This window comes from Butyrivibrio sp. YAB3001 (assembly GCF_900112195.1).
In the GTDB taxonomy this organism is placed as follows: Bacteria; Bacillota; Clostridia; order Lachnospirales; family Lachnospiraceae; genus Butyrivibrio.
On the sequence record NZ_FOKR01000002.1, the window covers coordinates 14,624 to 129,966 of the forward strand.

Annotated in this window: 105 protein-coding genes, 1 tRNA gene and 1 pseudogene (1 of these 107 cut by a window edge); 93 read left to right on the forward strand and 14 right to left on the reverse strand. The window is 37.8% G+C overall.

Annotation, left to right across the window (positions count from 1 at the left end; genetic code table 11):
• Positions 1–255, forward strand: a pseudogene (locus tag BM086_RS20685) (hypothetical protein); the annotation flags it as partial.
• A gap of 113 nt (positions 256–368) precedes the next feature.
• On the opposite strand, the gene trxA reads toward BM086_RS20685, so the two are convergent.
• Together trxA and BM086_RS00065 are read right to left on the reverse strand one after the other, a co-directional pair.
• Positions 369–686: a thioredoxin gene (trxA, locus tag BM086_RS00060; RefSeq protein ID WP_092321593.1), complete on the reverse strand. Its 318-nt coding sequence runs from the start codon at positions 684–686 to the stop codon at positions 369–371.
• A 187-nt stretch (positions 687–873) separates the two neighbouring features.
• The gene (locus BM086_RS00065; RefSeq protein ID WP_092321596.1) at positions 874–2,628 is read right to left on the reverse strand and encodes a flavocytochrome c; all 1,755 of its coding nucleotides are present in this window, start codon (positions 2,626–2,628) and stop codon (positions 874–876) included.
• A gap of 231 nt (positions 2,629–2,859) precedes the next feature.
• Here BM086_RS00065 and BM086_RS00070 point away from each other — a divergent pair, with 231 nt between their 5' ends.
• From BM086_RS00070 to BM086_RS00080, 3 genes are read left to right on the forward strand one after another with little or no spacing between them, the layout of a single operon-like run.
• Positions 2,860–4,104 (forward strand): glutamate-5-semialdehyde dehydrogenase, encoded by a 1,245-nt coding sequence (locus BM086_RS00070; RefSeq protein ID WP_092321599.1) that lies wholly within the window; start codon positions 2,860–2,862, stop codon positions 4,102–4,104.
• Between the two features lie 43 nt (positions 4,105–4,147).
• The gene (locus BM086_RS00075; RefSeq protein WP_092321602.1) at positions 4,148–5,248 is read left to right on the forward strand and encodes a class II aldolase/adducin family protein; all 1,101 of its coding nucleotides are present in this window, start codon (positions 4,148–4,150) and stop codon (positions 5,246–5,248) included.
• Between the two features lie 6 nt (positions 5,249–5,254).
• Entirely contained in the window at positions 5,255–6,709 is a 1,455-nt protein-coding gene (locus BM086_RS00080; RefSeq protein WP_092321605.1) for a glycoside hydrolase family 25 protein, read from the forward strand.
• Positions 6,710–6,936: 227 nt separating this feature from the next.
• Here the strand turns inward: BM086_RS00080 and BM086_RS20690 are convergent, their stop codons facing one another.
• The 4 genes from BM086_RS20690 to BM086_RS00095 are packed head-to-tail and all read right to left on the reverse strand — an operon-like array spanning position 6,937 to position 10,678.
• The gene (locus BM086_RS20690) at positions 6,937–8,001 is read right to left on the reverse strand and encodes an ABC transporter substrate-binding protein (RefSeq protein WP_175560035.1); all 1,065 of its coding nucleotides are present in this window, start codon (positions 7,999–8,001) and stop codon (positions 6,937–6,939) included.
• A 16-nt stretch (positions 8,002–8,017) separates the two neighbouring features.
• Positions 8,018–8,794: an ABC transporter permease gene (locus BM086_RS20695; protein WP_242952097.1), complete on the reverse strand. Its 777-nt coding sequence runs from the start codon at positions 8,792–8,794 to the stop codon at positions 8,018–8,020.
• Positions 8,791–9,582, reverse strand: coding sequence for an ABC transporter permease (locus BM086_RS00090; protein WP_092323441.1), 792 nt, complete (start codon positions 9,580–9,582; stop codon positions 8,791–8,793). Before BM086_RS00090 ends, BM086_RS20695 begins: the two co-directional genes overlap by 4 nt.
• 22 nt (positions 9,583–9,604) lie before the next feature.
• Entirely contained in the window at positions 9,605–10,678 is a 1,074-nt protein-coding gene (locus BM086_RS00095; RefSeq protein ID WP_092321607.1) for an ABC transporter ATP-binding protein, read from the reverse strand.
• Positions 10,679–10,840: 162 nt separating this feature from the next.
• Here BM086_RS00095 and BM086_RS00100 point away from each other — a divergent pair, with 162 nt between their 5' ends.
• The 87 genes from BM086_RS00100 (at position 10,841) to BM086_RS00530 (ending at position 105,410) form a co-directional block, all read left to right on the forward strand.
• Positions 10,841–11,905: a lactonase family protein gene (locus BM086_RS00100; protein WP_092321610.1), complete on the forward strand. Its 1,065-nt coding sequence runs from the start codon at positions 10,841–10,843 to the stop codon at positions 11,903–11,905.
• Between the two features lie 151 nt (positions 11,906–12,056).
• Positions 12,057–13,154: a chorismate synthase gene (gene aroC / locus BM086_RS00105; protein ID WP_092321612.1), complete on the forward strand. Its 1,098-nt coding sequence runs from the start codon at positions 12,057–12,059 to the stop codon at positions 13,152–13,154.
• Positions 13,155–13,424: 270 nt separating this feature from the next.
• Complete coding sequence (locus BM086_RS00110) at positions 13,425–14,546, forward strand: M15 family metallopeptidase (RefSeq protein WP_175560036.1); 1,122 nt, start codon at positions 13,425–13,427, stop codon at positions 14,544–14,546.
• A gap of 15 nt (positions 14,547–14,561) precedes the next feature.
• Positions 14,562–15,743 (forward strand): tRNA guanosine(34) transglycosylase Tgt, encoded by a 1,182-nt coding sequence (gene tgt / locus BM086_RS00115; RefSeq protein ID WP_092321618.1) that lies wholly within the window; start codon positions 14,562–14,564, stop codon positions 15,741–15,743.
• Positions 15,744–15,956: 213 nt separating this feature from the next.
• Positions 15,957–16,316 (forward strand): preprotein translocase subunit YajC, encoded by a 360-nt coding sequence (gene yajC, locus BM086_RS00120; protein ID WP_092321621.1) that lies wholly within the window; start codon positions 15,957–15,959, stop codon positions 16,314–16,316.
• A 188-nt stretch (positions 16,317–16,504) separates the two neighbouring features.
• Positions 16,505–17,608, forward strand: a complete 1,104-nt coding sequence (gene leuB, locus BM086_RS00125) for a 3-isopropylmalate dehydrogenase (RefSeq protein ID WP_092323444.1) — start codon at positions 16,505–16,507, stop codon at positions 17,606–17,608.
• Positions 17,577–19,265, forward strand: a complete 1,689-nt coding sequence (locus BM086_RS00130) for a glycosyltransferase family 39 protein (RefSeq protein ID WP_141107678.1) — start codon at positions 17,577–17,579, stop codon at positions 19,263–19,265. Before leuB ends, BM086_RS00130 begins: the two co-directional genes overlap by 32 nt.
• 15 nt (positions 19,266–19,280) lie before the next feature.
• Positions 19,281–20,957: a dihydroxy-acid dehydratase gene (gene ilvD / locus BM086_RS00135; protein ID WP_092321627.1), complete on the forward strand. Its 1,677-nt coding sequence runs from the start codon at positions 19,281–19,283 to the stop codon at positions 20,955–20,957.
• Between the two features lie 110 nt (positions 20,958–21,067).
• The gene (gene ilvB, locus BM086_RS00140) at positions 21,068–22,750 is read left to right on the forward strand and encodes a biosynthetic-type acetolactate synthase large subunit (RefSeq protein ID WP_092321630.1); all 1,683 of its coding nucleotides are present in this window, start codon (positions 21,068–21,070) and stop codon (positions 22,748–22,750) included.
• Between the two features lie 17 nt (positions 22,751–22,767).
• Positions 22,768–24,312 (forward strand): L,D-transpeptidase, encoded by a 1,545-nt coding sequence (locus tag BM086_RS00145; protein WP_092321633.1) that lies wholly within the window; start codon positions 22,768–22,770, stop codon positions 24,310–24,312.
• Positions 24,313–24,566: 254 nt separating this feature from the next.
• Positions 24,567–25,649 (forward strand): 3-phosphoserine/phosphohydroxythreonine transaminase, encoded by a 1,083-nt coding sequence (serC, locus tag BM086_RS00150; RefSeq protein WP_175560037.1) that lies wholly within the window; start codon positions 24,567–24,569, stop codon positions 25,647–25,649.
• 10 nt (positions 25,650–25,659) lie between these two features.
• Complete coding sequence (locus tag BM086_RS00155; RefSeq protein ID WP_092321639.1) at positions 25,660–26,829, forward strand: phosphoglycerate dehydrogenase; 1,170 nt, start codon at positions 25,660–25,662, stop codon at positions 26,827–26,829.
• A 112-nt stretch (positions 26,830–26,941) separates the two neighbouring features.
• Positions 26,942–28,192 (forward strand): DUF1015 domain-containing protein, encoded by a 1,251-nt coding sequence (locus BM086_RS00160; protein ID WP_092321642.1) that lies wholly within the window; start codon positions 26,942–26,944, stop codon positions 28,190–28,192.
• Between the two features lie 80 nt (positions 28,193–28,272).
• Positions 28,273–30,864 (forward strand): 1,4-alpha-glucan branching protein GlgB, encoded by a 2,592-nt coding sequence (gene glgB / locus BM086_RS00165; RefSeq protein ID WP_092321645.1) that lies wholly within the window; start codon positions 28,273–28,275, stop codon positions 30,862–30,864.
• Between the two features lie 178 nt (positions 30,865–31,042).
• Positions 31,043–31,115, forward strand: a tRNA-Thr gene (locus BM086_RS00170).
• A gap of 129 nt (positions 31,116–31,244) precedes the next feature.
• Positions 31,245–31,769, forward strand: a complete 525-nt coding sequence (locus BM086_RS00175) for an adenine phosphoribosyltransferase (protein WP_092321649.1) — start codon at positions 31,245–31,247, stop codon at positions 31,767–31,769.
• Between the two features lie 4 nt (positions 31,770–31,773).
• The gene (locus BM086_RS00180; protein WP_092321652.1) at positions 31,774–34,056 is read left to right on the forward strand and encodes a RelA/SpoT family protein; all 2,283 of its coding nucleotides are present in this window, start codon (positions 31,774–31,776) and stop codon (positions 34,054–34,056) included.
• A complete protein-coding gene (locus tag BM086_RS00185) occupies positions 34,056–34,715 on the forward strand; it encodes an MBL fold metallo-hydrolase (RefSeq protein ID WP_092321655.1) in 660 nt (219 codons plus the stop codon). The genes BM086_RS00180 and BM086_RS00185 overlap by 1 nt, the downstream gene beginning before the upstream one ends.
• 120 nt (positions 34,716–34,835) lie before the next feature.
• Positions 34,836–36,365, forward strand: coding sequence for a coproporphyrinogen dehydrogenase HemZ (gene hemZ, locus BM086_RS00190; protein WP_092321658.1), 1,530 nt, complete (start codon positions 34,836–34,838; stop codon positions 36,363–36,365).
• 361 nt (positions 36,366–36,726) lie between these two features.
• Positions 36,727–37,851, forward strand: coding sequence for a DUF5692 family protein (locus BM086_RS00195; RefSeq protein WP_092321661.1), 1,125 nt, complete (start codon positions 36,727–36,729; stop codon positions 37,849–37,851).
• A 1-nt stretch (position 37,852) separates the two neighbouring features.
• Complete coding sequence (gene hypB, locus BM086_RS00200) at positions 37,853–38,521, forward strand: hydrogenase nickel incorporation protein HypB (protein ID WP_092321664.1); 669 nt, start codon at positions 37,853–37,855, stop codon at positions 38,519–38,521.
• Between the two features lie 71 nt (positions 38,522–38,592).
• Entirely contained in the window at positions 38,593–41,373 is a 2,781-nt protein-coding gene (locus BM086_RS00205; RefSeq protein WP_092323447.1) for an FAD-dependent oxidoreductase, read from the forward strand.
• 5 nt (positions 41,374–41,378) lie between these two features.
• The gene (locus tag BM086_RS00210; RefSeq protein ID WP_092323450.1) at positions 41,379–41,723 is read left to right on the forward strand and encodes a hydrogenase maturation nickel metallochaperone HypA; all 345 of its coding nucleotides are present in this window, start codon (positions 41,379–41,381) and stop codon (positions 41,721–41,723) included.
• A gap of 260 nt (positions 41,724–41,983) precedes the next feature.
• Positions 41,984–44,086, forward strand: coding sequence for a type I DNA topoisomerase (gene topA / locus BM086_RS00215; protein ID WP_092323453.1), 2,103 nt, complete (start codon positions 41,984–41,986; stop codon positions 44,084–44,086).
• 181 nt (positions 44,087–44,267) lie between these two features.
• Entirely contained in the window at positions 44,268–45,047 is a 780-nt protein-coding gene (codY, locus tag BM086_RS00220; protein WP_092321667.1) for a GTP-sensing pleiotropic transcriptional regulator CodY, read from the forward strand.
• A 305-nt stretch (positions 45,048–45,352) separates the two neighbouring features.
• Positions 45,353–45,745, forward strand: a complete 393-nt coding sequence (gene flgB, locus BM086_RS00225; protein ID WP_092321670.1) for a flagellar basal body rod protein FlgB — start codon at positions 45,353–45,355, stop codon at positions 45,743–45,745.
• Between the two features lie 46 nt (positions 45,746–45,791).
• Positions 45,792–46,238, forward strand: a complete 447-nt coding sequence (gene flgC, locus BM086_RS00230; protein WP_092321673.1) for a flagellar basal body rod protein FlgC — start codon at positions 45,792–45,794, stop codon at positions 46,236–46,238.
• 50 nt (positions 46,239–46,288) lie between these two features.
• Positions 46,289–46,627 carry a flagellar hook-basal body complex protein FliE gene (gene fliE / locus BM086_RS00235; RefSeq protein ID WP_092321679.1) on the forward strand — a complete coding sequence of 113 codons (339 nt, stop codon included), beginning with the start codon at positions 46,289–46,291 and terminating at the stop codon, positions 46,625–46,627.
• A 49-nt stretch (positions 46,628–46,676) separates the two neighbouring features.
• Positions 46,677–48,293 (forward strand): flagellar M-ring protein FliF C-terminal domain-containing protein, encoded by a 1,617-nt coding sequence (locus BM086_RS00240; RefSeq protein WP_092321682.1) that lies wholly within the window; start codon positions 46,677–46,679, stop codon positions 48,291–48,293.
• Positions 48,294–48,358: 65 nt separating this feature from the next.
• Positions 48,359–49,393: a flagellar motor switch protein FliG gene (fliG, locus tag BM086_RS00245; RefSeq protein WP_092321685.1), complete on the forward strand. Its 1,035-nt coding sequence runs from the start codon at positions 48,359–48,361 to the stop codon at positions 49,391–49,393.
• The gene (locus tag BM086_RS00250; protein WP_092321688.1) at positions 49,386–50,261 is read left to right on the forward strand and encodes a FliH/SctL family protein; all 876 of its coding nucleotides are present in this window, start codon (positions 49,386–49,388) and stop codon (positions 50,259–50,261) included. Before fliG ends, BM086_RS00250 begins: the two co-directional genes overlap by 8 nt.
• 11 nt (positions 50,262–50,272) lie before the next feature.
• Complete coding sequence (gene fliI, locus BM086_RS00255) at positions 50,273–51,631, forward strand: flagellar protein export ATPase FliI (RefSeq protein WP_092321691.1); 1,359 nt, start codon at positions 50,273–50,275, stop codon at positions 51,629–51,631.
• A gap of 9 nt (positions 51,632–51,640) precedes the next feature.
• Complete coding sequence (fliJ, locus tag BM086_RS00260; RefSeq protein ID WP_092321694.1) at positions 51,641–52,099, forward strand: flagellar export protein FliJ; 459 nt, start codon at positions 51,641–51,643, stop codon at positions 52,097–52,099.
• Between the two features lie 24 nt (positions 52,100–52,123).
• Positions 52,124–53,080, forward strand: coding sequence for a hypothetical protein (locus BM086_RS00265; RefSeq protein ID WP_092321697.1), 957 nt, complete (start codon positions 52,124–52,126; stop codon positions 53,078–53,080).
• Between the two features lie 161 nt (positions 53,081–53,241).
• Complete coding sequence (locus tag BM086_RS00270; RefSeq protein WP_175560038.1) at positions 53,242–54,861, forward strand: flagellar hook-length control protein FliK; 1,620 nt, start codon at positions 53,242–53,244, stop codon at positions 54,859–54,861.
• A gap of 99 nt (positions 54,862–54,960) precedes the next feature.
• The gene (locus tag BM086_RS00275; protein WP_092321702.1) at positions 54,961–55,689 is read left to right on the forward strand and encodes a flagellar hook capping FlgD N-terminal domain-containing protein; all 729 of its coding nucleotides are present in this window, start codon (positions 54,961–54,963) and stop codon (positions 55,687–55,689) included.
• Positions 55,690–55,716: 27 nt separating this feature from the next.
• Entirely contained in the window at positions 55,717–56,142 is a 426-nt protein-coding gene (locus BM086_RS00280) for a TIGR02530 family flagellar biosynthesis protein (protein WP_330391454.1), read from the forward strand.
• A gap of 195 nt (positions 56,143–56,337) precedes the next feature.
• Complete coding sequence (locus tag BM086_RS00285) at positions 56,338–58,014, forward strand: flagellar hook protein FlgE (RefSeq protein WP_092321705.1); 1,677 nt, start codon at positions 56,338–56,340, stop codon at positions 58,012–58,014.
• A gap of 425 nt (positions 58,015–58,439) precedes the next feature.
• Positions 58,440–58,625 carry a flagellar FlbD family protein gene (locus BM086_RS00290; RefSeq protein WP_092321708.1) on the forward strand — a complete coding sequence of 62 codons (186 nt, stop codon included), beginning with the start codon at positions 58,440–58,442 and terminating at the stop codon, positions 58,623–58,625.
• Between the two features lie 59 nt (positions 58,626–58,684).
• Positions 58,685–59,491, forward strand: a complete 807-nt coding sequence (locus BM086_RS00295) for a motility protein A (RefSeq protein WP_092321711.1) — start codon at positions 58,685–58,687, stop codon at positions 59,489–59,491.
• On the forward strand, positions 59,491–60,321 hold the full coding sequence (locus BM086_RS00300) for an OmpA/MotB family protein (RefSeq protein WP_092321713.1): 831 nt from the start codon (positions 59,491–59,493) through the stop codon (positions 60,319–60,321). The genes BM086_RS00295 and BM086_RS00300 overlap by 1 nt, the downstream gene beginning before the upstream one ends.
• A gap of 20 nt (positions 60,322–60,341) precedes the next feature.
• Positions 60,342–60,884, forward strand: a complete 543-nt coding sequence (locus BM086_RS00305) for a flagellar basal body-associated FliL family protein (RefSeq protein ID WP_092321716.1) — start codon at positions 60,342–60,344, stop codon at positions 60,882–60,884.
• 72 nt (positions 60,885–60,956) lie between these two features.
• The gene (gene fliM, locus BM086_RS00310; RefSeq protein ID WP_092321718.1) at positions 60,957–61,940 is read left to right on the forward strand and encodes a flagellar motor switch protein FliM; all 984 of its coding nucleotides are present in this window, start codon (positions 60,957–60,959) and stop codon (positions 61,938–61,940) included.
• 4 nt (positions 61,941–61,944) lie between these two features.
• On the forward strand, positions 61,945–63,189 hold the full coding sequence (gene fliY, locus BM086_RS00315) for a flagellar motor switch phosphatase FliY (RefSeq protein WP_092321721.1): 1,245 nt from the start codon (positions 61,945–61,947) through the stop codon (positions 63,187–63,189).
• Positions 63,190–63,215: 26 nt separating this feature from the next.
• Entirely contained in the window at positions 63,216–63,581 is a 366-nt protein-coding gene (locus BM086_RS00320; RefSeq protein ID WP_092321723.1) for a flagellar biosynthetic protein FliO, read from the forward strand.
• Positions 63,571–64,515: a flagellar type III secretion system pore protein FliP gene (gene fliP / locus BM086_RS00325; protein ID WP_242952098.1), complete on the forward strand. Its 945-nt coding sequence runs from the start codon at positions 63,571–63,573 to the stop codon at positions 64,513–64,515. The genes BM086_RS00320 and fliP overlap by 11 nt, the downstream gene beginning before the upstream one ends.
• A 30-nt stretch (positions 64,516–64,545) precedes the next feature.
• Entirely contained in the window at positions 64,546–64,818 is a 273-nt protein-coding gene (locus BM086_RS00330) for a flagellar biosynthetic protein FliQ (protein WP_092321725.1), read from the forward strand.
• Positions 64,819–64,939: 121 nt separating this feature from the next.
• Positions 64,940–65,725: a flagellar biosynthetic protein FliR gene (locus BM086_RS00335; RefSeq protein WP_092321727.1), complete on the forward strand. Its 786-nt coding sequence runs from the start codon at positions 64,940–64,942 to the stop codon at positions 65,723–65,725.
• A complete protein-coding gene (flhB, locus tag BM086_RS00340) occupies positions 65,700–66,851 on the forward strand; it encodes a flagellar biosynthesis protein FlhB (RefSeq protein WP_330391458.1) in 1,152 nt (383 codons plus the stop codon). Before BM086_RS00335 ends, flhB begins: the two co-directional genes overlap by 26 nt.
• Before the next feature lie 36 nt (positions 66,852–66,887).
• Positions 66,888–68,945, forward strand: a complete 2,058-nt coding sequence (gene flhA / locus BM086_RS00345; protein WP_092321729.1) for a flagellar biosynthesis protein FlhA — start codon at positions 66,888–66,890, stop codon at positions 68,943–68,945.
• A 1-nt stretch (position 68,946) separates the two neighbouring features.
• On the forward strand, positions 68,947–70,197 hold the full coding sequence (gene flhF / locus BM086_RS00350) for a flagellar biosynthesis protein FlhF (RefSeq protein ID WP_092321731.1): 1,251 nt from the start codon (positions 68,947–68,949) through the stop codon (positions 70,195–70,197).
• An 11-nt stretch (positions 70,198–70,208) separates the two neighbouring features.
• Positions 70,209–71,132, forward strand: a complete 924-nt coding sequence (locus tag BM086_RS00355) for a MinD/ParA family protein (RefSeq protein WP_092321733.1) — start codon at positions 70,209–70,211, stop codon at positions 71,130–71,132.
• Positions 71,133–71,173: 41 nt separating this feature from the next.
• Positions 71,174–71,896, forward strand: coding sequence for a flagellar brake protein (locus tag BM086_RS00360; RefSeq protein WP_092321735.1), 723 nt, complete (start codon positions 71,174–71,176; stop codon positions 71,894–71,896).
• Between the two features lie 2 nt (positions 71,897–71,898).
• Positions 71,899–72,969 carry a protein-glutamate methylesterase/protein-glutamine glutaminase gene (locus BM086_RS00365; protein WP_175560039.1) on the forward strand — a complete coding sequence of 357 codons (1,071 nt, stop codon included), beginning with the start codon at positions 71,899–71,901 and terminating at the stop codon, positions 72,967–72,969.
• A gap of 144 nt (positions 72,970–73,113) precedes the next feature.
• Positions 73,114–75,234 carry a chemotaxis protein CheA gene (locus BM086_RS00370; RefSeq protein ID WP_092321739.1) on the forward strand — a complete coding sequence of 707 codons (2,121 nt, stop codon included), beginning with the start codon at positions 73,114–73,116 and terminating at the stop codon, positions 75,232–75,234.
• 40 nt (positions 75,235–75,274) lie between these two features.
• Positions 75,275–75,769, forward strand: coding sequence for a chemotaxis protein CheW (locus BM086_RS00375; protein ID WP_092321740.1), 495 nt, complete (start codon positions 75,275–75,277; stop codon positions 75,767–75,769).
• A 14-nt stretch (positions 75,770–75,783) separates the two neighbouring features.
• Positions 75,784–76,416 carry a chemotaxis protein CheC gene (locus BM086_RS00380; protein WP_092321741.1) on the forward strand — a complete coding sequence of 211 codons (633 nt, stop codon included), beginning with the start codon at positions 75,784–75,786 and terminating at the stop codon, positions 76,414–76,416.
• A gap of 15 nt (positions 76,417–76,431) precedes the next feature.
• Positions 76,432–76,917: a chemotaxis protein CheD gene (locus tag BM086_RS00385; RefSeq protein ID WP_092321742.1), complete on the forward strand. Its 486-nt coding sequence runs from the start codon at positions 76,432–76,434 to the stop codon at positions 76,915–76,917.
• Positions 76,914–77,258 carry a hypothetical protein gene (locus BM086_RS00390; RefSeq protein ID WP_092321743.1) on the forward strand — a complete coding sequence of 115 codons (345 nt, stop codon included), beginning with the start codon at positions 76,914–76,916 and terminating at the stop codon, positions 77,256–77,258. Before BM086_RS00385 ends, BM086_RS00390 begins: the two co-directional genes overlap by 4 nt.
• Positions 77,259–77,354: 96 nt before the next feature.
• Positions 77,355–78,128, forward strand: coding sequence for a FliA/WhiG family RNA polymerase sigma factor (locus tag BM086_RS00395; RefSeq protein ID WP_092321744.1), 774 nt, complete (start codon positions 77,355–77,357; stop codon positions 78,126–78,128).
• Between the two features lie 13 nt (positions 78,129–78,141).
• Entirely contained in the window at positions 78,142–79,719 is a 1,578-nt protein-coding gene (locus BM086_RS00400) for a DUF342 domain-containing protein (protein ID WP_092321746.1), read from the forward strand.
• Positions 79,720–79,856: 137 nt separating this feature from the next.
• Positions 79,857–80,249 (forward strand): hypothetical protein, encoded by a 393-nt coding sequence (locus BM086_RS00405; protein WP_092321749.1) that lies wholly within the window; start codon positions 79,857–79,859, stop codon positions 80,247–80,249.
• Positions 80,250–80,314: 65 nt separating this feature from the next.
• Positions 80,315–81,403 carry a DUF6115 domain-containing protein gene (locus BM086_RS00410; protein WP_092321752.1) on the forward strand — a complete coding sequence of 363 codons (1,089 nt, stop codon included), beginning with the start codon at positions 80,315–80,317 and terminating at the stop codon, positions 81,401–81,403.
• A 26-nt stretch (positions 81,404–81,429) separates the two neighbouring features.
• Positions 81,430–82,335 (forward strand): hypothetical protein, encoded by a 906-nt coding sequence (locus BM086_RS00415; protein WP_092321755.1) that lies wholly within the window; start codon positions 81,430–81,432, stop codon positions 82,333–82,335.
• Positions 82,336–82,641: 306 nt separating this feature from the next.
• Complete coding sequence (gene rpsB, locus BM086_RS00420; RefSeq protein WP_092321758.1) at positions 82,642–83,394, forward strand: 30S ribosomal protein S2; 753 nt, start codon at positions 82,642–82,644, stop codon at positions 83,392–83,394.
• A 92-nt stretch (positions 83,395–83,486) separates the two neighbouring features.
• The gene (gene tsf, locus BM086_RS00425) at positions 83,487–84,440 is read left to right on the forward strand and encodes a translation elongation factor Ts (protein WP_092321761.1); all 954 of its coding nucleotides are present in this window, start codon (positions 83,487–83,489) and stop codon (positions 84,438–84,440) included.
• Positions 84,441–84,583: 143 nt separating this feature from the next.
• Positions 84,584–85,327 (forward strand): septum site-determining protein MinC, encoded by a 744-nt coding sequence (gene minC / locus BM086_RS00430; RefSeq protein ID WP_175560040.1) that lies wholly within the window; start codon positions 84,584–84,586, stop codon positions 85,325–85,327.
• 28 nt (positions 85,328–85,355) lie between these two features.
• Positions 85,356–86,135 carry a septum site-determining protein MinD gene (gene minD, locus BM086_RS00435; protein WP_092321767.1) on the forward strand — a complete coding sequence of 260 codons (780 nt, stop codon included), beginning with the start codon at positions 85,356–85,358 and terminating at the stop codon, positions 86,133–86,135.
• A 17-nt stretch (positions 86,136–86,152) separates the two neighbouring features.
• The gene (gene minE, locus BM086_RS00440; RefSeq protein WP_092321770.1) at positions 86,153–86,425 is read left to right on the forward strand and encodes a cell division topological specificity factor MinE; all 273 of its coding nucleotides are present in this window, start codon (positions 86,153–86,155) and stop codon (positions 86,423–86,425) included.
• 162 nt (positions 86,426–86,587) lie between these two features.
• Entirely contained in the window at positions 86,588–89,014 is a 2,427-nt protein-coding gene (locus BM086_RS00445) for an HAD-IC family P-type ATPase (protein ID WP_092321773.1), read from the forward strand.
• 38 nt (positions 89,015–89,052) lie between these two features.
• The gene (locus tag BM086_RS00450) at positions 89,053–89,496 is read left to right on the forward strand and encodes a MarR family winged helix-turn-helix transcriptional regulator (protein WP_092321777.1); all 444 of its coding nucleotides are present in this window, start codon (positions 89,053–89,055) and stop codon (positions 89,494–89,496) included.
• Positions 89,497–89,595: 99 nt separating this feature from the next.
• Positions 89,596–89,892: a metal-sensing transcriptional repressor gene (locus tag BM086_RS00455; protein ID WP_092321780.1), complete on the forward strand. Its 297-nt coding sequence runs from the start codon at positions 89,596–89,598 to the stop codon at positions 89,890–89,892.
• Between the two features lie 143 nt (positions 89,893–90,035).
• Complete coding sequence (locus BM086_RS00460; RefSeq protein ID WP_242952099.1) at positions 90,036–91,856, forward strand: NADH-quinone oxidoreductase subunit 5 family protein; 1,821 nt, start codon at positions 90,036–90,038, stop codon at positions 91,854–91,856.
• Positions 91,856–92,725, forward strand: coding sequence for a respiratory chain complex I subunit 1 family protein (locus BM086_RS00465; RefSeq protein WP_092321783.1), 870 nt, complete (start codon positions 91,856–91,858; stop codon positions 92,723–92,725). Before BM086_RS00460 ends, BM086_RS00465 begins: the two co-directional genes overlap by 1 nt.
• Positions 92,726–92,753: 28 nt before the next feature.
• Positions 92,754–93,434 (forward strand): NADH-quinone oxidoreductase subunit B family protein, encoded by a 681-nt coding sequence (locus tag BM086_RS21715; protein WP_092321786.1) that lies wholly within the window; start codon positions 92,754–92,756, stop codon positions 93,432–93,434.
• A complete protein-coding gene (locus tag BM086_RS00475) occupies positions 93,434–93,766 on the forward strand; it encodes an NADH-quinone oxidoreductase subunit C (RefSeq protein WP_092321789.1) in 333 nt (110 codons plus the stop codon). Before BM086_RS21715 ends, BM086_RS00475 begins: the two co-directional genes overlap by 1 nt.
• A 15-nt stretch (positions 93,767–93,781) precedes the next feature.
• Positions 93,782–94,861, forward strand: a complete 1,080-nt coding sequence (locus BM086_RS00480) for a hydrogenase large subunit (RefSeq protein ID WP_092321792.1) — start codon at positions 93,782–93,784, stop codon at positions 94,859–94,861.
• A gap of 26 nt (positions 94,862–94,887) precedes the next feature.
• Positions 94,888–95,382 carry a 4Fe-4S dicluster domain-containing protein gene (locus tag BM086_RS00485; protein WP_092321795.1) on the forward strand — a complete coding sequence of 165 codons (495 nt, stop codon included), beginning with the start codon at positions 94,888–94,890 and terminating at the stop codon, positions 95,380–95,382.
• A complete protein-coding gene (gene hypF / locus BM086_RS00490) occupies positions 95,382–97,733 on the forward strand; it encodes a carbamoyltransferase HypF (RefSeq protein ID WP_092321798.1) in 2,352 nt (783 codons plus the stop codon). Before BM086_RS00485 ends, hypF begins: the two co-directional genes overlap by 1 nt.
• A gap of 3 nt (positions 97,734–97,736) precedes the next feature.
• Positions 97,737–97,955, forward strand: coding sequence for a HypC/HybG/HupF family hydrogenase formation chaperone (locus BM086_RS00495; RefSeq protein WP_092321801.1), 219 nt, complete (start codon positions 97,737–97,739; stop codon positions 97,953–97,955).
• Between the two features lies 1 nt (position 97,956).
• A complete protein-coding gene (gene hypD / locus BM086_RS00500) occupies positions 97,957–99,000 on the forward strand; it encodes a hydrogenase formation protein HypD (protein ID WP_092321804.1) in 1,044 nt (347 codons plus the stop codon).
• Positions 99,001–99,017: 17 nt separating this feature from the next.
• Positions 99,018–100,022 carry a hydrogenase expression/formation protein HypE gene (hypE, locus tag BM086_RS00505; protein ID WP_092321807.1) on the forward strand — a complete coding sequence of 335 codons (1,005 nt, stop codon included), beginning with the start codon at positions 99,018–99,020 and terminating at the stop codon, positions 100,020–100,022.
• Positions 100,023–100,093: 71 nt separating this feature from the next.
• Complete coding sequence (locus tag BM086_RS00510) at positions 100,094–100,990, forward strand: adaptor protein MecA (protein ID WP_092321810.1); 897 nt, start codon at positions 100,094–100,096, stop codon at positions 100,988–100,990.
• 112 nt (positions 100,991–101,102) lie between these two features.
• A complete protein-coding gene (locus tag BM086_RS00515; protein ID WP_092321812.1) occupies positions 101,103–101,819 on the forward strand; it encodes a pseudouridine synthase in 717 nt (238 codons plus the stop codon).
• 13 nt (positions 101,820–101,832) lie between these two features.
• Entirely contained in the window at positions 101,833–103,863 is a 2,031-nt protein-coding gene (ligA, locus tag BM086_RS00520) for an NAD-dependent DNA ligase LigA (protein ID WP_092321815.1), read from the forward strand.
• A 15-nt stretch (positions 103,864–103,878) separates the two neighbouring features.
• Positions 103,879–104,844 (forward strand): homoserine O-acetyltransferase MetA, encoded by a 966-nt coding sequence (metA, locus tag BM086_RS00525; protein WP_092321817.1) that lies wholly within the window; start codon positions 103,879–103,881, stop codon positions 104,842–104,844.
• Between the two features lie 83 nt (positions 104,845–104,927).
• Positions 104,928–105,410: a hypothetical protein gene (locus BM086_RS00530; RefSeq protein ID WP_092321820.1), complete on the forward strand. Its 483-nt coding sequence runs from the start codon at positions 104,928–104,930 to the stop codon at positions 105,408–105,410.
• A gap of 261 nt (positions 105,411–105,671) precedes the next feature.
• Here BM086_RS00530 and BM086_RS00535 read toward each other — a convergent pair whose 3' ends face one another.
• Positions 105,672–106,811, reverse strand: a complete 1,140-nt coding sequence (locus BM086_RS00535) for a D-alanyl-D-alanine carboxypeptidase family protein (RefSeq protein ID WP_175560041.1) — start codon at positions 106,809–106,811, stop codon at positions 105,672–105,674.
• A gap of 113 nt (positions 106,812–106,924) precedes the next feature.
• Between BM086_RS00535 and BM086_RS00540 the strand changes: the two genes are divergently transcribed.
• Positions 106,925–107,989 carry a tyrosine-type recombinase/integrase gene (locus BM086_RS00540; RefSeq protein WP_092323468.1) on the forward strand — a complete coding sequence of 355 codons (1,065 nt, stop codon included), beginning with the start codon at positions 106,925–106,927 and terminating at the stop codon, positions 107,987–107,989.
• 92 nt (positions 107,990–108,081) lie between these two features.
• On the opposite strand, the gene BM086_RS00545 is transcribed toward BM086_RS00540, so the two are convergent.
• The 7 genes from BM086_RS00545 to BM086_RS00575 form a co-directional block, all read right to left on the reverse strand.
• On the reverse strand, positions 108,082–109,608 hold the full coding sequence (locus tag BM086_RS00545; protein WP_175560042.1) for a DHH family phosphoesterase: 1,527 nt from the start codon (positions 109,606–109,608) through the stop codon (positions 108,082–108,084).
• Positions 109,609–109,849: 241 nt separating this feature from the next.
• Positions 109,850–110,023 carry a hypothetical protein gene (locus tag BM086_RS20700; protein WP_175560043.1) on the reverse strand — a complete coding sequence of 58 codons (174 nt, stop codon included), beginning with the start codon at positions 110,021–110,023 and terminating at the stop codon, positions 109,850–109,852.
• 144 nt (positions 110,024–110,167) lie between these two features.
• Complete coding sequence (locus BM086_RS00555) at positions 110,168–110,929, reverse strand: hypothetical protein (protein WP_092321835.1); 762 nt, start codon at positions 110,927–110,929, stop codon at positions 110,168–110,170.
• 406 nt (positions 110,930–111,335) lie between these two features.
• Complete coding sequence (locus tag BM086_RS00560) at positions 111,336–112,151, reverse strand: hypothetical protein (RefSeq protein ID WP_092321839.1); 816 nt, start codon at positions 112,149–112,151, stop codon at positions 111,336–111,338.
• Between the two features lie 234 nt (positions 112,152–112,385).
• Positions 112,386–113,186 carry a hypothetical protein gene (locus BM086_RS00565; RefSeq protein ID WP_092321842.1) on the reverse strand — a complete coding sequence of 267 codons (801 nt, stop codon included), beginning with the start codon at positions 113,184–113,186 and terminating at the stop codon, positions 112,386–112,388.
• A gap of 260 nt (positions 113,187–113,446) precedes the next feature.
• Positions 113,447–114,244: a hypothetical protein gene (locus BM086_RS00570; protein WP_092321844.1), complete on the reverse strand. Its 798-nt coding sequence runs from the start codon at positions 114,242–114,244 to the stop codon at positions 113,447–113,449.
• Positions 114,245–114,571: 327 nt separating this feature from the next.
• Positions 114,572–114,991 carry a LysM peptidoglycan-binding domain-containing protein gene (locus BM086_RS00575; RefSeq protein WP_092321847.1) on the reverse strand — a complete coding sequence of 140 codons (420 nt, stop codon included), beginning with the start codon at positions 114,989–114,991 and terminating at the stop codon, positions 114,572–114,574.
• A gap of 309 nt (positions 114,992–115,300) precedes the next feature.
• On the opposite strand from BM086_RS00575, the gene lexA reads away from it, so the two are divergent.
• Positions 115,301–115,343 carry the 5' portion of a transcriptional repressor LexA gene (gene lexA / locus BM086_RS00580; protein WP_092321850.1) on the forward strand. 575 nt of this gene lie beyond the right edge of the window, so 43 of the gene's 618 nt are visible here — the first part of the coding sequence; it begins with the start codon at positions 115,301–115,303; the stop codon falls past the right edge of the window.

Sequence of the window (115,343 nt, forward strand, 5' to 3'; positions counted from 1 at the left end):
TCCCATGATGTATTGAAGGATTTCCTGGAGCGTGAAAGGAAGGCAGTTACCATGTATAGCTTATATGAATATAATCAGGCAGGGCATATGAAGGTGTTGAAAGAGGAAGCGTACTCTGATGGAGTTATTAATGAAAAACATCGAGTTATAGAATCTATGCTTCGGAAAGGAAGAACGCCGGAGGAGATAGAAGATCTTTGTGGATATTCTATAGATGAGGTTATTGATATTAAGAATAGCATAAAACAGGATTGATATCAGTATATTTTCTTATAGAAGAAAAACAGCATCGCTTATAGGCAGATGTTGTGATATTTGATATGTATTATGGCTGCCAAGTTAGAGCAAATTGGCAGCCATAAAATGTCTTACAGAACTGAATCTAATTTCTGAGCAAGCTTTTCGATTGGCATTACGCCCATTTCAGTGTCTACAACTTTACCGTTTTTGATGATAAGGAAGCTCGGGATAGACATGATGTTGTATTTAGCGGCAAGGTCTGCTTCTTCATCGGAATTAACCTTTCCAACCTTCACTTTTCCATCATAGATTTCTGCGAGTTTTTCAATTACGGGCATCATCATTTTGCATGGTCCGCACCAGTCTGCATAGAAATCAACAAGAACAGGAATGTCACTGTTCAATACCTCATTTTCGAAATTATCTTTTGTAAATCTATATTCCATAGTATTTGTCCTCCAATCTTAATTTGATTTGTTGAAAATATAATTGCACACAATATAAAATTTGTCAACAACTAAATTGTGTAAAATGCAAATTTTTGTATATCTGCGATTGGTTATAAATAAGAAAACCGCACCGGCATTGACCGGTGCGGCAGTTTATCTCTAAGTAATGTATTGAATAGCCTCTTTATTTTGAAGCATTTTCTCCGGCGATTCTACCGAATACTACGATATCAGCAATGGCGTTTCCACCAAGTCTGTTTCCGCCGTGGACGCCACCTGTTACTTCACCGCAAGCGAAAAGACCTGGGATAGGAGTACCATCTTTTGATATTACCTGAGCTTCGGTATTTATTTTTACGCCGCCCATACAGTGATGGATACCTGGGCCTACATTAACTGCATAATATGGTCCTTCGGAGAGATCAGTAAGAACACCGATATCTCTGCCAAATTCTTTATCTTCGCCGTTTGCTACGTAGGAAACCCAGTTTGCAACAGTTTCTTCAAATGCTGCTGTAGCTGCATCGTCAAAGTCCATAGCCTTTGCAAGGTCTTTGAGTGTATCTGCCTTAATAAGATAACCACCCTTATCAAGCTTTTGGATTACAGCAGAGTTTTCATGCATATATTCGTTTGCTATGAGCCATACATTTCCGCCGGTCTGAGCTATTTCAGCAGCAGAAACAGCATCTCTTGTGCTTGTTTCAGATGTGAATCTTTTACCTTCTCTGTTTACAAGAATTGCGCCATCGCCTCGAACTGCTTCGCCTACAAGGGTACCATCACTTGGTATTACAGTAGGATGGAGCTGAATCTGTTCCATATCTACAAAGTCGGCATTGACTTCTGTAAGGAAATCTATAGCATCACCGGTAGCAGTTGGGACGTTAGTTGAAATATAGCCTGCAAGATCAGGACGAAGTTCAACGACTTTATCCATGTTTCCGCCAAAACCGCCGGTAGCTACAACAACACCATTTGCATGAATTGTAATATTGTTACCGTCATCGCCAAGGGCAGTAACGCCTGTTGCCTTGCCATTTTCCATGATGATCTTATTAACTGTTGCGCCAAGGATGACTTCTATTCCAAGCTCATCAAGACGTCCTGATAATGCAGTAACCAGATAGTTACCAACTGATGTAACGTTACCTTCTGCATCGACAGGTCTGTGGGTTCTCTTATTGGTCTGTCCGCCGGATCTTCCTATAGGACCGTTTAAAGGAGCATTTTGTCTATCGAGCCAGTCGATTGCAGAAGCGGAGTTTTCTGCCAGAGTTCGAACAAGGTCTCTGTCATTTAATTCTTTTCCGCCTTTCATTGTATCTTCAACAAAAGAATCTACAGTATCTTCAATTCCCTGTTCAGCCTGATAATGTGTTTCTGCAGCATTCATGCCGGAACTTGCTATACTTGTATTTCCGCCAAGAATAAAGTTCTTTTCAAGCAAGATGACTTTTTTACCATTTTCAGCAGCAGTGATAGCTGCAGTCATTCCGGCACCGCCGCCGCCAACTACTACAACATCAGCTGTTTCTTCAACGTCTTCAGCCACAAAGTTTCCTTTATTAGAGCCGTCAGCAACAATTCCTGCCTGAGCAAGAGCCATGTCAACTGCTTCAAGAAAGCCTCTTGAAGTATAGGTTGCGCCGGAGATGGCATCTATCTTTGTATTCTGGGTTTTCAGGATTTTGGTCTTAAGAACTCGGATAGCCTGAATTCCGACAGATGGAGTTTCGTTCTCTGTCTGATAGGTAATGTCGGTGATAGTATCACCTTCGACATATACGGATACGGCAATATTTCCGCCAAAGCCCTTGGCATTACCTTCGTACATGTGTCCTTCGTGCTGAACAACATATGTGCTTCCCCAGATGCATAAAAGCACCAGTAAAACACACAGAACACAGGAAATTATTCTTTTCTTCAGATCATTCATGGATGGCTCCTTTCAACAAGATTGATAGAATATGAAATTGTAAAAAGAATTAATCCTAAAATATACTTTATGACGTTTATATTTTAACACAAAAATATCAATACTACATTTTTTGCCATATAATCTAATATTTTTTTAATAAATTAGTCCAAATGATGTTATAATCTATGTTGTTGCGGGCATGGAAGTAGTTGAGGCTGCCTGTGATGAGTGGCAGCATATGGAGGAGCTATGGAACTGATTGAGATTTGCAAAAGAGCTAAAGCAGTTAAGTACCGGATTCAGAAGTTAAGCACCAAAGATAAGAACAGAGCCTTGATAGCTGCTGCCGACAGTCTTATAGAGAGGTCGCAGGAAATAATTGCTGCTAATGACAAGGATTATGCTAATGGGCAGCAAAACGGAATGCATCAGGGGATGCTGGACAGACTCCGTCTTGATGAAAAGAGAATAAATGCCATGGCAGAAGGTCTCAGGCAGGTTGCAGAACTTGAGGACCCGATAGGACAGGAAATAGAACATTTTGAAAGGCCGAATGGTATTTTTATAAGAAAAGTCAGAGTTCCGTTTGGCGTTGTGGGAATTATCTATGAATCAAGGCCAAATGTTACTGCTGATGCGTTTGCACTTACTTTTAAATCAGGTAATGCAGTTATTCTAAAAGGTGGCAGTGATGCAATCTTTAGTAATATTTCAATCACAAATGTGCTACGTGATGCACTTTCTTCTCAGGGCATAGATCCTGATGCAGTTCAGCTTATTGAGGATACGGATAGAAGCGTAACTACGAAGTTTATGACCATGAAAGAGTACGTGGATGTGCTTATTCCAAGAGGAAGCGCAAGGCTTATTAGCGCTGTGGTTGAGAATTCTACAATTCCTGTTATTGAGACGGGAACAGGAAATTGTCATATCTATGTTGACAAGGATGCTGATCTTAACAAGGCTATTCCAATCATAATAAATGCCAAAACGCAGAGAATTGGTGTCTGCAATGCGGCTGAGTCGCTGGTTGTACATGAAGATATTAAAGAGAAATTTCTTCCTCTTTTTGCTGATGCTATGAGAAGTCATTCGGTCGAGGTTCGTGCCGATGAAGAAGCACGAGAGTTTATTCCGGATGCCAAGGCTGCAGAACCTGAGGATTTTGGAAAAGAATATCTTGATTACATAATCTCAGTTAAGACAGTAAAGAGTGTGGATGAGGCTATAGAGCATATCAATATATACAATACAGGTCACTCTGAGTCTATTATTACTGAGAATAAAGAGGCTGCGGACAAGTTCCTGGCAGGTGTTGACGCTGCATGTGTTTATGTAAACGCATCTACAAGGTTCACAGATGGCTTCGAATTTGGGTTTGGCGCGGAGATAGGTATCAGTACTCAGAAGCTTCACGCAAGAGGTCCGATGGGACTTAGAGAGCTTACTTCTTATAAATATGTCATTGAGGGCAACGGACAGATAAGAAGCTAAGCTATACAAATATAAAATAATACAAAGGTTTTTGGATACTACAATGATAACAGATGAGAAGGAACTTCTTTTGGCAAAAAAGAAGATAATAGAGGTATCAAGAGTTTTACAGGACGTGGGTCTTCTTGTCAGAACATGGGGGAATCTCAGCCAGAGAATTGATGAGAATTATTTTTTGATAACGCCAAGTGGCATTAAGTATGAAGACCTTACACCTGAAATGATAGTAAAGGTAAATATCAATGATCTGTCATATGAGGGTGATATTGTGCCTTCAAGTGAGAAGGCAGTTCACGCTGAGTGTTATAGGATTCGCAAAGATGCTGATTTTATAGTGCATACTCATCAGGTTTATGCTTCCTGTGCTGGAACTCTTGGACTTAAGAAAATTCATACATATTTTGATGATGAGGATATTGTCATTCCGGTGGCTGCTTATGCGCTTCCGGGAACAGCAAAGCTTGCTGAAAATGTAGGACTTGCACTTACCAAATTTCCGGATTCAAATGGAATAATCATGGCAAATCATGGAACTGTCTGCATGGGAGAAAGTGCCAAGGCGGCAGTTTTTGAAGCTGAGAAAATGGAAGTTGCGTGTCATAACTTCTTGGCCGATGTATGCAAAACAGATATGAATCATGGTGTTGAGGAAGGGTTCAGCAGCCATCTTGAAAACGGTGAGATTGTTTATGATATTCCCGATACTCCTGCCAGGGTAAAAGAAATACATAGAGAGATTTACAGAAGAAGACCTGATGTAAGATATATAATCCATAATAAATCTGAAGCGGTCATGACTGTTTCGAGGCGTGCAAGCCACATGAGACCACTGCTTGATGATTTTGCGCAGCTTATTGGATACAGTGTCAAGATTCCAAGCAATGAGCATGGCAAGGATGGCCTTAGTTTTCATAATATCAAGAAAAATGTTAATGCAGTATTTTCCTTAAATGACGGGGCATATTGTGTGGGGAGTACATATGATGATGCTATGGCTGTTGCCATAGTGCTTGATAAGGGATGTATTGCTTATATTTCTGTAATGCGAAATGGAGAAGGACATTATCTTTCACTTTGGGAGAGCATTAAAATGAACAGGCATTATAGGAAGTCCTATTCTAAGCTTGCAGATTTAAAAAGGTAGTTTGAAATGAAAAAAGTTTTGTTAGGTTTATTAGCTGTAATTGTTGCCCTACTGGTTATAATTCCGGTAGGGTTTTTGTTTAAAAATGCTAATCAGGATGATGAAGCTGATCAAAAAGCTGAGGCGCAGGAAAGCTCGATTTTTGAGACAGTATCAAGTCTTGATGCATTAAATATGGGAATCATCGATGGAGATGATCTGCGTGAGGAACACGGAATAACAGAAGAAACTTCATCTGCTGAAACTGCACAGAATGTTCAGATGGAAGATGTTTCTGTAAAGGTTGCGCTTAGGTCTATTCAAAATGATCTTAAGGTTAAGATAACAAACAGTAGTACTGAAAAGCTTATTGCGAGTGTGAATTTTGAAGTTACTATTACAGGTAATGGTAAAACAGTTAATTATAGCGACTTAGATATGGACGGAATTATATATATTCCCTACATAGAAGCCGGGGATTATACGGTTTTCTTATCTGATGTTTCTTCCGGAAACAAGAATTACCACTCGTTGTCTTCAGCTACAATTACAGTTTCTGATGCAATTGAATATGCCAAGGTTGATGTGACGGATGAAATCAAGGATGAATCGCAGATAAATGTAGCGCAGGAAGATACAAAGGTACAGGATGTTGATGAAACAACAGATATGTCAGCTATAACTGAAACGCCTTCAGAACCAGAAGAGAAAAAAGAAGAAATATTTGATGAGCTGACTGATGAGGATGAGCTTCTTCTTGCTGAGATAGAAGCTGAGTCTGCCGCAGAAGAAGCATCAAAAAAAGCAGCTACAGCAGGGGCAAGCACAGGCACTGTGACTGCGCCGACTCCAGCAGAAACTGTTTCAAATGCGCAATATGCTGAAGCTCATTCAGGACAAAAGGGAATCGATGTATCCAAACACAATGGAAATATTGACTGGGCAGCTGTTAAGAACTCAGGTATAAATTATGCGATTATCAGATGTGGATATAGAGGTTCAAGTTCAGGGGCACTTGTAATTGATCCACTGTATTATGCAAACATGAGTGGAGCGCAGAGTGCAGGAATCAGTACGGGAGTTTATTTCTTTTCACAGGCTGTAAACGAAGTGGAGGCTGTCGAAGAAGCATCTATGGTGCTTCAGCTTATTTCCGGCTACAGTCTTCAGATGCCGGTATATCTTGACGTTGAAAAGAGTAATGGACGCGGAGATGCTCTTAGTAAGGAAGAGCGAAGCAGTGTATGCAATGCATTTTTAACTACTATCAGAAATGCCGGATATACAGCAGGTATTTATTCAAATAAGCTTTGGTTTGAAGGGAAGATAAATACAGCAGCATTTACCGATTACAAGATCTGGCTTGCTCAATATCAGGATATTCCAACCTATACTGCTACAAGATATGATATGTGGCAGTACACTTCCAAGGGAAGCGTTGCAGGTATTAGCGGTCATGTTGATATGAATGTCTTGAAATAAAAAATGAAGATGACAGAGATGAACAACTCCCTATCAACTGCAATTATATGGCAATAAAAAGGACAGTTATAGATTTTTGAAATATCAATATCTATAACTGTCTTTTCTTATGATAAAAATATAACTAATGTGTTGTCTAAAACATATTTTGATCAATTTATTTGTAATTTCAATTTATGTTACGTCTTAAATTCTTTATAACGTCAGTGGATATTTAATTTATAAAATCAGTAATCTGCGGATTTAACTTCCATCCAGGCGTTGTTATATAATCTGTCTGTTTCAGTGCCAAGATATTTATAAGCTTCAGTATTCATGGTCGACAGATCAGGAAATGCAACTTTTGAATTTTTGATATCCTCATCTTCGATATTTTCTTTTGCTACATCATTTGGTGTTGAATAGGTGATATATTCAAAGTTTTTAAGAGCGATATCGCCTCGGCACATGAAATCAATCCACTTTTCAGCATTTTCAACATTTTTAGAGCCCTTTGTGATAGCCCAGGAATCAATCCAAACGTTGGTGCCTTCTTTGGGAACTATGTACTCAAGGTCAGGATTTTCTCTGGCTGTATAGATGGCTTCACCTGAATAAATGACGCCAAGAGCAGCTTCACCGCCAATCATTTTGTCTCTGACCTGGTCAACTACATAGGCCTGCACAAGAGGCTTTTGCTTTATTAGATCTTGTGTTGCAATCTCTATTTCATCAGGATTAGTAGAGTTTAATGAATAGCCATTTTTTAGTAGTGCAACCATCATTGAATCTCTGACAGAATCCTGCATGAGAATCTGATCTTTATATTTTTCATCCCAAAGGATATCCCAACTGTCTACAGGCTCATTTATCATGGTTTTGTTGTAAAGAATTCCTACAGTTCCCCAACAATAGGGTACTGAGTATTTATTACCTGGATCGAAATCACTTGCCTGAATGTAGTACTGTTCACCAATGTTTTTCGAATTTGGAATATGGCTCTTATCTAATTCCTGTAGCATATCATTTTCGATGAGCTTCTGAACCATATAGTCGGATGGGCACACTACATCATAGGCTGATGTATCCTGAGCGAGCTTGGCAAACATAATCTCATTTGTCTCGAACATATCGTAAATTACATCAATTCCGGTTTCTTCCTCAAATTGAGTGATCACATCTTCATCAATGTACTCGCCCCAGTTATAAACATAGAGCTTTCCGTTGCTGCTTTTATCTTCACTGCCACATGCGCAAAGAGAAGCAGCAATTATTGTACATGTCAGAATAGTAGACAATAATTTCTTTTTCATTTTATTCTCCATAGTTTTAATTGTCTTTTGCTTTGCTCATAGGAGCTCTGTAGGATATAAACAAAAGAGCAAGGACAACAATAAAAATAATCGCTGAAAGAGCGTAAATCTCAGGCTGAATGCCTCTTTTTACCTCATTGTATATGAGTGTTGAAAGTGTCTCAAATCCGGATCCTTTGGTGAAGTAAGTAATTATGAAATCATCAAGAGACATGGTAAAAGCCATAAGTGCTCCGGAAACAATGCCTGGCACAATGTCTGGCAAAATAGTCTTAAAAAATGCATAGGATCTTGATGCGCCTAGGTCAAGGGCTGCTTCGTAGACATAGAAGTTTATATTTTTGACACGAGGCATTACGCTTAACATTACAAACGGAATATTGAATGTAATATGCGCAAGGAGGATTGTGCCAAAACCACTTCCGATATGCAAAAACCTAAATAACAACATCAGAGAAATACCTGTTACAATATCCGCATTTATCATTGGGATATTTGTAATTCCCATGAGAATTGATCTGACCTTTGCAGAAAGACCGATCATTGCTATGCATGTAAAAGTTCCGATGATGGTTGCGAAGATTGTAGAGAGTATTGCTATTGCTAAAGTGTTGAAAAGAGCGCTTGCAACAGCTTCATCGGATAAAAGCTGGGTGTACCATTTTAAAGTAAATCCGCCCCATTTGGCACGGGATTTACTTGAGTTAAAAGAAAGGACTATAAGCGTAAAAATCGGCGCATACATGAAAATCAGGATTATAGCCAGGTAGATTCTTTCGAGGATTTTTTTCACTTGTTTACGCCTCCTTTATCTGCCAGATTTTCAATTATCATGTTTATAAAAATAAATATCATAAGAACGATTGAAAGACCGCTTCCCAGGTGCCAGTCATAGAGCTGGGTAAATTCCTGTTCGATAACATTTCCTATAAGAAGAATCTTTGAGCCACCGAGCATTGAGGATATTGCAAAGGTTGTAAGCGCAGGGATAAATACCATGGTAATGCCACTTAATATTCCTGGCATGGATAATGGGAGAGTGATTCGCCAAAAAGTCTGAAGAGAATCAGCTCCAAGGTCTCTTGCTGCGTTTATAACATTCTCATCAATTCTGTTTAATGAATTGTATATAGGCAGTATCATAAATGGAAGGAAGTTGTAGACCATGCCAAGTACAATGGCTCCCTGTGTATTTATGATACTTATGGTTGGCAGATGCATGAATTCAAAAATGGTGTTTATCACACCCTTTTTCTCAAGCAGAGTCATCCACGTAAGTGTTCGCAAAAGAAAATTCATCCACATGGGGAGAATAAAGAGTGTAACAATATATGCATTTTTCTTAAGCTTCATGGATGAAAGTATCATTCCAAGCGGATAGGATAAGATGAAGCATACAAACGTACTGATCAGAGCCAGGAAAACAGAACGTTTTAACGCTTTAAAAAATCCCGGCTTAAATATAGTAGCTATATTTTCTATTGTTAAGTTCCCATCAGCGGAAGTTATTCCATAATATATGACCATGCAAAGCGGAATTACAATAAATATTAATGCCCAGGCGATATATGGCGAGGCCATGAGTCCGGCGCTTTTATTTGATTTAAACAGTTTCACTTATTGCCTCCTCATCCATAGAAGCAGGTACGTTCATTATCTGGATGTTAAATGGATCGACCTTAATGCCTACTTTGCTTCCGACAGGTGACAGTTTGGTGGAGTGAACAAGCCATTCGTAGCCGTTTGCCTGTACATCCATTTCATAATGAACACCTTTAAATGTAAGGTCTGTTACAATGCCCTTAATAGTGCCATTTTCTGGAGCGACAAGCTCAACATCTTCTGGTCTTATTACTACGTCTACCGGTTTGTTTTCGCCAAATCCCTTATCAACGCAGGCAAATTTTGCACCCAGTATTTCAACAAGTTCATCGCGTATCATTGTTGAACGGATGATGTTACTATCTCCAATAAAATCGGCAACAAAGGCATTTTCAGGCTCGTTATATATTTTCTCGGGAGAACCTTCCTGCTGAATATAGCCCTGGTTCATAACAACTATGTGGTCAGACATGGTAAGTGCTTCTTCCTGATCGTGGGTTACAAAAATGAAGGTGATTCCAAGTTCTTCTTTAAGTCTTTTAAGCTCATACTGCATATCTTGGCGCATTTTGAGGTCAAGGGCGCCAAGGGGCTCATCCAGCAAAAGAACTTTAGGTTCATTTACAATCGCTCTTGCAATGGCGATTCTCTGCTGCTGACCGCCTGAGAGTGAATCGGGCATACGATTCTCAAAACCTTCAAGATTTACAAGTTTTAATGCATATTTTACTTTGTCCTTAATATAACTTGCGGATTTATTCTTGATTTTAAGTCCAAAAGCAATATTTTCCGCAATTGTCATATGGGTGAAAAGTGCATATTTTTGGAAAACGGTGTTAAGTTGTCTTTTATTTGGAGAAAGTTTAGTTATATCCTGGCCGTGAAAGATGACTCTTCCCTGATCGGGCATCTCAAAGCCGCCAATTATTCTAAGTGTTGTAGTCTTGCCACAGCCACTTGGACCAAGCAGCGTAACAAAAGAATTCTCATATATAGAAAGGTTCAGATCATCCAGTATAAGTTGTCCATCATAGGATTTAGAAATGTGTTCAAGAGTGATCAAGTCTTTTCCCATGTCAATCCTCCCAAAAATTTTATAAATTTTTTACAATCTATTTTATTTTAATTGAGATATATGTAGTGTCAATTACTTTTTTCATACATTTTGAAGTTTTATTTGCTAAACTATTGTGATAAAATGGGAATCATAAGGTTACTTCAAGGAGGCAATGCACTAATGGCTGAAAAAGATAAATATGTAGCTTATGTATCCAGCTACACTTCCGGATTGGGTACTAAGTATGGAATCAGAATTTATGATGTAGATCTTGAAAACGGCAGACTTACTGAGAAACAGAAGGTTGAGATCACAAACTCTTCTTATATTGGTATTTCTCATAATAAAAAGACACTGTATTCTATTACTGATGCAGGTGTGGAAGCTTATCATATTCTTCCTGACGGAAGTCTTGAGTTTTTGAATGAAGCTTCTATTAATGGTATGCGTGGATGTTATCTTAACATGGATCAGAAGGATAACTACCTTTTGACAGCAGGCTATCATGATGGAAAGGTTACTATTCTTAAACTCGATGAGGATGGTAGCATCGGCGAGATTTGCGATGAGAGATTTCATAAGGGACTTGGTACAGCAGCCGGCCGAAATCATGTGCCTCATGTTCAGTGTATCAAGGTTTCTAAGGATAATAAATATCTTCTTGCTGCAGATCTTGGTATGGACAGAGTTAATGTTTATGCTCTTGATCATGCGACAGGCAAAATCAAGGAATGCGATGTCATTCATTGTGATCAGGAATCATCACCAAGACATATGCAGTTCTCTAAGGACGGAAGATTCCTCTATGTTTGTCTTGAACAGAAGTGCGGCATAGATGTTTATGCTTACACTGAGGAAAATGGTGACCCTGAGTTCAACAAGATCCAGTCAGTTTCTAATTCTGAAGAATCTGATACTCTTGGTGTGGCAAGCAGTGCACTTACTTTCTCTGAGGATTACAATTATCTTGTCAGCTCAACTGCAGGTGAGAACAATGTTCTTGTATATAAGGTTGATAAGGAGACCGGACTTTTGACAAGAAAGATCTGCCTTCCTGTTGCAGGTGAATATCCTAAGGATGCAGCTCTTTTCCCTGATAATAAGCATTTGGTATCCCTTAACCATGAGTCAGACACAATGACATTCTTCAATGTGGATATGGACAAGGGAACAATGGTAATGAATGGGCCTGAGATGCCTATTTCAAGACCTAACTGTATTGTATTTCATAAACTTGAGGGTTAATACCCTCAAGTTTTTTGATGGAATAGAAAATACCTATTCCATCAAAAAGCGCTCCGCTATGGATGCGCACTCGTGCGATTGTAATATGTTGCATGAATGCAAAACTCTGTTTTGATAAACAAAACGGCAAGCGAATAAGAAAAGAGGTAATATGGCAGGATCGATTTTTGGTAAAAATATTAGGGTTTCAACTTTTGGTGAATCCCATGGCAAGGCTCTTGGAGCTGTTATAGACGGATTCCCTGCGGGAATGGAACTTTACGAAGCAGATATTCAAAAGTACCTTGACAGAAGAAAGCCTGGAACCTCCAAGGCAACTACTGCGAGGAAGGAAAATGACGAAGTAGAGATATTATCAGGGGTTTTTGAGGGACGAACTACCGGAACACCGATAGCATTATTGGTCAGAAATACGGATCAGAAGTCATCTGATTATAGTGATATTGCAAGTTACTACAGACCCGGACATGCAGATTTTTGTTTTGATCAAAAATATGGATTTAGGGATTACAGAGGCGGTGGAAGGTCTTCCGGACGCGAGACCATTGGCAGAGTAGGAACCGGCGCTATTTGCGCAAAGCTGCTTGGCCAGATGGGAATTGAAGTGATGGCATATACCAGGTCGATTGGTGATGTGGAGATTGATTATTCCAAGTTTGACCAAAGTGCTATTTTAAATACTCCCACCTGCATGCCTGATGTAGAAGCTGATAAAAAGGCGATGGAACTAATTCTTGACGCAAGAGAAAAATGCGATTCACTTGGTGGAGTAATTGAATGTAGAATTCATGGAGTACCTGCCGGAATAGGTGAACCGGTATTTGACAAGCTTGATGCTGAACTTTCCAAGGCAATCATGAGTATTGGCGCTGTGAAGGCTGTTGAGATCGGTGATGGTACTAAGGCTGCATACGCTTATGGCTCTGAAAATAATGACCAGTTTGAGATGGTCGATGGCAAAGTGGCAAAGAAAACAAATCATTCCGGCGGAATTCTTGGTGGTATGTCAGATGGAAGTGATATTATTATCAGAGCATATGTTAAACCAACACCAAGTATCAGCCAGAGTCAGAATACAGTTAATAAAAGCGGCGATAATATAGAAATAAATATTAAGGGGCGGCATGACCCTGTGGTTGTTCCACGAGCTGTTGTTGTGGTGGAGGCTATGTGCGCGATTACCATTCTTGACCTTATGCTCTCCAATATGCATTCAAGAGTTGACGATATTATGGAATTTTATAAATAATTTATATTTAGCTTTAAGTTACGTATCTTATACGTGATTTAAAGCTTTTTATTTTGGTAAGAATTCATTGATATAGGCTAATGAGGGATATGTTTTTAACAATAATATTGCGTACTACATATACGATATAACATATCGATATGGCATACATATGCGTATAAAACGAACACTGCAAGAAATAAAAGGTGAATTTTTTGTGAAAACGTTATATAATTTATTTTGTAATTTTATTTTATCGCAATGATGCAGAATTTGAGGGGATTTTCTGTAATGAATGCTGGCAATTTGCAAAAGAAGATAACCTATAAAGAAAAAATTATTTCAAGGGTTGAAAAATTTAATAGAAAGCATAAGAAACTAACTTTTCTGGGAATTGCTTATGCTGTAACAGCTATTGTTACTTATAACTTTTTATTCTACTTTTATAGGAATACTAAGAGATTCACAGCACTTGCGTGCCTGATATTATTTTTTGTTTTCAGTAGTAGTTTTTCTTTTCCATCGTCTTCATTAAATATCAGTTTTGCTTCTGATATAAGTGTTGAGACTACTAACAGTGTTAGTTCTGATGAAATATCAAATGCTGAGGTTGCGCAGTCAGATGCGGAGTTTGCAGACCAAAAAGATGTGGACATGAAAGTTTTGGAAGAAGCTTCGGAGAGTACAAATCCGGATGTTTCAGAAGCTGATCATATGAACCCTGAAAAACAGGTTTCTCTGGATGATATCCTTGAATCAGAAAGTATTGCAGAGGTTTCTGAGGATGATACAAAGGCTCAGGATGATGATCTACTTACAAAAAGTGATGATGTTATTTTTAGCAGCGATGACTGGAAGATAATCCTGGTTAACAAGCAGCATCCTTTTCCTGATAACTATCAGTTCCCACTTGGTACTATCAGTGGAACAATGCGCTGTGACGAGAGAATAATACAGCCTCTTTTAGAGATGATGAAAGCGGCAGCTTCTGACAATGTATCACTTATCATATGCTCACCATACAGGGATAGAAATCGTCAGACAATGCTGTTTAACAACAAGATTGACAGATATATGGAGGCAGGAATGTCTTACATGGATTCTTATAATCTTGCATCGCAGGCGGTTACCGTTCCAGGGTCATCAGAGCACCAGATAGGACTTGCGATTGATATTATTACAGATGGGTATTCCAGTCTTGATGAGGGCTTTGCCAATACTGCTGCCGGAAAATGGCTTTCTGCCAATAGCTATAAATATGGTTTTATTCTCAGATATCCAGCTGGGAAAGAGGAAATAACCAGTATTGAATACGAACCGTGGCATTTTAGATATGTAGGTGTTGACGCTGCTACGATTATGGCTCAAAATAATATTTGCCTGGAAGAATTCTGGAGCATTTATGTTGAGTAAAAAAGGATCGTATTTATGTACAAAATTTTGAAAAAGGATGGGAGTGCTAAGAGAGCAGAATTTAGCACTGTTCATGGAACTATTCAGACACCTGTATTTATGAATGTGGCAACTGTTGCTGCTATTAAAGGCGGTGTTTCTACAGAGGATCTTGAAGGTATTGACACACAGGTTGTTTTGTCAAATACCTATCATTTGCATTTAAGACCGGGAGACGATGTTGTCTATCGGATGGGTGGATTGCATAAATTTATGTCTTGCAATAAGCCTATTTTGACGGACTCAGGCGGTTTTCAGGTCTTTTCTCTTGCAAAGACACGAAGGATAAAAGAAGAAGGAGTTTATTTCCATTCACATATTGACGGACACAAGCTGTTTATGGGACCTGAGGAAAGTATGCGGATTCAGTCTCATTTGGGCTCAACTATTGCCATGGCTTTTGATGAATGTCCATCTGCAAAGGCTGAGCATGAATATGTTCAGATGTCTGTGGATAGAACTACCAGATGGCTTAAGAGATGCCAGGATGAAATGAGAAGACTAAACGGCCTGGAGTATACAGTTAATCCAAATCAGCTTCTCTTTGGAATCAATCAGGGAGCAATCTTTGATGATATCAGAATTGAACATGCAAAGGTTATCAGCGACATGAACCTTGATGGTTATGCTGTTGGAGGCCTTGCTGTGGGCGAGACACATGAGGAGATGTATCACGTACTGGAGACAGTTGTGCCGTATCTTCCTGAAGATAAACCAACATACCTAATGGGAGTCGGGACACCTGCAAACATTCTTGAAGCGGTTGAAAGAGGTGTTGACTTCTTTGATTGCGTATATCCAAGCAGAAATGGAAGACATGGACACCTTTATACAAGCAAAGGCCATATAAATCTTCTTAATGCCAGATATGAGCTTGATGATACACCAATCGACAGTGGTTGTAATTGTCCTGCCTGCAGAAGATATACCAAGGCTTATATTAGACATCTCTTAAAGTCCGGTGAAATGCTGGGAATGAGACTTTGCGTTCTTCACAATCTGTATTTTTATAATCATCTCATGGAAGAAATCAGGGATGCCATTGAAAAGGGCGAGTACGCATCTTACAAAAAGAAAAAGCTAGAGGGCTTTATGGAGTATGACAGCGCAGAAATCAAGGATTCCTACAATATCGCCCGCAATTGGAGGAAAGGGTAATTTGATGTATTCTCAAATGTGATTTCAGAAACACGCATTTGCTGCGTGTTTCGTGCAACCATGAATGGATAAGCAAATAGGCCCTCGACGCAGTCGATTTTTATATGGCCTATTTGCATATATAAAAATCCAAGATTGTATACTTGAATTTAATCGGGGATTTTAGTAATATTGTTTGGTATACTTTATTTAAATAGTTTTTTGGAGGATGTTATGGGTTTATTTTTGACTACAGATGCTGCTGGCGCTGCAGCCTCAGCTAACACTTTAGTAATCATTGCAATTTATGTGGTTCTTTTTGGTTTCCTTTATTTTGTGATGATCAGACCACAGAGAAAAGAGCAGAAGCAGAAAGCTCAGACACTTGCTTCACTGGCAGTAGGAGATAGCGTTAGAACAACAGGCGGTTTTGTTGGTGTAATTCTTGACATTACTGATGACATGGTAATTGTTGAGTTTGGTAACAATAAGAACTGCCGTATCCCTATGTACAAAGAGGCTATTGTTGAAGTTGAAAAGCCTGAGGATGCAGTTGCATCAAACACTGAAACTTCTGATTCTAAAAAGAAGTGATATTGTATTGCAATTAAAAGCCTGGTTGGTGTGTCCAATCGGGCTTTTTTACGAAAGAGTCATGTGTTGTACTAAATGCAACCGCGCTCGGCACGAGAATGTCGCATGCGACATTCTTTTTTATAAATTACAACACTGTTGCACGTTAAAACAATGATGTGAAATAAGGGAGGACAAGCACTGTGAAGATGAAGATTACATGTATTGCCGGAGATGGAATCGGACCTGAGATTGTCAGAGAAGCCAGGAAGGTTCTTGAAAAGATAGCAACTGTTTATGGACATGAATTTGAGTTTAACGATATTTTGATGGGTGGCTGTTCAATTGATGCTTATGGAGTTCCGCTCACAGATGAAGCAATTGCTGCTGCCAAAGAAGCTGATGCTGTTTTAATGGGGTCAATTGGTGGAAATACTTCAACTTCACCATGGTATAAGTTAGAACCATCATTAAGACCTGAAGCAGGACTTTTAAAACTTCGTAAATCACTTAATCTTTTTGCAAATTTAAGACCTGCTTATCTTTATCCTGTTCTTAAAGATGCCTGCCCTTTGAAAGAATCAACCGGTGACAAGGGCTTCGATATGCTTATTATGCGTGAACTTACAGGCGGTTTATATTTTGGCGACAGAAAAACTGTTGAACGTGACGGAGAACTTGTAGCTATCGATACTCTTGAATATAAAGAAAGCGAAATAAGGCGAATTGCCATTAAAGCTTTTGATGTTGCAAGAAAACGCAGAAAGAGCGTTATCAGTGTAGATAAGGCTAATGTCCTGGATTCATCAAGACTCTGGCGCAAGGTTGTAGAGGGAGTTGCTAAGGATTATCCTGATGTAACCCTTGAACATATGCTTGTTGACAATTGCGCTATGCAGCTTGTTAAAAATCCTTCCCAGTTTGATGTTGTCCTTACTGAGAATATGTTTGGCGATATCTTATCTGATGAAGCGAGCATGATTACCGGTTCAATCGGAATGCTTCCAAGTGCATCTTTAAATGATACAAGTTTTGGCCTTTATGAACCTAGTCATGGAAGCGCGCCTGATATTGCAGGTCAGAACATAGCAAATCCTATTGCTACTATATTATCAGCTGCTATGATGCTCAGATATTCATTCAATCTTGATAAGGAAGCAGATGCCATTGAAAAAGCAGTTGAGCTTGTTCTTGAAGATGGTTATAGAACTGTTGATCTCATGTCTTCCGGACATGGTGATGAATTAAAAAATACTTCGTGCAGTGAAATGGGTGATCTAATTGCGGGACGAATTACTGATTGCAAAAACTGAAAAGAAAGTATATGACATATTGCCCCATGAGCCGGAAACGATGGCTGCAACTTTGTTTATTATAGGCATGGCTGCTTATTATATGTGGCGGATGTTTGCAATAACACCGCAACATGAAGAACTTGTAAGCTATTGTCTTTTTATAGAAAAGGGGCCGCTGTATTCGGCGATGAACTGGCCGTCGGCCAATAACCACGTTGGATATTCGGTACTGGCTTCAATCTTAAATCTTTTTGGGAATTCATATGTGGGTTTAAGGGGCGTATCATATATATGTGCAGTTTTAAATCTTGTTATTGTTTATCATATCTGTAAAAAGTATTTTACACATGCAATGCCCTTTGCAGCAGTTGTTTTATATGCTTCAATGCAGGTGGTCAATGAATACAGCGTTCAGGGAAGAGGATATACGCTTGGCACTTTTTGCTTTTTGATGACTGCTTTACTTTTAACGGATGTCTGTCGGGCTGTTGAGGATAAAAATTATCAATATGTTTTGATCGTGATTTTTATGGTGTATGGAATGTATACGATTCCGATAAGTTTTTATTGGGCTATTCCGACAGCTTTTACTGCTGTAATATTTCTTTTTATAAACGGTTTCAGGAGCAGAAGAGTTTACGCTTCTGATGTGGAGAATATTTACCTGCGCAAACTTAATGCGGTTTTAACATCGGTTTTCTTTTGCGCTATCATTACATTTTTACTTTATACTGTTTTATGGCTTACTATAGGTTCAAAGGAACTGATAAGTGACAGCAGTTCTCTGTTTTACGGGGAAACGGATTTCACTGTTTTGTTACGAAATCCAATGCTTGCCATGAGAAGAGGTATGAACTACATGAAGTCCCAAAGAGAGTTTTCTTTGGATAGCGTCAACTTATTTAAGGACCAGTTCTTTTTATGGATAAAAGAACTTTTAAATTACATGATACCTGGGCTGTGGTTGATACTTCTGGGATTTATAGTGAGCGGTCTTTGTATCATGGTTGCAGAATGTCTGAGACATTTTGAATACAGCAGAACTGTTTTGAACCTGCTTGTTATCATAAATCTTTTGTATATCTTTCTGATTCTTATAGTTACGCATAATCTGCCTCCACTCAAGGGCTTTGGTTACGGATCGTTTTTGATGACAATTTGTGTCTGCTCAACGATAGAAAAGATACTTAATGTTTTGATCAGGGTTTATAACAGTAAGATAAGTAAAAAAGACAGCGATTATCATAATGAAAACGAGAGAGTGATAAAAAACGGACACTGGTATGACGGATTGGTTGTGTATACACCGGTTATCCTTATCATGGTATTATTCTTTGCAAGGATGATGAATAAAGACTTTTATGCGCAGATTGGTATAAGAGAAAATGATATCTTTAATACCATGTACATTGCGGATATTTCCCGTAAAAGTAACCCCTGCGTTCTTGATGAGGATCAGTTGTACCTTCTTAAATTTGGTTTTGATATAGACTGTAACAAGAAAGATGTAACAGGTGCTGATATAGTTATCTTAGACAGAAATATGACAGTTCCCGGATATCGTGGTGAGTATTCGCCAAGGTGGTTTCAAACATTTGAAACTATAGACTGGGATTATCTTGATACAATGCATATTAAATATGAAAATGAATCTATCATTTTATATACGAAATAAGGAGGAGAATAATTCATGGCAAAAAATAGCGACAGAGTAATGGAAGGACTTCAGCAGGCACCACACAGAAGTTTGTTTAATGCACTTGGATTTACTGAAGAAGAAAGAAGAAAACCACTTATTGGTATTGTGAGTTCTTATAATGAGATTGTACCCGGTCATATGAATCTTGATAAGATTACGGAAGCTGTTAAGCTGGCAGTTGCCGAAGCTGGCGGAATGCCTGTTGTTGTTCCTGCTATTGCAGTATGTGACGGTATAGCTATGGGACATGTTGGCATGAAGTATTCTCTTGTTACAAGAGACCTTATTGCTGACAGCACAGAATGTCTTGCCAAGGCGCATGCTTTTGACGGTATGGTATGCATACCAAACTGCGATAAGAATGTTCCGGGACTTTTGATGGCTGCTGCAAGGGTTAACATACCTACAGTATTCGTTTCCGGAGGCCCTATGATGGCAGGACGTGTTGATGGCCACAAGACATCACTTTCATCAATGTTTGAGGCTGTAGGAAGTGTTTCTGCAGGAAAAATGACAAATGAGAAGCTCTGCGAATATGAAGAAAAGGCATGTCCTACTTGCGGTTCATGTTCCGGTATGTATACAGCTAATTCCATGAACTGTCTTACAGAAGCAATTGGTATGGGACTTCCGGGCAATGGAACAATCCCTGCAGTTTATTCTGCAAGAATAAGACTAGCTAAGCATGCAGGTTATGCTGTAATGAATCTTATAGAGAAGAATATCAGACCTAAGGATATTCTGACAAAAGAGGCATTTATGAATGCCATGGCTATGGATATGGCACTTGGCTGTTCAACAAATACCATGCTTCACCTTCCTGCGATTGCTCATGAAGCAGGTGTAGAGCTTGATATGGAAATTGCCAATGAAGTATCTGCCAAAACTCCTAACCTTTGTCATCTTGCGCCTGCAGGCCCAACTTATATGGAAGATCTTAATGAAGCCGGCGGAGTACTTGCGGTTATGAGTGAACTTGTTAAGAAGAATCTCATAAACACAGATCTTATCACAGTTACAGGAAAGACAATTAAGGAAAACCTTGAAGGCGTTACTAATCTAAATCCTGAAGTAATAAGACCTATTGAAAATCCATATATGCAGTCTGGTGGTATTGCTGTTCTTAAGGGAAATATTGCGCCAGATACAGGAATTGTTAAAAAGTCTGCTGTTGCGCCTGAGATGATGACACACGAAGGCCCTGCAAGAGTATTTGATTGTGAAGAAGATGCCATTTCAGCTATTCTTGGCGGCAAGATTGTAGCCGGCGATGTTGTAGTTATCAGATATGAAGGACCTAAGGGCGGACCTGGAATGAGAGAAATGCTCAATCCTACATCTGCTATTGCCGGAATGGGGCTTGGATCAACTGTTGCCCTCATTACAGATGGCAGATTTTCAGGAGCAAGCCGTGGAGCATCTATCGGTCATGTTTCTCCTGAAGCAGCAGTTGGTGGACCGATCGCGCTTATTGAAGAAGGCGATATTATTTGCATTGATATACCAAATAATTCACTTAATGTTAAAGTTTCTGATGAAGAACTTGCAAAGAGAAAAGAAAAATGGCAGCCAAGAGAGCCTAAGGTTACGGGAGGATATCTGTCAAGATACAGAGAACTTGTTACCAGCGGAAACAGAGGTGCTATACTTGAAGTGCCACATGCTTAAAATGTAATAAATGCTTTTTGAATTACAAACGCTTATGTCAGGGGAATGTATGAGAAAGCATTTCCCCGGCGTTTGATCTTAAATTTAGTAAAAGATAGGAGTAATAAGAAATGCAGTTGAATGGGGCTCAGATTGTTTTAGAGTGTTTAAAGGAGCAGGGTGTAGATACTATATTTGGTTATCCGGGGGGAACTATTCTTAATATCTACGACGAACTTTATATGCAGGGGGATGATTTTTTACATATTCTTACAAGCCATGAACAGGGCGCTGCACATGCGGCAGACGGTTATGCCAGATCAACAGGTAAGGTTGGTGTATGCTTTGCTACAAGCGGACCCGGTTCAACAAATCTTGTTACAGGAATTGCCACTGCCTATATGGACTCAGTTCCTATGGTTGCGATCACCTGCAATGTGAGCCTTCCTCTTTTAGGAAAAGATACTTTCCAGGAGGTTGATATCACCGGAATCACAATGCCTATAACTAAGCATGGATATATTGTTAAGGATGTAAAAGAACTTGCAGATACTATAAGAAAAGCATTTAAGATTGCAAAATCAGGCAGACCTGGTCCTGTAATAGTTGATATTACCAAGGATGTTACTGCAAAGACCTGTGATTTCAGAGCTGTTACAATTAATGATGAGCCTGATCTTCCGAAGGTTCATTCTGAGGAAATAGCAACTGCGATAAAAATGATAAAAGCTTCCAAGCGTCCTTTTATCTACGTGGGCGGAGGTGCAGTAATATCAGGTGCTTCTGAGGAACTTATGGAATTTGCCACAAAGATAAATGCGCCTGTTTGTGACACACTTATGGGCAAAGGTGCATTTGATGGTACAAATGAGCTCTATACAGGCATGATCGGTATGCATGGTACAAAGGCTTCTAATCTTGGGGTTTCAGAGTGTGATCTTTTGATAACTCTTGGAGCAAGATTTTCAGACAGAGTTACAGGAAATACCAAGACATTTGCATCCAAAGCAAAGATCCTTCAGATTGATATTGATGCCGCTGAGATCAATAAGAATGTGCACGCCAATTTTGCTATAGTTGGAGATCTTAAGATGATCCTTGGACTTCTTAACTCCAAACTTGAAAAGCTTGACCACAGTGACTGGATAAAGAAAATAGCTGATTATAAGGAAAAATATCCTTTAAGCTATGATTCTGAAAAGCTTACATGCCCATATATTATCGAAGCAATTTATGAACTTACAAAAGGAGATGCGATAATTACTACTGATGTAGGTCAGCATCAGATGTGGACAGCACAGTATTATAAATTCAGAAAGCCAAGAACTTTCCTTACATCAGGTGGCCTTGGAACAATGGGCTACGGACTTGGTGCCTGTATTGGCGCAAAAGTGGGCAATCCTGATAAGCTTTGCATTAATATTGCTGGTGATGGATGCTTTAGAATGAATATGAATGAGATGGCGACTGCATCAAGGTATGATCTGCCTATCATAGAGATTGTGATAAACAATAGTGTTCTTGGAATGGTACGTCAGTGGCAGACACTGTTTTACCAGCAGCATTATTCACAGACTGTATTTAAAGATAAAGTGGATTATTGTAAGGTGGCAGAGGGACTTGGATGTCTTGCTATCAGAGTTACAAAGAAATCAGAAGTTGTGCCTGCACTGAAAAAAGCCATGAAGTCCAAAGTGCCTGTACTCATCGACTGTATAATTGAAGAAGATGATAAGGTATTTCCTATGGTGCCTGCAGGGGCTTCCATCAGCGAAGCGTTTGATGAAAAAGATCTCGCGAAGCAGAAGAAATAAAGTTAATTTGAGGTATTATGAAAAAGAGAATTGGTATTTGTTTAAGCATTTTTTTGCTGCTGATATCACTCTTTTGCTTAGGAATAGTATTTCTTGGATATTGTTATAAAGATGTTTTTCCTGCCTTTATATGGGTAGATGATATTTATTGTACAGGAAAAACTGCAGAAGAAGTGAATAGTCAGCTGATGCAAAAATCTGCTTATGAAGGTATAAGAGTTGTTGATATATCAGGCGCGGAACTTTTGATAAAGCCTGAAGATATTGATATGACTATTTCTTACCTTGATGATGTTGAGCTTATTCAGAAATCCAGAGGTGGCCTTTACTGGTGGAAAAGCTTTTATGGAAAAAGACATTTTACTGCAAGGGCTACCGTGTATTTTGATTCCGGAAAGCTTGATGATATTTTGGCTAACTGGGAAGCTTTTCCCAGCTATGATAATGAGTTTATTTACATCACGGAAGGCAGCGATGGGTATGAACTTGTTAACAACGGGCAGAACTTCCCGAATATTGAAGAAATTCAATATGCAGTCTTTTGTGCATTGCTTGAACTAAAACCATCTATAGAACTGGCTGATGCGCAGGGACATTATGGCATGAGCTGTTATAGTGACCTTGAACCTGCAAATAATGATCAGAAGCATTTGGTTTCTCTTTATGAGAAGGTAAATGCTTTGCAGAATAAGGGCTACTCACTTGAATTTGCCGGTACAAACATAAGTCTTGGAAGAAAAGAAATCAGTGATTTTTTGCTTACTGCCAGGAATAAAGATAATTTGTTTAGCGAAGATGAAGAGTCAGAGGATTCTCAGCATGGCAAATTTATTGTGAATAACAGAGTTTATGATAAAGATGAACTGATTAGTTCCGGCATTTATGAGGATAATGGTTTTATTGTGGATGAGAATGACAATCTTATCCTGTCTGTAGAAAAAATATATGATTATGCGTCGGCATTATCAAAAAAGTATGATACAAGCTGGTGCCTTAATAATTATAAAAACGGCATTGCTACTGAGCTTTTGATAAATGAGACCAGAAAAGGTGATGGTTCTTTAATAAACACAGAAGCTGAATTTGAAAGAATAAAGAACGTATTTTTAAATCTGGATAATGACAGCCTTGACAATCAAAAGCTTACTCTTAATGATAATGTAAAAGTTTATGATGCATCAGAAAAACTTGGGAATACATATATTGAAGTCAATATGAACAGACAGCAGCTAAAGTATTATGTAGATGGCGAATTATCCATGGAAATGCCTGTTGTTACAGGAAATATTAATCGCAAAAGAGGCACGCCTGCAGGAATTTTTGATGTGTATAATAAACGTTATCACACATATTTAAGAGGGGCCGACTATGTTTCATATGTAAATTACTGGCTTGGAGTGAATAAGGGAGTTGGCATACATGATGCAACATGGAGAAACAAATTTGGCGAAGAAATATATAAATCAGATGGTTCTCATGGATGTATAAATTGTCCAAAAGATCAGGTTTCACTTCTTTGGGAAGTGGCGGATATAGGTACGCCGGTTATATTGTACTACTGATAAAATATGGGATTAAAGGAAATTATTCAAGATTTCTTTTAATCCCATTTTTCTTTTAAATGATGCAAATAAAAAATTAAATAACATTAATTATGGAATAACAATATTGACATTTTTAAAATCGGAATTAGAATAGTTTTTATAGGCTTGATTTATTGGTTTAAACAGACAGAGTGTTTTAACTATAAAACGATAATAGCCCGAAAATAAAAATATTTTCATTTATTCTTTTAATGATCAGGAGGAGTAGCAAAGTGTCAAGAGTTTACAATTTTTCGGCTGGTCCGGCAGTGTTACCGGAAGAAGTTCTTAAGAAAGCTGCTGCAGAAATGCTCGATTATGCAGGTTGCGGAATGTCTATCAATGAGATGAGCCACAGATCCAAGACATTCGACAGTGTAATTCAGACAGCAGAACAGGATATCAGAGATCTTATGAATATTCCTGACAATTACAAGGTTCTCTTTTTGCAGGGCGGCGCCAGCCAGCAGTTTGCAGCTATTCCGCTTAACCTTATGAAGAATAAGAAGGCAGCATATATAATTACAGGACAGTGGGCTAAGAAAGCATATCAGGAAGCTCAGAAGTACGGAGAAGCTATCGCAGTTGCATCAAGCGCAGACAAGACATTCTCATATATTCCTGATTGTTCAGACTTAGACATTCCTGAAGATGCAGATTATGTATATATTTGCGAAAACAATACAATCTATGGAACAAAATTTAAAACACTTCCTAACACAAAGGGACATATCCTTGTATCAGACGTTTCATCTTGCTTTTTATCTGAGCCTGTGGATGTTACCAAGTATGGCGTGATCTATGGCGGTGTTCAGAAGAATGTCGGACCTGCAGGACTTGTTATCAGCATTATAAGAGAAGACCTTATCACAGATGACGTACCTGATTACACACCTACAATGCTTAAGTGGAAGACACAGGCAGATAACGGTTCACTTTACAACACTCCTAACTGCTGGAGCATTTACATGTGTGGTCTTGTATTTAAATGGCTTAAAGAGCAGGGCGGTCTTGTAGAAATGCAAAAGAGAAATGAAGGGAAAGCCAAGGTTCTTTACGATTATCTTGATCAGAGCAAGATGTTTAAGGGAACTGTAAGAAAAGAAGACAGATCTCTTATGAATGTTCCGTTTGTAACAGATAGCGAAGAACTCAATGCAAAATTCATAGCTGAGGCTACAAAGGCTGGATTCGTAAGTCTTAAGGGACACAGAACTGTCGGCGGAATGAGAGCCAGCATTTATAATGCGATGCCAATAGAAGGCGTTAAGAAGCTTGTTGAATTTATGGATAAGTTTGAAAAAGAGAATATGTGAGGGAGAACCAATGTACAAATATAAATGCATGAATCCAATCGCGAAGATTGGACTTAACAATTTTACTGATGAATACAAAGCAGTTGATAATGTTGATGAGGCAGAAGGAATTCTTGTAAGAAGCGCAAATATGCTTGAGATGGATTTTTCTAAAAATCTTTTGGCTATTGCAAGAGCAGGTGCAGGGGTAAACAATATTCCTCTTGAAAAGTGCGCTGAAGAAGGAATCGTTGTTTTCAATACTCCGGGCGCAAATGCCAACGGTGTAAAAGAAATGGTGCTTGCTGCAATGCTTATTGCATCCCGTGACATTATCGGCGGAACAGAATGGGTTAAAGCTAATGCAGGCGATCCTGACATTGCTAAACTTACTGAGAAATCAAAAAAGAAGTTTGCCGGAACTGAAATCTTTGGCAAAAAACTTGGTATTATCGGACTTGGCGCTATTGGTGTCAGAGTTGCGAATGCCGCAAGACAGCTTGGAATGGAAGTTTACGGATATGATCCTTATCTTTCAATTGATGCTGCTTGGAGATTGTCATCAGATGTTAAGCACGTTACAAATGTTGATGATATATATTCAAAGTGCGATATTATCACAATTCATGTGCCTGCGCTTGATTCTACCAAGGGAATGATAAATGCAGCTGCAATCGCAAAGATGAAAAAAGGAGTTATTATCCTTAATCTTGCAAGAGATATTCTTTGCAACGAAGCTGATATACTTGCAGGAATCAATTCAGGCAAGATCCGCAAGTATGTTACTGATTTCCCGAATCCAACTATTGCAGGTCATGACGGTTGTATCGTTATTCCTCATTTGGGAGCATCTACAGAAGAATCTGAAGATAACTGCGCAGTCAAGGCTGTTCTTGAACTCAAGGATTATCTTGAAAACGGAAATATCAATAATTCAGTAAACCTTCCAAACTGCGACATGGGAATCTGCGTTCGTCCTCGTATTGGAATTATCCATAAGAACGTTGCAAACATGATCAGTCAGTTCTCAAAGGTGTTTGGTGATGCAGGTTATAACATCTCAGATATGACCAATAAGTCCAAGGGCGATTACGCTTATACATTGATTGACCTTGAAGATGAGATTAAAGATGAACTCGTTGAGAAAATTGCAAATATAGAAGATGTTATAAGAGTAAGAGTAGTAAAGAAAAACGTATAATTTTTTATCTTCTTAAAAGAAAAACACGAGCCGTTTGCCAGTATTATTGACAAACGGCTCGTATGCGAGTATGAAAGATTATATATAAAATAGAAAACCAGGAGAATTGATAATGGCTGATATAAAACCCTTTAACGCATTTAGACCAAATGGGAAAAAGGCGGAAATTATTGCTTCACTTCCCTATGACGTTTTTAACAGACAGGAAGCTTATGAAAAGGTAAGAAAAGAACCTGATTCTTTTCTTGCTATCGACAGGCCAGAAACACAGTTTGAACCTGATCATGATATGTATGCGCCTGAAGTTTATGATAAGGCGAGACAGATGCTTGATGAAAAGATTCAAAAGGGTGATTTTATCCAGGATGAAAAGCCCTGCTATTATATTTATGAGCAGACAATGAATGGAAGATGCCAGACAGGAATTGTTGCCTGCGCTTCAATAGATGACTACCTTTCCGGTGTTATCAAGAAACATGAGAATACCCGTGAAGAAAAAGAAATCGACAGGATAAATCATGTTTATACCTGTGATGCGCAGACTGGACCTATTTTTTTGTGTTATAGAAAGAATCGTCTTATATCTGATCTTGTTGAAAAGATCAAGGAAGTGGATGAACCGGTATATGATTTTACATCAGAAGACGGAGTAAGAAACCGAATTTTTGTTGTATCTGATTCGGATGAGATAGATACTATCTGCAGGGTGTTTACCACTATAAAGTCTGTTTATATTGCTGATGGACACCACAGATGCGCATCAGCTGTTAAAGTGGGACTTAAGAAAAGAAAAGAGCTTGAAGGTAATATAAAGGGAAAACTTAATTCAGATTACTTTTTATCAGTATTATTCCCTGACGAAGAGCTCATGATAATGGATTATAACAGAGTGGTAAAAGACTTAAACGGACTTTCCGAGCTTGAATTTGTTGGAAAGATAAAAGAAAAATTTGATATTCAGGAAGAAACAGAACAGGTCAAACCATCCAAAAAAGGCGAGTATGGAATGTTTTTGGATCGAAAATGGTACAAATTAACAGCAAAGGAAAGCTGTTACAGGGGCGACCCGGTTGAAGACCTTGATGTCTCTGTGCTGCAAAATGAAGTCCTTTCTAAAATTCTTGGAATAGGGGATCCAAGAACTGACAAGAGAATTGATTTCGTTGGAGGAATAAGAGGACTTTCGGAGCTTGAGAAGCGCTGCGAAAAAGACATGAAAGTGGCATTTTCTTTATATCCTACATCAATAAAGGAACTCTTTGATGTTGCAGATGCAGGTCTTTTGATGCCACCAAAGTCTACATGGTTTGAACCAAAGTTACTTAGTGGGTTATTTATTCACAAAATTAGTGGTATGATATAGATGTATGCTGAAAAAAAGTAAAAAAACAAAGAGAAAACTGACATTTTTCTTAGTTTTAATTCAATTCGGAGGGGAATAAGGTGAATAATAAACTTTATAAAATGATGAATTGGCCTGAAATTGAAGAGATTATCTATTCTGACGGTGATAATCCACATCGGATTCTTGGGGCGCATAAGGTTGGAAGCAGCTATCTCATTCAGGCTTTTTATCCTGATGCTGAATCTGTTAAGGTCTACATTGAGAATACTAAAAAGGAATACGAGATGGAGCTTGCAGATGAAGCCGGCTTTTATGCGATTATTGTTCCCTATGTAGAAAAGATAAAGTATAAGTACATTATTAAAGATGCAAAAGGAAATGAAACTACGCTTTATGATCCATATGCATTTGAACCGCTAATGGACAGGGAGGATTTCATAAAGTTTGGAAGTGGCATTCATTATCATATTTATGAAAAACTTGGCGCTCATCCTATGACCAGAAATGGTGTGGATGGAACAGAATTTGCAGTATGGGCGCCTTCTGCTGCAAGAGTTAGTGTAATTGGCGATTTTAATGGCTGGGATGGAAGAATCTGTCAGATGCACAGACTTGATCCTATCGGTGTTTTTGAGATATTTATTCCCGGGGCAAAAGAGCATGATGGCTATCAGTTTGAGATAAAAACCAGGAGTGGAATCGTATTTAAGAGACCTGATCCATTTGCATTTGCTTCTAAGGGCGAAAATGGAATGATCTCTGTTATCAGGAGAAATGATCAGATTAACTGGACAGATGACAAGTGGCTTTCAAATAGAAGAAAGTTCAAGCTTGACGAGGATGCTCTTTCAATCTGTGAAATATCTCTTGAGGCTTTTGCGGACAGACATGGTCAGAAGAGCACTATGGAAGAAATTACAGGAGATATTCTTGATTTTGTTCAGAATCATGGCTTCAACACTGTTGAACTCATGCCTGTAATGAAACATTTACCGGGACATTTTTATCACATTTTGGATTTCTTTGCTCTTGATGAATCAAGCGGTGATATTTGTGAGTTTATGTCTTTTGTCAATGCAATGCACAATGCCGGAATAAGAGTAATCCTTGACTGGGTTCCAACTCTTTTCCCTAAGTCATCATGCGGTCTTAGTGATTTTGATGGAAGAACACTTTTTGAATATGAGGACCCAAGAGTTGGCATACGTCCTAAGTCTGGTGATCTTGTCTTTGATTATGGAAGAAAAGAAGTTACAAATTTCCTTATCTCCAATGCTTTGTATTGGATTGAAAACTTCCATATTGATGGATTCAGAACTTCAGATATTTCAAGGATCATCTACCTTGATTATGATAGAAACCCTGGTGAGTGGATGCCTAATATCTATGGCGGAAATGAGAATCTGGAGGCACTTGAATTCCTTAGACAGTTTAACCAGATAATTCACAAGAATAATCCGGGTGTAATCACAATTACCAAGGAAACAGCCTGCTGGCCAAATCTTACTGATGATATAGAAAATGGCGGACTTGGATTCGACTTTAAGTGGAACAATGGATGGACAAATGAATTCCTCTCATATATGGAAAATGATCCGCTCTTTAGGGCAGGTCACCATGATGAACTTACAGTTAGTCTGATTTATAGTTATACAGAGCGATTTGTGCTTGCGTTTACTCATGAAGATATGGAGAAGGGACTTGAGGGTTTGTATTATCTGATGCCCGGCGATTCTTCACAGAAGATGGGTAATTTGAGACTTGCTCTTTCATACATGATGGTTCATCCAGGCAGAAAGCATCTTTACATGGAACCGGATGCTCTTACCATAGATCAGGCTGTATTTGTTGAGAATCTTCTTAAGAAGCTGAATGGTCTCTACTTTAGTCACGATGCGCTTCATCAGCTAGACAGTTCTGACAGCGGATTTGAGTGGATCAATAATATGGCATCAGATGACTGCATGGTTTCTTTTGTCAGAAAGAGCATAAACGATGGCGAAACACTTCTTGTTGTTGCCAATATGGCTGGCGTAGAAAGAGATTATGAGATAGGTGTTCCTGTTGACGGACGCTATAACGAGATATTTAACAGCGATGATCTTAGCTACGGCGGAACCGGTATTCTTAATCCTGGCAAAATGGAAACCAGAAGAAAAGATGTTGATGGAAGAAACTATTGCATATCAATAAAGCTTGCGCCGGTTTCTCTTTCAATATTAAGTTATACACCTTATACAGAGCAGGAAAAGAAAATCCGTGCAATTAAGGAAGAGGAAGAGATTCTTAAAGAAAACGAGCGCCAGGAGAAGATAAAGGCTCTTAAGGAAAGACAGAATCTTGAAGAGCAGAAGCTTCTTGCTGAACTTAAAATCAAATATGAAAAAGAACTTGCTGAGCAGGAAAAGGCTATTGAGGAAAAATATGCCAAGATTGAGGAAGAGAGAATCTTTAGCATAGTAACAGATGAAGCGATAAAGAGTGCTGAGAGCGACAAAGAAAAATCATCTGATAAAGCAAAGCCTGAAGCAAAGACAGTAAAGGCTAAAACTACTTCAAAGGCAAAGACTACAAAAGAAAAAACAAGCGCAAAGCCTGCTTCTAAAACAACAAAGAAAACAGGTACTGCAAAGACAACAAAGACAACAAAGACAACAAAAACTACTAAAACATCCAAGAAGACTGAATGATCAGGGATTAGGATGACCTGTTGACACAATATTTTAAACCAGTAATTATATCTATAGTAAATGTTATGAAAAATTGGCATTTACTATAGATATTTTTTGAAAGCTCCCATGTATTATGAATTTTTGTGCTTGTAAACTGCAGATAACGTGTGTATAATATTTTTTGTGCTTGTCACAAGCTGGAATGGCGCAGTTGGTAGCGCAACTGATTCGTAATCAGTAGGTCGAGGGTTCAAGTCCCTTTTCCAGCTTTATTTTTTTGCTTTTTTTCGAGCTTTTTTCTATTATTTGTTCTGATAAATAATTATTTTAAAAGTTTATAAAACTTGTGATATAATATTACATTGAAAGATTGTTTTTTAAGAGAGGGTGTTTTTAAGATGAAAGAACTTAAAGATTATGTAAGAACTATACCGGATTTTCCTGAGGAAGGAATCATGTTCAGAGACATAACATCTGTACTTCAGGATGCTGATGGTTTCCATCTTGCAATTGATAAAATGCAGGAGATGGTTGCTGATCTTGATTTCGATCTTGTCCTTGGCGCTGAGTCAAGAGGATTCATTTTTAGTGCTCCAATTGCTTATAACAGAGGCAAAGCACTTGTACCTGTAAGAAAGAAAGGAAAGCTTCCTTGCGATACTATCGAGGTTGAATACGATCTTGAGTATGGTAAAGCTGTTCTTGAAATTCACAAGGATGCTATCAAACCTGGACAGAAGGTTCTTCTTGTTGATGACCTTATGGCTACAGGCGGCACTATTGAAGCAATGATCAAACTTGTTGAGAAGCTTGGCGGTGAAGTTGCAGGAATATTGGTGCTTATGGAACTTAAGGGCCTTAAGGGAAGAGAAAGACTTAAAGATTATAGACTTGATGCAGCAATCAGCTACGAAGGGAAATAATTAGATGCCGCAGAATTTCGATGATGGAAGAATTGAAAACATCGAAGAGTTTCAAAAGCCTAGTACTTTGTATGAAGGCCTTATTAAGCGCGTAAGGAAATATCATCCATCGGATGATATTTCTCTTATAGAGAAGGCTTATACACAGGCTGCGGAGGCTCATAAAGATCAGCTACGCAAATCAGGTGAACCATATATCATTCACCCACTTTGCGTGGCTATTATTCTTGCGGATCTTGAGATGGATAAGGAGACCATTGCTGCAGGACTTCTTCATGATGTGGTAGAAGATACAATCTGTACCAAAGAGGAAATAGAAAATTGTTTTGGAGCGGACGTTGCGCTTTTGGTTGATGGTGTCACCAAATTGACAGCACTGCAGCTTTCTACTGATAATACAAACAAGACTCAGGAACAGATTGATATGCAGGCTCAGAATCTGCGTAAGATGTTCCTTGCAATGGCCAAGGATATCCGTGTTATCCTGATCAAACTTGCGGACAGATTGCATAATATGAGAACTCTTGCTCATATGCCGCCTGAGAAGCAGCAGAGGATTGCACAGGAAACTTTGGATATTTATTCTCCGATAGCGGGGAGACTTGGTATCAGTAAGATCAAGGTTGAACTTGACGATCTGTCTCTTAAATATTTGAAACCTGACGTTTACTATGACCTTGTAGACAAGGTTGCTGTCAGAAAAAGTGAACGTGAGAAATATGTTGAGGATATCTGTGTTAAGGTTCGAACAGCTATTAAGGATGCCGGCATTTCCGGTGAGGTAAATGGCAGAGTTAAGCATTTCTTCAGTATATACAAGAAAATGCGCAACCAGAATAAAACTCTTGACCAGATATATGATTTATTTGCCATAAGAATTATTGTGGCTACTGTTAAAGACTGTTATGCAGCGCTTGGAGTAATCCATGAGATGTATAAGCCCATTCCGGGAAGATTTAAGGATTACATTGCAATGCCCAAGCCCAACATGTATCAGTCTTTACATACTACGCTGATCGGACAGACAGGTCAGCCATTTGAAATTCAGATTCGTACTTATGATATGCATAAAGCGGCAGAATATGGTATTGCTGCTCATTGGAAATATAAGGAAGCTTCTGATGGCAAGAAGGCTGAAAATGGCGAAGAAGAGAAGCTTATCTGGCTTCGACAGATTCTTGAATGGCAACAGGATATGTCTGACAATCAGGAATTTATGAATCTTCTAAAGAGTGATCTTAATCTTTTTTCAGAGGATGTATATTGCTTTACTCCAACCGGTGAAGTTAAGAATCTCCCTGCCGGTTCTACACCTATCGATTTTGCTTACAGCGTACATAGCGCGGTTGGCAATAAAATGATAGGAGCTAAGGTTAATGGAAAACTTGTGCCGATTGATTACAAGATTCAAAATGGCGACAGAATTGAGATAATCACCAGCCAGAATTCCAGAGGACCAAGTAGAGACTGGCTCTCGATTGCAAAAGCTACTTCCACTAAAAACAAAATCAATCAGTGGTTTAGAAATGAACTTAAAGATGAGAATATTGCCAAGGGAAGAGAGCTTCTTATTGAATATTGCAGAAGTAAGGGAATAGATCTTTTCTCAATTTCTAAACCTGAATTTCAGAATATTGTAATAAGAAAATATGGATTCCATGATTGGAATGCTATATTAGCAGCAGTTGGACATGGTGGACTTCGTGAAGGTCAGATCATCAATAAGATGCTTGAACTTGGTGAAAAAGACCACAAGCGCAATATTACTGATGAGGAAGTTCTTGCGGCAGTTGCAGAATCTAATATTACACCTCAGGTATCAAGCTCTGATAATGCGATAATTGTTAAGGGCGTTCATGATGTGGCTGTTAGATTTTCGAAATGTTGTAATCCTGTTCCGGGTGATGATATTTGCGGATTTGTCACAAGAGGGCGAGGTGTATCCATCCATCGCAGAGACTGCGTTAATGTCATTAAGATGCAGGAAGAAGACAGAACAAGACTTATCGAGGCAAAGTGGCAGTCTGACAACTCATCAAATGGCGGCAAATATGCTGCAACTATTAAGATATTTGCTAATAATAGAAGTGGTCTTCTTGCTGATATATCAAGAACATTGTCAGAAAAGAATATTGATATCATTTCTATGAACACAAGAACAAGTAAGCAGGGGCTTGCTACGATGGAAACCTCTTTCCAGGTATCATCAAGAGATCAGCTTCGCGAGATTGTTGACAAGATCAGACAGATTGACAGCATTATAGATATTGAAAGGACCACAGGTTAATGGCAGCTAAGAATATTCAAGTGGCTTCGATGACTCTTGGAATGTGCGGGACAAATTGCTACTTTGTTTTTGATCAGGACGCTCAGGATGAGCAGGGAATGAGACATGGCATTCTTTTTGATCCGGCAGACAGAGGAGAGAGAATTTTTGAAACTCTCAAAGATAAGAATCTTATAATTGATCTTATTCTTTTGACTCATGGACATTTTGATCACATTGGTGGAGCTGAAGCACTTAGAAAACTTAGCGGTGCTCAGATTGGCTGCTATGAAAAAGAAATTGGTCTTTGTAATGATCCATATCTTAATCTGTCCAACGATTTTGGCGGAAAGCTTATTATAGTGCCTGATATTACCTATAAAGATGAGAGCATTATAAGTGCAGCAGGTCTTAGCTGTAAGCTGCTTGCTACTCCCGGTCATACGTCAGGAAGCTGTTGCTATCTCTTTGAGGATGAACAAATACTTATTAGTGGTGATACACTTTTTGAAGAGTCTGTTGGAAGAACGGATTTTCCCACAAGCTCAACAAGTGAACTTATTCGCTCTATCAATGACAGGATTTTTATTTTACCTGATGAGACAGTTGTATATCCGGGTCATGGTGAAATGACAACTGTAGGTCATGAGAAGATGTATAATCCGTTTTGCAGAATGTGAGATTCATTTTATAATCCGTGGCTTAGAAATTGTTTAACGTCTGTAGTGTAAAACAATTTCTAAACTACGGATTTTTGTTGGATATAAATGTAAGTGTTTTATTTTTATGGAGTATTTTAGATGAAAAAGATATTAGTAAATACTGACAAACATCAATATGATATTCATTCTCTTTTCAAGGCTTTTTTGGGAAATGAAGATGTAAAAGTTATTACTGAGCCAAATGATGATGAGAGTTTTTATGCTGTTATAGAGATTAAGTCTGTAAATAAGTCAGATTTATCAGATGAGGGAAATGTAACCGTAAGGCTGGAAGACGGAACTGAGTCTGAGTACAAATATCTGGATGAGTTTAATAATGGCCAATCCAGCATTTCCACAAACGGTGAAAAGGCTGATAAGCCTGATACCAGTAAAAATGCTGTAAAAAAAGCTATTTATACTGCACTTTGCAAATCTACAGGCAAGGAACTGCCATGGGGAAATCTTACGGGAATAAGGCCTACAAGGATTGCAATGAATCTTATTGATAAGGGGCAGAGCGATGAAGAAATAGCGCAATATATGAAAGATACCTATTTTGTCAGTGATGAAAAAATAAAGCTTAGTACATTTATTGCTAGACGCGAGAAGGAAATTTTAAAGAACATTGACTATTTGAACGGTTATAGCCTTTATATTGGAATTCCTTTTTGCCCGACAACCTGTCTATATTGTTCGTTTACTTCGTATCCGATTGGTGCTCATAAGAATATTGTAGATGACTATATTTCTTGTCTGGAAAAAGAAATAGATTATGTGGCTGAGAATTTTAAGGGTAAAACCCTTGATACAATTTATGTTGGAGGTGGTACACCGACAACTTTGGAGCCTCATCAGATTGAAAGGCTCCTTGGATATGTGAGAGATAAACTGGATATTTCAGGTGTTAAAGAGCTTACTGTTGAGTCAGGGCGCCCTGATTCTATCACAAGAGAAAAGCTCGCAGCTATGAAAAAAATGGGAGTTTCAAGAATATCAGTTAATCCACAGACTATGAGGGATGAAACATTAAAGCTTATTGGAAGAAGGCATACAGTTTCACAGCTGATAGATTCTTTTAACATGGCAAGAGAAGAGGGCTTTGACAATATAAATATGGACATTATACTTGGCCTTCCGGGTGAAACTGCTGATGATGTCAGATATACAATGGAAGAAATAAGGAAACTGTCGCCGGATGATCTTACAGTCCATTCTCTTGCAATCAAGCGAGGATCTAAGCTTTACGAAGTAATCCATGAAAAAGAAATGAAGGGAGAGCTTAAGGTTCCGCTTTTTGAGTCAATAAATAATACTGAAGAGATGATGAGGATTGCATATGATGGCGCTTTGGAAATGGGACTTGAGCCATATTATCTCTACAGACAGAAGAATATAAGTGGCAATTTCGAAAATACCGGGTATGCAAGAAAAGGGAAAGCCGGCATATACAATATCCTTATAAATGAAGAAGTTCAGTCTATTGTTGCTCTTGGGGCTGGAACGGTTACAAAGAGAGTATTTGGCGGCGGAAGAATAGAACGTTGTGACAATGTAAAAGATGTTGCCCTGTATATGAACAATATAGATGAAATGATTGAACGAAAAAAAATACTATTTAATTTATAAAAATGATTGTATTTTTATAAATTTGGTGTCGATTTATGTTCAACTTGTGAACGAAAAGTGAAATAAAATTTTAACCATATAAAATTTTCATGTATAGAACTATCAGATTTTTTGATAATATTACCAAAAAAGATGTTGTAATAATCAATTATTAGAGTTGATATAAAGAAATTGTGCGACAATAATTCGGAAATTAGTCAAATAACTTACATATAGGAAACTGAAACATAAATTTTCAGTGCCCCATTTTGCAACATACAGAGCCGCAATTATTGAAAAAGTTTGTGCAATATGCTATTATTATATCAAAATAAGACGATATTGCCTAAATAATGAAGTGCAATATCAAAGGAGGTTTTTTATGTTATTCCAACTTTATAGCGACCTGGCTGCTACGCAGTTACTTGGTTGGGTGTTGGTATTCTGTGGTCTTATTCTTATGAATGAGATCGGTCGTAGGACCAAAATTGGCGGAATGATCGTATTTGTTATCATTCCAAGTATCTTAACTGTTTATTTCATCCTGGCACATTTACATTTATTTGACTTTGGTGGAAATCCAAACCCTACTGTAGCTTACATGGATGGCTGGTTCCACTATTTTAAGCTTTATGCTGCAGATATCGGCTGCGTAGGCTTCATGATGATCAAGTACAAATGGGGTATCGGCAAGGAAAAATGGTTTGCATGGTTCCCATGGGCAATTGTTGCTGCTAACATCATGATTGCTAATGTATCTGATATGGAATCTGCACTTGCAGCTTATTCAATCACCGGAGACCTTACAGGTGCCTGGTGGGCATCAAATGAAGGTGTATTTATCTATGGTGGATGGTGGAATGTAGTAAATGCTCTTGCAGGAATGATCAATATTTTCTGTATGACAGGTTGTGTTCACCTTTATTCATCAAAGGATAAGAACCATGCAGATATGCTTTGGCCTGATATGACTGTTTGGTTTATCGTAGCATATGATGTATGGAACTTTGAGTACACATACCTTAATCTTCCTACTCATTCCTGGTACTGTGGTGTTGCACTTCTTCTTGCACCTACTTTTGCTAACGCATTTTGGAATAAGGGCGCATGGATTCAGAACCGTGCTAACACACTTGCTATCTGGTGCATGTGGGCACAGGTTGTTCCTACATTCCAGCTTACAACTAAATTCCAGGCAGCACTTCCTTCAGTTTACGGTGGCGCTACAGAAAATGGAATTACAACAGCTATGCTTTACGAGAAGGCTATTGAGCTTTATAATGCACAGCAGGGTAAGACAGCTGCTGCAAATGAAGCCATCGCTTCAATGGGAATTACAGCTGATCCCAGAATGCAGGGATTCGTTGCAATCCTTTCAATTGCTATCAACGTGATCTGCATTGCAGAAATCATTAAGAGATCTTGCAAGCTTGGCAAGAACCCTTATGCTAATGAAGTATTTGCAGATACAAAAGACTTTAAACTTGCTATGGAGCGCGCAGAATAATATGGATAATGTAAGAGTCATCGAAGTAAAAAGAAGTATTTTTGAAAGTAATGACCAGGATGCTGAGAAACTTAGAAGTGAACTCAAGGCTTCAAAAACGTTTCTTTTAAATCTTATGTCTTCCCCTGGATCAGGCAAGACAACTACGCTTACGAGAACTATTGAGTTTCTTAAGGAAAAATACAGAATTGGTGTTATGGAAGCGGATATAGATTCTGATGTTGATGCTAAGACTATTGCTGCAACTGGCGTTAAGTCAATCCAACTTCATACAGGTGGAATGTGCCATCTTGATGCTGATATGACAAGGCAGGGCATTCGTGAACTTGGAACTGATGATGTGGATTTTGCTATCCTTGAAAATGTTGGTAATTTGGTTTGTCCTGCTGAATTTGATACAGGAAGTTCTAAGAATGCGATGATTCTTTCTGTTCCTGAAGGACACGATAAGCCTTTGAAATACCCGCTTATGTTCAGCATTTGCGATGTTGTGCTTATCAATAAGATTGATGTTATGCCTTACTTTGATTTTGACCTTGAAAAATGTAAGGAAAATATACTGTTCCGAAATCCTAATGCGAAAATCATCCCTATCTGTGCAAAAACTGGAGAAGGTATGCAGGAATGGGCTGATTGGCTTTCTGAGAATATTGATAAATGGAATAGTTGATTTTGTTTTAGTGGGAGGTCATGGATGACCTCCCTTTTTTTGCAAAAAATTATTTTTATAGGAGATTTTTTATGGCAACAAACTATAGACCGGACTGCATTAAAAATGACAATTCTCCGGTTCGCGAACCTGTAATGAAACTTGCAACTAAGATTACAGACAGAATTCCGATCAAACTTGGTCTTCAGAAAATGACAAAAGATGACCCTGAGTATTGGGCAATAGCTGCAATGGTAACAGACGAAGAGGCTTTACTTGGACTTAAGTTCGATGTCCGTAAGCCAATGACATTCTCGGAGATTCAGAAAAAATCAGGTATTGAAGAGAAACACTTACAGGAGCTCCTTGATCACATGTCATGGAGTGGTATCTTAGAGTATAACTGGGAAAATGAAGCTCACGAAAAACAATGGGTACTTCCTATGTATGTCCCGGGAAGTGCTGAGTTTTCCAATATGAACAAGGATCTTATTGATGCGCATCCTGAGCTTGGAAAATTCTTTGATTATATGACCAGACTTCCTTTGGAAAAAGTAACCAAGATGGTTCCTCCGGGAGGAGCTGGAGTAGGAATGCATGTTATTCCGGTTGAAAAAGCTATAGAAATGAATAATGAATCCATTTCTCTTGAGCATATTTCACACTGGCTTGATAAATATGAAGGCAAATATGCCGCAAGCCCTTGTTCATGCCGCCGTTCACGTAAGACATATGAAGAAGGCTGTGCAGATGATGAATGGGATTGGTGTATTGCAGTTGGTGATATGGCTGATTATGTTGTAGAAACCAACAAAGGCGGAAGATATATCACTAAAGAAGAAGCTCTTGCCATCTTCAAAAAAGCTGAGGACAACGGATTTGTTCATCAGATCACAAACATCGATGGCGAAAACAAGATTTTTGCTATTTGCAACTGTAACGTGAACGTATGCTACGCGCTTAGAACTTCACAGTTGTTCAATACACCAAATATGTCACGTTCAGCGTATGTTGCTAAAGTTAAAAAAGAAAACTGCGTTGCATGCGGACGCTGTGTAGAAGTATGTCCTGCAGGAGCAGTTAAACTCGGACAGAAACTTTGCAAAAAAGACGGTTCACAGGTTAAATATCCTAAGCATCTTCTTCCTAGTGATAAAAAATGGTCTGAAGCTGATTGGGATTGGGATTACAGAGATAATAACAGAATAAACTGCTATGATTCCGGTACTGCGCCTTGTAAGACAGCATGTCCTGCACACATTGCAGTACAGGGATATCTAAAGCTTGCAGCTCAGGGTAAGTACACAGAAGCACTTGCTCTTATCAAAAAGAACAATCCACTTCCTGCTGTTTGTGGACATATTTGCAACAGACGTTGCGAAGAGGCTTGTACAAGAGGCACAATCGATCAGGCAGTAGCTATAGATGAAGTTAAAAAGTTCATTGCAGCAAGAGACTTAAATGCAGAAACTCGTTTCATACCTGAGAAGGTTGTTCCTAAGGTCCAGGGCGAATTTGATGAAAAGATTGCTATCATTGGTGGTGGTCCTGCAGGTCTTTCCTGCGCATTCTATCTTGCAGAAAAAGGTTATAAGCCTACAATTTTTGAAAAGAATCAGAAGGCAGGCGGAATGCTTGTTTATGGAATTCCTTCATATAAGCTTGAAAAGAATGTTGTTCAGGCTGAGATAGATGTTATCAAAGCTATGGGCGTTGAGATAAAGACTGGCGTTGAAGTCGGAAAAGATATAACTCTTGATGAACTCAGAAATCAGGGATATAAAGCTTTCTATATTGCAATTGGATGTCAGGGCGGAAGAAAGGCCGGAATTCCTGGTGAGGACGCAGAAGGTGTTGTTACAGCTGTTGATTTTCTTCATGCTGTAACAGATGATGAGTCTATTAAGGTTGAGGGTGATGCTGTTGTTATCGGTGGTGGTAATGTTGCTATCGATGTCAGCAGAAGCGCTGTAAGATGTGGAGCAAAGAGCGTAAAGCAGTTCTGTCTTGAAACAAGAGATAGTATGCCTGCTTCTGATGATGAAGTTGAAGAAGCTATAGAAGATGGTGTAGAGATCAATTGCGGATGGGGACCTAAGGAAATTCTTACTGAGAACGGTAAGGTTAAGGGAATCGTCTTTAAGAAATGTACATCTGTAAAAGATGCTGATGGAAGATTCAATCCTCAGTATGATGAAAATGATACTGTAACAGTTGAGTGTCAGCATGTATTCCTTTCAATTGGCCAGAGCATTGTATGGGGTGATCTTATAAAGGGCTCAAAGGTTGAGCTTGGAAGAGGCCAGGGTGCTGTTGCAGACGCACTTACATATCAGACTGCTCAGCCGGATATTTTTGTAGGTGGTGACGTATATACCGGTCCTAAATTTGCTATTGATGCCATTGCTGCAGGTAAGCAGGGTGCTATTTCAATTCACAGATTTGTTCAGCCACATTCATCACTTACAATTGGCAGAAATCGTAATGACTTTAAGGAACTTAATAAAGAAGATATTCTTGTTAAGGACTATGATACCTGCAAGAGACAGATCCCTGGAAAGAGCGATGCTATAAAGGATCCTACACATTCTTTCAGAGATGCAAAGCTTGTATTTACAGAAGAGCAGGTTAAGGCTGAGACTGCAAGATGCTTATCTTGTGGCGCATCAGTTGTTGATACAAATAAGTGCATCGGCTGTGGACTTTGTACCACAAAGTGTGAGTTTGATGCTATTCACCTTTACAGAGATAATCCAGAGTGCTCAACTATGAGAAAGAGTGAGGATAAGCTTAAATATATCCTTCCTTATGGTCTCAAACAGGCAATCAAGATCAAGTTTAAGGGTGAAAAGACTCAGGAAGATTATGAGTGATAATCATGCATGAATTAGGTGTTGTATTTAAAATAATTGATGACCTTACAGATCTTAGTGAGGAAAAAGAGATAAAAAAGATTCATTCAGTAACGATTCAGCTTGGTGAGGTTTCCGGCGTTGTGCCGGAATACCTTACTGATGCCTGGAAATGGGCAGCTGCAAAGACTGACATTTTAAAAGGCTCAGATCTTTTGATAGAAACGTTACCTGCTGTGACATATTGTGAGGAGTGTAATTCAGAATATGATACAGTCAAGTATGGAAGAATCTGTCCTAATTGTGGCAGTGAAAAGACCTATCTGCTCAAGGGAAATGAGTTTATGATCAAGGAAATATCTGCGACCTGACTAATGCGTGTTTCTGTGATTTAAGGTAAAAATCTATAGTTTATGATATAAACAATACAGTTGTCTGTCAGTTCAAAATATTACTTTTGAGTCTTTCAGGCAACTGAATTGCTATGTGGAATGTTTTTTAGCCCGAATTTTAGGGGTTGACGAATGTACTAATTATGTATATTAATAAGAAATAGTGGTTTTATAGTAAGCGTTGTGGTAATTTGCTTACTATGATAAAAAGATATTATGAAGGGGCTATATTAGATATAATGGCAACAAAAACAAGTAATAACAAGAAAAATGCACTCCTTATTGTTGAGTCACCTACTAAGGTTAAGGCAATCAAAAAGTTTTTGGGGGCTGGTTATGATGTTGCTGCCAGCAACGGACATGTTCGTGATCTTCCTAAGAGTCAGATGGGAGTAGATATCGAACATGATTTTGAACCGAAATATATCACTATTCGTGGAAAAGGCGACATTCTCGCTGATCTTCGCAAAAAGGTAAAAAAAGCTGATAATGTTTATCTCGCAACCGACCCTGACCGTGAGGGTGAGGCTATTTCCTGGCATCTTATTTCAGCATTAAAGCTTGAAGAAGCTGATGCCAAGGTTCAGAGAGTAACATTTAATGAAATTACTAAAAATGCTGTAAAAGAGGCAATGAAACATCCCAGAGATATTGATATGAATCTGGTTGATGCTCAGCAGGCAAGAAGAATTCTTGACAGAATGGTTGGTTATAGCATCTCACCTCTTTTATGGTCTAAGATAAAGAGAGGTTTAAGCGCAGGACGAGTTCAGTCAGTAGCGCTTCGTATCATAGCTGACAGAGAAGAAGAGATCGATTCCTTTATTCCAAGTGAATATTGGACACTTGATGTTAATCTCAAGGCTGAGGGCGAGAAGAAGCCACTTGTTGCTCACTATTATGGAACTCTCAATGAGAAAAAAGAAATAAAGTCTAAGGATGAACTTGAAAAGATATGTGCATCTTTAGAGGGGCAAAAGTATGTAGTAAGCGATATCAAAAAGGGTGAAAGAACTAAGAAGGCGCCACTTCCTTTTACTACATCAACTCTTCAGCAGGAGGCTTCCAAAGCGCTTAATTTTTCGACACAAAAGACAATGCGTGTTGCACAGCAACTTTACGAAGGAATAGAACTTGGAAAACAGGGAACAGTCGGTCTTATTACATATCTTCGTACCGATTCAACCCGTATCTCTGATGAGGCTATTGCATCAGCGAATGATTATATCCTGAATAACTTTGGTAAGGAATACTTATCAGAAGGCACTACAGTTAAAAAGAGTGATGCCAAGATTCAGGATGCTCATGAAGCCATCAGACCTACCTATGTTGAAAATACTCCTGTAATGGTGAAAGAATATCTTTCAAGAGACCAGTTCAGGTTATATCAGCTGATATGGCGCAGATTTATGGCAAGCCGTATGGCTCCTGCAAAGTATGAGACTACTTCTGTTAAGATTGATGCCGGAGAGCACAGATTTACAGTTGCAGCTTCCAAGACTGTTTTTGATGGATTTTTGAATGTCTATACAGATGAAGATGATCAGATTGAGAAAAATGTTCTCATGAAGAATCTTGATACTGATACAAAGCTTTCTTTTGACGCTTTTGATGCTGCACAGCATTTTACACAGCCTGCTCCACATTATACTGAGGCATCACTTGTACATGACCTTGAAGCTCTTGGAATTGGCAGACCCAGTACATACGCGCCTACAATTTCTACAATCCTTGCAAGACATTATATTACCAAGGAAAATAAGGCGATTTTCATAACTGAGCTTGGCCAGGCAGTTAATAAGATGATGAATGATGCTTTCCCTCAGATCGTTGATGTTAATTTTACATCCAATATGGAAGCTTTACTTGATGGTATTGCTGAGGGAGAAGTTAAGTGGAAGACTGTTATTGAGAATTTCTACCCGGATCTTAATGAAGCGGTTAAAGAAGCTGAGAAAGCTATGGAGAAGATTCAGGTCCAGGATGAAGTTACTGATGAGATTTGTCCTAACTGTGGCAGAAATATGGTCATCAAATATGGTCCTCATGGTAAATTCCTTGCTTGTCCGGGATTCCCTGAATGTAAGAATACAATGCCATATTTTGAGAAGATTGGCGTTGAATGTCCAAAATGCGGAAAAGATATTGTTCTTAAGCGTACACGTAAGGGAAGAATGTATTATGGCTGTATAGATGCTCCTGAATGTGACTTTATGTCATGGGCAAGACCTGTTAAAGAAAAGTGTCCTAATTGCGGAAGTTTCATGGTTGCAAAGAGCAATAAAATTGCATGTAGCAATCAGGAATGTGGATATGTTTGCAACAGGGAAAACAATAATTAAAGATTATTCATTGTAATAATATAAACTTTCAGAAAACTTTACCTTTTTTTCATAATTGTAGGTGCTTTATTGTTTGAAGCACCTATTTTTTTATGCTATCATAACAATAGCATTATTGTGAATTATGCGATATTGCGTGAATTTCTATATGTAGAGAAGTCTATCAAAAAGGAGAAATGCGATGAGTAGTGTTCAGCTACTGGATAAAACCCGTAAAATCGGAAAGCTTTTGCACAACAGTAATTCAGGTAAAGTTGTTTTTAATGATATCTGTAGAGTCTTATGTGATATCTTATCCTCAAATATGTTTGTCATCAGTAAAAAAGGCAAAGTTCTAGGTATTGGTGAAAGCGCAAATGTTGAATCATTAAGTGACCTTTTAGTTGATGATGTTGGTTCTTTTATTGATCCAATGCTTAATGAAAGACTTCTCACGATTCTTTCTACAAAAGAAAATGTTAATCTGGAAACCCTTGGGTTTGAAGGAATAGACAGTTCCAAGTTCCAGGCAATAATAACTCCTATCGAAATTGCAGGAGAAAGACTTGGGACATTGTTTATCTATAAGACAAATGAACCTTACGATATCGACGATATCATTCTTTGTGAATATGGCACAACAGTTGTAGGGCTTGAGATGCTTAGGGCTGTTAATGAAGAAAATGCTGAAGAAAGCAGAAAGCTTGCAGTTGTAAAATCAGCAATAGGAACATTATCATTTTCTGAGATGCAGGCAATTATCCATATATTTGATGAGCTTGACGGAATGGAAGGCGTTTTAGTTGCAAGTAAGATCGCTGACAGAGTTGGCATAACCAGAAGCGTTATAGTAAATGCTCTTAGAAAATTTGAAAGTGCCGGAGTTATTGAATCAAGATCTTCTGGAATGAAGGGAACTTATATTAAAGTTACCAACGATGTTGTTTTTAACGAAATTAAAAAATTAAAACAAGAACTATGAAGATTTTTGAAAAAATGTCCGATATATTTATTAACACGGTGGAATAAAATAGTATTTAAATTTAATATTTTCAGGATGGATGATGATGAAGGGATTTATCGATTTGATAGATCCCTTTTTGATGTTATTTTATAAATTTTTCATAACCTTTTGTTAAATATAGTTTATAAAAAGTTTATAGATATAGTATTTATCGATAAAAGAAAACACTATATAAAGCATTTTTGCTTGTATTTTAGATAAAAAAAACTTATGATTAATATATAGGTTTAATAGTGGAAACCATGCAATACATGGAGGTGCCTATGATAAACAGTAATGCATTTGATTATATCAATGTACTTGATAAAGCGGCTGATGCTTCCTGGATCAGAAACGAAGTTTTGGCAAATAATATTGCTAATGTTGATACTCCAGGCTATAAACGACAGGACGTTAATTTTGAAGATGAACTTGAAAGGGCATTGGGTAATTCAAAATATAAAACAATGGATGCCAAGGTTGCAGGTCTTAAGGACAGTCATTTAAAACCAAGAGTTATCAACGATTATTCGAACTTCTCATATCGAATGGACAAGAACAATGTTGATATAGACACTGAAAATGTAACTCTTGCAGCCAACCAGGTTAAATATATCGGTTTAATGGCAGGACTAAAGGCTGAATTTGCAAATCTTAAGGCTGTATGTAAGTCCTGATAAGAGGTATTTTTCAAGTTTTAAGTGATGTTGAAAGGAGATATATATGAGTATTTTTGATTCCTTTAATATCAATTCGTCCGGCATGACAGCCCAGCGATTTAGAATGGATATTATTTCTGAGAATATAGCAAATACCAATACAACAAGAACTGCTGACGGTACTCCTTATGTCAGAAAAGTTGTAAGATTTGCTGAAAAAGGGACTCAGACTCCTTTTTCAAGAATATTAAATGAAAGACTTGATCATTATTCAGGCCGAGGTGTAAAGGTTGTTCAGGTTCAGGATGATACATGGACACAGATGAATATTGTATATGATCCTTCTCATCCTGATGCCGATGAAAATGGTTATGTTACATATCCGAACGTTAATACCGTTACTGAAATGACTAATCTTATTGACGCAAGCAGATCTTATGAAGCAAATGCAACAGCTTTTAATGCCAGCAAGAATATTGCAAATCGTGGATTGGATCTAGGCAATACCTGATAGCATAAATAGGTAACTTGTTGATTGTTGTAAGTATTGGAGGGGATTAAATGGCATCACTTGATATAGCTGAACTTCGCAATGTTACTTCTGATGTAATAAAAAGTGCTGAAATAAAAAACAGCAGAGTATTTAATGTACTCGGTCCTAAAGAAGAGGAAGACTCTTTTTCTGTTATTTTCGATAAAGCTCTTGAGAATATCAATACCACAAATGCATACTTATCAGATGCTGAGAATGAAGAAATAAAATGGGCTTTGGGGCAAACTGATAATACCCATGATCTTTCAATTGCGCTTCAGAAGGCGCAGACTGCATTGCAATACACTGTCGCAGTCAGAGACAGAGCTCTTGCGGCTTACCGTGAGATTACGCAGATGCAGATTTAATGTCATATCCTTTTTAGCTTTAATATTTATTTTAGGGGAGGGAGAATAAATGGCTGAAAGATTTCGAGCCCTGTGGCAAAAAATTCTCGATTGGTGGAACCAGTTCACAGCAAAGCAAAAGACACTTATTGTAGGTGCCGGTACTGTTGTGCTGCTCACCATTATCATATTGGTTACTGTTCTGAACCAGCCACAATATGTTCTATTGGCTCAGGCCAATTCTGCCAAAGAGGCTTCTGAGATAAAGGAGCTTCTTGATTCAAATTCCATCAATTATAAAATGTCAGACAATGGCCTTGAATTCAGAGTCCTGAAAAAGGACCAGGCTAATTCAAGTCTTCTTTTGGGCGCAAATGATATTCAGTCGTATGCCTATACTATCAACAATGTTACTGAAGGCAGTTTTTCTACCACTGAATCTGACAAGCAAAAGAAATATGTAAAATATCTTGAAAGTCAGTTAGAACATGATTTTTTGGCAAAGTTTGAAGCTATCGACAGCGCCACTGTAACGCTTCATATTCCTGACAATGACGGAACTCTTATTGGAAACCAGGAAGAAGCATCAGCAAATATTTTGCTTAATATTGCAGACCCTGGAAGCTTTAACGAAGATAATGCAGCTTTTATTGCAAAGGCAGTGGCTGCAGCTCTCGGAAAAAAATCAACCAACGACATCGTAATTCTTGATACTTCAGGAAACATGCTCTTTTCCGGAAGCGAAGAAACTACAACCGCCGGAATAGCCAGCAATCAGCTGACCTTAAAGGCTAAAGCAGAACAGGTTGTTAAGAGCGAAGTAAAAAAGGTTCTTCTTGGAACCAAGCTCTATGATGATATTGAAGTTGCAACAAACCTTGTCCTTGATTTTTCAAATGAAGAAACAGTTCAGCACGATTACACTCCGGCTGATGATCAAAAACAGGGGGTTTTAAGCCATGAACAGACTTACAATGCAGAGAATGTAAACGGAGTAAGTGGTATTCCTGGAACTGACACAAATGCAGATGACGAAACAACTTATGTAACCCAGGATAATAACAACTCAACTTCAACCATTACGGAGGAATCAAGGGATTACCTTCCAAATGAGAAGATCACAACTACGACCAATATTCCGGGTTCAATCAAATACGATGAATCATCAATTTCTGTTACAGCTATTGACTACAACATTGTAAAAGAAGAAGAGTATGATCCTACGAAATTTGAAAACATGACCTGGACTGAGTATAAGGTTGCTCATACAGAACCAGAGATCAAGACTGTACCCGATGAGATGAAGGAGGTCGTTTCAAAGGCTACAGGCATCTCAGTTGACAATGTGGCAATGGCTGCTTATACACAGTATGTATTCCTTGACAAGACTGCCAGCGGTATTACCGTTACAGATATTCTTCAGATTGTAACAATCCTTATAATCCTTGGACTTTTAGCATTTATAGTTGTCAGAAGCCTTTGGACAAAGAAACAGCAGGAGCAGGAGCCGGAACCCGAGCCACTGTCAATTGAAGAACTTCTTGAATCACAGCCTGATGAATCGCTTGCAGACATTGAAATGGATGAAGGGTCAGAGACCAAGAGACTTATTGAAAAGTTTGTTGACGAGAACCCTGAAGCCGCAGCTACACTTCTTCGTAACTGGCTAAATGAAGATTATAGCTGATGTGGGATCATAAACAATTACGATAGACGCTGAAAATTTTTTTTTGAGAGTGGGGAGTATAAAGTATGGATGCTGATTTAAGCGGTGGAAATGCTTTGATTGCCGATTTTTCCGGCACACAAAAAGCAGCAATATTGTTGATCGCCCTTGGACCTGAGAAGTCCTCCGCCATATTTAAACATCTCAAGGAAGAGGAAATTGAAGAATTAACTCTCGAGATTGCGAATACCAGAAGCGTAACTTCTCAGATAAAAGAAGCTGTTCTTGAAGAATTTTACGGAGTATTGCTTGCTCAGCAGTACATTGCCGAGGGTGGTATTACCTATGCTAAAGAACTTCTTGAGAAATCACTTGGTGAAGATAAGGCGCTTGATGTTATCAGTAAACTTACTGCATCACTTCAGGTTAAGCCCTTTGAGTTTATTCGTAAGACTGAGCCTAGTCAGTTGCTTACCTTTATTCAGGATGAGCACCCACAGACTATCGCCCTTATTTTGTCTTATATGTCACCTTCACAGAGTGCGCTTATCCTTTCGGCGATTCCGCCGGACAGACAGGCTGATGTTGCAAAACGAATAGCTGCTATGGACAGAACAAGTCCGGATACAATTAAGGAAGTAGAAAAAGTGTTGGAATCAAAGTTGTCTTCTCTGGTAAACCAGGACTACACAATTGTCGGTGGTGTAGACGCAGTTGTAGAGATTTTGAATACTGTAGACCGTGCGACAGAAAAGCATATTATGGAAACACTCGAAATCGAAGAGCCGGAACTTGCAGACGAGATCAGAAAGAAGATGTTCGTATTCGAAGACGTTCTTCTTCTGGACGACAGATCTATTCAGAGAGTGTTGCGTGAAGTTGAAAACAGTGACCTTGGACTTGCTCTTAAGGGTGCAACTGAAAATGTTCAGACTGCAATCTTTAATAACCTGTCAAAGCGTCTTGCTGCTATGATCAAGGAAGATATGGATTTCATGGGTCCGGTGCGTATGAAGGATGTTGAGGAAGCACAGCAGAAGATTGTTAACGTAATCAGAAAGCTTGAGGATGCTGGTGAAATTGTTATCTCCAGAGGTGGAGGTGATGAGCTAGTTGTCTAATTTATATAAAGCAGGCTATGTATATTATGATTTAGCTGAAAAATTTGTAATTGACAGTAATGATCTTGCCAACGAGAAAATCGAAGCTTTTCATGAACGAGAGGTCAAAAGGCAAAAAGCCCTTATGGCCCAGGCTGAAGGCTTCGATGGCGAGATTGGTGATAGTGATTTTGTTCCTGGTATAGATATGGAACAGATTTCACAATTAACTGAGGATCAAGGCGTGATCGAACCATTTCCTGATCCTCAATTTGATATGGAAGCCATGCAGGCTGAAATTGATCTAAAGCTCCAACAGGCTCAGGAACAGGCAGATGCCATTATTCAGAATGCTCAGGAACAGGCTCAGGCTATTATGGATCAGGCTCAGGATGATGGACATCGGCAGGGATATGAGGCTGGTTATCAGGAAGGAGTTGCTGCTGCCGAAAGTCTTAAACAGGAAATCGAAAATCAGAGGGCTGACCTTGAAGCTGAATATCAGCAGCTTGTAGAAGGAATTGAACCTGAGATGGTAGATGCTCTAACTTCCATATATGAACATGTTCTTGGAATTGAACTTAAAGAAAATAAGGGAATTATTTTACATCTGCTAAAAACTACACTCTCCAGAATTGAACCTGGAAATGATCTCATAGTTCATGTCTCTTCAGATGATTACGACGATGTTATAGAAGAAAGACCGATGCTTGAAGCTTGTGTTACTTCTCCGAATACATCTATGGAGATCATTGAAGATCCTCTTTTAAAAGAAAATGAATGTATGATTGAGTGTGACAGTGGGATATTTGATTGCAGTCTTGGAGTTGAATTATCAGAAATTTCGCGTAAGCTCAAACTGTTATCCTATGATAGACCACGTAAATAAACGGAGTATTAATGTTAACATCGAAAATCGATCTGACAAAATACAAAAAAATGCAGAATGCGCCTTTTTATCGTACAAGTGGTAAGGTTGTGAATGTAATTGGCCTTACTATTGAATCTGCAGGGCCTGATGCAAAGCTCGGTGATATATGTCTTATATATCCCAAGAAAAAAGATAATGAAAATCCTTCCGATAATAAAGGAAGACCATCCATGGCAGAAGTTGTTGGATTTAAAGATAATCATGTACAGCTGATGCCCTATGAAAATACAAGCGGGATAGGAAATGGCAGTATTGTAGAAAACACTGATTCTCCACTTAGAGTAAACGTCGGTGAAGGGCTTTTGGGAAAGACTCTGGACGGACTTGGAAGAATTGATGGAACAAGCTTTGGAAAAGGTGTTGCACTTGAAGATGGAATTGCATATTCCGTAGAAAATCAGCCACCGGATCCAATGACAAGAGATCCTATTTCTGATGTATTATCACTTGGAGTAAAGGCAGTAGATGGTCTTTTGACTGTAGGTAAGGGACAGAGAATCGGAATTTTTGCCGGTTCAGGTGTCGGCAAGAGTACCTTGCTTGGAATGTTTGCAAGAAATACGCAGGCGGACATAAATGTTATAGCGCTCATTGGCGAGCGTGGAAGAGAGGTAAGGGAATTTATTGAACGAGATCTTGGCGAAGAGGGCATGAAGAGGTCAATAGTTGTATGTGCGACCAGCGACAGACCTGCTCTTGAGAGATTGAAAGCTGCAAAGACGGCAACGTCTATAGCAGAATATTTCAGAGAAAAAGGAAAAGATGTCCTTCTTATGATGGACTCGCTAACAAGATTTTCAATGGCTCAAAGGGAAATAGGACTTGCAAGTGGAGAACCTCCTGTTTCAAGAGGATACCCGCCAAGTGTTTATGCTGAGATGCCAAAGCTTTTGGAGAGAGCTGGTAAATCAAGAAAAGGCTCAATTACAGGTCTTTATACAGTATTGGTTGATGGTGATGATATGAATGAGCCTATCACTGATACAGCAAGAGGTATACTTGATGGTCATATTGTGCTTAACAGAAAACTGGCACAGAAAAACCATTATCCCGCGATTGATGTTCTTGCCAGTATTTCCAGATGTATGTCAGCCATTGCTGATCCTGAACATAAAAAAGCTGCAGGTAAGTTTAAAAATGTTCTTGCAACTTATAATGATGCTGAGGATCTGATAAATATTGGCGCATATAGGAGCGGAGCAAACAAAAATATTGATTATGCAGTCTCGAAGATAGAAAAAGTTAATGAGTTTCTTATGCAGGAAACTGATGAGAAATATACATTTGAGCAGATAAGAGCGATGCTTATCCAGATGTTTGAAGACTGAGGATCCTAAATGCCAAAATTTGTTTATCGAATGCAGAGTGTCCTGAATATCAAGCAAAAGGCCGAAAGCCAGATCAAGATGGAGTTTGCTACTGCTCAGGCAGAACTAAACAGACAGATTGATATTTTGGAAGAGTATATCAGAAGAAAAGAAAACTATCTGAAGGAAGCGGAAGAACTCAGAAATACTGAAACGCTTAATCTGCAGGATATTTTGGATAATCAGTATGCTACAGCGCAGATGGATGTAATGATAGCATCTCAGTCCAAGGTAGTGGCTCAGCACGAAGAAATTGTAGAAAAAGTGCGAGTAAGGCTTACGCGTGCAATGCAGGAGAGAAAAATGCAGGAAACGCTAAGGGAGCATGCTTATGCTGACTGGATTGAGGAACAAAAACAGGAAGAATTTAAGATTAACGACCAGCGCACCAGTTATACTTATACCTTAAGACAACGTGGCGAAGGATAAAACTTTAATTTTGAGAGGACGATTATGGCTGAAGCACAAAGCACTTTTCCGGCTAATCCCGATGATCCTAAGGCGGCGAAGGCCAAGCTGAAAGCGGATAAAAAAGAATATCAGAAACAGCTCAAACAACAGCGCAAGGAAGCTAAGGAAAAAGCTCAGGAATTTGCTGACAGGACTGCCGAGATTAACGGTGATAATGCAGGCGGATTTGCGACGATTGTAATTACTTTTCTGATCATTCTCATATGGCTTGCTATCATGGCTCTTTTGATAAAGCTTGATGTGGGCGGCTTTGGATCTGATATCCTTGCCCCATTAATTAAAGATGTACCATATCTGAATTTGATCTTGCCTGACAGCGCATTAAAAGATGATTCTGGCACAGGAGATAATGAAGTTGTCGTGACGGATGCCACAGGCCAGTCAACGACATTGGAAGGAATTGATGAGGCCAAGGCTTATATTAAACGTCTTGAGCAGGCACTTCAGGATGAGATGGTAAAAAACAGTGAGCTGACCACTCAGAATGAAGAACTTAAGGCACAGGTTGAACGACTTGAACCTTTTGAACAGCAGCAGAAAGAGTTTTATGAGGAAAGAGCAAAGTTCTATGCAGAAGTAGTTTATGCAGACAATGCTCCTGATCCATCAAATTTTGCTACTTATTATGAGATGATAGATCCGGAAAATGCGGCGAAGATTTATGAGAAGGTGGTTGCTGCTGAAGTTGATGATGCTGCAATACAGGCTTTTGCAAATACCTATTCCTCTATGAAGGCAAAACAGGCTGCTTCCATATTTAATGAGATGGTTGATGAAAATCAGATTCAGCTTGTTTCACGAATCCTTGCACAGATGACAGTTGAGAACCGTTCTGATATCCTGGCAGCAATGGATAAGGCAAATGCAGCTAAGCTTACACAGCTGCTTGAACCATCTGTTTTGGAGAATGAGTCTACACAGGTTACAGGCGGAAAATAAAAGATAAAGCTTTTTCATGGTTTAACATTATTGGCCATGGGAAAGCTTTTTTTGTTCTTTCAAAGGAAATTTAGATAATGTTATAAGATTTTTCTTCATCATGCCGATATATTAGGTGAGAATTTATGTACCTTTACAATTTAACAGAAAGGAGGAATTTGATGGGCAGTGCTACAAGTACAATGGATGTAAGAATGTCCATGATTCAAATGAGTACTGCAGCTGCAAATGTTTCCGGTATAGCTTTTTCAAAGACCAGTAAGAATGCGACAAATATGTGCTTTGATGGTTTTCTTGCCAAGGCATCTGAAGGAAAGGTTCAAAATATAAGTTATAATTCCGGTTCGGGAAATGAAACGCCTGTAAAAACAGACAAGAAAAACATAGAGCCTGTAAAAAAAGAAACATATTCAAAGGATTCTGAACCAAAAGCTGAAGAAGCTTCAAAAGAAGTCAAAACTGTTGTAAATGAAACAACTACAGAAAAGTGTTCAGATACTAATGAAGAAAAAGTAAATATCGATACCAAAACAGCTGATACTCAGACAAATGTTAAGCTGCAGGAAAAAGCAGATGATGATGCAAAAAAGATTATTGCAGAGCTTGCAGAACTACTTGATATATCAGAGGATAAAATCATAAATGCAATGCAGATGCTTGGAATTATGCCAGCCACCTTACTTGATTCACAGAATGTAAAGCTGATGGTAACAGACATTTTAGGCGAGGATAAGGCGCTTGATCTGATAACTGATTCAGATCTATATACTCAGATGCAGGACCTCATGGAGGGTGCAGAAGGTATGAGGAGCGAACTCATGAAGGAGTTTAACTTATCCGATGAAGAGTTTGATGCAGTAGTAAAAGAATTTAATGAAGTTATCAGACCTGTAGAAGGAACTACAAGCAAAGAACCGGTAGTGGAAGTTAAGGATATGCATGTAACTTCTGATACTTCAGAAGAAATTGTTTTTACTGCAAAGAACGATGTAAAGGATAGCGAGGCACCACAGTCTAACGTTCTGACAGATACAGTAGCAGTAGATAAGACTGATATTGTTTCAAAAAATACAGCAATCAATGATGAATTAAATAAAGAAAAGATAGTTGAAAAGCCGGTTGCAGAAGAATTTGAAGCTGTTGAGCCAAAGGACCCTGTCGTTAAGGCACCCGGAGAAACTGCAAAGAAAAACAGCAGTAATGATTTTACCGGAAGCAATCAGAATACAAATCCGTTTAACCAGATTCTAAGTAATATATCAGAAGCAGTAAGCACAACAGAAACTACAACGGTTGAATATACTGACAGAGCACAATTCGAAAACATTGTAAGACAGATCACCGAAAAGATCAGTATCGTTCATAACACGCAGGAAACATCAATGGAACTTCAGTTACATCCTGCACACCTGGGACATGTCAATATTCTTTTGACAAGCGGAAAAGATGGTATCATAGCAAAATTCACAGCCCAGAATCAGATAGTTAAAGAAGCTGTTGAAACTCAGATGATACAGTTGCAGCAAAAGTTTGATGAACAGGGAATAAAAGTAACAGCGATAGAAGTAACAATTGCAAGCCACGCGTTTGAACAGAATTTCCAGCAAAATGAGCAGAACAAGGCATTCGAAGAAACTCAGGCAAAATCAAAGAAGTCTCTCAGAAGGATAAATCTTTCAGATGTTGATGAGATTTTAGAAGAGGAAGAAATGTCAGATGAAGACAGACTTGCAGCTTCAATAATGGAAATGAACGGAAATACCGTAGATTTTAGTGCATAGTATGAATAAGTGTAGCTTTATTACTACGGTTATTATATAGCAACAAAATATAGTCTTAAATATGTAGCCGTAGTAATAGAGTTGTCTGGAGGATAGAATATGGCAGATGTTAATTCAGTTAGCGCAGTTGTTCAGGACGGAAAGGTCCAGAATCTGAATAATAAATCTAAAAAGACAGAAGAAGCTTCAAAAGCAGGTTATGACAAAGATTCTTTTATGAAAATCCTGGTTGCGCAGATGAAATATCAGGATCCTCTTGAGCCTACTTCCAATACAGAATATATCGCTCAGTACGCAACCTTTACCGAGGTTGAGCAGATCAGTAACATGGCTAATGCAATGTCCATGTCAAGAGCTTCTGAGCTTGTAGGAAAAGAAGTAAGAGTTGTTCAGGAAAATCCTGACAATGGCAAGACTACAGATATCACCGGCAAGGTTGATTATGTAACTTACAGCGGAAATAAGGCATATCTTACGATCAATGGTTCAAAATACAGTGTTGATGATGTTGTTGAAGTTTATGCAGAAGACTTTACAGATGCCAAGGCAGTGGTTGAAGACTTCCAGAAGGCTATCGACAAGCTTCCTGCAACTATTGATTTCATAAATGAAGAAGAACATGGCCTTACAATCGATACAATGTATGAGTTCTACACAACCAAGATGGATGAGAAGGCAAAGAAGATGATGGATCCTGATTATGTAACAGCTCTTCAGCAGTATGTAAACAGAATTGATCAGCTAAGAGGTGACACACCAAGATCACTTTCAGCAACAAGCAGCTCTTCTGAGTCAAAGATAGAGAAGGTAGAACCTGTCGAGACATGACGCCTACAGTAGATGGAGGATATAAATATGATAATGGATGATCTAAGATTTACTTCCATCGGACAAGTTCAGGATCAATATTTAAATCCCAAGGTCCCCAAAAGTGATAATAATAAAAATATTCTAAAGGGTGAGGATTCTTTTGCCTCTATCCTAAGTAAAGCCAAAGAATCTGCCGATAAAAACATTGTAGCAGATAGTGGAGTAAGATTTTCCAAACATGCTGCAAACAGATTAAACGACAGAAATATTGAGCTCTCAATGGAACAGATGAACAGACTCAACCAGGGAGCAAAACAGGCAGGAGAAAAAGGGATAAAGGATTCCCTGATACTTGTCGATCAACTTGCCTTTATTGTGAATGTACCCAATAAGACAGTTGTTACAGCGATGGATCAGACAGAAAATAACAGTAACGTATTTACAAACATAGACGGTGCAGTAATAGCGTGATTGGCCCGAAGTGAATAATCATTTATTCATCAGGAAATCTTGAGATTCCGGACTGATTGAAGGAATCTATCGCAAACTTTTTTGGAAAAGAATTTTCTTAAAAGTTCTATGATTACTGGCATCCGTCACAAATCCAAGCGAAGTTTGAAATTTAATTTTTGAACTTGCTTAATTTATGATGGAGGACTTTGCCTTATGATGAGATCTCTCTTTTCTGGTGTTGCAGGACTTAAGACACATCAGACCAAAATGGACGTTATTGGTAACAATATTGCCAATGTTAATACTACTTCTTTTAAATCACAGTCAATTACTTTCTCAGACCTTATGTATCAGACAACACAGGCTGCATCAGCTCCTACACAGACCAAGGGTGGTGTAAATGCACGACAGATCGGTCTTGGTTCTAAGTCAGGCGCTATCTCTACAGCAATTGAAGGTCAGGGCTCAACTCAGACTACAAACAACCCATTTGATATCATGATTACAGGAAAAGCGTTCTTTGTTGTCAATAACGGACAGCAGGACCTTTATACAAGAGATGGTTCTTTCTACGTAGATGGCGCAGGAAACCTTGCAATGCAGTCAAATGGTTATCTTGTTCGTGGATGGGCAGCAAAGCTTAATCCTGATACAGGTGCAAGAGAAATTGATACAAACTCAGGTCTTACAACTCTTGAGATCATGACAGCCGATAACTCTACATATGCTCCTGCTGCAACATCACAGGCTATTTACAGCGGCAATGTAGACGATAATGATACAAACATCAATTCTGATGATGGTAAGACAATCCAGCTAGAGTTCTATGATAATAAAGGATATCTTTATACAGCCAAGTTTTCTATGAAGGACGTTGATAAATCTAAGCATATTTTCAATTTACAGCTTGTTGATATTCTTGATTCAAACGGACAGTCAATTGGAACTACAAAGATGAATTGTATCGGATTTGGTACAACCGATTATGATTCAGTAAATAATAAATGGAATGATGATACAGCATTAGCAGCTGGTTATTCAAAGACAGTAGAAGATGATGGAACCATCACCATAACAGATGGAACAAACTCATATAATATAAATTCTACAGGAAGTGTTGAAAGTATCACGGAAGTATTAAAGAATGCTTATGGCAAAACTGATGCTGAAATAGAAGAGTATGGCGATTATGGAACATATTCTATTAGTGGTGACGGCTCTATAATTCTGAAGAAGGGCGTAAATTTAAGATTTGATGCTTCGACAGGTAATCTTGTAGCAGCTGATCCACAGACTGATACAGAAACCAATAAAGGTATGGTTGATATTATTTTCAATCAGACAGCTACAATAGGTGGCGAAAGTGTTGGACTTGAAGCTTTTGGATATCAGAAGGGCGATAAAGATACTACAGAATATAAAGCAGGCCAGCTCCAGATTGATTTCTCTTCAGTTACTAACTACAACAGTAATGGTTCAGCAACAGTAAAGGCTACAAAGGGAGATAAGAAAAATAATTATACCGGACGAGCTGTTGGTGAAATGAACGGTATTACAGTCAGCACAGACGGTAAGATCAATGCAACATATTCAAACGGACAGACTAAGCTCCTTGGACAGATCGCATCTGCAGAATTTGCAAACGCATCCGGTCTTTCCAAGGAAGGTGATAACCTTTACAAGCAGACTCTTAACTCAGGTACAGCAACAATCCAGGATATCACAACTGATGGCGGCTACATGAACACCGGCGTTCTTGAAATGTCAAACGTGGATCTTTCCTCAGAGTTTACGAATATGATCACAACACAGCGTGGATTCCAGGCAAACAGCCGTATCATTACTGTATCAGATACACTTCTTGAAGAACTTACAAACCTCAAGAGATAATATTTATAATGTGATTTTACTAACCGACTAAGCATATGCTATTTTTTGTTCCACCTCCTATTTTTATAGCTACTCCTTAAAAATGCAGCTCTATCTCCTGATAGGGCTGCATTGATGTGTGAATGTTATATAAATAACTATTTATTATCGCATTTTAGTACATAAAACGTGATATAATATTTTTCTCTACAAGATATTGTATCGAATCAAAATTCCTAACACTAGAGAAACTAAATTTCAATAACTTTCTATCAAAATGAAATTAAGTGCCAAATATGTTCAAAATATGAACATAATATTGAGTATTTGTGTTTTAAATGTAGTAAAATATACATATGTAGAAATAAAATTTCAGATTACATGAAAAAAATCTAAACATGTTTGCTTTATCGATAATTATTTTTCTTTTTGTCTAGGAGAACACTATGGAAAAGGGGGTATTGCTTCTAACTTTACTTGATACAAGGAAAATACTTGTAAATACGAGATGCATCCAGACTGTCGAATCTAATCCTGACACTGTGATTCATCTAAGTGGGGGACGTAAGATTCTTGTAAAAGAATCCTTGGAGGAAATCTACAAAATAATGAATGGGGAAGAACTAGCATAGTTTGAACAAGTTACAGTTTCAGTAAATGTTGCAAATAATAATTTAGAGGGGTAGATATTGTGGATATTGCGTCTTTACTAGGTGTAGGTCTTTGTTTCTTATTCATGATCTTGAGTATTGTCTTTTCTGCCGGCATTACAGGTGTTAAATACTTCCTTGATGCTCCTTCGGCGATGATCACGTTCGGTGGAGCTTTCATGGCGGTTTTGGCATCAAGAAGTATGCCGAGTTTCATGAGTGGTCTAAAATCTTATACGCTTATTTTTAAAATGCCTCAGGACGATACAAAGGGCACAATTAAGCGAATCATCGATTTATCCAATACAGCAAGAAAAGAAGGTCTTCTTGCACTTGAAGAAGCTGCAGGCAGTCTTGAAGATGCTTTTATGAAAAAAGGTGTCATGCTTATAGTTGATGGTACTGAACCTGAACTTGTTAAAAGCATTCTCGAAGCAGAAATTGATGCCATGGCTGAACGACATAAAGATAACTATTCATTCTTTGGCGATGTTGCCGGAATGGGTCCTTCCTGGGGTATGATCGGAACTCTTCTTGGACTGGTTCTTATGCTTCAGAACATGTCAGATCCTTCTTCAATCGGACCATCCATGGCCGTTGCCCTCATTACAACATTCTATGGTTCAGTTCTTGCAAACTGGTTCTGTTATCCCGCTGAAAATAAACTTAAAGCAAGAAGTAATGCAGAGTATATGTCAAAGAGCATTGTTATAGAAGGACTTCTTTCTATTCAGGCCGGCGAAAACCCACGTGTTACAGAAGAAAAGCTTAAATCCTTCCTGTCACCTGGCGACAGAGCTGCTTATGAAGCTGAAAATGGCACCGGCGATGGAGGAGGTGGAGAATAATGGCAAAAAAACCAGAAGAAATAAAACCTGGTCTACCGGCGTGGCAAGGTACATTCGGAGATCTGATGAACCTGCTTCTTTGTTTCTTCGTTTTGCTTTTCTCCATGGCTACAATGGATGCAGCCAAGTTTGAAGAGGTTGCAGCATCTTTCAGTTCAGCGTTTGGTATTTTCTCGGGTGGTGAGATGGCACTTGGTCAGGGAGCCCTGATTGGAGATGGTGTTTCACAGCTTAATGAGCTCTCAAGTTACATTAACTCGATGGGTCTTACACAGACAGGTGAGGATACAGAAGAAGTTAAGGATATTGAAGATCAGACTGAGGAAGAGATATTAGAAGCTGCAGAAGAAGAACAGATGGAAGCTTCTCAGGAACTTGCGGAACAGATCCAGGAAGCACTTGAAGAAAATGATATAACAGAAGAAGTTTCATTAAATTATACAAGTCAGTATGTACAGCTTACAATTCAGGGATCAATTCTTTTTGACTCAGGAAAAGTTGATATAAAATCTGATGCAATCCCTGTTATAGATAAAGTTGGACAGATACTTGAAACATTTGCCGGCGGAACCATTGAGATTGAAGGACATACGGATAATGTACCGATGTCATCTGGCGGAAAATACAGTAATAATGATGAATTAAGCTCAGGAAGAGCTCTTTCAATCTTTAATTACCTTGTTGCAAATACTAATCTTGATCCTGCTAATCTGGTTCATACAGGACGCGGAGAATACGATCCGATAGCTGATAATTCAACAGATGAAGGAAGAGCAAGAAACAGAAGAGTAGAGATTAAGATTTATAATCCATTAAGTGCAAATTATTAAAATTTGGAGGAAGCCATTAAATGAAAAAGAACTTACTATCAATCATTATTCTTGCACTTTTAGTTGTAAACATAGGAATGACAGCTTTTATGCTTCTTAGTGTTATGACTACTAATTCCCAGACAGCAAAAATTATTTCCGATATTGCTTCTGCTCTGGAACTGGAGGCAAGCGGAGGTGCCGGAGGCGGATTTACAGCTTCTGCTTCGGGAACTGTTGCTCCTTCAAATATAGCAACTTTTGGCTTTACGGGTGATGACAAGCTTACTATCAACTTAAAGCCGGGTGAAGATGGAAAGAGCCACTACATGCTGGTTGAAGTTGTTTTCTCTATGAACACTGCAGCAGCTGATTATGCTACATATGGAACCGAGGAATCACTTTCAAGCATGAAAGAACTTGTAAAAGGTAAGATCACTACAGTTCTTTCGAACTACACAATTGAAACTCTTCAGGCAGATGATACTGCTGCCAAGGAAGAAATTCTTGATCAGGTTCAGGAACTCTATGGCGGTTCAACATTTATTTACGAGGTTACATTTAGTAGCGTGCTTTACCAGTAATACATAGTAATCTATTCAGTTAATTGTTTATTTGGGTGCTATTTTCAGATAGCAACAGAGAGGAGATACACTTTGAGTGAAGTACTGTCACAAAATGAAATAGATAGTCTGCTGGCAGCACTCAGTACTGGTGAAGTTGACGTTGCTCAAATGTCGGCAGCGGACGAGAAGAAAGTCAAGGATTACGACTTTAAACGTCCGGCTAAGTTCTCAAAAGAGCATTTACGTACTCTCGAGATGATCTACGAGCATTACGGAAGACTATTATCTACTACATTGCCTCTGTACCTTAGAAGAAATGTTGCAGTATCGGTAGCTAACTCAGAGACGGTTACATATTCGGAGTTTAGTAATGCTTTGTCGAATCCTGTTATTTTGGGAGTTATCAATTTTTTACCACTTCAGGGGACTATTATTCTTGAACTTCAGGCTAATTTAGGCTTTTCCTTCATAGACAGAGTGTTAGGTGGTGAAGGAACAACCTTGGATAAACCAAGACCATTTACTGATATAGAAATGCCGCTTATCGAAAAACTGGTAACAATCTGTATGCAGCTTATGGTTGAGCCCTGGCAAAACGTTGTGGCCATCAATCCGGTTATGGAAAGAATAGAGACAAACCCACAGTTTGCACAGGTTATTTCACCTACTGACATGATAGCTATCGTAACGCTGAATCTTAAGATTGGTGAGACAGAAGGACTTATGAATGTATGCCTTCCATATTTCACTTTAGAGAGTGTTATGGATAAGCTGAACACCAAGTTCTGGTTTTCAACGATGCAAAAGAACAATGACGAGAACTATGGTGAATTCCTTGAAACCATGGTCAGACGTGTGGATGTCCCTGTCAAGGCTATTCTTGGTAAGTGCAATGTTTCAGTCAATGATTTTGTTCATCTACAGGCCGGAGACATTATAAGGCTTGATAACCGAGTCAATACCGATATGCAGATTTATGTAGGGAATATATACAAATTTACCGCTTTGCCGGGTACGGCAAAAGATAAGTATGCTGTAAGAATAACATCGATTGTGAGAGAGGAGGGAGAATAACACCATGGAGGGAATGTTATCACAGGATGAAATTAATGCTTTACTATCTGGAATGGATTCTTCCGGTGATGGTGACGCTGCTGCTTCAGGAGGTGATTCTTCCGCAGATTCCGGTTCTGGTGGATCTTCTGGTATAGATGAATCTCTTTTGAATGATGCTGAAAAAGACGCGATTGGTGAAGTTGCCAATATTAGCATGGGTTCTTCAGCTACTACGCTGTATTCCCTTGTTAATCAGAAAGTCAATATTACAACACCTCAGGTTGAACTTGCAAACTGGGAGAACGTAATAAACAACTATGAAAGACCTTGTGTATTTATTCAGATCAAATATACAGTCGGTCTTGACGGAACTAATATCCTTATTCTGAAAGAGCATGATGTTATGGTAATCACTGACCTTATGATGGGCGGTGATGGTACCAATACTGATGGTGAAGTTGGCGAACTTCAGCTTTCTGCTATTTCAGAAGCGATGAACCAGATGATGGGTGCTGCTGCCACATCTCTTTCTACAATGATCAATCAGAAAGTAGATATCAGCCCGCCACAGGCATCAGTTCTTGACATGATTAATGATGACCCGTCTGATATCGCAGATTTCCTTACCGGTACATTCGTTAAGATTTCTTTTAAAATGCAGGTAGGTGAACTCGTCGACTCAACATTGATGCAGTTGTATCCAATCGACTTTGCAAAAACTCTTAAGGATACAGTTATCACCAGTGAACAGGGTGGCGATTCAGCGCCGGAACCGGCACCTGCTCCGGCAGCACCGGATCCTGCACAGGCACAACAGGCAGCCGCTCCACAGATGGATCCGAACATGATGGCAGGCCAGATGCCTCAGATGGGCATGGGAATGGGAATGCCGCAGATGGGAATGCCACAGATGGGAATGGGTATGGGTATGGGAATGCCACAGATGCAAATGCCTATGAATCCTATGATGAATATGAATATTCAGCCTGCGCAGTTCCAGAATTTTGCCGGTCCAACTACGCTTATGGCTGGTGGCGAGAACATTGGAATCATTAAAGATGTACCGCTTGAGGTTACAGTTGAGCTTGGAAGGACTGCAAAACCTATTTCGGATATTCTTGATTTTGCTCCGGGAACAATCATTGAGCTTGATAAAGTTGCCGGTGAACCTGTTGATGTTCTTGTTAATGGTAAGTTCGTTGCCAAGGGAGAAGTTGTAGTTATTGAGGAAAGTTTTGGTGTTCGTGTGACTGAGATTGTTCAGTAATCTTTACACGGCGTTTTGAGGGGACTATGGGAGTAGATTCATATTTGCAATTTTTATCTGTCCTTATAATTTTTATTTTGGTTTTGGCAGTTACATTTTATGTGACAAAATGGATAGCCAATTATCAAAAGGGGGCTGAACGCGGCAAAAATATCGAAGTTATAGAGACCTTCAGAATTTCCAACAATAAATACATACAGATTGTCAGGATTGGCAACAGATATGTTTCTATTGCTGTTACTAATGATCACATAACAAACCTTGGGGATGTATCTTTTGATGAACTGGTATTAGAAGAAAGTTTTAATAAAAATGTTTCTTTAAAGGATGTTAGCTTTAAAGAGATATTTGAAAAAATAAAAGGCGAGAAAAAGAATACTGATGACAAGTGAGCGGGGAGTTTTTTCACTTAAAAAGAATATGAGGGATTGTATAAGAATAGCTTTTGTCAGGATACTGTTTGTGGTCACTGTTGTTCTTACAGCTTTGTTTGCTATGCCTGTAACGGTACATGCAACCGAAGATATTATTGTGGATACAACACCCACAGATCCGACAACAAGCGTCGAAAGCCATCTTACCGGCTCTACGGATGAAAGAACAAATATCCATGAGCCTGGTTCTAGTGAGGATCCGGACGATTTAAAGAAGCTTAACATTGCCAATACTGTTACTATTACGTATGACAATGGAAATGGCTCTTTAAATGGTGCTCTCAGGATCCTTATTACTCTTACTTTAATTACCCTTGCACCAACTCTTCTGGTGATGATGACTTCTTTTACAAGAATCATTGTTGCCCTTCATTTTACAAGAACAGCCATTGGAACCCAAACATCACCACCTAACCTGGTGATGATTGGGATTGCTTTGTTTATGACACTTTTCATAATGCAGCCCACGCTTACAAGTGTTTATAACGATGCTGTTATTCCTTTTGAAAATGGCGAAATGGATCAGGAAGAGTTTTTTAAGGAAGCAATGGAGCCATTCAGAAATTTCATGTACGGTCAGACCATGAAAAAAGATGTAGTTCTTTTCATGGAGATTGATGGAATTGAGTGGGATGGCGAACTTGAGAGTATTCCTAATGTAGTCCTTATCCCAAGTTTTGTTGTAAGTGAACTTAGAAGAGCATTTATTATTGGTTTTGTTATCTATATTCCATTTATTGTTATCGATATGGTAGTTGCATCGGTGCTTATGAGTATGGGTATGATGATGCTTCCGCCAACCACGATCTCGCTGCCGTTTAAAATCTTATTATTTGTTCTTGCAGATGGTTGGAGTCTTATTATCGGTAATCTTGTTAAAACGTTTTATTGATCGGATTTTTGATAAAAGGAGGATGAACTTATGATCACAGTTGCTGATATTAATAGTATTGTAAGTGCTGCGCTGTTTATGGTAATAAAAATGGCTCTTCCTGTGCTTTTAACTTCCATGTCAATTGGTCTTATCATTTCAATATTTCAGACTGTTACCTCAATTCAGGAGCAGACGCTTACCTTTGTTCCTAAAGTTCTTGGAGTTTTTACCATGATAATGCTCATAGGAAACTGGATGCTTACTGAACTTTCAGGATATATAACAAGTCTTTGGTCTGATTTTTCGAGATATGTTCGGTAATAAAATATAAAAAGTTTAGATATTTCTAATAAATTTTCTATATACTGGTTTTCTAAATTTATATACAATTAATAGTATAAAGTTATATATTTTATCAGATATATTTTCTTAGGGAACGTGTATGCTAAATTACAGCTTTAGTTATGGGGATTTAGAGATTTTTCTTTTGATTCTTGTGAGAATAGCAAGCTTTGTGTTTGTCTGTCCGTTTTTTGGTGGCAATCAGACTCCAAATCTTGTAAAGATTGGATTTAGTCTGATCCTGTCCATAATGCTATATGGCGCAGTTCCATTCTCAGCTCCCCATTACAATACGATAATTGGTTTTACTGTAATTGTTCTTAAAGAGGTTATGGCAGGTCTTTTGATAGGTCTTGCTGTACAGCTCTGCAACATGATCGCATCCTTTGCAGGAACGATCGTTGATATGCAGATAGGCCTTTCGATGGTCAGTATGTTTGATAATAATACAAATTCACAGGTAACCATTACAGGAAATCTTTATTCACAGGTTCTGACCATGATGCTTATTGCATCTGGAATGTATCGTTATATCTTAAAAGCACTTGTTGATACATTCAGACTTATTCCGATAAATGGTGCTGTGATACATTCAGACAGATTAATGGAATCGATATTGCTGTTTCTTGAAGATTACGTTGTTATCGGATTCAGAATCTGTCTGCCAATATTCATAATCACATTTATTACTAACGTAACACTGGGTATTCTTGCTAAAGTATCTCCACAGATGAATATGTTTGCGGTTGGAATCCAGATTAAGATCATTATTGGTCTTCTTATTATGTTTATTACAGTTACGATGCTTGGAGATGCTTCGAACTTTGTATTTATAAATATGAAGGAGCTGATGGAGAATTTTGTCTACAGTATGCAGAGTAGTTGATTATTCATATACACCGGTCATGAAGTATGATCTTCAGTTCTTTGCTGAAGATGCCAATGGCGCGGAAAAGACAGAAGAAGCTACTCCAAAAAAATTGGAGGATGCCCGAAAGGAAGGTCAGGTTGCCAAGAGCCAGGAAGTAGCGACAGCATTTTCATTATTGGCATTTTTTATTCTGCTTCGTATTTTGTATCGATTTTTGGGAAAAAGTTTTTTTCAGGAGTTTTCAAGGGCATATGACAGTATTCCAAATATTGCCAGACTTTACGATGATTATCTTCCTTTTCTTTATATCAGAAGTGTACTGAATAATGCGCTTTTGACCATTTTGCTTCTGTGTTCTCCGTTTTTTTTAGTTGGTTTTCTTACAGCTTTTTTGTGTGACATCGTTCAGGTTGGACTTAAGCCGACAGCTAAGCCACTCCAGCCAAAGCTTAACAAGATAAATCCCATAAGTGGTCTGAAAAAGATTTTTTCAACAAGAAAATTGTTTGAGTTATTCAAGTCACTGCTAAAGCTTGCAATTATGGCAATCGTTATTATTTCATACTTTAGCAAGAGGACAGAATCAATCTTTTTACTTTATAATATGCCACTTCTTCAAGCCATTGGACTTATGGGAAACCTTATAATAGGTCTTGGCATGCGGATTGCCGCAGCTTACATGATAATTGCATTTGCGGATTTCATATATCAGAAACGCAAATTCAAGAAAGACATGATGATGACCAAACAGGAAGTCAAGGATGAGTATAAGAATTCCGAAGGAAATCCTGAAGTAAAGGGAGCTCAGAAGCGAAGAATGATGGAAGCTTCCAGAAGAAGGATGATGAAACAGCTTCCAAAGGCAGATGTGGTCATCACAAACCCTACGCATTACGCTGTAGCTATCAAATATGATGCAGAAGAAGCCGATGCGCCTGTAGTTCTTGCAAAGGGTGCAGATTATCTTGCTCAGAAGATCAAGGAAGTAGCAAGGGAAAATAATATCGAGATTGTTGAAAATAAGCCTTTGGCCAGAATGTTATATGCAAATGTTGAGGTCGGCGAAATGGTTCCGCCGGAATTATATAAGGCGGTAGCCGAGGTGCTAGCATATGTTTATCATTTGAAGGGCAAAGCCTGATATAAGTTTTTACAAAATCTATGAAGGGGGATGAACATGAATAAAAAGGTTATCATTAATCGAATTTATGATTATGGCCTTGCACTTTATATTGTTGCGGCTATTATCATGCTCATTATTCCTCTGAAAGACTGGGTTCTTGACTTTTTGCTTGCGTTTGATATGTCGCTTTCATTTGTAATCATGTTCACTGCAATGTTTGCAACTGATGTATTACAGATGTCATTCTTCCCTACAATCTTGCTGTTTACAACAATATTCAGAATTGCGCTTAACGTTTCATCAACAAGACTTATTCTTACTGAGGGAAGCGCCGGTAAAGTTATCGAAGTATTTGGTTCTTTCGTTGGCGGCGGTGACCTTATCGTAGGCGCGATTGTATATGTAATTCTTATCATCGTTCAGCTGATGGTTATCAACAAAGGTTCAGAACGTGTAGCTGAAGTATCTGCAAGATTTACTCTCGATGCTATGCCCGGTAAACAGATGGCTATCGATGCGGATCTGAATACAGGCGCCATAACGGATGAAGAAGCGAAAGCAAGACGAGATAAGATTCAGGAAGAAGCAAGCTTTTTTGGAGCCATGGATGGTGCTACCAAGTATGTTAAGGGAGATGCAACAGCCGGTCTTATAATTACCGCAACTAACCTTATCGGCGGAATTGCAATGGGCATGCTTAGAAAGGGAATGGATGTAAATACAGCCATTAACACCTATTCAATCCTGACTATGGGTGATGGACTTGTAAGTTCAATTCCTTCTCTTATGATCTCAATGTCAACAGGTATTCTTGTAACAAAGGGCTCAAAGGAAGCAGATTTTGGCCATCTTCTTATCAATCAGCTCTTTGGAATGCCAAAGACTTTGTATCTTGTTGGCGGAGTTTTGGCAGGGCTTGGTATCTTATCACCACTTCCTACAGTGCTTTATGTATCTTTTGGTGCTGCATTTATTTTGCTTGGAAGAATCACATCCCAGACAATCGAAGAAGTATCGGTTGAGTCAGAGGTACAATCCGCAGAAGAACAGCAGGCGGAAGAAATCAGACAGCCTGAGAATGTAACAAGTCTTTTGCAGGTTGATCCTATTGAACTTGAATTTGGTTATGGAATCATTCCTCTTGCGGATGTCAATCAGGGCGGCGATCTTCTTGACCGAGTTGTCATGATAAGAAGACAGATAGCTCTTGAACTTGGCACAGTTGTTCCAATTATTCGATTAAGAGATAATATTCAGTTGAATCCTAATCAATATATCATTAAAATTAAAGGTATACAGGTTAGTGATGGTGAGATACTCTTTGACCACTATATGGCGATGAATCCGGGGCATGTTGAAGATGAAATCACCGGTATTCCTACATTTGAGCCATCGTTCCATCTGCCGGCTATATGGATCACTGAAAGTCAGCGTGAAAGGGCAGAGAGTCTTGGCTACACCGTAGTTGATCCGCCATCAATAATTGCAACTCAGTTAACTGAGGTTATCCGTGAGCATATCGCAGAGCTCATGACCAGACAGGATGTTCAGAACCTTGTTGATAATCTCAAGGAAAGCCATTCTGCTCTTGTTGAGGAACTTGTTCCTAAGCTTATGAGCCTTGGTGAAATTGAGAAAGTATTGCAGAACCTGTTAAAAGAAGGCGTATCCATAAGGGATCTTGTTACTATATTTGAGACACTTGCCGACTTTGCACCGTCTACTCATGACCCGGACATTTTAACGGAATATGTTCGTCAGAGTTTGAAACGTGCAATTTCCAACAAATATTTTGTTGCGGGTGAGACAACAAGCGTAGTAACTCTTGATCCTAAGATCGAGCAGGAAATAATGAACAGTGTCAAGCAGACTGAGACAGGGGCTTATCTTACACTTGATCCTGCAAGAACAAAGGCAATCTTAAATGCTGTCGGAGAGCAGGTAAGAAAGCTTGAAGAGACGGGAAGACTTGCTATCATAATGGCATCGCCTATTGTCAGAATGTATTTCAAAAAAATGACAGAAGATTATTACAGAGATTTGATTGTTGTTTCATACAATGAGGTGGAACCTAATGTGGAACTTCAGTCGGTGGGGATGGTAACTGCATAATATGATTATCAAAAAGTATGTTGGAAAAACTGAAAACGAAGCAACTGATGAGGCTAGGAAGGAACTTGGTCAGAACATTGTTGTAATGAATGTGCGACCAATGAAGAAAACAGGATTTTTCTCGTTCTTTCAATCTCAAAAGATTGAGGTTACGGTTGCGCTGGAAGAAGAATCTGAACGCCAGATGAAAAATTATACTCCGGATAAGAGTGTGGTGCCGCAGCTAAGGCCTTTGGTGGAAGGAAGTCAGAAAGATACTGTAAAACCTGTTTCAAAGCCCTCAAAATCATCTGAGCTTAAGGATGAAGGCAGTGCCATTGAGGAAAAACTTGATAATTTAAGTTCTCTTTTAGAGAAAAACATTAAATACAACGCAAAAGAGGATGAAAAAGAAGAACAGCAGGCAGAAGCTGAACCTGTAAAGGTTAAACCTCCTAAGACGAATATATCTGAGGAGACAATGTCTTTTATCAAACTCTTATACAATACGCTTATAGAAAATGAAGTTGATGAGATTTATATAAATCAGCTTACGGATGAAGTTGAAAAGATTTCCAAGCCGGGGATGCCATTTGACTTTGCACTTGCTAACGTATATCAGAAGATGGTGCTTAAGTTTGGAAAAGCCGAGCCTATTGAGCCCAATGAGCATGGGCCAAAGGCTGAGATATTTATTGGACCGACAGGTGTAGGTAAGACTACTACAATTGCTAAACTTGCATCAGAATTATTTGTTACAAAGAAAAAGAAAGTAGTTCTTTTGACAATAGATACATACAGAATTGCCGCTGCTGAACAGCTTAGGACTTATGCTTCAATCCTGGAAGTTCCATGCAGGGTAATCTATTCTGTTGAAGAAATGAAACAGGCGGTTGAAGACTTTAAAGACTATGATTATGTTATGGTCGATACTGCAGGACACTCTTTACATAATGAGGAATTAAAGTCTGATATTGAAGGTTATATAAGAGCTTTGGAGGATTGCATGGAATGTGAGAATTTCCTTGTCCTTTCTGCAACTACAAAGTATAGAGACCTCATCGAAATATCAGATGCTTATTCTCAACTGGTTGCATACAAACTTATTTTTACAAAGATGGATGAGACAGGAGCTCAGGGAAATCTTTACAACATCAAGATGCATACAGGTTCGCCTATAGCCTACATTACAAACGGACAAAATGTTCCTGATGATATTGCTGTTTTCGATGCACAGAAAATTGTTAAAAATCTCTTAGGCGGAAAAAGTTAAAGGGTGGATTTATGGATCAGGCGCAACAGCTTAGAAATATAATTAAAAATAGTAGCAAACCACAGCGTCCCTTAGCAAGAATAATAACCGTCACCAGTGGAAAAGGTGGTGTAGGCAAGTCTAATGTAGCGATCAATCTGGCTATCCAGTTCAGAAAAATGGGAAAACGTGTAATTATTCTGGATGCGGATTTTGGCCTTGCCAACATAGAGATCATGTTTGGAACAGTTCCAAAACATAATCTTTGCGACCTTATATATCAGGGAAAGAATATCAAGGATATCATTACCTGGGGACCTGAAGGTGTTGGATTTATTTCCGGCGGTTCAGGTATTTCCGGAATGTATAACTTAAGTAGAGAATACCTTGTATATATTATAGTTAATCTTGCCGAATTAGATGCAATTGCTGATATAATAATAATAGATACCTGTGCAGGAATATCGAGTGCAGTAACCGAATTTTTGGTAGCAAGTGGTGAAGTTATCCTTGTAACAACACCCGAACCCACTTCAATTACTGACTCATATTCATTATTAAAGGCACTTAATCAGTCTCCAAGGTTTTCCATAGAGGATACAATTGTGAAGACTGTTTCAAACAGGGTAACATCGGAAGAAGAGGGACAACAGTTATTTAACAAGCTAAACACTGTTGTTTCAAGATATTTGAAGATTCCTCTTACATATATGGGTTCAATCCCGCAGGATCAGATGCTGGTTAGAAGTGTTATGCAGCAGTCACCTGTATCACTGCAGTATCCAAATGCAAGGTCTGTAAGAGCATTTGAAAATATTGCAGCAAAGCTGATGAATCCTGATGATGAGATTGAGATTAAACCAAGGGGAATGGCAGCTTTCTTTTCACATATTATTACAGGAAGAAAACTTAGCAGCACCAATCCTCAGATAATAGAGAGTATTCAAAATCCGTAAACTTTAATATCACTATCGTTAGAATGGAGAAGTTGTGGAATATGTTAAGTGATTACATTTCACCGGGAAACCGTGTCGAGCTTAAAGCAACCGGTAAGATATGGATGGATGATGATGTCAGGACAAGGCAGATTTATATGAGTAAAGTAATGGACATTACTTCAGATGATCGAATTGAAGTATTGATGCCATACGAAAAAGGGAGACTTGTTCTTTTACCTGTAGACGGAGAGTACAATCTGTGTTTTTACAGTAATAAAGGTCTTTATCAATGCTTTTCCAGAATTGTAGACCGCTACAGGAGTGACAATATCTATATTCTGGTGCTGGACCTTACAAGCGAACTACAAAAGCTCCAAAGAAGGGAATATTACAGATTCAGCTGCGCACTTGAACTTAAATCAAGGCAAAGCTCCAAGGAAGAACTTGAAGCCTATGAGATGAACCGGAAATACCTGGTTGATTCGGATGTTTCTCTTCAAAGAAGTGTAGTAGTTGATATAAGCGGCGGAGGACTTAGATTTGTAGCTAATTTTAAGTATGACGAAGGTAGTTTGATCTATTGTTCATACAGGCTTCCGGGAAATGCTAACGATAAAGAATATGAAATGATATGTAATGTTCTAAAAGTTAATGAATTGGAAACTAGACCGGGGCTTTTTGAACATAGAATACAATATAACTACATTGATGAAAACTCACGAGAAGATATCATTCACTTTATTTTTGAAGAAGAACGAAAAATAAGAAAGAAGCAAACTTAATTATGAGAAAAATTTTATTAATTGAAGACTCTGCACTTATGAGAACTGTACTGAGTGATATTATTAACTCAGATTCAAGATTTCAGGTGGTTGACAAAGCAAAAGATGGTGTTGAAGGTCTTGAGCTTTTAAAAAAGAATACCTACGATGTTGTCGTTCTTGATATAAACATGCCAAGAATGGACGGTATTACGTTGCTCAAGGAACTTCAAAAAAATAAGATCAAAGCAAAGATCATGTTATGCAGCACTGACACAAAAGAAGGTGCAAAAGTAACCATGGATGCGCTTGATCTTGGCGCGCTTGATTTTATTCATAAGCCTGACAGAGCATCAGAATGCAGGGGCGATGATTTTGTTAAGCAGTTCATAAATACACTGGCTGCTGTATCGGAATCAAAGGCGGCTGCGCCTACTCGTTCTTTTTCAATTGATGAAGTCAGGGATAATAAAAAGGTAGTTGATCTTGTCAGTAAATCAGCAAGCAGGATAACAGGAAACAGAATTGTTGCGATAGCAAGTTCTACCGGTGGACCAAGAGCTCTTCAATCTGTTATTCCTAAACTGCCTAAGAATATTAAAACGCCAATTGTTCTTGTTCAACATATGCCTGAAGGTTTTACCGCTTCTTTGGCTGAACGTCTGGATTCGCTAAGTGAAGTAAAGGTTAAGGAAGCGGCTGAAGGAGATGTGCTTCAAAATGGTGTTGTTTACATCTCTCGAGGAGGGAAGCACATGCATATTGTTAAAAACGGTGGCCGAAGTTCAATCCATTATGTGGATGGACCAACCAGAGAAGGTGTAAGGCCATGCGCTAACTTTATGTATGAATCGCTTATGGAGTCTGACTACGATGAGATTTGCTGTGTGGTTCTTACGGGGATGGGAGCCGACGGAACAGAAGGAATCAAGAATCTTAAGTCAAAGAAAAAAGTATTTGTTATCGGTCAGGAAGAAAGTACCTGTACCGTGTATGGAATGCCCAAAGCAGTTGCAACAGCTGGACTTGTTGATCAGGTTGTAAAACTTGAAAACGTTGCCCAGGAAATCATAATGCATGTCGGTGTGAATTGAGGGATTTCATTACTTTTTAATTTTTCTTTAATTTAAATTTTCTAAATTCCTCCATTCGAAAAACCGATAAAACATACAAAAGTATGCGATAATATGACTATGCTTTTGTGAATTTCACTTTTTTCTTATGGAGGTATATAGGTTATGGATGTTTCCCAGTATCTAAGTGTCTTTCTTGATGAAGCTAAAGAGCATCTTCAGTCACTCAATGACAACATAATGACTCTTGAGCAGGATCCTGAGAATGAGGATTGTATCAATGAAATATTCAGATCAGCTCATTCCATGAAAGGTATGGCCGGAACCATGGGCTATACAAGAATGCAGAATCTTACTCATGATATGGAAGATGTTTTCTCTGATGTTCGTGCAGGCAAGATAAAGATCAAATCTGCCGATATCGACGTATTATTACAGTGCCTTGATGCTATTCAGGGATATGTTGATAATATCACCGAGAATCAGGACGAGGGTACTGACGAGCATCAGAATATCATAAAATCCCTTGCGGATATCAGAAATGGCGGAGCAGCACCTTCCGGTGGAGATGCTCCCGCAGCTGCTGCACCTGCTCAGAGTGCTGCTGCAAGTGCTCCTGCTGCAGATGGTCCTGCACCCGGAGCTGATGGTTCTTCGGATTATAGAGCAATACGCCTTGATCCGTCTGTAAAGTCTACATTAGAGGAAGCCAAATCACAGGGCAAGAAAATATGGGGTGTTACTGTTCATATACAGGAATCCTGTATTTTGAAAGCTGCCAGAGGTTTCCTTGTATTCAAAGGTCTTGAAGATATTGGCGAAATAGCTGTATCTGATCCGAATACTCAGGATATTGAAGATGAAAAATTTGAATTTTCATTCAGCCTTATTTTGATCACTGATGAAGGAAAAGAAAAGGTTGAAGAGATTGTTAAGGCCGTTTCTGAAGTTGAAGGTTGCGAATGCGGTGAGTTTGATCCAAGCGGCGCTAAGTCTGCGGAAGAAAAGGAAGAGGCACCTGCAGCAAATGCAGCTGCGCCCGCAGCTGCTGTTCCTGCAACTACAGAGGCTAATAAACCTGCGCCTGCAGCAGCTCAGGGTCAGGCAGCCGGTGGAAAGAAACCGGCAGGAAAACCTGTTGTTAACAGAACAGTCCGTGTTGATATTGAAAAGCTCGATGTTCTTATGAACCTTGTATCAGAGCTTATCATTGCCAAGAACTCACTTATTTCTGCAGCAAATACATCAGGTGTAAGTAACGTAACTGAGCAGATTGAATATCTTGAAAGTGTTACCACAAATCTTCATGAATCAGTCATGAAAGTTCGAATGGTGCCTATTGAGAGCGTACTTCAGAAATTCCCTCGTATGATCCGTGATCTTAACAAGACACTTGGCAAGAAGATGGAACTTACGATGACTGGTGAAGATACTGAAATGGACCGTACCGTTGTAGATGAGATTGGTGATCCTTTGATGCACCTTATCAGAAACAGTGCTGACCATGGTATTGAGAATGCTGAACTTCGTGCACAGCGCGGTAAGCCTGAAGTTGGTCAGATATTCCTTCACGCTTTCCAGGATGGTAACAGTGTTGTTATCGAAGTTGGCGATGATGGTAATGGTATTGATGCAGAAGCAGTAAAGAATAAAGCTATTGAAAAAGGAGTTGTTTCTCCTGATCAGGCTGCAATGCTTACAGAGAAACAGTGCGTTGAGCTTTTGTTCCATCCTGGTTTCTCAACGGCTAAGCAGGTTTCAGAAATTTCAGGTCGAGGCGTTGGTCTTGATGTTGTTAAATCTAAGGTTGAATCACTTTCCGGTGAAGTAACTGTTAAGACAAAGCTTGGTGAAGGATCCACATGGGTCATCAGACTTCCTCTTACACTTGCTATTATCCAGGCTCTTATGGTTATCATCGGTCAGGAAAAATATGCTATTCCTCTAGATTCAATTCAGAGTATTGAGGATGTTTCTCCGGCAGATATTAAGTTTGTAGAAAATAAGGAAGTAATCAATCTTCGTGGAAGTGTTCTTCCTCTTATCAGACTTAATGACGTGCTTGATACAGATTCAACAAAGTCGCCTGATGAAGATATGGTTGTTGTTATTGCCAGAAAAGGCGATCAGCTTGCAGGTCTTGTTATTGACGAACTTATGGGCCAGCAGGAAATAGTTATCAAGCCTCTTGGAAAATATACAAATAAGTGCAAGCTCATAAGTGGAGCTACAATCCTTGGAGATGGTGAGATAGCACTTATCCTTGATACAAACTCAATTTTCTGATCATAGTCACTGATTTCTAGTAGAAAGGAAGAAAAGCGATATGAATGAACTTAGAGATAACGCTGATGTAGGAGAACTTATCCAATACATTGTTATAAAAATCGACGATGAACAGTATGGCATAAACATCAAATTTATAGATAATATCGTTAGGATGCAGCAGATCACGCGTGTTCCTAAGGTAGATGATTATCTTAAAGGGGTAATCAATATCCGTGGTGAGATTGTTCCTGTTATGAGCGTAAGAATGAAAATGGGACTTTCTGAGGATGTCATTACCAATAAATCAAGAATAATTATTCTTAAAACTGAGAGTGGGGATCTGGTTGGAATTATCGTAGATCAGGTAAATCAGGTACTTACACTTGATGCAAATAACGTTGAAAAAATGCGTTATGATGATAAAAAAGGTAAAACAAATGCAACATTTGTAAGTGGCGTAGGTCATTATGATGGCGGTCTTGTTTCAATTCTAGATCTGGAAGCAGTTGTAGCAGAGAAGGATGTAAAAGAAAAGGCATCTAATGCCAGCTGATCGGAGGAATATAAATGGGTGATATGAGTTTAGACAATTTGTCCAGCCAGTATTTCGACGTATTGAAAGAGCTGGGCAACATTGGAGCGGGAAATGCAACAACTGCACTGGCTCAGATGATCGGAACCAAGGTTGATATGTCGGTTCCGCAGGTAAGACTTCTTGATTTTAAAGATGTTGGCGACATGATGGGCGGAGCAGAACAGATAATGGCTGGTATTTATCTTGCTGTTGAAGGAGATATCGACGGAAGTATTATGTTCCTTCTTAACAAGACAGCAGCAAGACACCTTGTTGATAAACTGATGGGAACCGGACATAAACCGGATGAGGCAGATTTTGACGAGGTTGAGTTATCTGCACTTAAAGAGGTCGGAAATATCATCACAGGTTCTTACCTCAATTCATTATCAATGATGACTAATCTTAAGCTTGTTCCGTCAATTCCATTTGTTGCAATTGACATGGCTGGTGCTATTTTAAGCGTTCCGGCAATACAGTTTGGAATGATGGGCGATAAGATTCTTCTAATCGAAACACAGTTCTTTGATGAACTTAAACTTAGTGGATATTTTATTTTGCTACCTGATGTAGATGGTTATAGTAAGATTCTTTCTTCACTTGGAATGGGAGATATTACAATTTAAGCGAAGGGGCGACATATGAGTCAAATTATAAAGGTTGGTATGGCTGATCTGAATATTTGTGTTAGCCCCGATGGCATTACTACGCTGGGACTTGGGTCCTGCGTTGGTATTGCTGTGCGCGATCCTGTGACTAAAATTGGTGGATTGGCACATATAATGCTGCCGGATTCTACCGAGATTAAGAACAATTCCAACATACCAAAGTTCGCAGATACAGGAATTGAAGAGCTGATAAAACAAATTGTTGCAAAAGGTGCCAGCAGGTCAAGGCTTGTTGCAAAAATTGCCGGTGGTGCCCAGATGTTTGCTTTTCAGTCGAATAATGCGACCATGCGTGTTGGTGACAGAAATGTTCAGGCAACACTAAAAAAGCTAAAAGAAATGAACATTCCTGTTCTTGCACAGGACACGGGTAATTCGTATGGTAGAACGGTCATATTTTATCCAGAAAATGGTAATTTCGTGATTAGGGCTGTTGGAAAGCCTGAGAAAATTATATGAATACTGAAAATGAAGAACTGAAAAAATGGAATACTAAGCTGATCACACCACTGATAGTGCTTTTTAGTACTTCGATCATTGCCATATTTGCGTACTTTAAACATTATCCAGTGGGGGATTGGTTTGTTATCGTTTTTGCATCAATTGTCATTTTTTTGATACTTGGTCTTATTATCGAAAAGATGATAAGTCGTTTTGTTGATATTAATTATGAGAAAGCAATAGCTGAGAAGGAAGAAGCTAAGCGCATCGAAATGCAGGCAAGAGCAGCGATGGAAGCAGAGAGTGGGGATAGCCTTGGTGTTATTCAGGATGATGAAGCAAATTCCCGTCTATTCTAAATGGTTTTATCTCGTTTTTGTTTTTTCATAGGATGCTATTATCGGTTTTATGGGACTGATTGTAGCAAAAAATAATGACGGTATGGGGATGTAGTCATGGATGAAGCAGCAAGAAATAAATTATGGGACGAATATTATAGTACTAAAGCAGCTGATCTAAGAGAAAAGCTGATACTTGAGTATGCGCCGCTGGTTAAGCTTGTTGCCGGCAGACTTAGCATGTATCTAGGCTTTAATGTGGAATATGATGATCTTGTTGGATATGGGATTTTTGGCCTTATAGATGCTATTGATAAATTCGATCTCATGAAGGATGTTAAGTTTGAAACTTACGCCAGCCTTCGAATAAGGGGTGCTATCCTTGATCAGATAAGAAAAATGGACTGGATACCCAGAACTATAAGGCAGAGGCAGAAAAAAATCGAAACGGCCATCCGCGAAATAGAAAGAGATTCAGGGCATGTGGCAACAGATGCTGAGATTGCAGCCAAGATGGATATTACAGAAGATGAGTATCAGAACTGGCAAAATCAGATGAAGGTCACAGGTGTTGTGTCTCTTAACGAGTTCATGGATCAGGGAGCAGATATTCCTGAGGATGTAAATAACAGGAATGCCGGATTTATCAAGCCTGAAGAGGCAGTTGAGAAAGAAGAACTCAAAAAGATGCTTGCTGAATCACTTGAACTTCTTACTGAGAAAGAGAAAAAGGTCATTTTGCTCTATTATTATGAAGAACTGAATCTTAAAGAAATAAGTGAGGTTTTGGAGGTGTCGGAATCACGTATATCTCAGCTTCACACAAAAGCGCTCCAGAAAATGCGTGACAAGCTTGGGACATATTTAGGAATAGTTACTAATACAAGATAATCGAGGAAATGTTATGGATGGATATTTTCAGCTGGTAATAACTGATAAGGGTACAGGAATAAAATTTTTCAAACCTTTAGATGGTGGCGCGCCAATTGATGTCACCATGATAATGGACTATCTTGATGATAAAAAAATCCAATATGATGTTGTTAAGTTGAAAGAAGCACTTTTGAATCACGTTGATGACCTGTTTATGATCACTGAAGCAAAGGTGTTGCCGGAGCGTGAATGCGCCATAATTAATATTGCCAAGGATAGGATGAGCGCTACAGTTGTTTTTTATCCTCCGACAGAGGGCGCTGAATTAATGACAGAAAAAGAATTTCTTGGCACTCTTGATTATCAAAAAATTAAGTATGGCATAAAAAAAGACGATATCCATAGCTTTTTTGAACATAGAACCTATTGCAAAAGGATTCTAATTGCTGAGGGTAAAGCTGTAAAACAGGGTGTAAATGCCAGCGTTGAATATCATTTTACAGTCAATAATCGTCCAAAACCTGCACTTAGAGATGATGGAAGCGTTGACTATTTTAACCTTAATCTTATCAATAATGTAAAAGAAGGCGATCTTCTTGCAACCTTGCATCCTGAAATTCCGGGTGAACCAGGTATAAATATTCACGGTGAAAATATAAGACCTGCTTCTGTAAAGCCAGCGCATATTAAATATGGTAAAAATACTCAGTTATCTGACGATAAGCTTACTCTTACTGCCACCAAAGCAGGTCATGTTACTATCAAAGAAGAAAAAGTAACGGTTTCAGATGTTCTTGTCCTTGAGAATGTGGATCTTGCAACTGGAAATATTGACTGTGAAGGAAGCGTTGAGGTTAAGGGTATAGTTGCCTCTAACTTTAGTGTTAAAGCCGGTGGAAACATAGTTGTTAAAGGAATAGTAGAAGATGCAACTCTTATTTCCGGAGCGGATGTTATTCTTGAACGCGGGGTCAAGGCAGGCGGCAATATAAGCGCAGATGGAAATATAGTTGTTAAGTTCGTTGAAAATGCAACTCTTGCAGCTAAAGGCGGAATTACAAGCGAATGTATCCTTCATTCCACTGTTACATCCGGCACAGAGATAAATGTTACAGGTAAAAAAGGCTTTATTGCAGGCGGAAAAGTATGTGCTGCCGATAAGATTCAGGCAAAGGTTCTCGGTTCTGAAATGGGAGCAAATACTATTATAGAAGTAGGTGCAGATCCGCAGATTAAGATTAGACTAAAAGAGTTGCAGAAAGAAATGGCAGAATCTCAGAAGAAGATTGAAGGAATAAAGCCTACAGTCGAAGGATTTTCGAAGATGATAAAGGCCGGAGCAAAGCTCACTCCTGATCAGATAGCAAATGTTCAAAAGCTCATAGCTCTTAACAAAACACTTACCGAGCAGGTACAGAAGGATTCTGAAGAATATACAAATCTGATGGAGAAACTGGCTGAACAAAAAGATGCGGAAGTTATTGTTGAAGGAACTGCTTATCCTGGAACGACAGTAAATATAGGTGAACTTTCAATGATAGTTAAAAAGCCGGTACAGTATAGCCGCTTTGTCGTTAAGGACGGTGATGTAAGACTTGCACCAATCTAAAATATTTTTTATATAAAGCTAAAGAAAACTTCACTTGTTTTCGATAATAATATTATAAATATATTCTTAAATATCTGTAATATTATTTGTTGAGAAAAGCTAATTCATGGTACAATTAGCTTGGAAGGAGGTCTACCATGTCAATTAACAGGATTGATTTTGGCGTGATGGCTGCATCAAGTGAAGTGGGGAATATAAAGGCGGCTGAAGAAGCAAGGCCTTTAATGGATCAACGTAATTTTCAAACACAGTTTAATCAGGAAGTTGATAATAAACGAAGTCAGATTACTTCCAAGGACGATGTAGGTCAGGGGGAACTGCATTCAGATGCCAAGGAAAAAGGAAGTAATGAATATTTCGGTGATGGAGGTCGCAACAGAAAAGGCTCTAAGGGCAATGACAGTAAAAATACTTTACTTGAAAAACAGTTGTCAGTAGAAAAGATGGAAAAGCTTGCAGGACACGTCCTTGATAAGAACGGAAAACCTGTTGATTTTAGCATTTCATCCGGCTTTGATCTAAAGATATAAGTTTGTAGAATTAACGAAATTATTGTATAATTATGTATTGAATATTATAGGGGATTTGGGCGGAGATGATAAGTATTACTGAGATTGTTCTCATAGTTGCAGGCTTCGCAGCTATCGTACTAGGTTACCTTCTACCTGCGAACAAGGAAGTTAATGATACTGACAAAAAGTTCATGGAAAGAGAAATCCGTGAGCTTGTTCGGCGTGAAGTGGAAGATCAGAAGGAAACCATCGAGAACATGGTTGATGATACCGTCGATAACACCCTGGACAGAACCGAAAGAGCAATGGAACGAATTTCAAATGAAAAACTTTCGGCGATAAATGAGTATTCAGATACTGTAATAAATGACATAACCAAGAATCATAACGAAGTTATGTTCATGTACGACATGTTAAATGATAAACATAAGAACTTAAACAGTGTAGTTTCTGAAGTGGCCAAGAAGACTAATGAAGCAAAGCAGGTTGTACGTGATGCAGAGGCTACTGTAAGAGATGCTGAAGCAACAGCAAGGGATGCTGAAGCCGCTGCGAGAGATGCTGTTACTACAGCAAGAGAGGCACAGGCAGCAACTTCAAATCTTGCGAGCAGCGCAGCACTTTCTCATCGCGAAAAAAATGTAAGGGCAATTCTTTTAGATGAAGAAACTGATACACTAAGCGGAATCAGAATTCCTTATATGGAAAAAGACAAGCCTGCAGCTCCTAAGGAGACACCTAAAGCTAATCAGGTTGCTAAAAAGAGTGCACAGACTCAGAATGTCAGCAGTGATGCTCCAAGACCTGTCCGCAGAAAGGACAGTGGCTATATTGAAAGGAATGACGTAAAAGAACTTAATGACATTCATGCAGAAGTTATACCTTCTGATCAGCTTTCAAGCCTTCATGTAATAGGAAGCAAGTCTGAGAATAATACTTCAGCTAAAGTTGTTCAGTTAACCGATGCTATGAGAGCAGATAGTAAATCTTATAATCCGGACAAAAATATGCATGAGCTTACAGCAAATGATCCTGCAACTCAGAACAGAAGAATCATTGAAATGCATAAAGCCGGCAAATCCAATATGGTTATTGCTAGAGAATTAGGCATGGGAATTGGTGAAGTTAAACTTGTAATCGATCTTTCGGACAAACATCGAAAGGTTAGATAATAAATCACTAAGGACTTAGGGGATATATGAAATTAAAATACTATATGAGGGGGATGGGAATAGGAATAATTCTTACTGCGATGGTGATGGGGTTCGCTCTCGGAGGAAGAAAAGCTACTATTAGCAATGCTGAAGTTATTAAGCGTGCTAAGGCACTTGGCATGGTTGAACCTGACAGTAGCGTCCTGGCCCAGAATAACAACGGAGACAAGTCGAATGAGAATGCATCTGCATCCGGTTCATCATTGGATAAAACAGGAGAGGAAATATTTGAAAAAGTCGACGAAAAAGTCGCTTTATCAAGTAAACCGGTTTCTTCGGTGGATGAAAATGCGAAAGAAGGAGAAACTCAGGAAACAGAAGAGACTGGAATTTCAGCAGAAAGTACTGAGTCTGTTACAACATCCAATACAGAAACTCCGGTAAAAGAAAATGAGACTGTAGCAAATATTGATGAATCAAGTTCATTAGCTTCTTTAAATGAGAGATTAAACGAGTTGGCTATGGCCAAGTCAGATGAGTCTACAAGTAATACAAGCCAGATAAAAGCTGAGGATACTAGTACTTCAGCTTCTGTAGCAGCAAGTAGTGAAGCTTTAGCTACGAGCAGTACTTCAGAACAGGTAAAAGAAATTCCTGAAAGCGATACTGCTCTTAGCGCCGGTGCATCTGCTTCATCTTCAGTGGAAACACCGCCTGTCACAAGTACTAATTTTAAAGTATCTCAGACTAAGACAGTTACTGTACCCGGTGGATATGGTTCAGATCAGGTTGCAAGACTCTTGTATGATGAAGGAATTATAGACAGTTCAGTTGCATTTAACAAGTATTTGATTGAGAATAAAAAGGATAGAATTATTCGCTCGGGCGTTAAGACAATTCCTGCTGGTTCTTCATATTTTGATATTGCGGAAATACTGTGCACGAAATAAACCAGGTTTATATTGAGGGGCTACTAAAATAAATTAGTAGCTTCTTTTTTTATGATTATTTATTTTTAGAAATGTGTTGAAATTCTAAAAATGCTGTGATAATATTATAAGGCTGTTGGTTGAAGGATTACTATGCCTTTTGAAACAGACTGCACAAAGCAGTAACTAAAATATACACGTATATCTAATTCTCATTCCGGTGTCATCAAGGTGATGATCAGATTGGGAGTCCGGCATGAATTTAACGCGTTCATGATTTTGCGGGCCAGGGATATACGGAAGATTAAACCAAATGGAGGTATTATCATGAGCGTTGTATCAATGAAACAGTTACTTGAAGCAGGTGTTCATTTTGGACATCAGACAAGAAGATGGAACCCTAAAATGGCTCCTTACATCTTCACAGAGAGAAACGGCATCCACATTATCGATCTTCAGAAGTCAGTTGTAAAGGTTGATGAGGCTTACAAGGCAGTATTTGAGATTGCACAGCAGGGTGGCACAATTCTTTTTGTTGGTACTAAGAAGCAGGCACAGGATGCAGTTAAGACTGAGGCTGAACGTTGCGGAATGTACTATGTAAACGAGAGATGGCTTGGTGGTATGCTCACAAACTTCAAGACAATTCAGAGCAGAATCGCAAGAATGAAAGCTATAGAGAAGATGCAGGAAGATGGAACATTTGATGTTCTTCCTAAGAAGGAAGTTGCTCAGCTTAAGAAAGAGCTTTCTAAGCTTCAGGCTAACCTTGGCGGAATCAGAGATATGAAGAGAATCCCTGACGCTATCTTTGTTGTTGACCCTAAGAAGGAAAGAATCTGCATTCAGGAAGCAGAAGCACTTGGAATCACTCTTATCGGTATCGGTGATACAAACTGCGATCCAGAAGAACTTGACTTCATCATTCCTGGTAACGACGATGCTATCAGAGCTGTAAAGCTTATCGTTGGTAAAATGGCTGACGCTGTTATCGAAGCTAACCAGGGTGCAGAAGCTGATGTTGCAGCTGATTATGTTGCTGATGCAGCTGAAGAAGAAGCTCAGGAAGTTAACGAATAATTCAGAGCAGTTATTTCTTAATAATATATGAATAATCAGGTAGCCAATCATTTATGATTGGCTACAAGCTTAAAAATATGGAGGACAATTAAATGGCTATCACAGCAGCAATGGTTAAAGAGTTACGTGAGTCAACTGGCGCAGGTATGATGGAGTGCAAGAAGGCTCTTACAGAGACTAACGGAGATATGGACGCAGCCGTAGAATACCTTAGAAAAAATGGTATCATGAAGGCTGAAAAGAAGGCTAGCAGAATCGCAGCTGAAGGTCTTACAAGAATCGCAGTAAAGGATGATCAGACAGCAGCTGTTGTTGAAGTTAACTCTGAGACAGACTTTGTTGCTCAGAATGAGAAGTTCCAGAGCTTTGTAGAAGCTGTAGCTACTCAGGCTGTTAATTCAGATTCTAAGGATTTAGAGTCATTCATGGCTGAGAAGTGGAACCAGGATGAAACAAAGTCAGTTAATGATGCTCTTGTTGAAATCACAGCAGTTATTTCTGAAAAGCTCAGCATCAGAAGATTTGAAAAGGTTGTTGCATCAAACGGTATCGTTGTTCCTTATGTACACGGCAACGGAAGAATCTCAGTTATCGTTGAAGCTGAGACAGATGTTGTTAATGATGACATTAAGGATGCAGTAAAGAACGTTGCAATGCAGGTTGCAGCTCTTAGCCCTAAGTATGTTGCTACTGAGGATGTATCTGAAGAATACAGAAACCATGAGAAAGAAATTCTTCTTGCTCAGGCTATGAAAGAGAATGAAGAGCTTCCTGAAGGAAAGAGAAAGCCTCAGGAAATCATCGAGAAGATGCTTATTGGACGTCTTAATAAAGAGCTTAAGGAAATCTGCCTTAACGAGCAGGTTTTCGTAAAGGCAGAAGACGGAAAGCAGACTGTTGGTCAGTACATTGCACAGGTTGGCAAGGCAAACAATGCAAAGCTTTCTATTAAGAGATTTGTTCGTTTCGAAACAGGCGAAGGAATTGAGAAGAAGAATGAGAACTTTGCTGAGGAAGTAGCAAAGCAGGCAGCTGGTCTTAACTAATTTTAATTATTATGGCTTCGGATTTTCTTCCGAAGCCTTTTTCTTTTTCATTATTCTTTTTAACAGCAAATTACTCGATTTATCTTTGATTTTGTTATATACTATTACGGTATGATTTTTAACAAAGGTTGGGTGATCTTATTTTGAATCAGGCAGTTACAATTAAAGGAACTAAATCAGGTATTATTCTGGTACTGAACTCTACTGTGAACTATACGCTTCTTAGAGAAGAGATTAAGAATCGCTTTGTTGAGGCATCAGGATTCCTTGGTAAACATGATATGGGGCTAATAATCAGAGGACGTAAGCTTTCTGAAGATGAACAGAGCGATGTGCTTGAGATTATTAAGGAGAATACCAAGCTTAATATCATATGCATAATTGATGAAGAATCTGAAACTGAGAAGTTATTCAAACAGGCTCTTAACCCTCAGCCCCCTGAGAAGAAGGAAGCTGAAAAAAATCCAAAAGAGATTCAACAGATTGTTGATAATGGTGGAAATGGCAGAGTTTTTGTTGGAAATTTAAGATCCGGTCAGGATATTTCCTGTGAACAAAATGTCATTGTATTGGGAGATGTTAAACCGGGAGCAAATGTTACTTCATATGGTAGTATATTTATTCTTGGTGAACTGCGTGGTAATGCTTTTGCAGGTGCAGGCGGAGATAAGAACGCAATTGTAATGGCACTTAATCTTAATCCGCTTCAGGTGAGAATTGCCGATGCTATTGCAATTTCTCCTGACGCAGAAAAAGGTCCCAAAATCAGATTTAAGAGGAAAAAGACAACTGATTCAGTTAATGAACCTGAAGTAGCATATATAGAGAATGGCCATATTGTTAAGACATTGTTTGGACCTTCTTTTTTGAGACAATATAGTAAATAATAAACTATCGTTATTACAGGAGGATAACATGGGAGAAGTTATAGTAGTAACATCTGGAAAGGGCGGAGTTGGAAAAACAACTACAACTGCTAATATCGGTACCGGATTAGCTAAGCTCAATAAGAAAGTTGTTCTTATCGACACAGATATAGGATTACGTAATCTTGATGTGGTTATGGGTCTAGAGAACAGGATTGTTTATAATCTTGTTGATGTAGTTGAAGGAAATTGCAAGATTAAGCAGGCACTTATAAGAGATAAGAAATACGATTCTTTATTTCTTTTACCTGCAGCTCAGACTAAGGACAAGACAAGCGTTACACCCGAGCAGATGAAGAATCTTACAGATGAACTTAAAAAAGAATTTGATTACATTATTCTTGATTGCCCTGCCGGAATTGAACAGGGATTTAAGAATGCCATTGCAGGAGCAGACAGAGCACTTGTAGTAACTACTCCTGAAGTATCAGCAGTTCGTGATGCTGATAGAATTATTGGTCTTCTTGAAGCAAATGAGATTAAAAAATCACATCTTATCGTTAACCGTCTGCGTACAGATATGGTTAAGAGGGGCGATATGATGTCAGCTGAGGATGTTGTTGATATTCTTTCAATTGAACTTATCGGTCAGGTTCCTGATGATGAGAATATCGTTATTGCAACTAACAATGGTGAACCACTTGTTGGCGATAACTCACTTGCAGGTCAGGCTTACATGAATATCTGCAGAAGAGTTACTGGCGAGCAGATTCCATTCCTTGATCTTGATGCTAAGAAAGGTATTTTTTCCTGGTTTAGAAAAAAATAATATAGGGGGGACTTATAATGAAATTCTCAGATCTTTTCAAAAAGAAATCTTCAGGCGATGTCGCAAAAGACCGCTTAAGGATGGTACTTATCTCCGATAGAGCAACATGTTCCCCTGAAGTTATGCAGAGGATCAGAAGCGATATTATAGAAGTTTTATCTAAATATGCTGAAATTGATATGGAAGGGATCGATATCAACATTACTCAGATTGATCCGGAAAATGATGGAAAGACAGTTCCTGCTCTTTATGCTAATATTCCTATCAAGAATATGAATCATGCTAAGTGATAATATTATTAGATTTATGTTCTTATAAAGACTGAATTTAAATGCGGTCGTTTGAGCTTTTTAAGAATACGTAAATATGGGGATATAAAACGTATAATTACTAATTATGATCGGGTAGAGAGACGAAAATTGTCTTCTACTCGATTTTTTGTGAGGCAAAATATGTATGAAGAATATAATGTTGGGCTATCTACTTCGGAGGCAAAAGAACTATACAAAAAGGGCTTTGGAAATGTTCAGATTGACAACACTGCAAAAACTGCCAAAGACATTGTAAGAGAAAATATATTTACATATTTTAATCTTATCTTTTTGATAATGGCTATTTTACTGATAATATCAGGAGCATGGAATTCGCTTACTTTTTTACCTGTAATAATATGCAATTCTCTTATAGGTATTTTTCAGGAACTCAAGGCTAAGAAAATCCTTGATAAGCTTAGTGTGATAAATCAGTCGACAGCAACTGCCATAAGAGATGGTTCTGAAGATATAGTTTTTATTGAAAAGCTTGTTTTGGGTGATGTTGTTCTTTTAACGGGTGGATGCCAGATATGCGCAGATGCAGTAGTGATTGATGGGGAAATCGCTGTAAATGAGGCGCTACTTACTGGTGAAGCGGATGAAATAGTAAAGACTAAGGGCTCAGAACTTAAGTCAGGAAGTTTTGTGGTTTCAGGAAGATGTCTCTGTGAGCTTACAAAAGTAGGAGCAGATTCTTACATATCCAAACTGATGCTAAAAGCAAAAAGATTGTCTTCATCAGAGCAATCTGAAATGGTCAGGTCAATTGATAAGATTGTAAAAGCGGCGGGTATTGCCATTATCCCGATAGGCATTGCTCTCTTTGTACAGGGATTTTATTTACAGGGAAATTCTTTTTCGGAAACAGTCCCTTCTGTTGTAGCGGCTTTAATTGGGATGATACCTGAAGGTCTTTATCTGCTCCTTAGCATTACTCTTGTTCTTAGTACAATCAGACTTGCCAAGAATAAAGTAATGCTTCACGATATGCGAAGCATTGAAAGCCTGGCAAGAGTAGATACTATATGCGTTGATAAGACTGGTACTATTACAGATAATAGCATGCTGGTTGCAGATGCGGTTCTGTGTGACAATTTTGAAAAAGATAATCCTGACCGTTTTAACGATATTCTGGTGCTGATATCGGATTATATTGGATGTGTGCCGGATGATAATATTACGATGCAGGCTTTGGAGAACTATTTCAAAAATTCTACAAACAGAACATGCTTGAGTTTCCATGCTTTTTCTTCAAAGTATAAATATAGTGCTGTTCAGTTCGATGATGCGACATATGTCCTGGGAGCACCTGAATTTGTTCTTGGGAACGAATTTGAAAATTATTCCGGGGTCATCAATTCTTATGCGGCTAAGGGACTTAGGGTTCTTTGCTTTGGACAGTATCGTGGTGGAGCTGATGGGGAAGCTATCGTTTCAGATGATGAAATATCAATTTCACTCAAAGTGCCGGAAACAAGCCTTAAAGATGCTAAAATTGTACCTCTTTCATTCATTTTGTTACAAAATCCTGTACGAGAGAATGCTCCGGAAACTTTTGAGTATTTTAGGAGACAGGGAGTGGACATTAAGGTAATCTCAGGCGATAGTCCTGTTACTGTTTCCGAAGTGGCCAGACATGCCGGAATAAACCATGCAGACAGATTCATTGATGCAAGTACACTGGATGATGGAGATATCCCTGATGCAGTTAAAAAATATACGATCTTTGGAAGAGTATCTCCTGAACAGAAGCAAAAAATAGTAAAGTCGTTAAAAAGAGCAGGACATACTGTTGCAATGACAGGCGATGGAGTAAATGATATACTTGCAATGAAAGATGCTGACTGTTCAATTGCCATGGCAGCCGGATCTGATGCAGCTATTCAGGCAGCACAGGTAGTTCTTCTTGATAGTGATTTTTCAAAGATGCCCCAAATTGTTTCTGAGGGACGCAGAAATATCAACAATATTGAGAGAACGGCAACCTTGTTCCTTGTTAAAAACATTTTTTCATTGCTGCTTGCTCTGTTTTCAATTATAAGTGTTGTTTCATACCCATTGCAGCCATCTCAGATTACAATGGTTAGTCTCGTAAATATCGGTATTCCGGGGTTCTTCCTGGCAATGGAGCCTAACAACAGACGAATTGACGGTAGTTTTTTGATAAAAGTATTATTAAAAGCTATGCCTGCTGCACTTACTGATTTCTTTGCAATAGCTGCTTTGGTTGTTTTTGGTAATACATTTGGAGTGACATCAGAGGATATTTCTGTAGCATCAACATTTCTTCTTGCTATAGTGGGCTTTATCATTCTAATCAATATATCTTATCCGCTGAATAAATACCGTTTACGTGTTATTATAGGATGTATCATTGGCATGATAGTTGGAGCAGTTGTATTTCATGATCTGTTCTCGATAAATTATGTTTCAATCAAATGTATAATGTTATTTGTACTTTTTGCGATTGCAACGGAACCTTTTATGAGATATCTTACTATGCTGTTTACAAGTATTGAAAAAAAGTTTGAGAATGGTAAAACAAAAAATAAAGTTATGATATAATTAAATGGTATTCAATTCATTTTTTACAGGAGAAATATATGAGCGAAAAAGATGAAAAATATGAAGCATTGAAATTGGGAAATCAGATCTGTTTTCCGCTTTATGCATGTGCAAAGGAAATTATCAGAAAGTATAAGCCCTATCTGGATGATATTGATCTTACCTACACACAGTACATAACAATGATGGTTCTTTGGGAAAAGAAAACTGTGAATGTCAAGACCCTGGGAGAAAGCTTATATCTTGATTCCGGCACACTTACACCGGTTTTGAAAAAACTTGAATCCAAGGGCTACATCAAAAGAGAAAGATCCAGTCAGGATGAAAGAAACCTTGTAGTATCCATCACTAAAGAGGGTGAGCTGTTAAAAGATAAAGCAATTAGTATACCGGCTCAAATGGGTTGCTGCGTTGATCTGACTCCTGACGAGAGCAGATTATTGTATAATCTTTTATACAAGATTATCAGAAATGTAAGATAATCATTATTGCATTTTTCTTATATTAGAAATATAATTAACATCGTTCAAAGTGTGCGTATTTTTCATAAAAATAACGCACACTTATCTTTGGAGGTATTTATGAGTTCACATACCCATAAACATCACCATGATCCGGAGCATATAAGATCAATTTCTAACAGACTTTCCAAGGCAATCGGACACCTTGAATCTGTTAAGAAAATGGTTGAAGATGACAGGGACTGTTCAGAGGTTCTAATTCAGCTTTCTGCTGTAAAGTCTGCAATCAACAATTGTGGCAAAGAAATTCTTAAAGAGCATATCAGTCATTGTATCGTACATGCTTTAGAGGATGGAGATGAAGAAGCTATCATAGAGTTGAATGAAGCTATCGACAAATTTATGAAAAATTCATGAGTTATCATGAAAAAATCGTATGAAAGGGGCGTATGACCTTGGTTATTCCTTATTTAGTTTTCTTTCTTATTTTATTTCCTTTCGTTATGGCAATAATAATTGGTCTTCTAAAAAAGGCAAGTCCTTTGAGAAGTGCTGTGATTATGATAGGTGGTTTTTCTATCATGGCTGCAGCGATTTATGTTGCAGTAAACGTATTGATGTCCGATGATAAAACGCAGTTTTTATATTTGGAGGCAACGCATACTCAGGACAAATGCATAATGGTAGGCGAGCTGTTCCTGATGGGACTTGTTTGTTTCCTTAGTATCAAGTATAAAAAGTATTATGCGATTCTTTTATCATGTGCAGGAACAATTCCGGTGCTATGGATGGACCTGTCCGGTAATGTTGTAGAAGGCAATACTCATCTCAGAATTGATACTTTTGCTGCAGTTATGTATCTGATCGTTGGTATTGTTGGTATTCTTATTTGCATTTATGCATCAGGATATATGAAGGATTACCACCATCATCATACTGATGTAGCTGATCGTTCAAATTATTTCCTTGCTCTTATGTTTGTTTTCTTAGGAGCTATGTTTGGACTTATTTCTTCCGATAATCTCGGTTGGATTTATTTCTTCTGGGAAATCACCAGTGTTTGTTCATTCCTTATGATCGGTTATACAAGAACTCAGGAAGCTGTTGATAATTCATTCAGGGCTCTCTGGATGAACCTTTTGGGTGGATGTGGTTTTGCTGCAGGTTTAATGTATGCAAATATGGCACTTGGTTTCTCAAATCTTAGTGATATAACCGGCAATAATACAGCAGTTGCTGCAATTATTCCTGTTACTTTATTTGCATTTGCAGCACTTACAAAGAGTGCTCAGTTCCCATTTTCACGTTGGCTTCTTGGAGCCATGGTTGCACCAACACCTTCAAGTGCGTTGCTTCACTCTGCAACAATGGTTAAGATTGGTGTTTATATGCTTATCAGACTTTCACCTGTCATGGAAGGCACTTTAACAGGTGTTATGATCACCGTAATTGGTGGATTTACTTTCTTTGCTGCTTCACTTCTTGCTATTACTGTAAGTGACGGTAAAAAAGTTCTTGCTTATTCAACAATTTCAAACCTTGGTCTTATAACAGCCTGCGCAGGTACAGGTACTACTGAAGGTGTATGGGCTGCTGTTATGCTTGTTTTATTCCACGCTGTATCAAAGTCACTTCTTTTCCAGACAGTCGGAGATATCGAAAACTGTATGGGAAGCAGAGATGTAGAAGATATGCATGGTCTTATCATTAAGCTTCCAAGACTTGCATTTATCATGATCATTGGTATCTGTGGAATGTTCATGGCTCCATTTGGTATGCTTGTTTCCAAGTGGGCTGCTCTTAAGTCATTCGTAGATTCCGGTTCTGTATGGCTTGTTCTTTTCCTTGTATTTGGTTCAGGAAGTACTCTGTTCTATTGGGCTAAGTGGCTTGGAAAAATCTGTACAGTAATCCATCAGTCATTTGAGCTTGAGGATATTACACCTAGAAGTGAGATGGTTTCTATGTTCCCACTCACTGCGATGATTGTAATCATGTGCTTTGCATTCCCTAAGATTTCAGAAGTGATGATCCAGCCACTTCTTGACGAAGCATTCCACACAAAGATTCCGGATGTTATCGGTGGTGGAGATGTTATCATTATGATCATTATGGTATGCATGATATTCATGATTCCTATTGCTGCCAGATTCCTTTCAATTGGTAAGGACAGCAAGATGACAATGTCTTATGTTGCCGGTGTTAATGCTGGTGATGACAGACATTATATTGATTCCTTTGGTAAGGAAAGAGCACTTTACATGTCTAACTGGTATATGGAAGATTTCTTTGGTGAGAAGAAGCTATTATGGCCTTCAATCTGGGTTTCAACCGTACTGGTTCTTGTAATGCTTATTGTAGTAGTTGGAGGTGCTTTATAATGACTGTTGGTATGATAATAAAAGCGATTCTTTATATTCTTCTGGCACCATTTATTGGTGGTCTTTTGTCCGGTACTGACAGAGTATTTGCTGCTCGTATGCAGGGAAGGCAGGGCCCGCCACTTATTCAGCCTTTTTATGATGTAAATAAGCTCCTTCATAAACAGACTACTGTTGTTAACAGCATTCAGGTTCTTTTTGTAACTGTTTATCTTATTTTTACAGTATTTACAGGTGCTCTGTTCTTTGGCGGTGGCGATATGCTGCTTGTATTCTTTGCTTTGTCCATGTCAGAAGTTATGCTTGTACTTGCTGCATTTTCTACAAACGGACCTTACAGTATCATGGGTGCGCAGCGTGAACTTTTACAGATGATGTGCTATGAACCTATGACACTTTTGGTTGCTATCGGTTTCTATTATGCAAATGGCAGTTTCATGGTTGAGGACCTTATTAAGAGTGACTTACCTGCAATTGCTCAGATTCCGGGATTTTTCATTGGTTTTGTATTTATACTTATTATCAAGCTTAGAAAATCTCCTTTTGATCTTAGTACATCACACCATATGCATCAGGAAATGGTTAAAGGTCTTACAACAGATCTTTCAGGTAGAAACCTTGCACTGGTGGAAATCGCTGAATGGTATGATTTAGTTCTTATGATGGGTATTGTTGGAATGTTCTTTATCACTTCAAACCCGATCAGCAGAGTTTGGGCTATACTTGCAATTATTGTTGTATTTTTCCTTGAGACACTTATTGATAATTTGTTCCCAAGAGTTAAATATAAGACTATGATCATCGTTACATGGAGTGTGATTCTTGTATTTGCAGGAACCAATCTGTTGATTCTTAACGTATTGAAATAAGAATATAAGGGAATGGAAGGGAAAATCGATGAATATTTCTAAATCACCTTGGGTGTTACATTATGATGGTTCCAGCTGCAATGGCTGTGATATAGAAGTTCTTGCCACAATGACCCCTCTATATGATGTAGAGCGTTTTGGTATTATCAATACCGGTAACCCAAAGCATGCTGATGTGCTTTTGCTTACAGGTGGTGTAAATGCACAGACAGCTCCGGTTATCAGACAGCTTTATAATATGATGCCTGATCCAAAGGTCGTTGTTGCATGTGGTATTTGTGCCTGTGATGGCGGTATTTTTAAGGAGTGTTATAACATTCTTGGAGGAGCTGATAAAGTAGTTCCTGTAGATGTTTATGTTCCTGGCTGCGCAGTAAGACCTGAAGCTCTTATTGAAGGTGTCGTAAAGGCAGTAGGAATCCTTGAGGAGAAGAGAAAGAAATTAAAAGAGTCTATGAAGGCTGGTTATTGTACAGTTGATTATAGTAAGATTGCTGTACATATGACAGCTGATGATTATGATCCAAGTACACAGTATGATGCTGTGCTTACAGAAGAAGCGCTTAGAGAACAGGCAGAAGAAAAAATTAAAGCTTCTGCAAAGCCTGCGCCTAAGCCTGCTGCTCCTGCTGCGAATGCAGCGAATGTTGCAAAGCCGGCAGCACCGGCACCTGCTACCGCAAATAACGAGAAAGGAGAAAACAAATAATGAATATGGATTTTACAAATGTTGCTCCTGAAAGTATTCTCGATGAGACACAAAAGCTTAAATTTGCGGGATATCATCTGATGCAGCAGTGTGCAACCCGTATTCCTGATGGATACGAACTGGTTTATACTTTTGGAAAAGATTACGAGGTTAAGCAGTTTAAGATAACTCTTTCTGAGGAACAGGAAATATCCAGTATCACCAGCGTATTTCCTTGTGCATTCATTCATGAGAATGAGATGCATGATCTTTTCGGTGTAAAGATTAAAATGATGAATTTAGATTTTGAAGGTAAGTTCTATCGCACAGCGATTGAAACACCATTTAAATAATTGGAGGAACCCAAAATGTCTACAAGAAGTGTTATTCCATTTGGACCCCAGCATCCGGTTCTTCCGGAACCAATTCACCTTGACCTTGTAATGGAAGATGAGAAGGTAGTTGAAGCTATTCCTTCTATCGGTTTCATCCATAGAGGTCTTGAGAAGCTGGTTGATAAAAAAGATTTTAATGAAATGGTATATGTTGCAGAGCGTATCTGCGGTATTTGTTCTCTTGGTCATGGTCTTGGCTATTCAGAAGCCGTTGAACATATCATGGATATTGATGTACCTGCTCGTGCAAAGTATTTAAGAACTATATGGTCTGAGCTTTCAAGAGTACATTCACATTTGCTTTGGCTTGGACTTTTAGCTGATGCTTTTGGATTTGAGTCTCTTTATATGGATTGCTGGAGACTTAGAGAAGATGCTCTTGATATGTTCGAAGCATCAACCGGTGGCCGCGTTATCTTTTCTATTATGAAAATTGGCGGTATAAGAAGAGATGTTCCTGATGAAATGCTTAAAGATTTCTATCAGAGAATCAACAAAATGGAAGAAGATCTTAAAGTAATCGCAAAGCCTTTCCTTACAGATATGGCTGTTCAGACAAGACTTCGTGGTGTTGGTTATTTATCTGCAGAGCAGGCGGATCTTCTTGGATGCGCAGGACCTTTCCTTCGTGCAAGTGGCGTTGTAAGAGATATCAGATGTACAGGCTATGCTGCATATGGTGATATTGATTTCGAACCTATCATCAGTAATGAAGGTGACTCATATGCACGTACTGAGTGTCGTATAAAGGAGATTTTCCAGGCATTTGATATTATACGTCAGTGTATCGATAAGATGCCTTCCGGTGAGATAGATGTTCCTGTAAAGGGCATGCCTAATGGCGAATACATGATGAGAATTGAGCAGCCCAGAGGTGAAGCTCTTTATTATGTAAAAGCTAACGGAACTAAGTTTATAGACAGATTAAGAGTCCGCACCCCCACATTTTCAAATCTTCCCGGTCTTGTTGAGACTTTACAGGGTTGCGATCTTGCAGATGTACCTATTCTTGTGCTTACAATTGATCCATGTATCAGTTGTACAGAGCGATAATTGGGATCATAGATAGGAGATAAAAAATGGCACTTGTAAGCTTTAAAAATACAATTCTTCATAATCTTGTATCTAAGCCAAAGACAAGAAAGGTAGAAAAGGAATATCCTGCAGGTACAAGAGGACATGTTGAAAATGATATGGATGTGTGCGTTCTTTGCGGTTTATGTTCTATTAAATGCCCAACGCATGCAATTACTGTTGATAAAGCAGCAAAGACATGGTCTATCAGACCTATGAGCTGTATCCAGTGCAGATGCTGTGTAGACAACTGTCCAAAGAAATGTCTTTCTATGGGATTGCGTTTTCAGGAGCCCGGTTCAGAGAAAGTCACAAAGACTTTCAAACAGTCTGAAAAGGCTATCGCAGCTCAGGAAGCACTTATGAAGGCAGCTAAAGAGCGTGCTGCAGCAGCTGCGGCTGCAAAGGCGGCTCAGGCAGCTGCTGCAGCACCAGGAAATGCAGCTCAGCCTCAGGCTGCTGCAAAACCTGCTACAGAGAACAAGACAGAAGTGAAATAATGATTGCTAATTTAACAGTTAAAGGGGCGGTACAGGGTGTTGGTTATCGCCCCTTTATTTTAAAAAAAGCAAATGAATATGGGATAAAGGGCTTTGTAAAAAATATTGGAGCAGCTGTTGAAATTCTAGCTATTGGTGAAGAAGCAGTATTGATTGCTTTTTCTGAAATGATTAATAGCGAGTACCCTACAGGTGCTTTTATTTTGAGTGTTGATTTTAAAGAACTTGATGAAGCTGCATATATTTCTTTGCTTAAGTCTGTTGAGATTCATGAAGATTTAAGAAATTCAGACTTTAGAATTATTGAGAGTTCTCAGATAGACCTATCTAAGGAATTACCTGTTTTTTTACCTGATATAGGAATATGCGATGACTGTTTATCAGAAATGCTAAGTAGTAAAGATAGAAGGTACAGATATCCTCTTATAAGTTGCGCAGTATGTGGTCCAAGATTTAGCATTTTAAATAAGCTGCCATATGATAGGGACACCACTACAATGATTGATTTTAAGATGTGTCCCACTTGCCTTTCCGAATACAAAAATGGAAGAAGGCATCACGCTCAGACTATCTCATGTTTTGATTGTGGACCGCAGATTCTTTTGAAATACAGACAGTTTACAGATGACAGTATAATTGAGCTTGAAAAAGAAAAGGCGTTAAACAAGGCAATTACTCTTCTTAGTGAAGGAAAAGTTTTAGGATTAAAAGGAGTTACAGGTTATCAGATGATCTGTAAACCTACTAATGAGGCAGCTAAAAGGCTCAGAAAAGTAAAGGAACGCGAAAATAAGCCGTTTGCAGTTATGTTTTCTGATATACAGGAAATAAAACGGTACTGTTTTATAAATGATAAAGAAATCAGTCTCCTTGAAAGCTCAGCAAGGCCTATTGTACTTCTTGAAGCTAAAGAGAGGTTTCCATATGAAGTATGTAAGGAGAGCAGGTATATAGGCGCATTTTTGCCATCTGCAGGAATCCATAGGCTTTTATGCGACGCTATTGGTCCAATGATAGTGACCAGTGCTAATATATCTGATGAACCAATTATTATAGATGATGATATTTTTAAACAAAGTTTTTTTGATAATATTAAAACTGAGAATGTTGATGGCTTTTTATACCATAAACGCAGAATAAACATGACTTTGGATGATTCGGTAATGTTTGTTACCAAGCTAAAAAATGATGAATATATCGAATCATTTATAAGGAGAGCCCGAGGGTTTGTTCCGCTTCCGTTATTTCTGAATGATTCGGGGCATAATGATAATAATATTCTTGCATTTGGAGGAGACTTAAAGAGCACATTTTCTTTTGCTAAAAAAGATAGAGTCATAACATCACAGTACATTGGTGATTTAAAAGGATTTAATAATAGGAATAATCTGGTAAAACTTATAGATGACTATCGGAATATTTTTTCTTTTATTCCTAATCTAATAATCTGTGACAGACATCCCATGTATTTTTCTGTAAAAACTGCAGAAAAATATGCAAAGGATAATAATATAGCGCTGTTAAAGGTTCAGCATCATCACGCACATGTTCTGTCTGTCATGGCTGAGAATTCTTTAAAAAGTTGTATAGGAATTGCTTTTGATGGTACCGGATTTGGAGATGATGAAAAAATCTGGGGTGGTGAGGTGTTTTATTGTAATGGCCCACATTATGATAGAAAAGGTCACTTATCATATGTTAAACTTTGTGGTGGTGATAAGGCATCAAAGAGTGCAAAGCTTGTCAAAGAGTGTTATTATTATGCTTTAAGTAAATCAAGTGATAAGGTTTCAAATATTGTCAAGGCAGCGCTTGATAATAATGTAAACACTTTTGAAACATCCAGTGTCGGAAGGTTGTTTGATGCTGTTTCAGCCTTGCTTGAGATAAAAGATGAAAATTCTTTTGAAGGGGAATGCGCTATATCCATTGAAAACTACGCATGGAATTATCACGAAAAAGATATAATAAATCTAAATCTCAAAGTAATACGAGATGATGATAATAATTATTTATTTGATCAGATTTCTTTTTTTAATGATATAGATTTGGCGTATAGATCAGGACATTATAGTAAGGAAGCAATCAGTTTTTCTTTTCATAATGCTATTGCAAATGCGGTTGTAAAGATTTGTGATAATATCAGAAATGAAACCTCTGAAAATAAAGTCTGCCTATCAGGTGGAGTGTTTTCTAACAGACTGCTTCTAAAAATGACTGTAGATAAACTACGTGATAATGGTTTTAGTGTTTATATGAATAGATTTGTGCCGGCCGGCGATGCTGGTATATCTTTAGGACAGGCATATTTTGGTATGCTAAATGGTACAGAGTTAGTAGAAAGGATTTAAATTATGTGTGTTGCAATTCCTGGAAAAGTAATCAGCCTTGAGGATAAAAAAGCGACTGTTGATTTTAACGGAAACATTGTTGTTGCTGATGCGGGCCTTGTGGATGTAAGTATTGGCGATAGAGTGCTTGTTCATGCGGGCTGTATTATTCAAAAAATGGATGATGAGCTTGCTGATGAGATTACTGAACTATTCAATGAAATTGAGGGGCTTACAATCTGATATGCAAAACAATTTTAAAGAAATAGCAAGGGCTTTGCGTGAATATGACGGTGAAGAAGTGCGTATTATGGAAGTTTGTGGAACGCACACTGCAGCCATTTCTGAAAACGGCATTCCATCAATGCTTTCACCTAAGATTAAGCTTATTTCAGGACCAGGCTGTCCTGTCTGTGTCACAGTAACAGCTGTGATAGATAAACTTATAGAACTTTCACTTACGGAGAATACGGTTGTTCTTACCTTTGGAGATCTGATTCGGGTTAAAGGAACCTTTAAATCTCTTGCTGATGCAAAAGCTGAAGGCGCACATGTTAAAATGGTATATTCTCCGCTTGAAAGTTTAGAACTGGCTAAGGCTAATCCTTCTATAAATTATGTATTTGCAGCTATTGGCTTTGAGACAACGACACCTGTTTATGCAACAGTGTTAGATGAAGCGATCAAACGAAATATCCATAATCTGAGACTTTTAACATCATTAAAGACAATGCCTGAAGTCATTCGTTGGGTAGTTAATAGCGGAAATGATATTGATGGATTTATTGCTCCCGGACATGTAGCTGCAATCACAGGAGCGGATATATTTGCTAAGCTTTCAAAAGAATTATCTATTCCTTTTGTGGTTTCAGGTTTTAAAGGAAAACAGCTTCTTTTAACAATTTATGCTATAGTTTCAATGAAAGGTACAGCAGGTTTTAGGAATTTATACAAAGAAGTTGTATCAGATGAAGGTAATTTGAAGGCTCAGGAACTTGTATCAAAATTCTTTACGCTATCAGATGCATCCTGGAGAGGAATGGGGAAAATTCCCGGATCAGGTATGATACTGAAGGATGAGTACAGGGAATATGATGCAGGAAGTATTGGTCTTGACGAAGACCATATGCCAAAAGGTTGTAGTTGCGCAGAGGTTCTGGTAGGCAAACTAAAGCCCAATGAGTGTCCTTTATTTGGCAAGGTCTGTACTCCTGATAATGCTCATGGAGCATGCATGGTTTCCACGGAAGGAAGCTGCTATAATTACTTTGTTTCAGGCAGGAAATAAACAATCGAGGTTAGAAAATGAAGATCACAATGGCACATGGAAGTGGAGGAGAATCTACTTCAAGTCTAATTCATAATATTTTTTCCAAACATTTTAATAATGAAATATTGTCAAAACTGGAAGATTCTGCGGTAGTTGAAGGCAACAGCAGAATTGCTGTGACAACTGATAGTTTTGTTGTCACTCCCATTATTTTTCCCGGTGGCGATATTGGAAGACTTTCAGTTTGCGGAACAGTAAATGATCTATTGATGAGCAGCGCCAGACCAAAGTACCTTACCTGTGGTTGCATTCTTGAAGAAGGTCTTGATATGGATGTTCTTGATAGCGTAATCTCTTCAATGGCGCAGACTGCATATGAAGCTGGCATTAAGATTATAACCGGTGATACTAAGGTTATAGAAAATAAGGGTGGTGAACCCGGACTTATAATAAACACATCCGGTGTTGGATTTGTTGATGATGATCATGAAATTCCGGGACCATTTAATCTTCAGGATGAAGATGTTATCATATTGTCAGGAAATCTTGGCGATCATCATGCAGCAATCCTTGGGAAAAGAATGGGAATCGAAACATCAATAGTTTCTGATGCAGCACCACTTTGTGAGATGGTGACAAAATTATTTGATGCAAAGATACGTGTCCATGCAATGCGCGATGTTACACGAGGTGGTCTCGGCACTGTATTAAATGAATTTAGTTCTTCCTCCAACTGCACAATTGAACTTGAAGAAGACGCTCTTCCGGTTTCTGAATCGGTAAAAGACTTTTGTGGTATGCTTGGACTTGATCCTATGTATATGGGAAATGAAGGAAAAATGGTTATTTCTGTCCATAAGGATGATGCGTCCAAAGCTCTTTCATTAATAAAAAGTTCAAAATATGGTGAGAATGCGTGTATAATAGGTAAAGTATATAAGAATGCTGATTTGGAAAACAATGTTATACTTAATACAGAGATTGGTGGAAAAAGAATCATCGGTCTAATGTATGGAGAAGGTCTTCCAAGAATTTGCTAAATGTTGTACAATAGTTTTTGTCTTTAAATGAGTTGTATTTGTTTCATTATTGAAAGGATATTTATAAGTTAATGGAATTTAAGAGAATAAATAAAGATACTGTTACATGCATTATTACTGAAGACGATATGGATGAGCAGGGACTTAAATTAGAGGATCTTTTTGAAAAGAAGAAAGAAGCAATGGAATTTCTTCACGAGGTTATGAAGAAGGCTGAGGAAGAAGTTGATTACAAGCCAACTGGTTCTTTTATGCCTATGCAGATAACTGTTCTTCCGGATCATTCAATATCATTAACTCTTTCAGAAAATGCATCTGCTTCTTTTGCAGAAATATTACGAAATCTTACAGACAAAGCAGGAATAAAGCTTCCTAAGAATGTTTTGGAAGATTTGGGAGAAACTGTTGACGAAGAACGTATCAACAGATTAAATGAATACCTTAAGAATTTAAAGAACCTTACGAATTCTGTTAAGAGTATTATGGATGAAGCTGTTGCTAACATGGATGAAAATTCTGAAAATAAAGAATCAAGTAGCACTGATTCAACTAATGCTGCAGATAATGCTCAGGTTAATGTATCAGATAGCAACGGCAAGCTAAAAGATAAATTTACAGAAGCTCTCGAGGATGCCAAGAAAGAAAAAATAAATGAGAATAACAGACTGAAATTTAAAGAGTATGTTTTCACATTTGATGATATAAGAACCGTTATTTCGTTTTGCTCCAAGTCTCCTAAGAATCTGAATATTTCAAGTTCTTTATACAAGAATGATTCAGATGGTAAATATTATTTGGATCTTATCAGACTGGACGATGATTCCAAATCATTTGCGGCTTTGTTTACAATGGCTTATGAATTTGGCCATTTTCAGGCTTCAAATCCGCATGTTATTGCACATTATAAAGAAAATTATGATTGCCTTATTAAAGAAAATGCACTTAATGAACTATCTAAAGTTTGCTGAACCTGGGTGTACGTAATAAGAATTGGAACGGTTTAGTGTTTCAGCTATGCCGTTCTTTTTTTTATTTCATAGGAAATTGCTTCCTAAAATTATTTATAGAAGGGTATGATATATGCGATTAAATAAGTTTATTGCGGCATGTGGAATATGTTCCAGAAGAGACGCAGACAAACTTATCATGGCCGGTCGTGTAAAGGTAAACGGCAAGATAGCTGATACTGGCCTACAGGTTTCTGAAACAGACGAAGTGCTTGTTGATGATAAGAAAATCGGAACTGTTAATAAGCATGTTGTTCTGGCCTATTATAAACCGGTTGGCGTTGTTTGCACTGAAAGAGATGCGCATGCTGAAAAGACTGTAATATCTGAGATAAAATATGATAGACGCGTTACTTATGCCGGTCGACTTGATAAAGATTCAGAAGGTTTACTGTTATTGACTGATGATGGAAATCTTATTAACGCTATGATGCGTGGTGCAAATATGCATGAAAAAGAATATGAAGTTGAAGTAGACAAAAATCTTACAGGAGACTTTCTTAAAAAGTTATCTCAGGGAGTGTATCTCGAAGAACTTGATAAAACCACAAGGCCATGCTCAGTTACCCGTACAGGAAAAAAGAGTTTTAAGATCATAATAACGCAGGGTCTCAACAGACAAATCCGACGAATGTGCGCTGCACTGGGCGCAGAAGTTGTTAGTTTAAAAAGAATAAGAGTTATGACAGTCACTCTTTCTGATATGAATATCAAAGCTGGAGAATACAAAGTTCTTAGCAACTTGGAAATGCAAAAGCTTTATAGAGCTGCAGGATTGGAACTACAATAGGAGTATATTATTTATGGCAAACATAGATGAAAACATAAAAAAAGAGTACGAAGAACTGACAAAAACGCTTAAGCATCATATGGATTTATATTACAATCAGGACAGTCCTGAGATATCTGACTATGAGTATGACCAATTGATGCTTAAATTAAAGAAATTTGAACAGGATTATCCTGAACTAAAGACCAATGATTCTCCAACACAGATCATAGGAGGTACTGCAAAGAGAGAAGCTGGCGTTAAGATAACTCATAACAAGCCAATGCTTTCAATTGAGGATGTTTTTACCAAAGATGAAGTAAAAGAATGGGTAAAAAAGGTACATTTACTGCATCCACAAGCAGGTTTTTCAGTAGAAATCAAAATCGATGGTCTTAGCATGACGCTCAGGTACATGAAAGATCCAAGCGATAATAAACTTCATCTAACTGTTGCCGAAACACGTGGAGACGGACTTATTGGTGAAGATGTTACTGCAAATGCGCTTGTTATTCCTGACGTAAAAAAGATAATCGATCTTCCTTATGATTATCTTGAGCTTCGAGGAGAAGTGTATATGTCTCATGAAGCATTTGAAAGCTATAATGAAGAACAGGAACGCCTTGGCAAAAAGATAGCTGCCAATCCGAGAAACCTTGCTGCAGGTACACTTAGACAACTTGACCCGGAGGTGACAAAAAGCAGAGGCCTTAAGATGTTTATTTTTAACATCCAGGATGGTCCTGAAGAGCTTCTAAGTTCACATTGTGGTGGGCTTGATATATTGGCGAAGGCAGGAGTTCCTGTTGTTCGTCATATTCATTGCACTTCGGAGGATGAGATTCTTTTTGCTATAGATGAAATTGGTAATCTAAGAGATTCTCTTGATTTTGATCTGGATGGCGCAGTTGTCAAACTTGATAATACAGCCTGGAGAAATGACTTCCCATCAGGCAGCAAGTATTCAAGCGGACATATAGCATATAAGTATCCTCCGGAAGAACGCGTCATTGTAATGGATGAGATAATCGTTGATGTAGGTAGAACAGGAAAACTTACATTCACAGGAAGCTTCCATGATAAAGAAACGGGAAAAGCAGCCAGGTTATGTGGTACAAGCGTTTCAAGGGCTACTCTTCATAATCAGGATTATATCACTGAGATGCAGATTGGTATCGGTGGTGAATATAAGCTTTTTAAAAGTGGCGAGATTATACCAAAGCTTAACGGATGCGTTAAAGCTCCTGAGATAGTTTATAAGGCTCCGACTATTTGCCCGGTGTGTGGTTCAGCTCTTATAAGAGAAGAAGATACTGCTGATATAAGATGTATCAATCCAACATGTCCGGCGCAGGTTTCACGTACAATTTCTTATTTTACCGGAAGAGATGCCATGAATATCATGGGGCTTGGAGAAACACTCATTGATGCTTTATGCAAGGAAGGCTATCTTCACAGCTATGCTGATATATACCATCTTTCAGAACATAAGGATGAACTGATAGAAAAAGGTATTATAGGTAAAGTAAAAAATACTGAAAAACTGCTTGCAGAAATAGAAAAATCAAAATCAAACGATCCTGTCAGACTTTTGACTGGTCTGGCAATCAGAAATGTAGGTAAATCAACCGCAAGAGAGATAATGAAACACGTTGACAATCTTATGGAACTTGCAAAGATTTCTGTTGATGGTTTCTTGCAGATGCCAGACATTGGAGAAACAACAGCAAATGATCTCTATGAATTTTTCCATGATGAGAAGAACCTTCTTATTCTTGATGATATGAAAAATTCAGGTTTAAATATGAATGCTGTTAAAGATGAAAATGCTTCAGATAAGCTGGCAGGAATGACAATTGTTGTTACCGGAACACTTCCTACCCTGGGTAGAAAAGAAGCAGAAGAACTAATAGTGAAAAATGGAGGAAAAGCTTCAGGCAGTGTTTCAAAGAAAACAAGTCTCGTACTTGCCGGAGAAGCTGCGGGGAGTAAGCTTACAAAAGCTCAGGAATTAGGAATAAAAGTTATTACTGAGCAGGAATTTTTAGAAATCATAAATAATTGATAGGGGTAAAGAAGAATGCCAATTAAAATTCAAAATGATCTTCCAGCAAGAGAAATTCTTGAACAGGAGAATATATTTGCTGTTGATGAGAACAGAGCTTTGCATCAGGATATCAGATCACTTCAGATCTGCATTCTTAATCTGATGCCGTTAAAAGAAGATACTGAGCTTCAGCTCCTTAGGTCTATGTCAAATACACCTTTGCAGATTGATGTATCTTTTATGCAGATGAGTTCACATCACTCAAATAATACTTCGCCTAACCACCTGAACAGATTTTATAATACATTTGATGAGCTTAAAGATAATACGTATGATGGTCTTATTATCACAGGTGCACCGGTTGAACAGATGGATTTTGAAGAAGTAGATTATTGGCCGGAACTTTGCAAGGTATTTGAATGGTCCAAGACAAATGTAACTTCGACATTTCATATTTGTTGGGGGGCGCAGGCCGGAATTTATTATCACTATGGAATAAACAAAGTACCTCTTGATGAAAAGCTGTTTGGAATTTTTAAGCACCGCGTTAAAAATAGAAAGGTTCCTCTTGTAAGAGGTTTTGATGATGTGTTCTATATGCCACATTCAAGACATACAGCAACACCTTCAGATGCGATTCATGCCTGCGAAGATCTGGTGGTTCTTGCTGAGTCATCCAAAGCCGGAATATTCTTATGCATGAATAAGACCGGAAGTCAGATTTTTGTAATGGGACATGCAGAATATGACAGACTTACACTTGATTCAGAATATAGAAGAGACTTGTCCAAGGGATTAAATATACATATCCCTGAGAATTATTATCCTGATGATAATCCGGACAATACTCCTGATTTACTTTGGAGAAGCCATGCAAACAATCTGTATACCAACTGGCTTAACTACTATGTCTATCAGAATACACCATATAAATGGGGGCAGATTCTTGATCAGGAAAAAATAGAACTTGCTTCAAAAGCATTAACTAAGGAACTGTAATCTTGTTTTTTGTCAAAAAATACGATAAAATATTATTGTTAAAACGATATTTTCTATATGTTTTTTGATAAGGAGACAATTTTATGGGTCTTAATATGGAAAACGATGATGTTGAAGTAAAAAGCACTGAAAACAAGAAAAAGCCCACAAAAAAAACAAAAGAAATGCTCGAAGAAAACGCCAACAAGATTGAAGAGTTGAGACAGGAGCAGGATTCACTTAGCGCTGTTTTAATGGATCTTGACAATGAAGAAAATGCATTGGGTGAAAAATCTGCATTAAATATGAGTGTAACTCATAAAAAGTTTGGTGAAGGCACTGTTATTAAACAGGATGGAAAATATATTGAAGTCAAATTTGCTGATGTTGTTAAGAAATTTGTACTTCCGGGTTGTATTGCAGATAAGTTCCTCGAAGTTGCTGACAATGATACTTTTGAATATTATGTTAAAAGCAATGAGATTCATAAGAAACGTATGAATACAGAATTAAAGATTAAATCTGCTACATTTGCTATTCAAAGACATGAAGATGCAATCGAGAAACTAAATGCGAAATTCAAATAATAAATAATATAACAAAAGAACTGTTCTGATTAAATTCATTTTAACAATGAAAAGTCAGAGCAGTTCTTTTTTATACGTCCACACAACTATTCGCAAAACACATGTTTAACGAATAATTACCTATAGAATTACATTAAACATTGTATTACATAGAAATAAATGCACTTGCCACAGATCCTAAGACCATGGCTAAAATAAGTACCAATGCAATTGTTGCAATAATTTTACTGTATTTTTTAATTCTCATTTAAATCACTTCCTTTAACTTGTATAAGTATCATATATCTCAACGTGATCATAGATGCATCGCCAGGAACTCCAGGCATTTGCGGTCACACAGATATAATGTGTTCCATCATTTGATATCTGGTAGCTTGCGCCACAGCAACCTGATTGAACAACGAAACCTGTCTTTGCACCTATTACTTCACCATGAGTATCTTTATCTTCAATTCTGCGCATAAACCAGTTGGAAACAGATATTCCTTCCGGATGCTCAGTTGTAGATGACGTTGTATATTTTCTGGCATTTAATATATCATGGCATAAAGCATTTTCTTCAGCAGCCTTTAATATCATAGCCATATCAAGCAATGTACAGTAATGATTTTCATCATAAATTCCAATACAATTTGTAAAATGCGCTGTATCTGACAAACCTAATTCCTTAAGTTTATCATTCATCATTTCAACAAATGCTTCCTGGGAACCTGCAATATATTCAGCAATGCACATTGCAGCATCACCGCCTGATGGTAAAATTGTACCATAAAGCATATCTCTGACAGTTATTGTTTCTCCGACAGAAAAACCAACAGCGCTGCAATCATGCTTAAAAACAAAATCACCAATCGCCTGTGTCATTACAAACGTATCATCAAGATCTGTTATGTGCTCAGCAGCAACCAGTAAGGTTAAAATTTTAGTCATTGATGCAGGATTTATCCTGACTGTACCGTCTTTATTTGCAACAACGGATCCGGAATCAAGATTAACCAATATCGCGTTTGTACTGATCACATTTTCACTTGCTATATAGGAAGTATTGTCGGCAAGATCTGTACTGTAACCTTTAAAGAAAAAATTCGAATCTTCAGATAATTCTAAAAATGGATTTGTTACAACTTCTTCTTCCTGTTGTGGCTGTTCATCCTCTATTGTCGTTTCAACTATCTCCGTTTGTTCTTCCTGATCAGATGAAACTTCAATTTCAGGCTCTTTTTCCTTTTTGCTCTTTGTTGAATGCTTTATTACGATACATGAAATCGAAATTATAAATAATAAAAATAAAAAAGCGGCTATGGATAAACGAGTGATTATCTCTCTTTTCCTTTTAGCCTTGTATTCTGAAATAGTAAGATGTCTACTATCCCTTTGTCTGAAATTAACTTTTTTCTCCAATGTAAAACTCCACCCCAACTGTTTAATATAACCCTTAAATAGTAACATTTTTCCTATATTTCAATCAAGTTTATTTCGTTAATAAAATGTACAAATTATGCTATAATCTTTTTATGCAAAATAACATTGGAAACGAAGAAAAATACTATAATGAACAAGATAAGATAAATATTCTGAGAATGCGCGAAGTTCTTGATACCTTGCCTAAATTCTGCAGGCAGTTCTTTAGAGGAATTGAGCCTACTACTTCTGCAAGAACAAGGCTTGGGTATGCCTATGATCTTAGAACTTTTTTTGAATTCCTGCATTCACAAAATCCAGCACTTTCCAAACAAAATATAACAGATTTAGGCGTGGATGTTCTTGATAAGATTGAGCGGGAAGATATCGAAGAATACCTTGAATACTTGTCATTATATGAGAAAAAGAATAAAGAGATAACTAATAATGAGCAGGGCAAAAAAAGAAAAATGTCTGCTCTTCGTTGTATGTATTCATATTTTTATAAAGCTGAACTGATCACAAGGAATACAGCCGAGCTTGTAAATATGCCCAAACTTCATGAACATGAAATCGTTCGTCTTGAACCAAATGAAGTTGCTATCCTTCTTGATCAGGTCGAAGCCGGAGAAAAGCTTACAAAATCACAGCTTAAATATCACGAGAAGACAAAACTAAGGGATGTTGCTCTTCTTACGCTTCTTTTAGGCACCGGTATCCGAGTTTCTGAATGTGTTGGAATTGACTTTAATGATATTGATTTTGACAACAATGGACTTCGGATTCATAGAAAAGGTGGATATAACACAGTTATTTATTTCCCTGATGAAGTCAGAGATGCTCTTTTAGCATATTTAGAGCAGCGTAAAACAATAATTCCATGTGAAGGTAATGAAAATGCAGTATTTCTTTCATTACAAAATAAGAGAATCACTGTAAGAGCTGTTGAGAAGCTGGTAAAAAAGTATGCTCAGAATGTTACTACACTTAAAAAGATAACTCCTCATAAGCTTAGAAGCACCTTCGGTACAAATCTTTATAAAGAATCCGGGGACATTTATCTTGTGGCTGATGTTCTTGGACATAAAGATGTCAATACTACCAGAAAGCATTATGCAGCGCAGGATGAAGATAATAGACGCCGCGCTGCTAAGATGGTAAAACTTAGAGAGAAGTAATTTCTTTATTGATAATGGTAATAATATTTATAAAAGCAACCAATTTCCTAAGATTTATTTAGTGGACTTTGGTTGCTTTTTAATGATACTATTTATTGTACTGATTTATATGTTTTCTTAAAAACGTTTTTATCAACGATAAAAATGTCATGAATATCGTCCTGACTTACAGCAAGGTAATCCCCTCGTTGTCCAAGCATGTATTTATCTGAATCCCAATAGGAAAATAGCTTTGTGGTTTTAGTCAGCTTCTTGGCGTAGATTTTGTTATCTCCTATTGATTCACAGCTCTTTGCAAGAGGAAGAAGTGAATTGGATTTGCCGGTATCCGCATTTTTTATCATAGGATCATAATCAGTATTTAATTTGAATTTCTTTCTGGATTTAGCATAACTACTGTTAAATTTTTCTCTTGTTATTGCCTTAACGTTACCTGTTGTATCAATGATCAGAATGGTATTTTCTTTTATCTCAAGATTTATATCACCGTCGATAGTTCGAATAATTGCCATACTTCCTGGCGGAATATTTCCAATAGTTTCAACGTATCCAAGTGTGATCGGAGCCTTTTCATATTTTGCCATTTTTGAAATATCTAGAACTGCCCTGTTTGCATGTATGATCTCAGCATTTTCGAAATAATCACGCATACGTTCTCTTATGATATTTGATATTGAATGTTTTGCAGAATCATCATCAATTTCAATATAATCAGGAAAATGTTTTTTGATAAGATCATTTTTTAGTATGCCACCGGCCTTTTCTGTATGTCCGCCACCTGAACCAATCTTTTGGGAAAGAAAGGCTGCCAGTTCATCAGCTCTGGTTTCATTCGAACAACTTCTTATAGAGAACTTCACTCCAAATGATAAAACGCTATATATAAGGCATACATCTATGGTATCAACTGCAACAATAAAATCACCGATGAGTCCTAAAATATTTGGATCACAGGGATCAGTTCTAAGTATTGCATATCGGTTTTTCTCATGATAATCAACGCCGAGCATTGCAACACCTGCAATCTTAGCTTCTTTTAAAGTAAGATTCATATTCTTTAGTTTTACAATCAGATTTTTGTCAAAACAAAGAGATTCTATCATATCTCGGTCAAGAGGATGAGACATTTCAGAGAAAGCATTTGTATCTGAATACAGACCGTAATAAAGTGCAGTTGCTACCTTTGCGTCAATTAAGTCTTCTTCACTTTCAATCTTAAGTAAATGCCATATTACTGAGCAACAGCTTCCAAGGTTACTTCTTACTTCATTGAGTTTCGGTAGGTTTCCATAAACCTGGTGATGATCAATCACGGCAACATCTTTTGCTACAAATTTACGTACATTGCCCTCTCCGTACTGACAGTCGGTAAGCAAAAGAAGGTCTGGTTTGGATTTTAAATTACTGACAAATTCAATGGGAATCTTTAGTTCTTTTATCAGATAAACAAGATTACTCTTACTAATTTGAAAATTTCCTGAGTATATAAATCTGACCTTTTTGTTATGTTTTTGAAAATACCTGTATAAAACATAGCCTGAACAGATTGCATCTGCATCAGGATTATCATGGCATTGAATTACGATATTTTTGTATTTCAATAATACAGAAAGCTTCATGGAATCTCCTTGGAAAGCGATTGAATTAAAAAAAGAAATGTCATCCATCATTAAAAAACTTTATTGAATAGGCATTTTATATTCAATAAATGATTCTCATGTGTATCATTATACAGTAATAAAGAGAGACTTCAAGTAAATATGAAATCTCTCTTTAATCAGTCTTTCTAAGTTGGATTTTATGAAATACACGACATAGTTCGCGTTTTTTGTCTGAATAATTAACATTGTTATTTTAAAATTAGTAGCATTTATCTAGTCCGTTTATTCTTGCATATATATACTGAGTTGCGCCATCTTTTTCATTCTTAAGTTCAATGGCGATTGAACCTTCAGTTTTTAGGCTGGCATTATAATCTTCGAGACCTATAGAGGCTTTTGTTGTGCCACTTTTGTATTCACGATGATTACTCATTTTTCCGTCAGGAGAATTGTTTGTAAATGTTATACTTGTAAAATTCAATAAAAAAACATGCCACATAGATTGTTTTTCTATCAGGCATGCTTTTTTATTAAAGTATTTGATTTTCTAGAATTTGCGGAATACTTATTTTATATATTATTTTACTTTTAAACCATTGATACTCTGTCTAACAGAGATAGCACCCTTATCCTTCTTGTTTACAAATCTAACAGTAATTGTACCAGGATAGTTTGCATCATATCCAGCCATAGTAAACTTAGCAGATGAAGCATAGTTACTAAAGCTACGAGTTACTGACATTGTACCGTTTTTAACTGAATTAGTTAATGTAACGCTATCAATAACCCATCCGCTAATCGGAACAACATTTACTGTTACATTACCACTCTTTGCAACCTTCACTTTTGCATTTGAAGTTGCAGCGTTTTTAAAGTTGTTCTTGAGATTTGCGCCTTTGTTAATTCCGGATACACTAAGTTTGTTTACTGGGTTTACATAGTTCTTAACATTAAGAGTATGTAAATACTTTTTATTTCCGGAAACAAAAGATACGTTTGTTGTACCCTTCTTATACAGATTAAGTGATATATAAGCAGATGAAGTACTGCCTGAATATGAAACTTTTCCGTTTGAATCTAAAAGAGTGTATTCTCCATTTGAATAACTATAGTATGAAACTTTTGCAACATTTTTATTGGAGCTACTAACCTTGTTGTATTTTTTTACTCCACTAAAACTTAAACTAGCATTGCCAGATGTCTTTGAATCCATATAAGATGTTGATGAACTCTTTACTGTCTGAGTAGCAGCCTGTGATGTTACAGCAGGACTAACTGAGAACAATAAAGCAAAACTTAAAGCGCAAGCAACTACCTTGCCGATAAAATTCTTTTTCAAAATTATTTCCCCTTTCAAAATCCTTTTTTCATTTATAATTGATTCCGCATGAAAATTAGTTTAGCACAAAACTCTAAATAATTAAATAAATTTTCACATTTTTTTAATTTTTCTTTCACATTTATAAATTGTACTATAATCTGAGCTGGTAAATCTTAATACTTAAAACTAATGCACTGAATACATAAAAAGGCAAGGATAAAAGAAAAAAAGACACATTATCCTTTTTATAAAATTTATTCTTTTCAAAATTCCTTATCTCCTCTAATTTGATATATTTGATATTTACAAAAAGCATAAATGAAATACTTTAGGTTAACAGAAAATCAGCCGCTTAGATTAAATTTCCAAGCGGCTGATCTTTAATTGCGGAATAAATGAATCATTTTATTACTAACAATAATAATTATTTGTTAGTTGTAGCAGCGTTAACATAAGCTGTTATTTGGCATGTGCCGTTAGTCTTTGTGTTACGTAAATTAACATATACCCTGCCTGTTCCCTTATTGCTATACTCAGGAAGTGCAATTGATGCAGAGTTTACACCGTTAGAATAAGAACGTGACTTATAATGAGTGGTATCAGTTAAATTATTATAAATGCTCATGCTAGTGATAACCCATCCCTTAGCTGCTGTTGCACTAAGCTTAACCTTACCATTCTTGGGAACTTTAATCCCGTTGTTATTATAGCTATATATATATGAAGAAGTATTAAACAACTTAGCGTAGTTCTTAGGTTTCTTTTCACTTGTGTTGTAGATGCTAAGCTTACTTACAGGATTAGAATATGCGTAGACAGTAATTGTATGTTTATACTTCTGTTTTCCAATCTGATATGTAAAATTTGCTTTTCCTGGCTTTGTAGCTTTATAAGAAATATATGCATATTTTGAATCAGAATTGTACTCATTTTTGAGCGTTCCATTCAGATCGTAATACTTTGTATGATAAGAATTATTTGATATAGAAAACCCTGTAGGTTCTGCAACGTTCTTATTACTAGTCTTAAGATTCTTAATAGTTTTTATAGTTTTACCATTACTATTGGGAACAGTAAATGAAGAACTAGAATATGATATATTCTTAGAACTAAAATAGACAGAAGAACTGCTGGTAATAACATTATCAGCTGCTTCAGATTTAACTGCAGGTGCAACAGTAAATAACAATGCAAAACTTAATGCACCGGCTACGATTTTTGTCAAAACTTTTTTATTCAATTTAGAACCCCTTTCAAAAACTTTTTTCACACATAAATTCCGCATTGATAAAATATTATCATAGATTCACTGAAATGTTAAATAAAATTTCACATTTATTTCAAATTATTTTCACTCTTTTATTTAAACCGTATTATATTACTCTCAACTCATAAAAGCCATCAAAGAGCGTTCTTATTGCATCACTCTTTGATGGCTTTCGATTTCATATGGATATATCAAATTATAACGATATTATTTTTTTGTTGAGTTATTTTTAATAGGGAGATTTACTGATAATGTTGCACCATCATTTTTATTTTCGAAAGTAACAGTAACATTACCATCCCATTTAGTATTATATCCTGGGAATGACAATGTAGCCTTATCAGCTCCGCCCATAATTTCTTTGCCTCTTGAACCGTATTCACTGGCTTTGCTTGACCATGATGAATTGTGCATATGAATTCCAGTTATTTTCCAACCCTTTTTGGCGGCAACACTTAATTTAACTGTACCATTTTTATCAATTTTAACTGATTTTGAGGATTCTGTTCCATTATTAAAATATTTTGCATAATTAGCTGATGTCACACCACTTCTTGCAAGTTGGAAAGTCTTAACGGGATTGACATAGTCTTTTATGACATATTTATATTCATAAGAGTTCTTTTTATTATCCTTGAAAGAAATAATAGATGTTCCTGGTTTGTTTAAGATAACATTAAGATTCGCACATATATAACTATCATTGTATTTATTAGTTTCTTTTCCGGCATTATCATAGTAGGTATTATTATTTTTATTATTACTTACATAGTACCCGTCTGCTTTTGCTACAGACTTCTTACTACTTTTGATATTAGTTAGTTTTGTAGCATTTGGAACTGAGATCTGTGTAAAATCACTATATGCATCTTTTGATCTCAGATAAATAGTATAAGTGTAACTAGTCTTTTTAGTAGCAGCTTGTGACATAACTGCAGGACTAAAAGCAAACACCATTATAAAAACCATCAAACATGCAATAAATCGACTCATTGATTTTTTGTTCATATTCTTAGCTCTCCTTTCCGACTTAAATGATGATTAAGACTTTTAGTATTGCTTCATGAGTTAAATCTAACATAGGGATTAGAAAGTGTAAATTTCACAAAATACAACATAATAATTGTTCATAATTGTAATATTTAGACAAAGATATGATATAGTTGCACTTTTGTTAAGCAATTAAAAAGTATGCAATAGAAAAAGTTTATTTTCCTTTTATCCATTGCATACTTTATTTTTATCAATTTTTTTTATAAAATTTAAGATTACTTTGTAGTGGTTTTAGCAGCTATAGGTAGTCTCAAATTAATATATCCACCAGTTTGTTTATTTTGGAATTCTACATATACTGAGCCAGATCCTTTAACTTTATAACTTGGATATGAAAATGATACTTTGTTTATTCCATTATAGAAACTACGAGTATATGATAATGATTCATAACCATCGGATGGATTTAATGAATTTGACATTGATACATATTTAATCTGCCAATTTTTATTTGCTACCAGATCAACATTAACAACGCCATTCTTGTCGATAGTAATTGACTTACTAGCAGAAGTTGAATCTTTAAAATAGCCGGCATAGTTTTTAGATGTCACGCCTTTTCTTGCAACTTTAAAAGTTTTTACTGGATTTTCATAATTATATACTTTGAAAGTCCATTTATAAGAACGCTTTTGGTCATCCTTGAATGTAAGAACAGCTGTTCCAGCTTTTTTTACTGTTGCAGTAACATATGCATATTTACTTGATGAAGAACTTTGATTAGTCTGCTTTCCATTGACATCAAAATATGTATATTTACTAGAACTATTACTTAAATGATATCCAGTTGGCTCAACAACAGCCTTCTTTGAACTTTTTATATTTGTGATTTTTTTAGCATTATAAACACTGTAACTATGATAGGCAGTACCGTGATTTTTCGAGGTAAAATAAGAAACTCTTGTCTCAGTTATTTCATTAGCTGCCAGAGATGTAACCGCAGGGCTTATTGCAAATAATAATACAAAAGCCATCATACACGCAATAAATCTACTAATTGCTTTCTTGTTCATAAATTAGTTCTCCTTTCCCACACTAGGTCATATAACGTTTTGGCATTTCGCCATGACGCTAATCTAACATAGTGAATATGATATGTAAATATTACAAAGAACAAAATATATAAGATAAATATTTGTAACAATTAGACAAAAATATGATATAATTGCGTTTTCGTAAAGCAATTAAAAAGTATGCAATTCATAAAGTTTATTTCTTCTTTATCAATTGCATACTTAATTTTAATCAGTTTTTTATATAAATTTAATTGCGGTACAATTTTGTTTGGATTATCGTAAAACTATTTTTCTCAAAGATACTACTTTGAAATGTTCTATCAATTATCTATAATCTTTTGAAAAATACGGAATGATCAAATTTTCACCGGCTTTTAACAGATCTGCGCTCTCTATTCCATTCAGATTACAGATTTCAGAAATATAAGACTTGAGGTTATCATAATGGTCTGGTGAGTAATAATCATCTGCGATGCTAAGAAGCGTATCACCACTATGTACAGTTATTGTAGTGAAATATTTAAATTCAGGCTCGTATGTATCTGACTTGGCATCAGACATTAGTGTTGATGTGAAAAATACTGCCAGAAAGATAATAATAGTGATTGCAATTAAAAGCATTGAAAATTGCCTGCGGACAATTCTTTGTCTTCTTTTACGATTGTTTCTGATACGTACTTCGCTCTTACTAAAGAACCTTGGATCATTATATAAACTTGCAGCAGCATACATTGCATCACTCATAACCTTATCCCCCACACTTCTTGTTCAATCTAATTTCTCTTACATGTTAACAACTAAAAATTCAAACATCCAAACATTTGTTGCGAACAATCGTTCTGTAAATATGTTATCGAACAAATATTCTTTTGTCAACAAAAATCGAACAAATATTCCGAACAAAATTTCCGAACAAATATTTGCCAAAGTGATGATGAGGTGTTATACTATTACACAGATATGTGATTAAATAGCAATTTTGGAACATATAAAATTTGCATTATTTGTCTATTTAGTAATATAGCGTAATAAATCTATTTCAAGGAGGTATCTATGGAAAAAGGTAATATTTCCAAGAAACAGCAAGAAATCTTAG

What these genes read in the sequence shown, in the direction of transcription:
- trxA (WP_092321593.1), bottom strand. Translation starts at nt 686, where the DNA reads ATGGAATATAGATTTACAAAAGATAATTTCGAAAATGAGGTATTGAAC.
- BM086_RS00065 (WP_092321596.1), bottom strand. Translation starts at nt 2,628, where the DNA reads ATGAATGATCTGAAGAAAAGAATAATTTCCTGTGTTCTGTGTGTTTTA.
- BM086_RS00070 (WP_092321599.1), top strand. Translation starts at nt 2,860, where the DNA reads ATGGAACTGATTGAGATTTGCAAAAGAGCTAAAGCAGTTAAGTACCGG.
- BM086_RS00075 (WP_092321602.1), top strand. Translation starts at nt 4,148, where the DNA reads ATGATAACAGATGAGAAGGAACTTCTTTTGGCAAAAAAGAAGATAATA.
- BM086_RS00080 (WP_092321605.1), top strand. Translation starts at nt 5,255, where the DNA reads ATGAAAAAAGTTTTGTTAGGTTTATTAGCTGTAATTGTTGCCCTACTG.
- BM086_RS20690 (WP_175560035.1), bottom strand. Translation starts at nt 8,001, where the DNA reads ATGAAAAAGAAATTATTGTCTACTATTCTGACATGTACAATAATTGCT.
- BM086_RS00090 (WP_092323441.1), bottom strand. Translation starts at nt 9,582, where the DNA reads ATGGCCTCGCCATATATCGCCTGGGCATTAATATTTATTGTAATTCCG.
- BM086_RS00095 (WP_092321607.1), bottom strand. Translation starts at nt 10,678, where the DNA reads ATGGGAAAAGACTTGATCACTCTTGAACACATTTCTAAATCCTATGAT.
- BM086_RS00100 (WP_092321610.1), top strand. Translation starts at nt 10,841, where the DNA reads ATGGCTGAAAAAGATAAATATGTAGCTTATGTATCCAGCTACACTTCC.
- aroC (WP_092321612.1), top strand. Translation starts at nt 12,057, where the DNA reads ATGGCAGGATCGATTTTTGGTAAAAATATTAGGGTTTCAACTTTTGGT.
- BM086_RS00110 (WP_175560036.1), top strand. Translation starts at nt 13,425, where the DNA reads ATGAATGCTGGCAATTTGCAAAAGAAGATAACCTATAAAGAAAAAATT.
- tgt (WP_092321618.1), top strand. Translation starts at nt 14,562, where the DNA reads ATGTACAAAATTTTGAAAAAGGATGGGAGTGCTAAGAGAGCAGAATTT.
- yajC (WP_092321621.1), top strand. Translation starts at nt 15,957, where the DNA reads ATGGGTTTATTTTTGACTACAGATGCTGCTGGCGCTGCAGCCTCAGCT.
- leuB (WP_092323444.1), top strand. Translation starts at nt 16,505, where the DNA reads ATGAAGATTACATGTATTGCCGGAGATGGAATCGGACCTGAGATTGTC.
- ilvD (WP_092321627.1), top strand. Translation starts at nt 19,281, where the DNA reads ATGGCAAAAAATAGCGACAGAGTAATGGAAGGACTTCAGCAGGCACCA.
- ilvB (WP_092321630.1), top strand. Translation starts at nt 21,068, where the DNA reads ATGCAGTTGAATGGGGCTCAGATTGTTTTAGAGTGTTTAAAGGAGCAG.
- BM086_RS00145 (WP_092321633.1), top strand. Translation starts at nt 22,768, where the DNA reads ATGAAAAAGAGAATTGGTATTTGTTTAAGCATTTTTTTGCTGCTGATA.
- BM086_RS00155 (WP_092321639.1), top strand. Translation starts at nt 25,660, where the DNA reads ATGTACAAATATAAATGCATGAATCCAATCGCGAAGATTGGACTTAAC.
- BM086_RS00160 (WP_092321642.1), top strand. Translation starts at nt 26,942, where the DNA reads ATGGCTGATATAAAACCCTTTAACGCATTTAGACCAAATGGGAAAAAG.
- BM086_RS00175 (WP_092321649.1), top strand. Translation starts at nt 31,245, where the DNA reads ATGAAAGAACTTAAAGATTATGTAAGAACTATACCGGATTTTCCTGAG.
- BM086_RS00180 (WP_092321652.1), top strand. Translation starts at nt 31,774, where the DNA reads ATGCCGCAGAATTTCGATGATGGAAGAATTGAAAACATCGAAGAGTTT.
- BM086_RS00185 (WP_092321655.1), top strand. Translation starts at nt 34,056, where the DNA reads ATGGCAGCTAAGAATATTCAAGTGGCTTCGATGACTCTTGGAATGTGC.
- hemZ (WP_092321658.1), top strand. Translation starts at nt 34,836, where the DNA reads ATGAAAAAGATATTAGTAAATACTGACAAACATCAATATGATATTCAT.
- BM086_RS00195 (WP_092321661.1), top strand. Translation starts at nt 36,727, where the DNA reads ATGTTATTCCAACTTTATAGCGACCTGGCTGCTACGCAGTTACTTGGT.
- hypB (WP_092321664.1), top strand. Translation starts at nt 37,853, where the DNA reads ATGGATAATGTAAGAGTCATCGAAGTAAAAAGAAGTATTTTTGAAAGT.
- BM086_RS00205 (WP_092323447.1), top strand. Translation starts at nt 38,593, where the DNA reads ATGGCAACAAACTATAGACCGGACTGCATTAAAAATGACAATTCTCCG.
- BM086_RS00210 (WP_092323450.1), top strand. Translation starts at nt 41,379, where the DNA reads ATGCATGAATTAGGTGTTGTATTTAAAATAATTGATGACCTTACAGAT.
- topA (WP_092323453.1), top strand. Translation starts at nt 41,984, where the DNA reads ATGGCAACAAAAACAAGTAATAACAAGAAAAATGCACTCCTTATTGTT.
- codY (WP_092321667.1), top strand. Translation starts at nt 44,268, where the DNA reads ATGAGTAGTGTTCAGCTACTGGATAAAACCCGTAAAATCGGAAAGCTT.
- flgB (WP_092321670.1), top strand. Translation starts at nt 45,353, where the DNA reads ATGATAAACAGTAATGCATTTGATTATATCAATGTACTTGATAAAGCG.
- flgC (WP_092321673.1), top strand. Translation starts at nt 45,792, where the DNA reads ATGAGTATTTTTGATTCCTTTAATATCAATTCGTCCGGCATGACAGCC.
- fliE (WP_092321679.1), top strand. Translation starts at nt 46,289, where the DNA reads ATGGCATCACTTGATATAGCTGAACTTCGCAATGTTACTTCTGATGTA.
- BM086_RS00240 (WP_092321682.1), top strand. Translation starts at nt 46,677, where the DNA reads ATGGCTGAAAGATTTCGAGCCCTGTGGCAAAAAATTCTCGATTGGTGG.
- fliG (WP_092321685.1), top strand. Translation starts at nt 48,359, where the DNA reads ATGGATGCTGATTTAAGCGGTGGAAATGCTTTGATTGCCGATTTTTCC.
- fliI (WP_092321691.1), top strand. Translation starts at nt 50,273, where the DNA reads ATGTTAACATCGAAAATCGATCTGACAAAATACAAAAAAATGCAGAAT.
- fliJ (WP_092321694.1), top strand. Translation starts at nt 51,641, where the DNA reads ATGCCAAAATTTGTTTATCGAATGCAGAGTGTCCTGAATATCAAGCAA.
- BM086_RS00265 (WP_092321697.1), top strand. Translation starts at nt 52,124, where the DNA reads ATGGCTGAAGCACAAAGCACTTTTCCGGCTAATCCCGATGATCCTAAG.
- BM086_RS00270 (WP_175560038.1), top strand. Translation starts at nt 53,242, where the DNA reads ATGGGCAGTGCTACAAGTACAATGGATGTAAGAATGTCCATGATTCAA.
- BM086_RS00275 (WP_092321702.1), top strand. Translation starts at nt 54,961, where the DNA reads ATGGCAGATGTTAATTCAGTTAGCGCAGTTGTTCAGGACGGAAAGGTC.
- BM086_RS00280 (WP_330391454.1), top strand. Translation starts at nt 55,717, where the DNA reads ATGATAATGGATGATCTAAGATTTACTTCCATCGGACAAGTTCAGGAT.
- BM086_RS00285 (WP_092321705.1), top strand. Translation starts at nt 56,338, where the DNA reads ATGATGAGATCTCTCTTTTCTGGTGTTGCAGGACTTAAGACACATCAG.
- BM086_RS00290 (WP_092321708.1), top strand. Translation starts at nt 58,440, where the DNA reads ATGGAAAAGGGGGTATTGCTTCTAACTTTACTTGATACAAGGAAAATA.
- BM086_RS00300 (WP_092321713.1), top strand. Translation starts at nt 59,491, where the DNA reads ATGGCAAAAAAACCAGAAGAAATAAAACCTGGTCTACCGGCGTGGCAA.
- BM086_RS00305 (WP_092321716.1), top strand. Translation starts at nt 60,342, where the DNA reads ATGAAAAAGAACTTACTATCAATCATTATTCTTGCACTTTTAGTTGTA.
- fliY (WP_092321721.1), top strand. Translation starts at nt 61,945, where the DNA reads ATGGAGGGAATGTTATCACAGGATGAAATTAATGCTTTACTATCTGGA.
- BM086_RS00320 (WP_092321723.1), top strand. Translation starts at nt 63,216, where the DNA reads ATGGGAGTAGATTCATATTTGCAATTTTTATCTGTCCTTATAATTTTT.
- fliP (WP_242952098.1), top strand. Translation starts at nt 63,571, where the DNA reads ATGACAAGTGAGCGGGGAGTTTTTTCACTTAAAAAGAATATGAGGGAT.
- BM086_RS00330 (WP_092321725.1), top strand. Translation starts at nt 64,546, where the DNA reads ATGATCACAGTTGCTGATATTAATAGTATTGTAAGTGCTGCGCTGTTT.
- BM086_RS00335 (WP_092321727.1), top strand. Translation starts at nt 64,940, where the DNA reads ATGCTAAATTACAGCTTTAGTTATGGGGATTTAGAGATTTTTCTTTTG.
- flhA (WP_092321729.1), top strand. Translation starts at nt 66,888, where the DNA reads ATGAATAAAAAGGTTATCATTAATCGAATTTATGATTATGGCCTTGCA.
- flhF (WP_092321731.1), top strand. Translation starts at nt 68,947, where the DNA reads ATGATTATCAAAAAGTATGTTGGAAAAACTGAAAACGAAGCAACTGAT.
- BM086_RS00355 (WP_092321733.1), top strand. Translation starts at nt 70,209, where the DNA reads ATGGATCAGGCGCAACAGCTTAGAAATATAATTAAAAATAGTAGCAAA.
- BM086_RS00360 (WP_092321735.1), top strand. Translation starts at nt 71,174, where the DNA reads ATGTTAAGTGATTACATTTCACCGGGAAACCGTGTCGAGCTTAAAGCA.
- BM086_RS00365 (WP_175560039.1), top strand. Translation starts at nt 71,899, where the DNA reads ATGAGAAAAATTTTATTAATTGAAGACTCTGCACTTATGAGAACTGTA.
- BM086_RS00370 (WP_092321739.1), top strand. Translation starts at nt 73,114, where the DNA reads ATGGATGTTTCCCAGTATCTAAGTGTCTTTCTTGATGAAGCTAAAGAG.
- BM086_RS00375 (WP_092321740.1), top strand. Translation starts at nt 75,275, where the DNA reads ATGAATGAACTTAGAGATAACGCTGATGTAGGAGAACTTATCCAATAC.
- BM086_RS00380 (WP_092321741.1), top strand. Translation starts at nt 75,784, where the DNA reads ATGGGTGATATGAGTTTAGACAATTTGTCCAGCCAGTATTTCGACGTA.
- BM086_RS00385 (WP_092321742.1), top strand. Translation starts at nt 76,432, where the DNA reads ATGAGTCAAATTATAAAGGTTGGTATGGCTGATCTGAATATTTGTGTT.
- BM086_RS00390 (WP_092321743.1), top strand. Translation starts at nt 76,914, where the DNA reads ATGAATACTGAAAATGAAGAACTGAAAAAATGGAATACTAAGCTGATC.
- BM086_RS00395 (WP_092321744.1), top strand. Translation starts at nt 77,355, where the DNA reads ATGGATGAAGCAGCAAGAAATAAATTATGGGACGAATATTATAGTACT.
- BM086_RS00400 (WP_092321746.1), top strand. Translation starts at nt 78,142, where the DNA reads ATGGATGGATATTTTCAGCTGGTAATAACTGATAAGGGTACAGGAATA.
- BM086_RS00405 (WP_092321749.1), top strand. Translation starts at nt 79,857, where the DNA reads ATGTCAATTAACAGGATTGATTTTGGCGTGATGGCTGCATCAAGTGAA.
- BM086_RS00410 (WP_092321752.1), top strand. Translation starts at nt 80,315, where the DNA reads ATGATAAGTATTACTGAGATTGTTCTCATAGTTGCAGGCTTCGCAGCT.
- BM086_RS00415 (WP_092321755.1), top strand. Translation starts at nt 81,430, where the DNA reads ATGAAATTAAAATACTATATGAGGGGGATGGGAATAGGAATAATTCTT.
- rpsB (WP_092321758.1), top strand. Translation starts at nt 82,642, where the DNA reads ATGAGCGTTGTATCAATGAAACAGTTACTTGAAGCAGGTGTTCATTTT.
- tsf (WP_092321761.1), top strand. Translation starts at nt 83,487, where the DNA reads ATGGCTATCACAGCAGCAATGGTTAAAGAGTTACGTGAGTCAACTGGC.
- minD (WP_092321767.1), top strand. Translation starts at nt 85,356, where the DNA reads ATGGGAGAAGTTATAGTAGTAACATCTGGAAAGGGCGGAGTTGGAAAA.
- minE (WP_092321770.1), top strand. Translation starts at nt 86,153, where the DNA reads ATGAAATTCTCAGATCTTTTCAAAAAGAAATCTTCAGGCGATGTCGCA.
- BM086_RS00445 (WP_092321773.1), top strand. Translation starts at nt 86,588, where the DNA reads ATGTATGAAGAATATAATGTTGGGCTATCTACTTCGGAGGCAAAAGAA.
- BM086_RS00450 (WP_092321777.1), top strand. Translation starts at nt 89,053, where the DNA reads ATGAGCGAAAAAGATGAAAAATATGAAGCATTGAAATTGGGAAATCAG.
- BM086_RS00455 (WP_092321780.1), top strand. Translation starts at nt 89,596, where the DNA reads ATGAGTTCACATACCCATAAACATCACCATGATCCGGAGCATATAAGA.
- BM086_RS00460 (WP_242952099.1), top strand. Translation starts at nt 90,036, where the DNA reads ATGATAGGTGGTTTTTCTATCATGGCTGCAGCGATTTATGTTGCAGTA.
- BM086_RS00465 (WP_092321783.1), top strand. Translation starts at nt 91,856, where the DNA reads ATGACTGTTGGTATGATAATAAAAGCGATTCTTTATATTCTTCTGGCA.
- BM086_RS21715 (WP_092321786.1), top strand. Translation starts at nt 92,754, where the DNA reads ATGAATATTTCTAAATCACCTTGGGTGTTACATTATGATGGTTCCAGC.
- BM086_RS00475 (WP_092321789.1), top strand. Translation starts at nt 93,434, where the DNA reads ATGAATATGGATTTTACAAATGTTGCTCCTGAAAGTATTCTCGATGAG.
- BM086_RS00480 (WP_092321792.1), top strand. Translation starts at nt 93,782, where the DNA reads ATGTCTACAAGAAGTGTTATTCCATTTGGACCCCAGCATCCGGTTCTT.
- BM086_RS00485 (WP_092321795.1), top strand. Translation starts at nt 94,888, where the DNA reads ATGGCACTTGTAAGCTTTAAAAATACAATTCTTCATAATCTTGTATCT.
- hypF (WP_092321798.1), top strand. Translation starts at nt 95,382, where the DNA reads ATGATTGCTAATTTAACAGTTAAAGGGGCGGTACAGGGTGTTGGTTAT.
- BM086_RS00495 (WP_092321801.1), top strand. Translation starts at nt 97,737, where the DNA reads ATGTGTGTTGCAATTCCTGGAAAAGTAATCAGCCTTGAGGATAAAAAA.
- hypD (WP_092321804.1), top strand. Translation starts at nt 97,957, where the DNA reads ATGCAAAACAATTTTAAAGAAATAGCAAGGGCTTTGCGTGAATATGAC.
- hypE (WP_092321807.1), top strand. Translation starts at nt 99,018, where the DNA reads ATGAAGATCACAATGGCACATGGAAGTGGAGGAGAATCTACTTCAAGT.
- BM086_RS00510 (WP_092321810.1), top strand. Translation starts at nt 100,094, where the DNA reads ATGGAATTTAAGAGAATAAATAAAGATACTGTTACATGCATTATTACT.
- BM086_RS00515 (WP_092321812.1), top strand. Translation starts at nt 101,103, where the DNA reads ATGCGATTAAATAAGTTTATTGCGGCATGTGGAATATGTTCCAGAAGA.
- ligA (WP_092321815.1), top strand. Translation starts at nt 101,833, where the DNA reads ATGGCAAACATAGATGAAAACATAAAAAAAGAGTACGAAGAACTGACA.
- metA (WP_092321817.1), top strand. Translation starts at nt 103,879, where the DNA reads ATGCCAATTAAAATTCAAAATGATCTTCCAGCAAGAGAAATTCTTGAA.
- BM086_RS00530 (WP_092321820.1), top strand. Translation starts at nt 104,928, where the DNA reads ATGGGTCTTAATATGGAAAACGATGATGTTGAAGTAAAAAGCACTGAA.
- BM086_RS00540 (WP_092323468.1), top strand. Translation starts at nt 106,925, where the DNA reads ATGCAAAATAACATTGGAAACGAAGAAAAATACTATAATGAACAAGAT.
- BM086_RS00545 (WP_175560042.1), bottom strand. Translation starts at nt 109,608, where the DNA reads ATGAAGCTTTCTGTATTATTGAAATACAAAAATATCGTAATTCAATGC.
- BM086_RS20700 (WP_175560043.1), bottom strand. Translation starts at nt 110,023, where the DNA reads ATGAGTAATCATCGTGAATACAAAAGTGGCACAACAAAAGCCTCTATA.
- BM086_RS00565 (WP_092321842.1), bottom strand. Translation starts at nt 113,186, where the DNA reads ATGAACAAAAAATCAATGAGTCGATTTATTGCATGTTTGATGGTTTTT.
- BM086_RS00570 (WP_092321844.1), bottom strand. Translation starts at nt 114,244, where the DNA reads ATGAACAAGAAAGCAATTAGTAGATTTATTGCGTGTATGATGGCTTTT.
- BM086_RS00575 (WP_092321847.1), bottom strand. Translation starts at nt 114,991, where the DNA reads ATGAGTGATGCAATGTATGCTGCTGCAAGTTTATATAATGATCCAAGG.